The sequence below is a fragment of the Lentzea rhizosphaerae genome, from assembly GCF_042649515.1.
Lineage (GTDB): Bacteria > Actinomycetota > Actinomycetes > Mycobacteriales > Pseudonocardiaceae > Lentzea > Lentzea aerocolonigenes.
Genome location: NZ_JBHRZI010000022.1, coordinates 1 through 112,995 on the forward strand (window position 1 = coordinate 1; position 112,995 = coordinate 112,995).

Below are 112,995 nucleotides of genomic sequence, written 5' to 3' on the forward strand. Positions count from 1 at the left end.
TCGCAATCGTCGCGAAGCGGCGATGACGCAACCAAAGCTCGTCATACAGCCCACGCGGCTGACCGAGGCAAGGTGCAGCTCACTCGGATGCCAGTTCTGCTGTCCGGTGGCGTTCCATCAGCTTGACCACCTCGGCGGTTGGAGGGTGGGTGATTGCGGCGCCTGCTGAGCGCAGGACCTCCAGCGACTCGGTCAGGTGGGCGTGCACGAACTGTTTCAGGGCGTCCGGGTTCGTGGAGGCCAGTTCGATCTCCGCGTCTGTTGGCATGCCTGGCATGTCGTGGCCCGCGTGGTTGTTGACGTAGGGCGCGTCCAGCAGCTTGCGCAGTTCGGCCAGCTCGGTGGTCCTGTTCGACCTCAACATCGGGGCGTCGGTCAGGTCGAGCAGTTTGAGGACCTGTTCGTCGGTGGCGATGGCCAGCTCGACGAACGCTCGTTCTGTTGCGCCGTAACCGGTTTGCGGAGGGGGAGGAGCCTGCTGGCAGGCCGTTAGAAGGCCCGCCAGCAGGAGGACTGTCAGCTGTGGTTGCCGGCGTGGTCGCATTTGATCACCACGTTGATGCAGTTGCGGACGCGGCGTTCCATTTCGGCGCGGGGCCACACGTTGAAGAAGTCGCCGTGCATCGTTCGGCCGTCGCCCGAGGACAGCCTCAGGCCCGCCGTGTTGCCGTTGATCGGGTACCTCAGGACCATGCGCAGTTTTGGTACTGGCACCGGGTGTGAGGACGGGCAGGCGCCTGCCACCGGGTAGGAGAGGTGGGACTTGTGGTCTGCCGAGTCGAGGTCTCGGCCGTTCCAGCACTGCGGGAAGTCGAGGTATGTCTCCAGCATCGTGCCGGCTGGGCATTCCACGAAGTTCTTCGACGGGTTGACGTGGCCCGCGTGCAGGCAGGACCAGCGGGCGATGCTGTCGGCGTCGCCGGTGGCCTTTGCGTTGCCTGCCACGATTTTCAGGCCGTAGGGCGTCGGCTGGATGGCTGCAGGGTTGTTCACGCCCTCGCCGAGGTAGTAGAAGGTCACGCCGGTTGGGGCGATCGCGGTGTTGTTGCGGTACATCGTTGGCACCCAGTACGAGGAGATGTCTGCGGCCGGGTTGCAGTTGCCGGTTTGTCCCTCCAGGGACTGCTGGGTGGAGCGGGCGTTGGTCGAGTGGTTGCCGAAGAAGTCGTGCGAGTGGGAGGCGCCGGCCAGGTTCGGCAGGACGATCGGGTCGTCCGGCAGGCGGTGGCTGATCGGGCACTCTGCCAGGAACTCGGCCACGCGGACCGGTTCTCCTTGGGCTGCAAGGGGAATGTTGAGTGTGGCGGCTATCAGGCCGATGACGGCGGCCAGCTGGAACAAGGGCTTCCTCATTGAAGCTTCCTCTCCGCTGCAGGGGAATGCGGCGGGCAACGGGTGCCCGCGGAAGTGGGAGAGCGCTCTCACGCACGTCGAGCATGGCGGAGGTCGCGTGAGGGCGTCAATCCGCAAGAAACGTTCAGAAGTCCCGGTTTTCTTTGCCGCGGTACCGGATTTCTTGACAGCGCGTGCCGGGGCGTTTGACTCTCGAAGTCGGAGAGCGCTCTCGCTTGCTCGTGTTCCGGCACGAGGTCATCCGGTCTCCGGCCCCAGGAGCATCCATGTCAGGAAGCCTTCAACGCGGAAGATTCCCGCTCGTCGTCGCCGCGGTCCTCGTCGCGTCGCTGATCACGCCGGCGCACGCCGCCGGGGCGCTGCTCTCCCAGAACCGCCCGGTCACGGCGTCCAGCAGTGAGAACGCCGCGTTCTCCGCGGCTGCGGCCGTCGACGGGGATCTGGGCACGCGGTGGTCCAGCGAGTTCCGCGACCCGCAGTGGATTCAGATCGATCTCGGTTCCTCGGCGGAGGTCGACCAGGTGACGCTCGCCTGGGAGACCGCCGCCGCCAGGGCCTACACGCTCAGCATTTCCTCGGACGGCACCAGCTGGCAGGAGCTGCGGCGCACGATGTCCGGGACTGGCGGCACCGAGACGCTCGCGGTCAGCGGCACCGGGCGATACGTGCGCCTCGACCTCACGCAGCGGGCGACCCAGTGGGGGTACTCGTTGTGGGAGTTCCAGGTCTTCGGCACGGGCGGCAACCCGACGCCGGCACCGCCGCTGCCGCCGAACCCCGCGTTCCCCGGCAGGCTGGTGTGGGCGGACGAGTTCAACGCTCCCGCGGGCACCGGGCCGGACGCCTCCAAGTGGCAGCCGGAGATCGGGCCCGGCGTCAACAACGAGCTCCAGTACTACACGAACAACAACAACGCGCGGCACGACGGCAACGGCAACCTGGTGCTGCAAGCGCGCAGGGAGGTCACGCCGGGCAGTGCCTGCCCGCCGGATCCGGTCAGCGGCAGCACGACCTGCCAGTACACCTCGGCGCGACTGAACACCCACGGCAAGTTCACCTTCACCTACGGGAGGGTCGAGGCTCGGATCAAGGTGTCGTCGACGCAGGGGTTGTGGCCCGCGTTCTGGTTGCTGGGCGCGGACTTCTTCGACCAGCGCAGGCCGTGGCCCAACTGCGGCGAGATCGACGTCATGGAGCACGTCGGCAAGGAACCGAACCGGGTGTACTCGACGCTGCACGCCCCGGCGTACTTCGGCGCCGGCGGGCACGGGTCGCCGCTCGACCTCGGGCAGCCGGCGGCGTCGGCGTTCCGGACCTTCGCGGTCGAGTGGGACTCCACCCACATGACGTTCAGCGTGGACGGCGCCAGGTTCTTCACCGTCGACCGGAACGAGCTGGAGACCACGCGCGGACCGTGGGTCTACGACCACCCGTTCTTCATCATCATCAACAACGCGGTCGGCGGCGACTGGCCCGGCCCGCCGGGGGCCGGGACGCAGCTGCCGCAGGACATGGTGCTCGACTACGTCAGGGTGTACCAGTGAGGGCGATGCGCGCGGGCGGTGAGACGTCGAACGCCTCGCTGACGGCCTCGACCTCGATCTGGGCTGTCTCACCGGAGGTCAACGGGATCGCGGGCACGAAGTACGCGTCGTTCGTCGTGCCGCCGAGGAAGATCCGCTCGGAACCGGTCCACTTGTAGACCCGGTACTGCCGGACAGCTCCGGCCGCTCGGGTCCAGGTGAGCCGTGCCGACACCGTGGTGGCGTCGGTGCGGCTCACCTGCTCGACCTGCACGGCGGACGGCGCCGCAGGTGGCGTCATGACGGGGTTGGTGACCCCGATCCGGCCGATCGACGCGGTCACCGGGCCGCCGGGCAGCACCCGCAGCGAGATCTCGGTCAGCGTCGCGCCGGAGTGCTCGCCGAGCGGGAACACGCTGCGCCGCCACGCACCGGAGACACCGCCGAGGTCCAGGACCTTCTCCGCGGTCCCGAACCGCAGCACGGCCTGCAGGCGCGACGGTCCGGTGCCGGTGCGGTGGACGATCTCGAACTGGCTGGCGCCGGTGATCTTCAGCGACGTGGCGAACAGCCGGACGTCGTTGGCGGACAGGGGACTGCCGGTGATCTTCAGCGCCGTGCCGCCGTCGTACGGGTCGTCCCAGTCGAGCGACGGCACGACCTTCGTGCCGGTCCCGGTGACGCTCCAGCGCCACGTCGGCAGGACGTCCTGCAACGACAGGTTGTTCCAGGCCTGCGTCGAGCGCACGGTCCCGTTGACGGCGAACTTCCTGCCGTGCCCGGTGTTGAAGTTCGTCACGAACGGCAGGGAGGTGATCGGCGTCAGCTCGGTGACGTAGTGCGCGACGCCCTTCCACGCGGCTGTGGACGTGGTGTTCGACGGGTCGCCGTTCGGGCCGACCCAGAACCTGTTGTCCCGCGCGTAGAAGTCGGCGGGGCTCGACGCGGACTTGAACGTCCATTCCGGACGGTAGAAGCCGAGGGACGTGGTGTGCGGCTTGCCTTCCGGGAAGACCGAGGCCCAGTCGACGCTCGTGTTGTAGCCGTTCGCCTCGACGTCCACACCGGACGCCAGGTCGTACGGGCTGCGTCCCATCTGCCGAGCCAGCGCCGCCGAGTTCGCGAGACCCTGCGTGCTCCACCAGAAGTTCAGGAACATCTCGTCGGACTGCTCGAAGAACATTCGGTTCCGCGCGGTCAACGCGTTCTGCCACGAGACGCTTCCGGTGTCGGTCATCGCGTCGTACCAGATGACCCGCAGCCCGCTCCTGCGCAGGTAGACGATGAAGTCACGCATGTCCGCGGCGAGCTGGGCGTTGCCGCCGGCGGTCTCCTGGTTGAGGAACCAGCCGTCGAACCCGTAGGACCGAGCGACCTGGATCATCTTGTCCGCCACCGGGAACCGGTCGCCCTCGCGCCGGACGAAGTCGCGGACCCACTGGATCTGGCCGCCGTACGCGGTCGGCGGCAGGAAGACGTTGCCGATCACGCGCACGCCGTTGCGGTGCGCCGCGTCGGTGACGGTCGGGTTCGGCGCCAGGATCAGGCCCTCGGACGCCGACCCGCCCCAGAACACCAGCTCGTCGATGTACTGCCAGTAGTTCGTGGCGTAGTAGTTCATGTCGAGCGAGCCCTGCGCCGGGTTGTTGCTCGTCGGCGCGTAGGCCACCAGCGCCTGCACCCGCGCCTCGCCGGTGTGGGCGTGCGCGTTGGCGGGCCGGGCCGGGACCACCCTGCGGGCCAACGGCACGGTGCTGCGGTTGTACCGGGCGTCCCGATCCGTCGACGGGTCCCAGTCGAGGATGGTCGCCGGGTGCCAGTACGACGCGTACGGCTGGGCGGTGGCGTCAGCGGCGGACGCGGGAGCCTCGGGCAGCAGACTGGTGAGAGCTGCTGTCGAGCTCAGAACGAGGAACTGTCTCCGAGTGGGCACGTGATCACCCTCGTGGGCCGTCCGATTCACCGCATACCGCCGCTGCGGTGACTGGACAGGACGACAACGTCGGAGTCTGCTGCGCTGGGTAACCGGGTGACTTTCCGTCGAACAGCGTCGAAACGTCCCCGTAACCATCCGAGTGGCCGAACCGCGGCGAGGCTACTGGGCGGTAGCGTGTGGCTCGCCGTCGCTTTTGGTTCCCCTGCAACCAATTGAGGTGTACATCGTCGTGCGCATCAAATCTGTGCTTGCGGCGCTCGTTCTGGCGCTGATCCCGGCCACCGTCCCCGCCGTCGCCACCGCGGCGGCCAACCCCTACGAACGCGGCCCCGCACCCACGGCCGCATCTGTCGAGGCCTCCCGTGGCACGTTCGCCGTCACGTCGGCCGCCGTCGCCCGCCAGTCGAACTTCGGCGGCGGCACCGTCTACACACCGACCAGTGATCTCACGTTCGGCGCTGTCGCCATCTCACCGGGCTTCACCGCCACCCAGACGTCCGTCGCGCACTTCGGTCCGCGGCTCGCGTCCTACGGGTTCGTGGTGATCACCATCAACACCCTGTCCGGCTGGGACGACCCCGACAGCCGTGGCCGCCAGCTGCTGGCGGCACTGGACCACGTGGTCCGCACCAACCCGCGCGTCGACGCCTCCCGCCTCGCCGTGATGGGTCACTCGATGGGCGGTGGCGGAGCGTTGCGCGCCGCCGCGTCACGTCCGGCCCTGCAGGCCTCGATCCCGCTGGCCGGCTGGCACACCACCAAGAACTGGTCGACGGTCCAGGTGCCGACCATGGTGCTCGGCGGCCAGAGCGACCCCACCGCACCCAACTCCCAGCACTCGCTGCCGTTCTACACGTCGATGACGGCGGCGCCCGACAAGGCGTTCCTCGAACTGCGCGGCGGAGACCACTCGGATCCGCGCAGTGACAACGTGACCGTTCGCAAGTACACGTTGTCGTGGCTCAAGCGGTTCGTCGACGACGACCTGCGCTACGACCAGTTCCTGTGTCCGGCCCCGGCGCCGAACACGCTCATCTCGGCGTACCGGGACACCTGTCCGCACGCCTGATCCGTGACGGGTGCTGTGCCAGCCCGCGACGGCCTGGCACAGCACTCACGACTCCCTGGTGAACGGACGCGGCAACCCCTCCGGCACCTCCAGCGGCACGGTGTAGAACCGCAGCTCGTGGCCGTCCGGGTCGTGCACGCCGAGGAGAACCCAGCCGACCGGCGTCCTGATGACCCCGCCGTGCTCGACACCGCGTTCGGTCAGGTGTCCCGCGAGCGCCTCGATCGCTTCCTGGCCCGGCACGCCGATGGCGAAGTAGTCGAACCCGGCCGCGGCGGCCGCGCGATCCGGGTTGAGCCGCAACGCGAGCGGCGGTCCACCTCTGGCGTGGTCCAGGGAGACCCCCATCCGCACACCCTGCTCCACGAAGTTGACCATCAGCTCGTAGCCGAGGTTGGTCGTGTACCAGTCCAGCGACTTCTCGAGGTCGGACACCGGCAGTTTGAGGTGGTGGATGCCGTCCAACAACGGTGTGGTGCTCATCGGCGACCCCCTGATTGCAGTGAGACTGCACTTATGCAGTTAGACTGCAACACGTGGCAGAAGACGTCAACAGGGATTTGCGGGCGGCGCGCCGGGCGGACACCGAGGTCCGGATCATCGAGGCGGCCACCGAGCTGTTCGTCGAACGCGGCTACGTCGCCACGACGCTGGCCGACGTGGCGAAACGAGCGGGCGTGGGGGCACGCACGGTGTACGTGCGGTTCGCGACGAAGGCCGCGCTGCTGCAACGCTGCCTGGACGTGGCGATCGCCGGCGACTACCACCGCGTGGCCGTGCCCGACCGCGACTGGTTCCAGCAGGCGATGAACGCGCCTACCGCACCGGAACGCATCGCGCGCATGGCGGGGATCAACAGGCAGCTGATGGACCGCACCGGGTCGTTGCTCCAGGTGGCACAACAGGCCGAAGCGATCGAACCCGAGATCGCCGAACGCGCGCAGGCGGCCCGTGCGATGACGCATCAGGCCATCGGCGGCTTCTTCCGGAAGCTCGCCGCCGACGGCCTGATGCCGGACGAGAACGTGGAGTGGGTCGCGGAGACGGGTGCGGTGCTCGGCCAGGCCGAGACGTACCTGCTGCTCGCCAAGACCACGGGGTGGAGCATCGAGGAGTACGAGTCGTGGCTGGCCGAGACCTGGTCACGACTCGCCGGCACTCACTCGTAGGCGATCGCGTCCAGCACGTTCAGTCGCGCCGCGCGGATCGCGGGCAGGATCGCCGCGATCACACCGACGAACGCGGCCACCACCAGGTACTGGACCATGGTGACCCAGGGGAACCCGATCTCCGAGATGCCCTGGTCCTTCAACGCCTGCACGGTCGCGAGCCCCAGCGCCACGCCGACCGCGAGGCCGAGCACGGCACCGAAGACCGAGATCACCACGGACTCGACGGTGATCATCCGCATCACCTGTGCCCGCCGCATGCCGATGGCCCGCAGCAGACCCAGTTCGCGGGTCCGCTCGATCACCGACAGCGCCAGGGTGTTGATGACGCCGAGGACCGCGATCAGGATCGCCAGCGCCAGCAGGATCTGGATCATCAGCAGGACCGTGTCGAACTGCGAGGTCGTCTGCTTCACGAACCCGCTGCGGTCCTGCACGGTGATCTCCGGGTTGTCCGCGAACAGCGGCTCGACGCGCTTCTGCACGTCCGCCACCGACGTTCCCGGCTTCACCTGGAGGAACGCCTGGCCGATCTGGTCGGACCGGAAGCTCTTGGCCGCGGACTCCGGCAGCACCAGCGCGCCCTGCAGCACCTGCGTCTTGGCCCAGATGAACCCGACCGTGTAGGTCTGCGGCTCGGCCTTGGCCAGTTGCAGGGTCACCGTGCTGCCGACGGACCAGCCCTTCTCGGCCGCGAGGTCCTCCGGCAGCGCGAGCTGGCCGTCCTTGAGCGGTGCGATGTCGCCGAACTTCGGCTTGAGACCGAACATCGTCTTCATCGCGGCCACGTCGGTCGGGGCGATCGCGAACATCTGGTTCTCGCCCTGCAGCACGCCGTCGGAGGCCCAGCCGAACGCCGAGCTCACGCCGTCGGTCTGCTCGACCTTCGTCAGCACGTCCCGCTTGAACGACGCGGGCATGCCCTCCATCTGGCCCTCACCGGAGATGATGAGGTCCGTCTGGATCTGGCCCGCGGCGAGCTTCTCGATCGACTTGGTGGCTGAGGTCAGCACCACGCTCACGCCGGTGATCAGCGAGATGCCGACCATCAGCGCGGCCGCGGTGATCGCGGTCCGGCGCGGGTTGCGCGCGGAGTTCCTGCGGCCCAGCAGGCCTGGCATCGACCACGACAGCAGGCGGCCGATCAGCGACACCATCGGCTTGGACAGCAACGGGGTCAGCAGCGCGACACCGACGAAGGCCACCAGGATGCCGCCGAAGATCAACGGCAGGGACGCCTGGTTGAAGCCGAAGCCCAGCGCCGTGCCGCCCGCGGCCACCACGAGGGCGCCGATGATCGTGATCTTCGTCAGCGGCCGGTCCGGCGTCGCCGCCTCGCGCATCGCCGCGACCGGCGCGATCCGCGACGCCCGCAGCGCCGGCATGACCGCCGCGATCACGGTGACGACGATGCCGACCGCGAACGACGAGATCACCGCCGACATCGGCACGCCGATCCCCGCGAGCTGCAGGTTCGTGCCGCCGACGGAGCTGAAGATCTTCGCCAGCAACGCACCCACGCCGATGCCGGCCCCGAGGCCGATGATCGACGCGATCAGTCCGATCACGAACGCCTCCAGCACCACCGAGCCGATGACCTGGCCGCGCGAGGCACCCATCGACCGCAGCAGCGCGAGCTCACGCGTGCGCTGGGCGACGATGATGGAGAACGTGTTGAGGATGATGAAGATGCCGACGAACAACGCGATGCCGGCGAACCCGAGCAGCACGTAGTTGAAGAACTTCAGGCCCTCGTTGATCTGGTCGGCCTGCTCCTTCGCCAGCGTCGCACCGGTCTTCACGTCGAACTCGGAACCGAGCTTCGCCGCGACGGCGTCCCGCAGAGCGTCGTCGGACGTGCCCTGGGCCGCCGTCACGGTGATCGACGAGAACGCGTCCTTCTTGCCCAGCAACAACTGTTGCGCCACCGGCTCGGTGAACGCCACCGACAGCTCGCCGCCCAGCGACTCGCGGCCGCCCGCGTACTCGTAGATCCCGGTGACCTTGAAGGTCTTCTTGGGCTCCAGCGTGAGCAGCCCGATCTCGTCGCCCACCTTGAACCCGCCGGTCGACGCCAGGTAGGCGCCGAGGACGACCTCGTCGTCGGCGGCGGGTGCCCTGCCGTCGCGGATCTTCTCCTGGCCCGTGCCCGTCCAGTTCGAGCCGAACCGGGGCGCGCCGGACGTGGTGATGACCTTGTTGTTCTTGCCGATCGGCCGCACGGAACCCTGCACGTCGCCGACGGCGGACGCCACGCCGGGCACCGACTTCACGTCGGCGATCGCCTGGGGCGTCAGGGGTTCCGGCTCCTTGCCCTTCTCCTGCTTCGGCGACACCGACACGTCCGTGTTGGCGAAGGCCGAGGAGAACAGGTCGGTGAACGACCGCTGGAGCGTGTCGGTCAGCACGAACGAACCGGACACGAACATCACGCCCAGCACCACCGCGAGCGCGGACAGCACCAGCCGGAGCTTGCGCGACAGCAAGCTCTTGAGAGTCGCCTTAAACATGCGGCACCGCGACCGAGTCGAGGTGCTTCATCGTGTCGAGGACCTCTTCCGCGGACGGCGACAGCAGCTCGCGGACGATCTGGCCGTCCTTGAGGAAGATGACGCGGTCGGCGTACGAAGCGGCGTTCGGGTCGTGCGTGACCATCACGATCGTCTGCCCGAACTCGCGGGCGGACCGCTGCAGGAACCCGAGCACCTCGGCGCCCGACTGCGAGTCCAGGTTTCCGGTCGGCTCGTCCGCGAAGACGACGTCGGGCCGTGAGACGAGCGCACGCGCACACGCCACGCGCTGCTGCTGGCCACCCGAGAGCTGCGTCGGCCGGTGGGTCAGCCTGTCCCTCAGACCCACCGTGTCGACGACGACGTCGAACCACGCCTTGTCGACCTTCTTGCCGCCGATCGCCAGCGGCAGCGTGATGTTCTCCTCGGCGGTCAGCGTCGGCAGCAGGTTGAACTGCTGGAAGATGAAGCCGACCTTGTCGCGCCGCAGGTCGGTGAGACCGCGGTCCTTCAGCCCGGTGACTTTCGTGTCACCGATCCAGACCTCGCCGCCCGTCACGTCGTCGAGGCCCGCGAGGCAGTGCATCAGCGTCGACTTGCCCGACCCCGACGGTCCCATGATCGCCGTGAACCTGGACCGCTCCAGTTCGACGCTCACCCCCGCGAGCGCGGTCACGGCGGCGTCGCCGGACCCATAAGACTTCCACACGTCAACGGCTCTGGCCGCGACTCCATCGGACGCGCTCACCTGTCTGTCCCCTCCTGTGGGTTTCGTGCGCACCATCATCAGCGACACGGACACACCGAAGGGTCAGGTTTCTCACTGAGATGGACCCTGAGATTAACCCCGGTGCCCCCGGCCCGAGCCGCCACGCTGAGAGAACTCTCAGCTGCGCCGCGTGCGCGCGAAGGTGCGTTGGAGGAAACGGTATTTCACCGCTGCCGCAGTGTCTTCAGACTTCGGAGGACTACGCCGTCAACTTCCGTCGCATCGGGACGGTCGGTTCCATCCGCCACGAAACCAGTTCGACGCGGAGGCCTTCCCTCAACGCGTTCTCGGCGAGCCAGTGGTCCACGTCCTCGCGGTAGGCGCGGGCCGGCCGCGGCCAGCGGTCCATCCACTCGACGAACGCCGCGTTGCACGCGATCGGACCGCCAGGCGGCCGCACACCCAGCACGAGCACGGGATCTTCTCCGGCGGTGAGAAGAGCGGCGGTGTCGTGCGCACCACCGAAGAAGATCCGATCCGCACCCAGTTCACGGGCTTTGTCCGCCACCCCGAAGAAAGCCGACCCGCGCCCGTGTGCGCGCACCACGAACTGGTGCGCACGGAAGTCGGTGTCGAGGAACTCGTCGGCGCACGTGCCGTCGTCGGCCAGCACCAGCACGTTCGTGCCGCCGGGGAGTGCCCCGACCTGAGCGAGATGCGTGATGCCGATGACGTTGATGCCCACGACGACGATCCTGCCGAACGAGTGTTAACCCTTGGCAGCGCTCGCGTTAAACAAGTTTCGGAAGCACCTCGGCGCCGAACAGCCGGATGGTCTCGATGACCGACTCGTGCGGCATGCCGCCGATGTCCACCATCACCAGGTGCGTGTCGATGGACAGGTGCTCCGCCAACGCGTTCAGCCGCTGCGCCACCTCCTCCGGCGTCCCGCACACCGCCGAGCCGTCCATGATGGCGTCGACGTCGATGTCGCCGTCCCCGCGCCACGGGTCCGCGAACCGCGCGTACTCGGCCAGGTGCGGCCGCCACCGCTCGCGCGCGTCCTCGTGGGCGACGAACACGTGACTCGGCACGCCGACCCGTCCGCCGGGGAACCGTTCGCGGTAGCGCTGCACGACCTCGTGATAGATCGACGGGTCCCGCAGCGTCGACGGCAGCATCAGCGGCATCTCCAGCTCGGCACCGAGATCCGCCGACACCGCCGAGCCCGACCCGATCCACACCGTCGGCCGCGGCGTCTGCACCGGCCGCGGCGTCGTGGTCACCTCGCTCAGCTGGCCGCGGAACCGCCCGTCCCAGCTCACCGACGGCTCCTCCAGCAGCTTGAGCAGCAACCGCAGGTGCTCCTCGAACCGCGCCCGCAGCTCACCGGGCTGCACGCCGAACGCCGCGTCGGTCTGCTGGTCGACCCCGCGCGCCACGATCAGCTCGGCCCGCCCGTCGGACAGCACGTCGAGCGTCGCGAGCCCCTCGGCCACCAGCACCGGGTCGCGGTGGGCGAGCAGCGTCACGCCCGTGGACAGGCGCAACTCCGACGTCCGTGCCGCCACCGCCGCCAGCAGCAGCTCCGGCGCGGACACGATGTACCTGGTGAAGTGGTGCTCGCCGATCGCGACGCCCGCGAACCCGGCCTCCTCGGCCACGACCGCCTGCTCGACCATCGCCCGCAGCCGGTCGGCCTGCGGCACTTCCTCGCCCGTGCACGGGTTCGGCAGGTGGTCACCCAGGATCAGCAGGTAGACGTCCATGGCCGTCATTTTCCATCCGTCCGGGGCAAGATGGTTGAGTGGTCACCAACAACGAAGCCGAAAGCCGCTACGAGATCCACGTCGACGGCGCGCTCGCCGGGTTCCTCGAGTACCGGACCGTCGGCGGCGTCCTCGCCCTCGTGCACACCGAGGTCGACGACGCCTACGCCGGCCAGGGTCTCGGCGGCAAGCTCGCCAAGTACGCGCTGGACGACGCCATGGCCCGGGATGTCAAGATCTCACCGTTGTGCCCGTTTGTCGCGAAGTACATCGACAAGCACCCGGAATACCGTGTTACCGTCCGGTAATAGTTGTTGTCGCTAACAATGAGGTGGCGAGCGTGTGGAGTGAGCCGGGCGCGTTCGAGGTGGCACCAGGTGTGCACCGCATCCCGCTGCCGTTGCCGAACGACGGGCTGCGCGCGGTCAACGTCTACGCGATCGAGGACGGCGACGGCCTGGTCGTGGTCGACTCGGGCTGGGCGCTCGACGAGGCCCGTGACCAGCTCGAAGCCGCGCTCGGGACGTTGAACAAGGGTTTCGACGACATCCGCCGGTTCCTCGTCACGCACGTGCACCGGGATCACTACACGATGGCGGTGTCGCTGCGCCGGCTCTTCGGCAGCAAGATCGGCCTGGGGCTGGGCGAGCAGCCGTCGTTGCTGCACATGCTGCACGGCCAGGACGACCAGCACGTCGCCGACCTGCGCAAGTGGGGCGCGAGCGAGCTGGCCGAGACGTGGATCAGGATCATGCACCACGTCGACCGCGGCGAGGCCCTGCGCGACTACGAGGAGCCCGACGAGTGGCTCACGGCGTCGACCCTCGACCTCGAACACCGCAGGCTGGAGGTCGTCCCGACCCCTGGTCACACCCGTGGCCACGTCGTGTTCGTCGACCACACCGCGAAGGTCCTGTTCTCCGGCGACCACGTGTTGCCGCACATCACGCCGTCGATCGGTTTCGAGCCGCTCAGGCCAGAACTGCCACTGGGTGACTACATGACGTCGCTCAGGCTTACGCGCGCGTTGCCGGACCTCAAGCTGTTGCCCGCGCACGGCCCGGTGACCGACAGCTCCCACGCCCGCGTCGACGAGCTGTTGCAGTTCCACGAGCAGCGGCTGGAGGAGATTCTCAAGGCCGTCTCGGGCAGTGCGTTCGAGACCGCCCGCAAGATCGGCTGGACCCGCCGCCAGCGCCGGTTCGACGACCTCGACATGTTCAACCAGGTGCTGGCCATCGGCGAGACGGCCGCTCACCTCGACGTTCTGGTCGAACGTGGTGAATTGACCAGAACGGAGAACGCCGGCGTGCTCGAATACCAGACGTGACAAGGCTCGAGCTGGCCGCCTGGACCTGGAAGATGCCCCGTCGCGGCCGGGGCTTCTGGTTCTCACTGGCGATCGACGTGCTGTGGCCGGTCGTCGTGCTGTTCGTCCGGCTGAGGGTGCGGGGCAGGCACCACGTGCCGGGCAACGGCGGTGTGATCCTCGCGTTCAACCACCTCTCCAACTCCGACACCGTCGCGGCCGTCGTGTTCGCGTTGATGTCGAAGCGGGTGCCGCGCGTGCTGGCGAAGGCCTCCCTGTGGCGCACACCGGTCATCGGCTGGGTCATGCGCTCCGGTGGCCACATCCCGGTCGAGCGCGGCACGGTGAAGGCCTCGGAGGCGCTGCGGCCCGCTGTGGAGGCGTTGCAGAACGGCGAGTGCGTGATGGTGTTCCCCGAGGGCACGTTCACCGACGACCCCGACCTCTGGCCGATGAAGGGCAAGTCCGGCGTCGCGCGGATGGCGCTGGAGAGCCGCGTGCCGGTCGTGCCCGTCGCCGAGTGGGGCACGCACGAGCTGTTGCCGAAGGGCACGATCCTGCCGAGGTTGTTGCCGCGCAAGAAGGTCGAGGTGGTCGCTGGGGCGCCGGTCGACCTGTCCGACCTGTACGACCGCGAACTCACGGCCGAGGTGCTGGACGAGGCGACGGCGCGGGTCATGGACGCCATCACGACCATGTTGTCCGGCATACGTTCCGCGCAAACGGGTAGCCAAAAAGCATGACTGCCCCGAATGAAGTTGTGATGAGGCCGGGGGGAGACGGGATGTGGGCGCCCGTGGTCCCCGAACCGCGTGAGCCCCAGGAGTGGGTCGTGCAGGCCGACGACGACCCGTTGATCGTCCGCGGCGTCGACTGACCGGCTGTCTAGACACACTAGACGCGTCTAGCTAGCCTAGACGCCATGACCCTTGACGAGGAACTGCTGACGGTGGCGCGCAAGGCGGGTACCGCCGCCGCTGCCGCTCAGGACCAGGCCGACATCGCGAAAGCCGTGTACCACCACTCCGTGCTGCGCCTGCACCGCGCCGGAGGGTCGATGCGCGAGATCGCCGAAGCGTTGAAGATGAGTCACCAGCGGGTGCACCAGATCGTCGAGCAGTCCAAGCGGACCGAGCGGTGCTGGTTCTGCGGGCGCGCCGGGGACGAGGTCGGCAAGCTGATGGCCGGACCGGCCGCGCTGATCTGCGACCTCTGCGTCGCCGAGGCTCAGGTCGCCGAGGTGGGCGACTGCTCGTTCTGCAGTGAGACCAAGCCGGTGCACGCGGGTGCGGAAGCGCAGATCTGCCGGTCCTGCCTGGACTTCAGCGCCGCGGTCATCAGCGCGGCAGCTTCACCACGGTGACGAAGAAGTCGTCGATCTGCCGGACGACCTCGATGAACCTGTCGAAGTCGACCGGCTTCGTCACGTACGCGTTGGCGTGCAGGCTGTAGCTGCGCAGGATGTCCTCCTCGGCCTCCGAGGTGGTCAGCACGACGACCGGGATCGACCGCAGCTCCGGGTCGTTCTTGACCTCGCTGAGCACCTCGCGGCCGTCCTTGCGGGGGAGGTTCAGGTCGAGCAGGATCAGGCCCGGCCGCGGCGCGTTCTCGTACCTGCCCTGGCGCCGCAGGAACTCGATCGCCTCCACGCCGTCCTTCACCACGTGCAGGGTGTTGCGGATCTTGTGGTGCTCGAACGCCTCCTGGGTCATCAGGGCGTCGCCGGGATCGTCCTCGACGAGCAGGACGTCGATCACGTTCAGCGGTGACTCAGTCATGTACTTCCTCAACCTGGGCGGCAAGTGCGGGTTCTGCGAGCTCGGGTACGACGGGCAGGGTGAACTCGAAGCTCGTGCCGGAGTCCACATCGGTCTTCAACCAGATGGTGCCGCCGTGGTACTCGACGATCTTCCGGCACATCGCCAGTCCGATGCCCGTGCCCGGATAGGCGTCCTTCGGGTGCAGGCGCTGGAAGATGACGAAGATCCGGTCAGCGTACTCCGGCTCGATGCCGATGCCGTTGTCCCGCACGGTGAACTTCCACATGTTGCCGTCGCGTTCGACCTCGACCGCGATGACCGGGGCTTCGGTGCCCTTGAACTTCAACGCATTGCTTATCAGGTTCTGGAACACCGCGCTGAGCAGAGACGCCTCACCTCGGACGGAAGGCAGCTCCGCGATCTCCAGCCGGGCGCCGGTCTCCTCGACGCGTTCGGAGTAGTTGTCGACGACCTGGCGCACGATCTCGTTGAGGTCGACCAGGGTCTGCTCGCGGGTCAGCCGGCCGACGCGGGAGAACGCCAGCAGGTCGTTGATCAGCACCTGCATGCGTTTCGCGCCGTCCACGGCGAAGTTGATGTACTGCTCGGCGCGGTCGTCGAGCTGGCCGCCGTAGCGCCGTTGCAGCAGCTGGCAGAACGACGCCACCTTGCGCAGCGGCTCCTGCAGATCGTGCGAGGCGACGTAGGCGAACTGCTCCAGCTCCGAGTTGGATCGCTGCAGCTCGGTCTTCGCCTCGTCGAGTGTCGCGAGCTCCTGCACGATCCGGCGGCGCATCGCGTTCACGTCCTCGCCGAGCATGACCGTCTCGCGTGGACCGTGGGCGTCGATCTCGCGCCGGAAGTCTCCCGACGCGACCTGCCTGACCTGCTCCGCGAGGTTCGCGAGCGGCGCGATCAGCAGGCGGTGCAACAGCAGCGACAGCCCGCCGATCATCGCGACCAGCAGCACCCCCATGCCGATGAGCAGCCACAGCACGACCCTTGCCGCGTGGTGGAGGTCGTCGCGCGCGGCCTTGCTGAGCCCGGCGATGTCGGCCTGCAACGCGCCGATCTCGGTGCGGAGCTGGTCGAACAGCACCTTGCCGCGCTCGATGTTGCCCGCGGGACCGACGGTGGGACCGGACAGCTGGATGGCGGTGATCGCGAGCTCCGCGTACTCCGACCGCCACTGCCGTGCGAGGTCCTCGATGAGGCTCACCCGGTGGTTGACGTCGCCGACGCGTTCGCGCACGGCCTGGACGGCTTCCGCCTCGGTCTTCTGACCGTCCGTGTACGGCTGGAGGAACTCGTCCTTGCCGGTCAGGATGAAACCGCGCAGACCGGTCTCCTGGTCGAGCAGCGCCCGGTTCAGGTCCTTCGCGCTGCGTCCGGCCGGCTCGACCTCGTCCACCGACCGCACGCGAGCGCTGCCGAGCGCGTCCAGCGCGACAACGGTCGACGCGATCGCCACCGCGGTCATGGCGAGCAGGATCACGACGATGGCGGCCAGCAGGCGGCTTGCCGGCAACCTCTGCGGGAGAGTCACTTTCCGTCCTTCAGCAGCAGGATGGCCACGTCGTCGTCGAGCGCGCCTCCGTTGAGCTCCGTCACCTCCGCGATGACGGAGTCCATCCAGTTGGGGCCGTCCTGCAGATGTCTGTGCAGGATCTCGGACAGGCGCTCGACACCGAGCCGTTCGACGTCCTCGGGTACCCGGCCTTCGATCAGTCCGTCCGTGTAGCACATCACAGACCAGCCCTGCGGCAGCTGGACGTCGACACCCGTCCACGCGTAGTCGGGCAGCACGCCGAGCGGAACGCCGATCTTCGACTGGGGCAGGTCCGCGATCCGTCTGCCCACCAGCAGCAACGGCTCGGGGTGCCCGGCGAGGAAGTAGCGGGCCGACCGGCGGTCCGGCGCGACGGTCACCATGCACGCCGTGGTGAAGATGCCGTCACCGTGCCGTTCCGCGACCAGCACCTGGTCGAGCGTCCGCAGCACCTTCTCCGGAGGTTCGCCCGCGAGGACGAGCGCGCGCCAGGCGATCCGCAGGCAGACGCCCAGCGCCGCCTCGTCCGGGCCGTGGCCGCAGACGTCGCCGATGATCGCGTGGACCGTGCCGTCCGGCATGCCGACCGCGTCGTAGAAGTCGCCGCCGAGCAGCATGCGCTGGCCGCCGGGCTGGTAGCGGACCTCGAGGTTCACGTCCGAGTTCTGCAGCAGCGGGGGAGGGAGCAGGCCGCGTTCGAGGCGGGACCGTTCCGCGGCGCGCAGCTCGGCCTCGCGGAGCTGGCGCTGGGCGTCCTCGGCACGGCGGCGCTCGACGGCGTACCGGACGCCGCGCAGCAGCAGTTCGCCGTCGACCTGGCCCTTGATCAGGTAGTCCTCCGCGCCCGTGGCGACCGCCTCGATGCCCTCGCGTTCGTCGTCGAGACCGGTCAGCACCAGGATCGCGGGAGCGTCGTGCTTGTCGAGCAGGCGGTGCAGGCCGTCGAGACCCTGCGAGTCGGGCAGGCCGAGGTCGAGCAGCACGCACTCGGCACCTGCGAGTTTCTCCTCCGCCTCCGCGAGCGTGCGGGCGCGCGACAGGATGAACGGCGCCCTGGCCTCCTCGAGCAGCGCCTCGACGAGCAGAGCGTCGCCATCGTCGTCCTCGACCAGGAGGACGCGCACGGTCTTGGTTCGCATCAGGTCGGACTTTAACGTTATTGGGCTGCGGGGTCCGCATCCGACCTACCAGGATGTCGGGCGTGTTGATCCGTGTCGCCCAACCAGCCGAACTGCCGTACCTCCAGGAGATCGAAAACGCCTCGGGGGAGGTTTTCCGCGACGTCGGCATGCCCGAGATCGCCGACGACGACCCGATGTCGCTGGAGGACCTCGCCGAGCACGAGGTCTGGGTCGCCGTCGGTGAGGAAGGCCTGCCCGTGGCGTTCATCGCGATCGGTGACGTCGACGGCGCCACCCACATCCACCAGATCAGCGTGCATCCCTCGCACGCACGTCAGGGGATCGGCGCCGCGCTGATCGAACACGTGAAACGCGGCGAGCGCGCTGTGACGCTGACGACGTTCCGGGACGTGCCGTGGAACGAGCCGTACTACGAGCGCCTCGGGTTCCGCGCCGTGACCGAGGTCTCTCCCGGTCTGGCCGAAATCATGCGCGAGGAGGCCTCAAGGGGACTCGATCCCGCGACCCGTGTCGCGATGAGTCTTCTCCCAGCGCAGGTACGAGCCTGAGGCGAGGGAAAGGCTGCTGAGCAGCCACACCACGACCCCGGCGTCGTCGGCCACCCCGATCACCGGCAGGAACTCCGGCAGGACGTCGATCGGCGACACGAGGTACACCAGCGCGACCGCCCACATCGCCACCTGGCTGCGCGGCAGCTCTGGGTAGTTGCCGCTGCGCCAGGCCTTCCACAGCCGCGGCAACGCCTTCACGCGCTGGATCGGGTTCCCGACGGGGCCGGGGCCGTTCTGCGCGCGTTTGCGGCGGCTGCGCAGCACACCCAGTCCCGCGAACACCAGGCCGAGCGCGAGCAGCACCCAGCCGGCGACGGCCGGGTTCAGGCCGCCCAGCGGGGCGGTGCGGAACAACAGGATCAGCAGACCTGACAGCGAGATGAGCGATCCGAAGACGACCATGGCTAACTGGGCTCCTGGAACAGCATCGTGGGCGCCGGCTTGTGCGGCTGCTTCTGTTGCGGTTCTGGCTGCTTGAGCTCGATCACGGGTTCTGGTTCCTGCTCCGGAACCTCTTTCACCACGGGCTTGCGCACCGTCTTCACCGGCGCGGGTGCGGGCTGGTCCAGGGCGGCGCGCGCCTTGGAGATCCACACCTTCTGCATGGCCTCGTCCTTGCTGCCGGCCGCTGTCGCCGCGAGTCCGGAGAGGACACCCCGGATGCGCGGGACCAGTGCTGGATGACGCCGAATCGCCTGCCACACAGCGTGATCACCCGGAAGCCGGGAGTTCACGAGCTGCTTGACCTGAGCGCGCAGCTCCTCTGTGGACAGATCGAGCCAACGCTCGACCGCTGACGGGCCAATCGCCACGTGTACTGCCTCCCAAAAACGACAACCGCCCCCACAGGATCTCACGGATCCGGTGGGGGCAGTGGGCTGGTGTGGGAAAGCGTCAGGACGCGACTACTTCGAGCAGGGTTTTTCCGTTCTCGTCGACGATCCGGAACGTCGCGATCTCGTGCCAGCGCATGGCCACGTTCGCCTGGAGCCGGATCGTCTTCTTGTCGCCGGCCACCGGTTCCGGCGCGTACCAGGACGTGACCTGCGCGACGCGGCCCGCGCGGCCGACAGCGACGAGCGAGCCCCTTCCGGGGCCGTTCATGCCGCTGACCTCGATGTCCATCGAGGTGCCCCACGCCTCGTCCGAGGCGGTGATCTTGGTGAAGACGCCGCTGTTCGGATCCTGCTGCTGCACCTTCATCGACGAGTCGGTGGAGTTGTTCGCCACCCTCGTCTGCGAAGTCGTGGTGCCGGGGTTCTGGGGTGCAGCGCGGTTCGAGCCGTCATCGCTGCCGCGCACGACCAGCGACGTGACGACAGCTGTCACCGCCACGATGCCGGCGGCGGCGGCCGCGACACCCTGGGCGACGAACCACCGTCTGCGCTTCCTGCGCGCCGCGACGGCGTCCAGCATGACTCGCACCGACTTGCCGTCCGGGCGTTCCGGCGCAGTTCCGCGCAGCATTCCGCCCGCGTCGGCTTCGTCGATGAGGTCGGGCACCACCGCGAAGTCGCGCAGGTCAAGGGCACACCTGCGACATTCCGTCAGGTGGTTCTCGAACGCCTCCACCTCATCGGCATCGAGGATGCCGAGCACGTAGGCGGCGACGTCGAGGTGATCTGGTGCCGTTGTCACCGCGTCTCTCCCCGATCGTGCAACGCACGCCGCAACGCACGGAGCGCGTAGTACACCCTCGACTTGACCGTTCCCGGTGGCACACCCAGTGCCGCCGCGGCCTCACCGACGGTGCGGTCCCGCAGGTATGTCTCGAGAATAGCCTCCCGGTGTTCCTCTGAGAGACCGTTCATCGCCTCGGCGACGACGATCGCTGCGAGGGTGCGATCCTCCTCGCCGCCCGAAGGCGACTCGTCCGAAGGGGTCAGTTCGAACTCCTGCGGACGGACGCTTCTCTTTCGTCTGTCGTCAATGACCAACCGCCTTGCCACCGTGAACAACCACGACCGCAGGAGCACGGGGTCACGTTCGAGTTTTTCGGCGTTGCGCCATGCCCTGACCAGGGTTTCCTGCACGATGTCCTCGGCCCACTGACGATCATGGCCCGTCAACCTCATGCAGTGTCCCAGCAGGGCACTGCCGAATTCCTCGTACAGCCGACGGATCAACTCTTCCTCGAGAGATCCCGGTCTTGGTGATTGTTCGTCTAACTCGCGTTGACGTCTATGCCGCGCCACGGGGGACATCCTTGCCTCATGAACCGGCGGAAGTCGAGAGGCAAATATTCCTCACGAAGACCGTGAACCGTTGCCGGATCGTGTCCGTACTCCTCGGTACCCAAGCCGAGAAAGGACCTGCCGATGCGACGTGGTCAAGCCATCACCGCCCTCGCGGCCTTGGCTGTCAGCCTCACGGCGTGCGGCAGCACCAACGAGCCCCCCGGAGGGGTCGCGACCGGCGGTTTGTCGGCGAAGAACGCCGACAACAGCGCCTCGATGGCCCTGTTCATCTCGAACCGGGACGACATGGGGTGGTTCATCACCGATGGTGACGGGCTCCCGCTCTACCGCTTCGACAAGGACACCCCGAAGCCGTCGAAGTCGAACTGCGAGGGCGAGTGCGCCAACACCTGGAAGCCGGTCCCGGCGGACAAGCCGGTGATGGCGACCGGCGTCGACCCGATCTCCATGGGCGTCCTGACCAGGCCGGACGGCACCAAGCAGCTCACCATCGCGGGCTTCCCGCAGTACACCTACGCCGAGGACAAGGCCGCCGGTGACATGAAAGGCCAGGGCAAGGGCGGAACGTGGTGGGTCACCGCCCCCAACGGCGCCAAGATCACCGGCGGGAAAGCGCAGAACAACAGCAAGAGCAGCAGCAAGCCGAGCACGTCCCCCAGCCCGAACACCGGTCAGACGCCTTCGTCTGCACCGACGTCGGGTGCGCCCGGCTACTGAGCCCACTGCTCGATCTTCGAACCCCTACCGACTTCCCCTGAACAACGAGGACATCAAGACGATGACCAGAGCCCTCGCCACCGTCTTGGCGATGTTGTTCCTCTTCTCCGGCCTGACCGCGACGGCTGCTGCGCAGCCGGCGGACACCGGGGGAGTGATGGACACCCCGAGCGGACCGCTGACCGCGAACGACCGCGAACTGCTCAACAGGGTGCGCCTCGCAGGCCTGTGGGAGATGCCCATGGGCGAGCTCACGGCCACCAAGGCGTCCAACGCCAGGGTCAAGCAGATCGGCAAGATGATCATGCTCGACCACATGATGCTGGACAACCTGACGAAGAAGACGGCCGCCGGGTTCGGGCTGACCACGCCCGACGTGCCGAACCCTGCGCAGCAGTCGTGGATGGAAGAGATCAACGCGCTCGAAGGCGACGCGTTCGACCAGGCGTTCGTCGCCCGGTTGCGCGCCGCGCACGGCCAGATCTTCCCGTTCATCGCGAAGGTGCGCTCGGGGACCCGCAACGACGTGATCCGCGGGTTCGCGCAGGCCGGCATCGACGTGGTGATGAAGCACATGACGTTGCTGGAGAGCACCGGTCTCGCGGGCGACTCGTCGTTCGCGGAACCCCAGCCCGCCGGCGGCATCATCAACGCCAGCCTGGCCTCCGGTGAGGGGCCGAACATGTGGGTGATCCTCACGGTCACCATGGCGGGAGCGGTCCTCACGATCCTCCTGCTCCGAGTACTCCGCCCGCGACGACCGGTGCGGTGATTCAGCAAGACCCCGTTGTGTGACGGGAAACGGAGGTGGTGTCCCAAGGTCAGAGGCACTCCAACGCGGACCTGTTCCCACCCGCCCGGCCCTGATGTGTCCACTCCTGCACTAGCAGGGCCGGGTGGGTTCCCGCGAGAAGTTCTTTTCCGGAGGAAGAGTTGTTGTCCAGCCAGATTCCGCTCCTGGTGGCTCAGTCAGCCGAGTTCGACTCGGGCGTCAAGAAGATGGCGCAGCTGTCTGCCAGGCTGGCTTACGTCATGATGTGCGCCACCTTGTCCTGGGGCGTGCTCATCGCGACCGGATGGGCCGAGAAGCTCACCGGCCGTGAGGGACTCAAGAACGGGCACATGGTGCTCGCCTCGCTGACGATCGCGTTCGGCAGCATCCACGCCTTCGCCTTCACGTTGATCCAGACCGGCACCTTTCCCTTCTACAAGCTGCTGGTGCCCATGGTCGACGGCGGCCTCTTCCGCCACGCGCTCGGCATCGTCGGCCTCGAGGTCATGGCCGCGATCGCCGTCCTGGCGTCCATGCGGCACAAAGTCTTCTACCGCAAGTGGCTCCGGTTCCACCAAACGGCGTACGTCGTGGTGGGCGCCACCGTGGTCCACTCCTGGTTCGGCGCCATCGCGAACGGCAACCTGTCCGTTCTCTGGCTGGCCGGCCTCACCGTCCTCGTCCCGACCGCGACCCTGGCCCTGGCCCGTTTCCTGCCGCCCGAGGTGCTTACCCGCATCGGCATGCTCGACTCCGAGCGCGGCAAGGAACCCGGTGTCGGCGAGGGCGACGCGATGGACGTGAGCGTCAACAACGAGAAATGCCACCGCTACGGCACCTGCCAGGCGGAGGCCCCGGATGTCTTCCAGCTGATCGAGGACAACCGCCTGACCTACAACCGCCGCCCGCCCGAGGAGCACTTCGCCCAGGCCCGAGCGGCACAGCGCGCGTGCCCGATGCGCGCGATCGAGATCAGGGAGCGAGTGAAGTGAGCGAACGGATCGTGGTCGTCGGCGGTGGGCTCGGAGGAGTCCGTTCCGCGGAACGGCTTCGGGAGATGGGTTTCGACGGGCAGATCACGATCCTGTCCGCCGAGCGGCACCTCCCGTACCACCGCCCGTGCCTGTCGAAGCAGATCATCACCGGTGAATGGCACCCGGACGACTCGTTGCTGAGCTTCTCCGGCGACCTGGACGCCGAGTGGCGCCTGAACTCGCCCGCGTTGCACCTGGACCCGAAGAAGCAGTCCGTGTGGGTGCCCGGCGGCGAGGAGATCAAGTACGACGGCATGATCATCGCTACCGGCGTGGACGCCAGGGCGATGGGCGGTGCTCCGCGCCACGACCCGCGGGTGCACGTGCTGCGGACGCTGGACGACGCGGTCGCGATCCGCAAGAACATCCGTCAGTCGCAGGGCCTCGTCGCCGTCATCGGCGGTGGGTTCATCGGCTGCGAGCTCGCCTGTTCGGTTCGTCACATGGGCCGCGACGTGGCCCTCATCGTGCGCTCGCCCGCACTGCTGGGCGGTGTCGTCGGCGACGAGATCGGCAAGAAGATCACCGAAGCGCACATCCACCACGGCGTGAGACTCGCCACCGGCGTCGGCATCAAGCACTGGGTGCGCCAGCCCGGCGGCATCGGCATCCACCTCTCGGACGGCCAGGTCTTCTTCGCCTCGTGCGTGGTCCTCGCCGTGGGCGCCGCGCCGGCCGTCGACTGGCTGCGCGGCTCCGGCCTGGACATCTCCGACGGTGTGCTGTGCGACGCCACGAACCACGTGGTCGGTGCCGAGAACATCGTCGCCTGCGGTGACGTGGCCCGCTGGCCCAACATGCGCTTCAACGGCGCCGTGCGCCGCGTCGAGCACTGGCTCAACGCCGTCGAGGGCGGCCGCATCGCCGCCGAGAACCTCCTGGTCGGGCGCAACCACGCCAAGACCTACACCCCGGTCCCGCGTTTCTGGACCGAGCAGTACGGCATGCGGGTCCAGGGCGCCGGCCTCCCGGTCCTGGGCACCGACACCACCGACGTGAACGGCCTGACGGGCTTCATCGCCAACGGAAAGCTCGTCGGCATCGTCGGCCTCGAGTCCCCAGGCAAGATCATCACCGAGACCCCGGAGCTCTTCCGCCAGAACCAGGTGGACACGAACGTCTCGGTGTGGACGCAGCCGGCCGAGGAGACCAAGGTCGCTGCCGTTCCAGAAGTTCTTCCCACCACCCAGATCCAGGTTCCAGAACCAGTCGCCGCCCACGCATCATCTGTTCCCCCGTCCGTCTCGTCGTCGATGTCCCCGCCATTGCAGCGGCGGCGGCATTCACGTTCGAGGCCGGAGATGGTGCGAGTGGGCGGAGGACGCGCGAGGCCCTAACCAGGCCGGAGGAGGTACCACTGCCGGCACAGGGCAAGCGGGAACGGCGAACTCCGACGTCGTCCGCGTGGTCAGGTGGCGGACCGATGACGCCACGCGGACGATGCGCTCGTTCCCGCGCCGGCAGGTCGACCTTCTCTTCTCGTGCGTCACCAACGGTGTGGCGGCTCGGCGGGCTCCCGAGCCGCCACACCGGCCTTTCACGGCCGAGGCCGAGCAGTCCTGGCTTGAACCGAACCGCACCACCCACGCAACGCGCGCGTCAGGGACAGGTCACGACCTGTCCAGCCCAAGACAGCCCACCCCCGAACGCGAACAACAGCACCGGCGCACCCGACGGCAGCTCCCCACGCTCCACCATCTTCGACAACGCCAGCGGTACCGAAGCCGCCGAAGTGTTCCCGGACTCGACCACGTCCCGCCCGATCACCACCCCGTCAGGCAGCCCGAGCCGACGCGTCAGCGCCTCGATGATCCGCAGGTTCGCCTGGTGCGTGACAACCCCGGCGAGGTCCCCGAGAGCGATCCCCGCCCGCTCACAGGCCTGAGCAGCCACAGCCGGCAGCTCGCTGGTCGCCCACCGGAACACCGCCTGCCCCTCCTGCACGAACTGCGGGTGCCACTCGTCGACCAACCGCACGGCGTTGCCCCGGCTCGGGTCCGAACCCCACACGACAGGACCGATCTGGGCGGAGTCGGCGGCGCTGATGATCGCGGCACCCGCGCCGTCGCCGAGCAGGATGCAGGACGAACGGTCGGTCCAGTCGACCAGGTCCGACATCTTCTCCGCGCCGATGACCAGTGCGTTCTGGGCGGCACCCGCGCGCACGGTGTGGTCGGCGGTGGCGAGGGCCGTGCAGAAGCCGGCGCAGGCGTTGTTGAGGTCGAAGCAGACCGCGGACGGGATGTTCAGGCGTGCGGCCACCTGTGCCGCGATCGACGGGCAGCGGTCGACGGCCGAGCAGGTGGCGACGATGACCTGGCCGATCTCGGACGGCGCGAGGCCGGAGGAGGCGAGGGCCTTCGACGCCGCGACGGCCGCCATGTCCGCTACGGATTCCTCCGCCGAGGCGATGTGGCGGGTCGCGATGCCCGTGCGCTGGCGGATCCACTCGTCGTTGGTGTCGACCATCTTCTCCAGGTCGGCGTTGGTCAGCACGCGTTCGGGCTGGTGGTGGCCGAGCGCGACGACACGGGATCCGGACAAGGTGAGCTCCTTCGGCGAGGCGACTCGGCGAATATAGCAACCGATCGGTCGGTAGCTAAAGTGTCGTAGGCTGCGTCCGTGAGCCCGCGCAGATCTGTTGCCGACACGCTGGAGACACGGCAGCGCATCCTCGACCGAAGCCTCGCGATCGCCTCGGCCGAAGGTCTGGAGGGGCTGACGATCGGGCGGCTCGCGGCGGAGCTCGGGATGAGCAAGGCCGGGCTGCTCGGGCACTTCGGCACCAAGGAGACCCTGCAGCTCGCGGTGGTCGACCAGGCCGCGGCGGTCTTCCAGCGCGAGGTGCCGGGACGGGTGAAGCAGGCGCCGTCGGGACTTCCGCACCTGCGGGCAGTCTGCGAGGCGTGGGTGTCGTACCTCGAACGCGAGGTGCTGCCCGGCGGGTGCTTCTTCACCGCGGCGACGACCGAGTTCGACGGGCGCAGCGGCCGCGTGCGGGACGCGCTGGCGGGCATGAACGCGTTGTGGCGCAGGGATCTGCGGATCCACATCCGGCGCGCGGTCAGCTTCGGCGAGCTGCCGCAGGACACCGACGTCGACCAGCTGATCTACGAGATCGTCGGGATCATGCTGGCGCTGAACCACTTCCTGCAGCTCGAACACGACAGCGCGGCGCCACGCCGGGCGCGCCGGGCGTTGGAGAGGCTCCTCGGCGACGGCAGGGGAGGAATCGGCGCCTGAGGCCACTTCCTGGATGGAGGTGGTCGGACATGCGTTTTCCCGGAGCGGCCGAGCCCGAGTACAGGACGATGGTCGTGGTCGACGTCTGCGGGGCCGGGCGCGACGACCTGGCTCGCACACGGGCCGAGAACGCGATGGAAAGGGTCGTCCGCAAGGCGTTCCGGGCCGCGGACATCGGGTGGTGGCGGGTCGTCGTGCCCGACCGCGGGCACGGGATGGTGGTGCTCGTGCCCGCCACCGTGTCCAAAGCAGACCTGCGGGACTCGCTGATCCCGGCTCTGTTCCGGGAGTTGCGGGTGCACAACGCGCGCAACCCGCCGATCCGGTTGCGGATGGCGGTGTGCGCGGGTGAGGTGCGCCGACATCGCCTGCGGTGGCTCGCGGACGACCTGAGCGCCGCGGTCCGGGTCCTGGAGGCGGACGTGGCGTGCCAGGACCTGGCCGTGATCGTCTCGGACGTCGTGTACCGGGCGGTGGTCCGGCACGGCGTGCGGGCCGTCGACTACCAGCCGGTTCACCGCAGCACGACCAGCGAGGACGTTCCGCGTCCCGCCAGGACGGCGTCCAGACCGGGGTCGTAGCCGACGTGGCCCGCCGTGTCCACCGTGAACGGCAGCCTGCGGCCGTCAGGCAGCATCACGGCGTGGGCGCCCGGCAGCAGGCCGAGATCGTGCGGCTGCCTCGCGTTGCGGCCGGCGAGCCCGAGAACGGTGAACGACGACAGCCCGGTCGCGGTGGCGTCGACGGTGACGGTCAGGCCGCGGACGACGAGGGTCGACGTGTTCGCCCCGGCGAGCAGGTCCTGCACGTCGTAGGTGACCGTTCCCGCTGGGGTCACGGTGAAGCCGACCTTGATGCCCGCGGACGTGTGCACGTCGTGCGGGCCTGGCAGCAGGCGGAACGTGCGGATCTTCGCGGGCGCGGGCCACCCCGCCCCGCTGACCGTCGCGTTGGTGTAGTCGATGTCGCTGACGTCCAGCGTGATCGGCAGTCCCTGCACCTTCAGGGTCGCCGTGCCGTTGCCGCGCAGCAGTTCCGACGTGAACTGCACGGTGCCCGCGTCGGTGACCTCGAAGTCGACCTTGTTGCCGGCGCCGGTGAGCACGGCGTGCTTGCCGGGGAGCAGGCGGAACGTGCGGATCTTCGCGGGTGCGGGCCAGCCGGCTCCGGTGACCGAGACGCTGGCGTAGTCGAGCTCGGTGCTGTCCACGGTGATCGGGAGACCGTGCACGGCCAGCGTGCTCGCACTGCTGGTGAGCACCGGTGACGTGTGGGTGAGCGTGCCCGCCGCGGTGAGCGTGAACGGCACCTTGGTGTTGGCGGGTGTGAGCACGTCGTGGTTGCCCGGCAGCAGGCGGAACGTGCGGATCTTCGCCGGTGCGGGCCAGCCCGCGCCGCCGATCGTGACGGTGGAGTAGTCGAGGTCCGTGCTGTCGAGCGTCACGGGGATGCCGTGCACGGCCAGTGTCGAGGTGCCGCTGAGCAACGGTGAGGAGTAGGTGGCGATGCCGGCCTCGGTGACCGTGAACGGCACCTCGGTGGCACCGCTGGTCACGACCTCGTGGTTGCCGGGCACGAGGTGGAACGTGCGGACCTTGGCCGGGGTGGGCCAGCCGACTCCGGTGACCGACACGTTGTAGTAGTCGAGCCCGGTGCTGTCCACCGTGATCGGGAGGCCCCGCACGGTCAGCGCCGACGTGCCGCTGCCGCCCATCAGCGCCGAGGTGTACGTGACGGTGCCCGCCGGGGTCACCTGGAACGCGATCTGGCTGCCGCCCATCGGCACGAAGAAGTGACCGCCGGGCAACAGGTTCATCGTCCGCACGGGTGCGGGAGCCGGCCAGCCGAGGCCCGACACCGTCGCGTTGGCGTAGCTGAGGCCGGACGAGTCGACGGTGACCCGTGCGCCGCGCACGACCAGCGCGGAGGTGCCGCGTCCACTGAGGACGGTGTCGTAGCTGTGGTCGTACTCCACGGTTCCGGTCTGGGTGACCTCGAACGGGACCGAGCCTCCTCCTGGCGCGCTCAGGGTGTACCGGCCGGGACGCGTGGCGATCCGGTGGGACTGCTTGGGATCACGTGTGTTGCGTTCGCCCGACAACGAGAAACTGGTGTAGCTCAACGACGTCGCGTCGATCGTGATCTCGGCGTTCTGAGGCGGCGGCGTGCTGGTTGTTGTTGTTGTTGTTGACGTTGATGTGGTCGACGCCGTCGTGGTCCGCGGCTGCTGGTTCGCCGTCGTTGTTGTCGCTGCCACAGCAGCGGTCGTGGTCGTCGTCGTGGGAACGAGCGCGACGGGCACCTGCTTCGGAGTGCCGGTCGAAGCGGACGGCGACACCGGAGGAGTCGTTGTGACGCTGGAAGAAGCGGTCACCGGCGTCGACCTGACCGTCGAGGAGAGGTGCGGGTCGTCCGGTGGTGGTTCGGCGATGATGTCGTCGGGTCCCGCCAGCAGGATCGCGATGATCGCCGCGCTCACCACCGCCCCGCCACCGACCACCGCGACGGCGGTTCTGCGGACCAGGTCGGGATTCTGGTTCACGAACTGCACCACGGACTGCATCTGCGGTGTGGACAGCTTCTCCATCACCAGCGAACGCGCCCGGTCGATCAGCCCGCCACCCGCGACGGCGGTCGGTGCGGACGCCGCCGTGTCGGCGCCGCGGCCGAACAGCGCCAGCAGCATGCGGCGGCGTTCCTCCTCGTCCTCCTGCACGAGGCCGAGCAGGCCGGGGCCGAGCGCCCACCGGCTGTAGGTGCCGGCCTGGGACGCGAGCGGGCCGCAGACCGGGCAGGACGCGGAGTGCTTGAACACCGCGCTGGACGCGGACGGGTTCAGCACGACCTTGCGTCCCGGCGGAGTCAGCGCGGCCAGCGCGGGGCAGCTGTCCCGGCCCGTGCGCGCCAGCACGAGCGCGACGATGGCGTTGCGCATCGCGATGCGGGCGCGGGCGAGCTGGCGGTCGACCCTGCTCGCCGGCAGCTCCAGCCGTTTCGCCAGTTCCGCACCGACGGCGAGCTTGCCCCGCTCGACGGTCTGCGCGATGTGCGCGCGCATGATCGGTTGCAGGCCGGGGCTGATGCCCTCCGCCGCCGCGCCGAGCAGCGCCCACAGCTCCCGCTTGCCCATCAGGCGTTCCATCTCGCTGGGCAGTTCCGGCAGGTCCGGTGCGGCCAGTTCGAGCGGCGCCTCACCGGGGTCGGCGGTGATCTCGGCCGGCAGTTCGTCAGTGCGGCGTTTGGCGGCCTTGTAGCGCTCGAAGGTGATGTTGCGGGCGATGCCGTGCAGCCAGGCCTCGAGCACCTCCGGTTCCTGCCCGGCACGGATGCCCTCCAGTGCCCTGGCCACGACCTCGCTCACGCAGTCGTCCACGTCGCTGAGGTTCGGCAGCTTGGCCGCGAAGAAGGGACGCAACTTGGCCTGGCAGTGCTCGAAGAGCTCTCTCCGCGCGTCCTCGTCGTTGTCGCGCAACCGGTCGATGAGACTCATCGGGCACCTCGCCGGGCGTGCGCCAGCCGGCTGCCGGTCGCGAGCAACCACTCGCGCGGCGGCACGCTCGGCAGCTGGGCGAGGTAGGTCGCGAACGTGTCGTGGGTGGCTTCCCACGACGTGTGCCTGGTGCGCAGCACACGCCAGCAACGTTGGAACACCGGCAGGGAATACCGGCCGTACAAGGCGTCCAGCGCCGTCCAGTCACCCGCGCGCAACCGCGCGACGAGCTCGCTGTCGTCGTCCTGACCCCCGCGCAGCACGCGCAGATGTGTCGTCATCTCGTCTCCCGAGGAAGGTGGTGGGAACCCGTTCGGGAGTTGTGTGGCGGCTGCGGGCCGGTTCTCCCCGCATCCGGAAGAAAAAGTTCGGGCAACCCTCCCCGCGGGCATTCTGCGCGCGGGGAGGGCCGTGCGGCATCGGCCGATCCGGTGCGTCAGAGCACCGCGAGGGTGACGTCGTCGACCTGCATCCACGAGTCGACGCCCGGCGCCCAGTAGCCGGAGAACACGGTGACACCGGTGGCGGTACCGGAGTTGAACGTGACCGTCATCAGCCGATACCCGGCGCCCGCGCCGAAGCCGGTTTCCTGGAACCTGGTGCCGTTGTTGGGCCGCACGCCGAAGAAGCCGCCGGTGTAGTTGCCGGACGTGCGCACCCATCCGTGCAGCCGATAGGTGGTGTTCGGCATGACCGGCACGAACTGCGACACGGCGTTCCAGTTGCGGCTGGCCGTGCGGACGAACGCGTTGTTGCCGTTGCTGAACGAGAACCCGAGCCCGACGTCCACACCTTTGAAGTCAGGCCCTTCTCCCCGCCACGGCGCGCTGATCGTCCTGGACCGCTGCTGCTCGAAACCCGCGTCTGCCACCAGGTTCGGACCGGTCCGAACCCACACGCAGTCGGGCATCACACCGCCGTGCCTGGTCAGCTGCACCGAGGAGATCCTCTTGCTCCAGTGCTCACCGATCGGCAGCCCCGCTTCCAGGCCGCCGATGCGCGCCAGGTCGTCGAACGTGCGCCCGACCGCGCCGCCGTCGAGGTTCGCGCACGGCCCGTTGCGGTCCGCCCGGTCCCAGACGGTCAGCACCGTCTGCGCCTGCACGTGCGCGGAAGCGGGCACGTTGTCCCAGTCGTTCCAGCAGAAGATCGCGCAGTCCCGCGTGACGTTGCGCAGGACGTAGGACGCCGACGCCGGGCCGAGCTCGACGCCGTCGTTCTGGCGTTGCGGGCTCTCCCAGAAGAACACGCGGTGGACCGGTGACCACGGGTCGCCCTGGCCGTCCGCGAGCGCGGGGGACACCGCCGAGACCAGTGCGGCAACTACGGCGGCCGCTATCAGGTGGAATCGCATTTCCTGCCTCCTGTCGATCGTGCTTGCACCACCGATGTGGAGGACGGGAGGCAGTTCTCCCCGCGCGTTCGGGGAAAAGTTCGGTCACACCCGCGAGCGGAGGAACCCGTTGACGATCGCGGCGACCTCGGCGGGCCGCTCGACCACCATGCCGTGCGAGGCGTCGACCTCGCGCACGCGCACGTTCGGGCAGATGATCGGCAGGTCGCGGCGCAGACCGGCGCGGTGGGCGTCCATCAGCGGGGCGAGGTCGGGCGGCACCGGCAGGTTCCTGGTGGCCAGCACCAGCAGGAACGGACTCGTGACCCGCGCGAAGATCGGCAGCGCGTCCGCGAACTCGGGCGACTTCCGCAGCGTCGAGGTGATCTCGCGGCTCGGCCGGGTGATCGTCTCCAGTTGCGCGGTGAAGATGGCGTTGAGCTTGGCCAGACCTTCGTGCACCTCGCCGGCGGGCAGACCCGCGTAGTTCGCCGGATCCGTTGTGGCGGAACGGTGCCCGTCCAGGCTCACCACCGTCGACGACGGGTGCCGCAGCGCCCACATGCCGGCGAGGATCCCGCCCAGCGAGTGCCCGACTGCGGCAGGATCTTCGAGTCCGAAGTGGACGATGGTCTCCTCCAGGTCGTCCAGCACCGCCTCCCACTCCCACGGGCCGTCGGGAGACTCGCCGTGCCCACGCAGGTCAATGGCCACGGCACGCCCGTCGAGGTGCGGCGCAAACGTTTCCCACACGGTCCTGTCCCCGCCCAGACCGTGCAGCAACAGGATCGGCGGGCCGTCGCCGCCGTGATCACGAGCCGCGAGCTTCACGGTTCTCTCCTCGAGTCGAGCCGGGCGCGAATGGACGCGACGGTCACGCCGCCGTCCGGATGCCGCGCGAGTTTGTGGCGGCTCACCAGGTCGTGGACGCCCTGGCGGGTGATGCCGAGCATCGCGCCGGCCACCCCGAACGACACGCACTCCTTGCTCGGGTGGCCGGCGCGACGTGCGGTGACACGGCCCAGCGGCGTGGCCCACCACCCGTCGGGCGGGTCGAACGGGGCGTCGCCGGGGTAGAGGACCGCCATCAGCCGGATCACGACCTGCTTGGCCATCGCATCGTCGGGGCCCAGCAGCTGGGCCGCCCACATCTCGGCGTCGGCCTCGACGGAAGACCGCAGGCCGACGAGGTCGGCCTGCGGCAAGAGGATCTCCAGCGGGTCGAGCAGGCGGCTCGTCACGAGCCGGATCAGGTCGTCGCGCAGGTCCACGTGTTCGGAGGTGGTCGCCACTTGACAGACGATAGCAAGTACTTGACGGCTGGCGTCAAGTACTCAGGCGGCCCACATCTGCACGGGCGCGATGTAGTTCCACGTGTAGAGCTGGTTCGCTCCGTCGTAGCTGCCGTCGGTGCCCGCCCCGTAGGTGTCGTGCACGTAGAACGACCCGTTGTCGTGGTAGCCGATCACCACGGACAGGTGCCCGGCGGTCGAGCCCCACGTGCCGCTCATGATCACGAACTTGCCCTGGTCGATGAATGCGCGGACCTGCGCCGGGGTGAAGTTGCCCTGCTGGACGGCGGCGCCGTTGCGGGCGAGGAAGTCGCGCTCGGACTCCCAGGAGGCGCAGGGGCGGGCCGGGTTGCCGCCGCAGTAGTAGCCGGTGATCCAGCCGTGCGCGCCCTTCCAGCTGCCCGTGCGCGACCAGTCGTTCATCACGCGGTTGAAGGTCGTGCCGCGGTTGGTGAACTCGTCGGTGATGTAGCGGCCCCACTTCGACCAGTGCGAGGACGGCTGCGACACCTGGACGCCGAACTCGCTGGTCAGCTGGTAGGTGACGAGGTCGATCACGGCGCTGGTCGGGCCGCAGGACGAGTTGCCGTTGAACTCGTTGCGCGTGTCCCACAGCTGGTGGATGTACTCGGCGCGGTTCAGCCGGCCCATCGTGGTGATCTCACCATCTAGCGACGACGCCTTCTCCGCGGAGACCTTGCGGTAACCCTTCTGCGGGCTGCCGATGACGGCCGTCGCGCCGTCGATGCCGGTCAGCGCGTAGTTGAACGACAGGCCCTCGACGACCCGGGAGGCCTTCTTGGAGGCGAGGTCCTGGACGTAGACGCCGTTGAACCCGGCGAACTGGTCGGGGCCGAGCTTCTTGTCGGACACGCACCCCATGACCTCGTACGCGACACGGGCGCCGTCGGTGCTCCACACCGCGCTGCGGTAGTGGTGCCTGGTCTCGCCGATCAGCGAGCGGACCTCGCCGTTCTCCGTCGCGAGGCCCAGCCACTGCGGGTCGGAACCGCCGCAGCGGTAGATCTCGTTGTGCTTGATGAAGCTGACGTGCTGCTCGCCCTTGACGTCGACGAGCTTGAAGTCGCGGTACAGGGACGTGGAGTCGCTGCTGATCAACGGCTTCGCGGCGCCGGTCTTGAGGTCGAACCGGACGAGCGAGCCGACGTACGTGCTGTCGTCGGCCGCGTCCGGGTGCTCGACGGCCAGCAGGCCGGTGCCGTCGGTCGTGAAGCCGAGCAGCTGGGGTGCGCGGCCCTTGAGCTTGCCTGCGACCACACCGTCGACAACGACGTTCTCGCCGTCGGCGTACGCGAGAGAAGAGCCGTGGAATACCGCCGAGGTGATCGCGCCGCGGGCAACGAACCGCGACTTCCCGTAACGGTCGACTGTGTGCAGGCTGCTGCCGGTCGTTCCGTTGAAGTCCGAGATGACCGCAGACTGCATACCGTCTGCAGAAGACGTCGTCTGAATGGTGTATGCAGGATCGCTGACGTGGAACGTCGCTCTCTTGGCGCCACCAACGATCACGTCGTATGCGGTGTGCGAGTCCGCGCCCGAACGGATGGCGCGCGCCACCGACGGGCTCTCGGTGTAGGGCTCGGCAGCCTGAACAGGGGACACGGCGGCCGCCACGGTGCCGAAGGCCACCGCCAGGGCGAGTGAGGTTCTCATCATGGGTCAAACGTCAGGGCGCGTGGCATGCGTCCGGTATGCGATCGGTAGTTACGATCGGGAGCTGTGGAGTTCCGGGTGCTCGGGCCGGTGGAGTGTTACGCCGACGATGGCGTGCGCCTGAGCCTTGGGCCGCCCAAGCAACGGGCCGTGCTCGCGCTGCTGCTCGCCCAGCCGGGGCGGGTGCTGTCGGTCGACCGGCTGATCAGCGTGCTGTGGGACGACGCGCCGCCGAAGACCGCGCTCAAGAACCTGCAGGTGTACGTCTACCAGCTGCGCAAGATCGTGGGGTCGCGCCTGCTGTCGCGCGCGCCGGGCTACCTGATGTCGATCGACCCCGCCGAGCTGGACCTGACCCGGTTCACCGAGCTGCTCGACGTCGCCCGCCGCGAACGCACGCCGCAGCGCTACCGGGAGGCGCTCGCGTTGTGGCGCGGGCCGGCGCTGGCGGACCTCGCCGCTTCCGGGCTGTTGCGCGGAGTCGTCGCGCAGCTGGAGGAACTGCGACTCGCCGCACGGGTCGAGTGCGCCGAGGCGGAGCTCGACCTCGGGCGGCACGTCGAGATCGTCGCGGACCTCAACGAGTGGGTGCGCGAACACCCGTTGAACGAGCGCCTGCGCGAGCAGCAGATGGTCGCGCTGCACCGCGCGGGCAGGGCCGCCGAGGCGCTCGCCGCCTACCAGGAGTGCCGCCGGGTCCTCCTCGACGAGCTCGGCGTCGAGCCCGGCGAGTCGCTGCGCCGGGTGCAGGCCGAGGTTCTGCGCGCGAAACCCGTTGGGGCGTCGGCGATCCGCCAGTTGCCGCCGGACGTGGTCACGTTCTCAGGCCGTAGTCGCGAGCTCGCTCTCATCAAGGGCCAGAATCAGGCACAGACCAGCAAGGACAGGGTCGCGGTGTGCGTGATCACCGGGCAGGCCGGCATCGGCAAGTCGGCGCTCGCCGTCCGGGCGGCCCACGAGATCGCGTCGCGGTTCCCGGACGGCCAGCTCTACGCCGATCTCTCCGACGGTGCCTCCGGCCGCGTGCTGAGCCAGTTCCTGCGCGCGCTCGGCGACCGGCCCGGCGACGAGGAGGCCTTGCGCTACCGGTCTCTCACCGCGTCGCGCAGGTTGCTCGTGGTGCTGGACAACGTTGCCACCGCGGCCCAGGTCAAGCAGCTGCTGCCGACCGGCCCCGGTTCGGCCGTGCTGATCACCTCGCGCCGTCCGCTCACCGCGCTGCACGGCGCCTCGTACGTGAAGCTCGGCGCGCTGCCGCTGGAGGAGGCCTTCCAGCTGCTGGAAGGCGTCGCCGGGAAGGTCGGTGACGCGACGGAGCTAGTGCGTTGGTGCGGTGGACTGCCGCTGGCGTTGCGGATCGCGGGTGCGCGGCTCGCCGCACGTCCACAGTGGACGGCACCGCTGCTGGCGGCGAGGCTCGCCGACGAGACGCGCCGCCTCGACGAGCTCAAGCTCGGTGACGTCGCGGTGCGCTCGGCGTTCGAGGTCAGCTACTCCGAACTGGGTTCTCCTGCCGTGGCAAGGGTTTTCCGCCTGCTCGGTCTGCTGGACGGCCCGGACTTCGCGGTGGCGGCGGCACGGGCGCTGACCGACGTCCCCGACGTCGAGGAGTTGCTCGCCGAACTGGCGGACGCGCACCTGGTCGAGGAACCGGTGCCCGGCCGGTTCGCCCTGCACGACCTGCTGCGCCTGTTCGCACGCGAGCGCTGCCGCGGTTCGGAGACGTCCGCGGAACGGTCGCTGGCGCTGGAACGCCTGCACAAGCACTACCTGGAAGCGTTGGCGGACAACCCGACCGACCTCTGGCTCGCCGAGGAGCGCGACAACCTGATCGCCGCGGCCCACCAGGCCTCGCCGGCCGACGCGATCGCGTTCGCCGCCGGTCTGTCCTGGTACTTCCGCCGTCGTTCCGAGGTGGCGGACTGGGCCGCGCTCAACACCCTCGCCCTGGAGGCCGCACGCTCGTTGGGCGACCTCCGCGCGGAAGCGTTGGCGTTGAAGGAACTCGGCGCGGCCTGTGAGCGCGGCTTCAAGTTCGCCGAAGCCCAGCAGCACTGGACGGCCGCCCTGGGCCTTGCCCGCGAGCTGCACGACCGCCAGCTCGAGGCCGTGACGCTCAACAACCTCGGCATCGTGCACTGGCGCCGCCGCGATCTGCCCGCCGCCGTCACCTCGCTGCAGGCGTCGCTGACGTTGCGCGAGGAGCTGTCGGACTCCCAGGGCGCGGCCTACGTGCGGACCAACCTGGGCCTGGTGCACGCGGCGCTCGGCGACCTGCCGGCGGCTCTGGCGTGTTACGAGGAGACCTTGACGACTTTCCGCGCCTGCGGTGACCGCTCCGGTGAGCTGCACGCGCTGGCGAACATGGCCGACGCGCACCGCCAGCTCGGCTCGCTGGACCAGGCGCTGGAGCTGGCGGAAGAGGCGTTGCGGCTCGCGCGTTCGGTGGGGGACAGGCAGATCGAGGCGGGGGTGCTGCTCGACCGCGGGATCGTGCACGAGCTCGCGGGACGGATCGCCGAGGCGCGTGCCTCGTACACGGAGGCCGTGGAGCTGTCGCGGCGGATCGGGTTCCGCTGGGGCGAGTCCGAAGCGTCGCGGAAGCTGGCGGCGTTGCCCTCCGTCTGAGCCGAACGGCCTAGTGTGGATCACGTGGAACTGCTGCACCTCAGGTACTTCGTGGCCGTCGCCGAGGAGCTGAACTTCTCGGCTGCCGCGCGCAAGCTGCACATGGCCGCCTCTCCGCTGAGCCAGCGGATCAAGGACCTCGAACACGAGCTGGGGCGCCCGCTGTTCGACCGCAGCACGCACCACGTGGAGCTGACCCCGGCGGGCGCGGCGCTGCTGCCGATCGCGCGGGACGTGCTGGAGCGGGTCGGGTCGATCAGGTGGCGGCTCGACCAGGCCACGAAACCCGATCGCACGACCGTGTTCGTCGGCATGCCCGCCGGGGTGCACCCGGCGTTGCGGGAGCGGCTCAACGTCCTGGCCGAGCGCGTCGAGGACCGGTTCGAGGTGAAGCGGTGGCCGGGGACGACCGCGGACCTCGTCGCGGCGGTGAAGGACGGGAAGCTCGCGCTGACCTTGGCACGTCTGCCCGTGCAGGAGTCCTCTCTCGACACGCTGCACGTGATGACGGAACGTCTTGGTGCCGTCGTACCGGCCGATCAGTTCGAAGGCCGTGAATCGGTCAAACTGGCGGATCTCGCCGATCTCGCCTATGCGAAGGCGCCGGAAGAATTGATTCCCTCCTATTTCGAGCAGCTCGACCGGCAGTTGCACGAGCTGGGCATCAAAAAGCGCATCCAGCTCAGCAACACCGGCTATCAGGGCACGTCGGAGATCGTGTCCAGCGGGCTCGGGTTCTCCGTCTCCATGTTGGACGAGGACAGCTCGATGCGCGGCTACCAGCTGGAGAACATGGTGGTGCTGCCGTTCGAGGACTTCCGCGCCCAGCTCGACACGGGACTGCTGTGGCGGCACGACCGCGGAGCCGACGGCGACCTCAAGGACGTCATCGCCGCAGCTCGCGACATTTTCACCGAACCCATCACCAAATGAACAATGGTGTGACCGCTGTGGTCATACCATTGTTCGCGACATGATCGTTCCCTTTCTGGCCATTCGCAACTAGCTTCGGTTGTACAACAACGATGCAGGTGCGAAAGGACGAACGATGAAGGACGTCACCGCCGGTCCGCTGGACGGCGTGCGGGTGATCGACCTCTCGACCGTGGTGATGGGCCCGTACGCGGCCCAGATCCTCGGAGACCTCGGCGCCGACGTGATCAAGATCGAGTCGCCTGTGGACACCGTCCGCAACGGCCGCTACCGCACCACGCCGGGCATGACGCCGCTGAGCCTCAACGTCAACCGGAACAAGCGCAGCGTCGCCCTCAACCTGAAGGACTCCGACGACCGCGAGAAGGCGCTCAAGCTGATCGACACGGCCGACGTGCTGATCACCAACATGCGTCCGGGCGCGCTGAGCAGGCTCGGCCTGAACTTCGCCGACGTCGCCGAGCGCAACCCCGGCCTGATCTACGCCCACGCCCAGGGCTTCCGCGGCGACTCCGACCGCGCCGGTGCCGCCGCCTACGACGAGACCATCCAGGGCGCGTCCGGCCTGGTCGACATCGCCAACCGCGCGATCGGGCGGCCCGTCTACCTGCCGACGATCATCGGCGACAAGGTCTCGTCGCTGACCATCGCCTACAGCGTGCTCGCCGCGCTGGTGCACCGGAACCGCACCGGGCAGGGGCAGTGCGTCGAGATCCCCATGGCCGACACGATGATCGCGTTCAACCTCGTCGAGCACCTCGCGGGTCACGCGTTCGTGCCGGAGGAGGGTCCAACGGGCTTCAACCTGTCGATGGCCGAGGGCCACCACGCCGTGCACACCAAGGACGGTCTCGCGTGCGTCGTGCCCTACACCCCGCAGAACTTCCGCGACTTCTTCGCCGCCGCCGGACGTCCCGACCTGGTCGACGACCCGCGCGTCGCGGGCGAGCGCCTCGATCCCGCCGACACCGACGACCTTATGGGCCTCGTCGACGCGTGCGCCTCCGCGCTGACCAGCGACGAGTGGGCCGAGGTGTGCGCGAAGCAGAGCATCCCGTTCGGGCCGGTGCTGGAGCTCGACAAGGCCCACGAGGACTCCTACGTCCGCGACGGCCACCTGCTCGACGTCGTGCAGCACCCCACCGAGGGAGCCGTTCGCTCGATCGGCATCCCCGTCCGGTTCTCCGCCACGCCCGCCACCGTCCGCCGGCTGGCCCCGTTGCCAGGTCAGGACACCGCTGAGGTTCTTGCCGAGATCACAGAACAAGGAGTGCTGTCATGAACGAGGTTCGCACCGAACGCGTCGGTTCGGCACTGCTGATCACGATCGACCGGCCGCAGGCGCGCAACGCCGTCAACGCGGCTGTCGCGACCGGGCTCGCCGCAGCGCTCGACGAGCTGGAAGTCACGCCGAACCTCCGCGTGGGCGTGCTCACCGGATCTGGTGGAAATTTCAGCGCCGGCATGGACCTCAAGGCAGCGCTCAAGGGCGAGTCGCCGGTCGTCGGTGATCGCGGGCTCGGAGGACTCACCGAAGCCGAGCTCACCAAGCCGGTGATCGCCGCGGTCGAGGGATTCGCGCTGGGCGGCGGGTTCGAGCTGGCGCTGGGATGCGACCTGATCGTCGCCGCCGAGGACGCCAGGTTCGGGCTGCCGGAGGTGAAGCGCGGCCTGATCGCCGCCGGCGGGGGAGTGGTCCGGCTGCCGCAACGGATCCCGTACCACCTCGCGATGGAGATCCTGCTGACCGGCGAGCCGGTCGACGGCCGCCGCGCGGGCGCGCTCGGCATCGCGAACAGGGTCGTGCCGAACGGCGAGGCCGCCGCGATCGCGTTGCAACTGGCCGAACAGATCGCCCTCAACGCCCCGCTCGCGCTCGCCGCCGTCAAGGCCGTCGTGCGGTCACGGGATCCCTGGGCCGCGCAACGCGTCGAGAGCACGAAGCTGATGACCACCGCCGACGTCCGCGAGGGCATGACCGCCTTCGCCGAACGCCGCGCTCCACACTGGACGGGGGAGTGACATGCTCGGCATCACACCGCTGACCGCGCCCGCGTTTCCCGCGGTGCAGCCCCGGTTCTACGACCGCGAGTACCTGAACATCGTCTACCGGACCGATCCGGAGGCGTTGCGGGCCGTCGTCCCGGCACCGTTGGAGATCGGCGAACCGCTCGTCCGGTTCGAGGTCATGAAGATGAACGACGTCACCGGCTACGGCCCGTACACCGAGGCGGGCCAGGCGATCCAGGTCGTCTTCGACGGCGAGCGCGGCGAGTACCTGCACGCGATGTACCTCGACAGCTTCGCCGCCACCGCGTCCGGCCGCGAGGTCAGTGCCTACCCGAAGGTGATGGGCTCGCCGAAGCTCTACGCCGACAACGGTGCTCTGGTCGGCACTCTCGACTACGGCACGGTGCGGGTGGCCACCGCGACCATGGGCTACAAGCACTTCGAGCTCGACCGCCGCGAGGCCGAGGCGGAGATCACGGTTCCGACGTTCATGCTGAAGACCATCCCGGACTACGACGGTTCGTTGCGGGTGCAGGAGCTCGTGCGCACGGAGATCACCGACGTCGTCGTGAAGGCCGCGTACACCGGCCCGGCACGTCTGCAGCTCTTCCAGCACGTCCTCGCGCCGCTCGCCGACCTGCCCGTGCTGGAGGTCGTGTCCGCCAGCCACGTCATCACCGACCTGACGCTCGCTCCCGCCAAGCCGGTCCACGACTACTTGGAGGAAGCATGACCACCGTCGCGGTCATCGGTGCCGGAGTGATCGGCCTGTCGTGGGCTCGCCTGTTCGCGGAGCACGGACTGACCGTGCGCGTCGTCGATCCCCGTCCGGACCTCGTCGTCCCCGAGGGCGTGCAGGTGACCCGAAGCGTTGCGGAAGCCGTGCGGGACGCGGACTTCGTGCAGGAGAACGGCCCGGAGAACCTGGAGTTCAAGAAGTCGCTCTTCGCCGAACTGGTCGGGGAAGCACCAGAACACGCTCTGCTGCTCAGCTCGTCGTCCGCGACCCCGTCCACCGCGTTCACCGAGGGGATCGACGGGTCGCGAGTCCTGATCGGACACCCGTTCGACCCGCCGCACGTGATCCCGCTGGTCGAGGTCGTGCCGGGGCGGCAGACCTCGGAAGAGTCCGTCGCGAAGGCCGTCGAGTTCTACCGCTCGCTCGGCCGCACGCCCGTGGTGGAACGCAAGGAGATCCCCGGTTTCGTCGGCAACCGCTTGCAGGCAGCACTGTCCCGCGAAGCCGCGTACCTCGTCGAACAGGGCGTCGTGACGCCTGAGGACCTCGACGCCGTCGTCACGAACTCGCTCGGCATCCGCTGGGCGACCGTCGGCCCGTTCCTCGGCGCCCACCTCGGCGGTGGCCCCGGCGGCTACCGGCACCTCGCCGAGCACATCGGCAAGTCCGTGCAGGGCTTGACACTCGGCACCCCTTCGCAAGATCCCGAACGGCTGATCAGGGCCGTGGAAGACGCTTACGGCTCCTCCACGTACTCGGCGCTGGCCGAGACGCGCGACCGCAAGCAGCTCGCCGTTCTGACGGCATTGGAGGAGAACTGATCATGCAACGCCTGGAAGACCAGCTGGTGGCCGACTTCTACAACTACGAGGCCCTGCTCAGCGACGAGGAGCGCAAGATCCTGCTGAGCGCGCGGGAGTTCATGACCACCGAGATCAAGCCGATGGTCAACGAGTACTGGGCGCGCGGCGAGTTCCCGCACGAGCTGATCGGCAAGTTCCGCGGTGCCGGCCTCACCGCGTTGTCCTACGAAGGCTACGGCGAGCACCCCGACGCCGTCAGCAACCTCCTGACCGGCATGGTGGCGATGGAGATGACCCGCACGGACGCGTCGGTCGCCACGTTCTTCGGAGTCCACAACGGACTCGCGATGTACTCGATCTACGCGGGCGGTTCCCAGGAGCAGCGCGACCGCTGGCTGCCCGCCATGGCCGCGATGGACAAGATCGGCGCGTTCGCGATGACCGAACCGCTCGGCGGCTCCGACGTGGCGGGCGGCATGCGCACCACCGCGAAGCGCGACGGTGACACGTGGATCCTCAACGGCGCCAAGAAGTGGATCGGCAACGCCACGTTCGCCGACTACGTGGTCGTGTGGGCGCGCGACCTCGACGACAACCACGTCAAGGGTTTCGTCGTCGAGAAGGGCACGCCCGGCTTCGTCGCGGAGAAGATCGAGGGCAAGATCGCGTTCCGGATCGTCGAGAACGCCGAGATCACCCTGACCGGCGTGCGCGTGCCCGAGGCGAACCGGTTGCAGCGCATCAACTCGTTCCGCGACGTCGCGGAGATCCTGCGCGCCACCCGCGGCGGCGTCGCCTGGCAGGCGCTCGGCGTCATGATCGGCGCGTACGAGCTCGCCCTCGACTACGCCAAGGAACGTCAGCAGTTCGGCCGCCCGATCGCCCGGTTCCAGCTGGTGCAGGACCTGCTGGTGAAGTCGCTCGGCAACATCACCGCCTCCTGGGGCATGCTCGTGCAGCTCGCCCGGCTGCAGGACGCGGGCATCTTCCAGGACGAGCACTCGTCGCTCGCCAAGGCGTTCGTCACCTCCCGGATGCGCGAGGTCGTCGCGTGGAGCCGGGAGATCTTCGGCGGCAACGGCATCGTGCTCGGCCACGACGTCGCCCGCTTCTTCGCCGACGCCGAGGCGATCTACTCGTTCGAGGGAACCCGCGAGATGAACACGCTGATCGTGGGCAAGGCGATCACGGGGCAGAGCGCCTTCGTGTGAGCCGATGCGGTAGGAGTAACCTGTCGAATTGAAGAAATCTTCAATTCGACAGGTTGTGATGTCGTGAACGAGTTCAGGGACAACCTCCTCGCCCGCATCGAGCAGGCGGAGGAGGCCGTGCGCCTGGCGGCCGAACGGCAGGACGCGTACGCCGCCGAGGTGCACGGCGCCGACCTCGCCAACCTCAGGCGGCTGGCCGCCGAGCACGGGGTGAAGTGACGTGCCCGTTCCGCTCTACCAGGTGAAAGCCGAGTTCTTCCGCATGCTCGGGCACCCGGTGCGCATCAGGGTGCTGGAGCTGCTCCAGGACGGGCCGAAGGCGGTGCGCGACCTGCTCACCGAGATCGACGTCGAGGCCTCCAACCTCTCCGCCCAGCTCGCGGTGCTGCGCAGGTCCGGGATCGTCACGGCCACGCGTGAGGGGTCGACGGTGGTGTACGCCCTCGCCGGTGGTGACGTCGCCGACCTGCTCAGAGCAGCCAGACGCATCCTGACGGAGCTGCTGGCCGGTCAGAACGAGTTGCTCGCCCAGCTGCGCGAGGAGCCCGCGTGAGCTTCCTGCCGACGACGAAGGACTGGACCGTCGCACGCCCGCAAGACCTCATCGCGGGGCTCACCGTCGCGGTCGTGGCGTTGCCACTCGCTCTCGGGTTCGGGGTCGCGTCCGGACTGGGGGCCGCGGCGGGTCTCGCCACCGCGATCGTGGCCGGTGCGCTGGCCGCGGTGTTCGGCGGGTCGAGCCTGCAGGTGTCCGGTCCCACGGGCGCCATGACGGTGGTGCTGGTCCCGATCGTGGCGACGTTCGGGCCGGGTGGTGTGCTCACGGTCGGACTGATGGCGGGTTTTCTGCTCATCGGGCTGGCGCTGCTGAAAGCCGGGCGGTACATGCGGTACGTGCCCGCGCCGGTGATCGAGGGCTTCACGATCGGGATCGCCGCGGTGATCGCCTTGCAGCAGGTGCCCGCCGCGCTGGGCGTTCCCGCACCGGACGGGCACAACGTCGTGGTGAACGCCGTGCGCGCCTTCGGGTCCGAACTGTCCTGGCCCGCCGTCGCGCTGGCGTGCGGTGTGGTGGTCGTGATGCTCGTGGGTGCGCGCTGGCGGCCCGCGATCCCGTTCTCGCTGCTCGCCGTGGCGGCCGGGACCGTCGTGGCCGAGATCTGGTCGTTGCCGGTGGCGAGGATCGGCGCGCTGCCCGCGACCCTGCCGGCTCCCACCTTGTCCTTCGTGGACCTGGATGCGGTGGGGACGTTGTTGCCGTCCGCTGTGGCCGTGGCCGCGTTGGCGGCGCTGGAAAGCCTGCTGTCGGCGACGGTTGCGGACGGCATGAGCGTGAACCAGCGGCACGACCCGGACCGCGAGCTGTTCGGCCAGGGGATCGCGAACGTCATCACGCCGATGTTCGGCGGAGTGCCCGCAACCGCCGCGATCGCGAGGACCGCCGTCAACGTCCGTTCCGGCGCCGGATCACGCCTGGCCTCGCTCGTGCACGCGGCGACGCTCGCCCTGATCATGCTCGTGGCGGCACCTCTGGTCGGCCGCATCCCGTTGGCCGTGCTGGCCGGTGTGCTGCTGGCCACGGCGATCCGCATGGTCGAGGTCGGGTCCGTGCGGGTGCTCGTGCGGGCGAACCGCGCCGACGCGCTCGTGCTCGTGCTGACGGCCGCCGCGACGCTGGCGCTCGACCTCGTGACCGCGGTGATCGTCGGTCTGGTCGTCGCCGGAGCCCTCGCGCTGCGGGCCGTGGCGAGGTCCGTGCGGATCGACGAGGTGCCGCTGGAGACCGGCGACCACTCGCTGGAGGAACGCGCGCTGCTCGCCGAGCACATCGTCGCCTACCGGCTCGACGGACCGCTGTTCTTCGCTGCCGCGCACCGGTTCCTGCTCGAACTGACCGAGATCGCCGCGGTGTCCGTGGTGATCCTGCGCATGTCCCACGTGACCACGATCGACGGGACCGGCGCGCTCGTGCTGCGTGACGCCGTCGAGAAGCTGGAGCACCGGGGCGTGACTGTGCTGCTGTCGGGCGTGCGGGACGAACACCGGCGGCAGCTGGAGACCAACGGCGTGCCGATGTTCGCCACCACACCCGAGGCCATCGAGCACGCGCGCGGGTTGCTGCGCCGGTCCGGCGTTCTTCCCTAGAGGCCCAGGAAACGCAGCACGGCCAGCACCCGGCGGTGGTCGGCGTCGGCCTGGGGCAGGTCGAGTTTGGCGAGGATGTTGTTGATGTGCTTGGCGACCGCGCTCTCGCTGACCACGAGCAGACCGGCGATCCCCGCGTTGGAACGGCCCTCCGCCATGAGCGCGAGCACCTCCCGTTCGCGCGCGGTCAGCCGGTCCAGCGGGTCGCTCGGCCGTCGCACCAGCAGCTGGGCGACGACCTGCGGATCGAGCGCGGTGCCGCCGTTCGCCACCCGCCGCAGCGCCTCGGCGAACTCCTCGACGTCCGCGACCCGCTGCTTGAGCAGGTAACCGACGCCGCTGGTGTTGGCGGCCAGCAGGCCGGCCGCGTAGCGCTCCTCGACGTACTGGGAGAGCAGCAGCAGCGCGGTCGACGAACGGCTGCGGCGGATCGACAGCGCGGCACGCACGCCCTCGTCGGTGAAGCCGGGTGGCATCCGGACGTCCACCACCGCGAGGTCGGGCTCGTGCTCCTCGACCGCGGCCAGCAGCCCCTCCGCGTCGCCGACCTCGGCGGCCACCTCGAAGCCCGCCATCTCCACGACCTTGACCAGCCCCACCCGCAACAGCACGGAGTCCTCGGCGATCACCGCACGCACGGCAGCTCCACACTCATCGTCGTCGGTCCCCCCACGGGACTGCTCAGCCGCAATGATCCGTCAACCGACCGCACGCGCCGCGTGAGGCCTGTGAGGCCGCTTCCACCGGTGGGGTCGGCCCCGCCCAGGCCGTCGTCCTCGACCGCCACCCGCAGCACCTCTCCGAGCAGCATGACCGTGACATCCGCCCTGGTCGCCTCCCGCGCGTGCTTCGCGACGTTCGTCAGTGCCTCGGACACCACGAAGTAGGCGACCGCCTCCACCGCGGGCGCCACCCGGTGCGGCAGGTCCACCTTCAGCCGTACGGGCAGCGGCGCGCGGGCCGCGAGTCCGGACAGCGCCGCGTCCAGCCCGAGTTCGTCCAGGACGGACGGGTGCAGCCCGCGGACGAGGTCGCTGAGCTCCTCGATCGCCTCCTTCGCCTGCCGGTGCGCGGAGTCGATCACCTCGCGTGCTTCCGGAGGCAGGTCCAGCGTGGCTTTGGCGATCCCCAGGTTCAGCGCCAGCGACACCAGCCGTTGCTGGGCGCCGTCGTGCAGATCCCGTTCGATGCGCCGCCGTTCCGCGTCCGCCGCGTCCACCACGCCCGCACGGCTCTCGGTGAGGTCCTCGACCCGTTGCGCGAGGTCGTCCTCCCTGCTGCGGCCGAGCAGGGCGGGCACCACCTGGCTCTCCAGGCGCACGATCGCGGCGGCCAGGGCCGGGACACCGGCCAGCACGACCACCCCCGCCACCGAGATGAACGCCGCCTGCGTGGAGTCGATCCGCCACGGCCGGGGCAGCGCGTAGATCCACACCGAGGTCGGTGCCGCGGCCACTCCGGCCAGCAGCAGTCCGACGACCAGTGCTTCGAGGCCACCGAACAACACCCCGGCCAGGCAGTGGTACCGGACCTGGCGCCACGGCCGCCGCCAGCCCGGATCCGTGACGGCGATCCCCAGCAGCTGCCGGAAACGCCGGCGCTGGGCCCAGGTCAGCGCCGGCACGCACAACGCCGCCAGCACCACGGTGAACCCGAGGATCACGGGCGCGGTGCTGTCGCCTCCTCCGATGATCTCCCACACCAGACCGAAGACGTTGAACAGCAAGAACCCCATGAGGAGGTGCAGGGGCACTCCGAGCGCGAGGAAGGACGTGTCGCGGGTCAGGCGGGTGAGCGTTCGCCGCAGCCGGGGCACGATCTTCATGCCACGACCGTAGACGGTGTACCTGGTGCCACCCCCAAGACGGACAGCAGTGCTACTGACTCACGGCCGCCCGGATCGCAGGGTTGATCACGAGCCCGACCGCCGGGTTCGTGAGACCGGAAGAGACCTCCGTCGTGGCCCTCATTTCCTTCGCCGCCAACAAGAACACGTTCCGCGTCGGCTGCGTGCTCACCGGTGCGGGCGTCGTCCTGCTGCCCTGGCTCGGCTACCTCGCCGCGACCCTGCCACCCGCCCAGGCCGTCGCCTGGGTGACCCTCGACGCCCTGGAGGCCGCCGCGCTCCTCACCGCCGGAACCCGGCTGCTGCGTGGCGACGCCGGCCACCGCGCACCCGCGGCCGCCGCGGCGGTGCTGCTGGTCACCGACGCCTGCCTCGACCTCGCCACCGCCGCCACCGGCCAGGAGCTGGCCACGGCCGTCGTCGTGGCCGTGGCCGCCGAACTGCCCCTGGCGGTCCTGTGCGCGGCCCTCGCGAGCCGGAAGGCCGAGTGGTGTGGCATGCGACGTTCGCGGTGAGCCGCTAGACGTGCCCGGCGATGCGGTGCGGCTGGTACGCCGACTCCAGGAGTTCCACCTCGTCGTCGGTCAGCTCGAACTCCAGCGCCGCCACGGCGTCGTCGAGCTGCGCGGGCTTGGTCACGCCGATGATCGGCGCCGTGACGACGGGGTTGCGCAGCAGCCACGCGAGCGCCACCTGGGCCCGTGAGACGCCCCGAGCGGAAGCCACGGCGGCCACCTGCTCGACGATCGTGCGGTCGGACTCGACGTACAGCGTCGACCCGAACTCGTCGGTCTCGGTGCGGGCGGTCGTGGCGTCCCAGTCACGGGTCAGCCGGCCGCGGGCCATCGGGCTCCACGGGATCACGGCGATGCCCTGGTCCGCGCACAGCGGCAGCATCTCGCGTTCCTCCTCGCGGTACAGGAGGTTGTAGTGGTTCTGCATGGACACGAACCGCGTCCAGCCGTTCTGGCGTTGCGTGAACAACGCCTTGGCGAACTGCCACGCGTACATGGACGAGGCGCCGATGTAGCGCGCCTTGCCCGACTTCACCACGTCGTGCAGCGCTTCGAGCGTCTCCTCCAGCGGGACGGTGCTGTCGAAGCGGTGGATCTGGTACAGGTCCACGTAGTCCGTGCCGAGCCGGCGCAACGACTCGTCGATCTCGGCGAAGATCGCCTTCCGCGACAGGCCCGCGCCGTTGGGGCCCTGGTGCATCCGGCCGTGGACCTTGGTGGCGAGCACGATCTCCTCGCGTCGCGCGAAGTTCTTCAACGCCCGTCCGGTGATCTCCTCCGAGGAGCCCGCCGAGTACACGTTGGCGGTGTCGAAGAAGTTGATGCCGGCGTCGAGCGCGGCCTTGATGAACGGCCGGGAATCCTCCTCCGGCAAGGACCAGGCGTGGTTGCCCTTCTGCGGATCTCCGTAGCTCATCATGCCGAGACAGATCTCGGACACGTCCATGCCGGCGAGCTTGGTGTAGCGCACGGTAAGCCCCTCAGTACAACGATGTTCACGGCCGGGTGACGGTGACGACAACCCGTTCAACATCAACGTAGTCCTGCTCGCCGGATCGTGCCCCTCTTCGACACGACAGTGGCATCTGCTCCTGTGTGCCTGACCTGCGGTTTAGCGTTCTTCTGTGACGAGCATCGAGGTGGTCGCGCCGCCGCGGGACGTGCTGGCGTGGAGTCGCGCCCTGATCGAGGCGCCGTTGAAGGCCGCGTTCGCCGCGCTGCCGGACGAAACCCGCGAGGTTGTCGACCACCACTGGCCGGATCACTCGACCGCCGCGTTCGCGCTGCTCGCCGCCGAGACCGTCGGTGACGCCGCCACGGCGATCGGGGTCGCGACCGCGCTGGAGCTCGCCGTCTGGCACGAACAGTTGCATTCGGACCTGATGACGCGCGCGGTCAGCCGCGGTCACCAGCCGAGCGCGTGGGTGGAGTTCGGCGACGACAGGGCGGTCTCCGCGGCCGACGCGTTGCTGTCACTGGCTTTCGCGCAGCTCACCAAGCCCGAGGTGCTGATCCTCAACGCCGCACTGTTGTCCGTTGTGGACGGTTATGTCCAGGAAGTCGAGATGGAGGAACGGGACGACGTCGACGTCGCCGAGCACCTGGGCGTGGCGGCGGCGAAGCACTCCGCGCTGACGGCCTGCGCGTGCGAGCTCGGCGCACTCGCCGCGGGCGCCACCAGGAGCCAGGCCGACCACCTCAGGGAGTTCGGCGACGACGTCGGCCTCGCCCGCAAGCACGTGGACGACGTCCTGGCGATCTGGGGCGGCGCGGCGATCACCGGAAGGCCGCTGTACGACGACCTCCTGCACCGCCGCCGCACGCTGCCCGTGGTCGCGGCGATCAGCTTCGGCACCGACGTCTACGCCACCGACGCGGAACCGCACGAGCTGGCCCACCGCGTCGAGCAGGCGGGCGGCCGCAAGTGGTGCGAGCAGCAGGCCGAACTGCTGCTCGCCCGCGCCCTGCACCACCTGCGACAGGTGAAACCGAGGGCGCGGGCGGCGGACGAGCTGTTCGGTCTCGCCAGGGAGGTCACGACCGCCAGGAGTGCACGGGCTCGAACCCCAGCACCCGCCGTGCCTTCTCAATCGACAGCAGAGTCTCGTGAGGACCGAATTCCCTCTTGAGCGGCACACCGGGGTAGACCTTCGCGACGAGCTCGTCGTTCGGCGTCGTCATGCACGTGTCCGCGTTGGCGATGATGAACACGTCGAACCCCGTCGCGTCGTGCGCGAGCGCCTTGCGCACGGCCTGCGCACCATCCCGTGCGTCGATGTACGACCAGAGGTTCCACTTGCGCGCGAGGGGATCCGCATCGAACGGGAAGCGTTCGTAGTCGTGCGGCTCCATCACGTTCGAGAACCGCAAGCCGATGATCTTCATCTCCGGCTCCCACCGGCAGAACTGCTGGGCGAGCGTCTCGTCGACGAGCTTGCCCAGCGAGTACGACGTCTCCGGCCGCCCCGCGTACTCCTCGTCGACGGGGATGTACGGCGGGGGAGTGTCGAACGGCAGACCGAGCACCGTCTCGCTGGACGCCCACACGACGTTATGAACCTTGGCGAGCCGTGCGGCGGCGAACACGTTGTAGGTGCTCGTCACGTTGTTGTGAAACGTCTTGGCGTTGGGCGCGACACCCGGCCCGGGAATCGCCGCCAGGTGCACCACGGCGTCGAGCCCGGCGTAGCGGTCGTCGATACCGCTGATCGCCTCGGCGACCTGGCCGTAGTCGGTGAGGTCGACGCGCGTGAAGTCACACCCCTGAGGCGTCGGAGGGGCGGCCTGGTCGAGGTTGTGGACCTCCCAGCCGTGCTCCAGCAGGTCGGCCACGACGGCGCGCCCGAGCTTGCCGCTGCCTCCGGTCACCGCGACACGTTGAGTCATGAGTCAGATCGTGCCACCTGGCGGATCGCACGCGAAACCGTCGGCAATTCCATTGTGCATGGCAATTGTTCAAGACAACCTCGATTGTTGTCGCAATCATGGCCGGGAGTACCCGGAGTCGATAGGGTCGCCAGCGAGGGGAAATGAGTCGGAGGTGCTCAGCAGGGGGTTGAAATGCCTCGACCGGAACGACCGCTGGACGCTGCCCAGGACGCGGTGCAGCACTTCGCCGCCGAACTGCGCGAGCTGCGCCGGAGTGCGGGCGGGATCACCTATCGGCAGCTCGCGGAACGCAGCGGCTACGCCGTGTCGACCGTGTCGGAGGCGGCGGGAGGCCGTCGGCTGCCCACCCTGGACGTCGCGCTGGCCTATGCCGTGGCGTGCGGTGGCGATGGTGAGGAATGGGCGGCGAAATGGCAGGCCGCCTCGCTCGCGGCCACCGAGATGCGCAGTTCGGGTTGTGCGGAAAGTCGTGCGCCCTATCGAGGGCTGACCAGTTTCCGCTCCGAGGACGCCGATCTGTTCTTCGGACGCGAACGGATCGTGGCCGACATCGTCGAACGGATATCCGCCCATCCCGTGACGGTGGTGCTCGGGCCGTCGGGTGCGGGAAAGAGCTCGCTCCTCGCCGCTGGCGTGCTGCCCGCACTGGCCACGACGAAGGTGCGGCAGGTCGTCCTGTCTCCCGGCGCCACGCCGCGGGCGACCCTGCTGCGGTGCCTGGGCGTGCCCGAGCTGGATGCGCTGCCGGACGACGCCGAGCTGCTGATCGTCGTGGACCAGTTCGAGGAGGTCTACACGTTGTGCGGCCAGGACGAGCGGGCCGCGTTCCTCGACGACGTGCTGGCGCTGGCCGACCGGCCGGGCGGGCGGATTCGCCTGGTGCTGGGCGTGCGGGCCGACTTCTACGGCCGGTGTGCCGAGCACCCCCGCCTGATCGAGGTGCTCAGGGAGAACCAGGTGCTCGTCGGGCCGATGGGACGCGAGGAGCTGTGCGCCGCGGTGAGCAAACCCGCGTTGTCGGTGGGTCTGTCGGTGGAACGGGCGTTGCTGGTCATGGTGGTGAACGAGGCGGAGGGGCAGGCAGGCGTGCTGCCGCTGCTCTCGCACGCGCTGCTGGAAACGTGGCGCCGGCGGCGTGGCGACGTGCTGACCGCGGCCGGCTTCACCGCGGCGGGCGGCATCAACGCGGCGGTGGCCCGCACCGCGGAGGCCGCGTTCGGTGAGCTGGACCCCGCCCAGCACGCGTTGGCCGCCGAGTTGCTGTTCCGGTTGCTCGCCCTCGACGAGGACACCGGTGCGGCGGTCCGGCGGCGGGTGGACGTCGCCGAACTGCTCGGTGTCGCGCCCGGCGCGGACGAGGTGATCGACCGGCTCGCCTCGGCCCGGTTGATCACGGTCGACCTGAACACGGTCGAGATCGCGCACGACGCCGTGCTCTCCGCCTGGCCGAGGCTGCGCGGGTGGATCGACGACCACCGCGACGCGCTGCGCGTGCACCGGACGCTCGTCGAGGCGACCAGGACCTGGACGAGTACCGGCCACGACCCCGCGACGCTCGCGACCGGTGCCCGGCTGGAGCAGTGGCGCGCCTACGCCGCTTCCGGGTCGGCGCCCGTCCGGCTGAGCCAGGAGGAGCGTGCGTTCGTCGAGGAGAGCACCGCGCAGGTCAGGCGTGCGGAGGCCGCGGTCAGACGGCGGTCCGTGCGGCTGCGTGCGGTGACCGCCGTCGCCGTCGCGTGTGCGGTCGTCGCGGGCGTGCTCGCGGTGGTCGCCGGCAACGCCAGGACCGACGCGCTGCACGCCCGCAACAACGCCCTGTCGCGGCAGACCGCCCTGAACGCGGGAAAGCTGCGTGACACCGATCCCGGGCTCGCGGCGCAGCTGGCGATCGCCGGCTACGGGGTCGCGCGGACGACGGAGGCCAGATCGGCGCTGCTCGAGTCGTCGGCAGCGGTGTTGCCCGCGAGGTACCTCGGCGGTGCCGGTCCGACCGCCTTCGACGCGTCCGCCGACGGTGCCCTGATCGCGGTCAGCAACGCGACCGACGGCACGGTGCAGCTGTTCACCAAGGCGGACGGCGGGCCGGCCAGGGCGGCCGTGATCAGGCCTCGGCAGGTGCCGGGTGTCGTGGTCTACGCGGTGGCGCTGACGCCGGACGGCCGCATGCTCGCGACCGGTGACATGGATGCGACCATCACGCTGTGGGACGTCTCGGATCCCCGCGCGCCCAAGCCGCTCGCCGCACCGATCAACGCTCCCGGTGGTGGTGCCGTCGAACGCCTCGACTTCGACTCCGGCGGCACGCAGCTCGCCGCGGCGACGGGCGACCGGATTCTGCGCTGGAACGTGAGCGATCGGGCGAACCCGCGGTCGTTGCCCCCGGTGCTCGCCGCCGCGAAGACCAAGACGGTCGCCTACGGCAGCGGCGGCCTGCTGGCGTTCGGCACCGAGTCCGGCCACGTCCACGTCCTGCGCGCCGACGGGACCGAGCTCGCGGTGCTGGACGCGGGCGGACGGCCGGTCCCCGCCGTGTCGTTCTCCCCGGACGGGCACACACTCGTCGCGGGCACCCACGACCGCTCGCTGCTGTCGTGGGACATCTCCACGCCGGCCTCACCGAGACCGCTCAAGCCGCCGACACCGCTGTTCGACCTCAAGGTCACGACGACCGCGTTCAGCCCGGACGGCCGCTACCTGATCGCCGGCAGCGCGGACTCCACGGTCCGCGTGCTCGACGCCGCGACCTGGACGACGTTGCAGACCCTGCCGCACCCCGACGTCGTCAGCTGGGCCACGTTCACCGACGACGGCCGGTCCGTCGCGTCGGTGGCGACCGACGGAGCGCTGCGGGTCTGGCCGCTGGCCACGGCCCTGCTCGGTCGTGCGGACGCGCCGATCGCCGACACACCGTTCAGCGGCGACGGGACCAGGCTCGCCGTCTTCACCGAGGACAGCGTCGGCCTGTGGGACACCTCCGGCGCCATCACACCGCTGGTCACCGGGCTCACCGCGACAGGGGCCACGTTCAGCGGCGCCGGTGACCTGTCGCGCGACGGCACCCTGCTCGCCGCGGGCACGACCGGCGGCGAGGTCCACCTGCTCGACGTCTCCGACCCGGCCCGCCCGCGGCTGAGTTCACGGCTCGGCGGCTCGCGGGACGAGGTGATGGCGGTGGAGTTCAGCCCGGACGGCACGATGCTCGCCGCCGCGGGACGTGACACGTCGGTCCGTCTCTTCAACCTCGCCGACCTGCGGGAGCCGCGGCTGACAGCGGTGCTCGACGCTCCGGCGAACGTCGTGCTGGACCTCGACTGGCACCCGTCCGGCAAGATCCTCGCCGCCGCGAGCGGGGACAGCCACGTCTACCTGTACGACGTGACCGGCGCGCCACGGCTGCTGAGGCCGCTGGAAGGCCTGAAGAGCTACGCGTACAGCGCCACCTTCAACCCCGCCGGCACCGTGCTGGCGGTCGCCGGCGTCGACAGCGTCGTGATCCTCTGGGACGTCAGCGACCCCGCCGCGCCCCGCCGCATCGGGCAGCCGCTCGCCGGTCCCACCGGCCGGATTCTCCAGCTGTCCTTCCACCCGCGCGGCGACCTGCTCGCGGCCGGAGCGATCGACGGCACGACCTGGCTGTGGAACGTCGCCGACCCCGCCCAGCCCGCCAGGACCGCCGTCCTGTCCGCCACGGGCTCCCCGGTCGACACCGCGGTGTTCCGTCCCACCGGCGACCTGCTCGTGACCGGTGGCGGCGACCGCCGGCTCCGCACGTGGCGAACCGACTCCGACGCCGTCGTCGCCGAGGTCTGCGCCGCCACCGGCGATCCGCTCACCGAGCACGAATGGGCGACCTATCTGCCGGAGATTCCCTACGCACCCCCGTGCCCGCGGCGCTGACCTGGGTGTTGTTCGCGGCCCGCGTTGTTCACGGGAGGGTTTTCCGGGCGTGCTCCGGGTTATCGGACAACGCGGAACTCCGTAGACATGGCCGGGGCGAAGTTCGCCCGGTGAGAGGGGATCCGATGTTGAAACGAACACTCGCGTTGCTGGTGGGGCTGGTCCTGACGGCGTTGTTCGGCCTGGTGGGTCCTGGTGCGGCGGTGGCGGCGCCCGCCGGGGACGTGACGGTGGCGTCGTCGCCGGACTGCTCCGGCACGGGGAGCTGGGGCAAGATCCGCTACCAGGTGTGCCAGCAGTGGAACTGCGACAGCAAGCACTGCTACCACCGCGGATACCTCGGACTGATCAACACGGCGACCAGCGCGCGCACCGTCGAGTGGTGGATGGTTCACCAGGTCGCCGGCAACCCGACCGAGTGGCGGGACGGCCGGGAGTCCGTCCGGCTGGAGGCGGGGGAGCAGAAGACGATCCTGACGGACCCCAGCTACCACGAGTCCTGCGGCATCACCGTCACCAGGAAGCTCTGGATCCAGTACGACAGCGCGGGCTGGAGCCCGCCTCTCAGCGTCACGTCGCCGATGCCCTGCCGCTGACCGGAGCCAGGTGGACAGCGGACCGCTTGGGGGTCGGCCCGCTGTCCACCGCCACTCCACCCGTGCGGCCGAAGCTCGTGGTTCGGGCTCGATCCAGAGACCTGAGCCACCCTCGGTTGCACGTCCAATAGTAGGAAGTCAAACTATTCTCATGGCGACCTCACTGCACCGGCCGGCGAACCCGGTCCGCTTCGTGACCGCGTCCAGCCTGTTCGACGGCCACGACGCGGCGATCAACATCATGCGGCGGATCCTGCAGTCGCAGGGTGCGGAGGTCATCCACCTCGGGCACAACCGGTCGGTGGCGGAGGTCGTCAACGCCGCGATCCAGGAGGACGCGCAGGGCATCGCCATCAGCGCCTACCAGGGCGGGCACGTCGAGTACTTCTCGTACCTGGTGGAGCTGCTCAACGAACGCGGTGCCGGGCACATCCGCGTCTACGGCGGTGGTGGCGGCGTCATCGTGCCCGAGGAGATCGAGCTGCTGCACTCGCGCGGGGTGGCGCGGATCTTCTCGCCACAGGACGGGCAGACGCTCGGGCTGGCTCGCATGATCAACCTGATGATCGAGGAGTGCGACCACGCGCTGACCGAGCCGTTCAGCCACGACGCGTTGCTGACGGGGGCGGACGAGGCTCTGGCGCGCGCGATCACGCACATCGAGGCGGGCACGGCGGAGGAGTTGGAGACCACCCGCAAGGTGCCGGTTCTCGGCATCACCGGCACCGGTGGTTCCGGCAAGTCCTCGCTCACCGACGAGCTGGTGCGCCGCTTCCGGCTCGACCAGCAGGACAAGTTGCGCATCGCCGTGCTCGCGGTCGACCCGACGCGTCGCCGTGGTGGTGGCGCGCTGCTTGGTGACCGCATTCGCATGAACTGCCTCGACGGAAACCGCGTGTTCTTCCGTTCGCTCGCCACGCGCCGTGCGGGCAGTGAGATCCCGGACGGCCTGGAGCAGGCCATCGTGGCGTGCAAGGCTTCTGGCGCGGACCTGGTCATCGTCGAGACGCCCGGTATCGGTCAGGGCGACGCCGCCATCGTGCCGTTCGTGGACTTCTCGCTGTACGTGATGACGCCGGAGTTCGGTGCCGCGTCGCAGCTCGAGAAGATCGACATGCTCGACTACGCCGATGCCGTGGCGATCAACAAGTTCGAGCGCCGCGGTGCCGAGGACGCGCGCCGCGATGTGGCACGGCAGATGGTGCGCAACCGTGAGGCGTTCGGGGCCAAGTGGGAGGACATGCCGGTGTTCGGCACGTCCGCCGCGACGTTCAACGACGACGGTGTGACGGCGCTGTACCAGTTCCTGCGTGACGGCCTTGTGGAACACGGACTGGCCGTTGAGGAAGGCTCTCTCGCGACGGTCAACGGCAAGACGTCGACCAGCGCGTCCACGATCGTGCCGGCCTCGCGCGCGCGTTACCTGTCCGACATTGCCGACACCGTGCGCGGCTATCACCGCAAGACCGAGGAGCAGGTCGAGGCGGTCCGCACGCACACCCAGCTCACCGCCGCGCAGAAGGCCCTCGAAGCCGCGGGCAAGGGCGTTGAAGACATCGCGGAACTCGCGTCCGACGCCGAGCGCAAGGTCGACCGCGACGTCCAGGAGCTGCTCGCGGGGTGGCCGGAGACGCGTGAGCAATACTCGGGTGACGAGCTCGTGTTCAAGGTGCGGGACAAGGAGATCCACACCAAGCTGACGCGGGAGACGTTGTCCGGCAACCAGGTCCGCCGCGTCAGCCTGCCGCGCTACGACGACGAGGGCTCGCTGCTGCGGTTCCTGCGCAAGGAGAACCTGCCGGGCTTCTTCCCGTACACGGCAGGCGTTTTCCCGTTCAAGCGCGAGGGCGAGGACCCGGCGCGCATGTTCGCCGGCGAGGGTGACGCGTTCCGCACCAACCGCCGCTTCAAGTACCTGTCGCAGGGCAACCCGGCCACGCGCCTGTCGACCGCCTTCGACTCCGTGACGCTCTACGGCCGCGACCCCGACACCCCGCCGGACGTCTACGGCAAGATCGGCACGTCTGGTGTCTCGATCGCGTCGCTCGACGACATGAAGGCGCTGTACGACGGCTTCGACCTCGTCGCGCCGACCACGTCCGTGTCGATGACGATCAACGGTCCGGCGCCCACGATCCTCGCCTACTTCCTCAACACGGTGATCGACCAGCAGGTCGAGAAGTTCAAGGCCGAGCACGACCGCGAGCCCAACGCCGAGGAGTACGAGCAGCTGCGCCGGTTCGCGCTGGCCAACGTCCGCGGCACCGTCCAGGCCGACATCCTCAAGGAGGACCAGGGCCAGAACACCTGCATCTTCTCCACGGAGTTCTCGCTGCGGATGATGGCGGACATCCAGGAGTGGTTCATCCAGCAGCAGGTGCGCAACTTCTACTCGGTGTCGATCTCGGGCTACCACATCGCCGAGGCGGGGGCGAACCCCATCTCGCAGCTGGCGTTCACCTTGGCCAACGGCTTCACCTACGTCGAGTCGTACCTGGCGCGCGGCATGAACATCGACGACTTCGCGCCGAACCTGTCGTTCTTCTTCTCCAACGGCATGGACGCCGAGTACAGCGTGATCGGCCGGGTCGCGCGCCGGATCTGGGCCGTGGCCATGCGCGACCGCTACGGCGCTCAGGAGCGTTCGCAGAAGTTCAAGTACCACGTGCAGACCTCGGGCCGTTCGCTGCACGCGCAGGAGATGGACTTCAACGACATCCGCACGACCTTGCAAGCGTTGTGCGCGTTGTACGACAACTGCAACTCCTTGCACACCAACGCTTACGACGAGGCGATCACCACTCCGACGGAGTCGTCCGTCCGCCGCGCGATGGCCATCCAGATGATCATCAACAAGGAGTGGGGCCTGTCCGCGAACGAGAACCCGTTGCAGGGCTCGTTCGTCATCGACGAGCTGACCGACCTCGTCGAGGAGGCGGTGCTGATGGAGTTCGACCGCATCTCCGAACGCGGCGGCGTCCTCGGCGCGATGGAGACCGGCTACCAGCGCGGCCGCATCCAGGACGAGTCGATGCTCTACGAACAGCGCAAGCACGACGGCTCGTTGCCGTTGATCGGCGTCAACACCTTCCTGCCGGAGGGCGGTGAGCGGGAGGTCGTGAAGATCGAGCTCGCCCGCGCCACGGAAGAGGAGAAGCAGTCGCAGGTCGACCGCACCCGTGCGTACCAGGCGGCGCACCGCGACGAAGCCCAGAAGGCGCTCGCCCGCCTGCGCGAGGTGGCGCAGACGAACGAGAACGTGTTCGCCGTGCTGATGGACGCCGCCCGCGTCTGCACGCTCGGCCAGATCACCGAGGCGTTCTTCGAGGTCGGCGGCCAGTACCGCCGCAACATCTAAAACGATGAACGGCGCTTTTGTTCACCTCAGGTGGACAAAAGCGCCGTTCATCATGTTTCAGACGGCGTAGGGGCGGCCGACGATCCACCCGCCGATCCGGTCGGGGAGCTCGTCGGTCGGCACCACCTCCACGGGGTCGCCGACGTTCACCACGCCCGGCCGGATCACCCAGCTGTCGAGGCACAGCACGCCGCCGAACTCGTGCCGGATGCGCCGGTGCACGTCGAGGTCCTGCGCCCCGGTGTCGGGGTCGATCGTCGTGACGACGCACCGGGCGCGCTTCTGGAACATGCCGATCACCACGTCACCGATCACCAGCGCGTGGCCGGGCCAGCCGTCCTCCTCGCCGGGCTCGACGCCGCCGATGAGGATGTTGGGGCGCAACCGCCGCACGTCCACGCCGGCCGCCTCGACCTGGCCGTCCGTGGCCACCAGAACGTTGAGCACGTCGAAGCGCTCCGGTCCGGTGTAGCGGGTCAGCCTGCCGCCGTGCGGGAGCACGAGTGCGTGGGCTTCCCAGCTGTCCCAGGGGTGTCCGTCCACGAGCGGGCCGTCCGGGCCGGTCGACGCCGGGATCGTGAGCAGGCCGTACCGGGTGCGTCCGGTCAGCACCCCGCGCGGCCCCTGGACGTGCACGAGCCGGTCGCCTTCCACGCCGTCGTCGGTGAACGCGGCTGTTTCCAGGGGCTCTCCGCCCAGCGACTTCACCGGGTAGCGCCACAGCGATTCGACGTGCATCGCACTACTCCGTCGGGATGTCGTCGGTCGAGTCCGGGTCGATCCGCCGCTCGGACTCGAGGATCTTCACGTCGTTGATGCTCGCCTCACGTCGCGACATCAGGCCGGACGGGGCGAACTCCCAGTTCTCGTTGCCGTAGCTGCGCCACCACTGGCCCTCGTCGTCGTGCCACTCGTACTGGAAGCGCACCGCGATCCGGTTGTCCCCGTAGGCCCACAACGACTTGCGCAGCACGTACTCGTGCTCGCGCTCCCACTTCTTCGTCAGGAACGCGACGATCTCGTCCGTGCCGCGGACGAACTCGGACCTGTTGCGCCACACGGAGTCCGGCGTGTAGGCGCCGGCCACGCGCTGCGGGTCGCGGGTGTTCCAGGCGTCCTGGGCGGCCCGCACCTTGAGCCGGGCGGTGTCGGCGTCGAACGGGGGAACGAGGTTCACGGCGGTCCTTCCAACGGTTGGGTGACGCTGTAAACGTTAGAACGAGAACCTAACGGATGCAAGCCTGTGTTACCGTTAGGCGTGCTGACGCCCGACGAACCACGTCCGGTCCTGCTGATGAACACCATCTGGGCCAACCGGTCACAGCTGCACGACGACCTGACCACGGTCGGCGGACTCCGCGACTTCCTTGGAGTACCGGCCGACGAGGACGACCTCAGGGCGTTCCGCGAGCTGCGGCAGGCGTTGCGGGACCTCGCCGGCGTGCTCACCGGGGACACGCGGGAGATCGCGCAGGGCCGCGATCTGGAGCGGGCGGTGGCTGAGGTCAACCGTGCGGCGCGGAGTGCGCCGCAGTGGCCGCAGCTGATCGTGCGCGACGGGGAACTGGTGCGGCACAAGGAAAGCGAGGGCTCGCTCGCGGACTCCGAGCGCGCTTCGATCGCCGCCGAGGCGGTCGAGCTGTTCACCGGTGAGAGCCGGGTTCTGCTGCGCGCCTGCCACGCGCCGGGCTGCGTCCTGTACTTCGTGAAGGACCACCCGCGCCGCGAGTGGTGCTCGCCGTCGTGCGGCAACAGGGTTCGCGCTGCGCGCCACTACCGGCGCAATCGGGGTGAATCCCCTGGTCCGAACGGGTTTTCCTGATCGCCGGGCCTACACGTGAGCCTTCTGCGTTCCGATAACCGGAGAACAGTAGGTATTGCGTGTGGTGGTGATCCGCGATGTCCAGAGAATCCGTGCCAGGCCACGACATCAACTATCACCTCGTCTGTTTCGACGAGACCGGCAACGAGCGGGGGCGCGAGAGCGCGGACGTCCTGTACGACGCCCGCCGCGGCGTCACCGACGTGTTCTTCTTCATCCACGGGTGGAACGGCGACGTGCCCGCCGCCCGCCTCCAGTACGGGCAGTGGGTCAGGACAATGGCCGACTGCCGCGCCGAACGTGAAGCGGCGCACCGGCTTCCGGGTGGCTTCAAGGCGTTGCTGGTCGGCCTGCACTGGCCGTCGAAGGCCTGGGGCGACGAGGACGTGCGGTCCGACGAGTTCATCAAGGCGCAGGCCCAGCGTCTCGGCGGAGGCGCCGGCCGCACCGCCGCGGTGCGCACGATCGTCCAGGCCGCGCGGGATCACCCGTGCCGGATGTCGCCCGCGGTCAAGCAGGCGTACGACTACCTGGAGAGCTCGGTGCCGGACCTGCCGGGCGAGGACGGGATGGCGTTCGACGCCGAGCAGCTCTACCGGGCGTGCCTGGAGGATCCGGCGCTCGGCGGGATCCTGTCGCCGTTGCGGATCCTGACGTTCTGGAAGATGAAGCGGCGCGCCAAGGTGTTCGGCGAGAGCGGTGCGGCGCGGCTCGCCCGCGAGGTCGCGCAGGCCGCCCCGAACGCGCGCATCCACCTGATGGGGCACAGCTTCGGCTGCATCACCGCGAGCGCGATGGCGAACGTCGTGCCGGCCGCGACGCTGACCCTGGTGCAGGGTGCGATGTCGTTGTGGTCGTTCGCGGAACGGCTGCCCGGCGAACCCGGCTCCGGCTACTTCCGCAGCGTGCTCGCACGCGTGCCGGGCCCGATCATCGTCACCACCTCGGCGCACGACCACGCGATCGGCCGGTTCTACCCGCTGGCCGCGCGGTCGGGCCGTCAGATCGACCTCGACGAGTACCCGAAGTACGGCGGCATAGGCTCGCACGGCGTGCAGGGCACGTACGCGCACGGCCACAACATCGGATCTCCCGGCGAACTGACCAGGGGACAGGTGCACAACGTCGACTGCACGTCGGTGATCCGCCGCATCGAGGGGATCGCGGGCGCGCACAACGACATCTGTCACCCGGAACTGGCGCGGTTGCTCTGGAAGGCGGTGCTGGCCCGGTAGGGGTTGTCCGTTTTCAGAAACACGCGATTCCGTTGACTGCTCCGACGACTCGGTCCTACCGTGGGTGAACCGTCGCTGGCGAAAACCTCGGAGCCGAGGACGGTAAACCATGTTTCGTCGTCCATCGTGGACAGTCGCTGCCTTCGTGCTGGCGCTCGTCGCGGGAGCGTCTCCAGCACGGGCAGCGGATCCCGTGCTGGTGCCCATCTTCGACGGCAAGACGCTCGACGGCTGGACCATGCACGCCAAGGACGCGTTCGTCGTGAAGGGCGGCGCGATCCACAGTCAGAAAAACGCGTCGCGCGGCTGGATCTACTACAACAAGCAGCAGTACAAGAGCTTCCGCTGGATCTTCAAGCTGCGCCAGGTCTCCGGCAATCACAAACCGACCGTGCTGATCTGGGGCAAGATCGCGACACCGCCGCTGAACGGTCTCGGCGCCATCCAGTTCCAGCCTCCCAACGGTGGCGCGTGGGACTACCGGCCGGGCCACAACAACGGCGGCGGCAAGCTCTTCACGAAGTACCCGCACCCCAGCTGGGACGTGAAGAAGTGGGCGCAGTGCGAGATCCTCGCCAACGGTGACACCGGAATCGCCCGCATGGCGTGCTGCCCGCTGCCCGACGGCGCGGCGAAGTGCAAGGCGCAGGAGGTCCTGAAGTTCGAGGACGAGAAGGAACCCGCCGGTCGCGAAGCACCGCTCGCGATCCAGATCCACAACAAGGGCATCGAGGACGAGTACAAGGACCTCGTGGTCGAGTCACCGGTGGCGGACCCGACGAAGTTCATCACGACCTAGCCTTTTTGGCGCGAAAAGCACGTTCGGGCCGATAGATGGCCCGAACGTGCTTTTCGCGCCGAAAGAACTACGGGTTACGCCGCGCCCAGCCGCAGGACCATCTGCGGCACCAGCGTGTTGCCGAGGCACGGGCGCAGGTCCGCGCGCAACGCGGACAGGCTCACCGGGTCGTGGGCGGGGGAGACGGCGAGCCCGACCGTCCCCGCGGTCAGGACGACTCGCTGCATCGCCTGTCCCGCACGGATTTCCGCCGCGGCCCCCTGGTTGAACGTGCACAGCACCAGCTCGGTCCCGCTCTCCACGTGCAGCCACGCCCGCTCCACCTCGGCCGCGCGCGACAGCAGCCCGCGCCAGGAGGCCAGTTCGGGGAACGTCGTCCACGTGCGACGGTTCGTGCGCAACGCGTGCAGCAGCGCCAGCACGTCCGGGCCCGGCTCCTGGTACCCGCCGAGCCTGATGGCCGCGGCGGCGTCGGCCGCGCTCTGTCCTGGCAGCAGCGTCACCAGTGGACGGATGCCGTGACCCTGCAGCGCCAGCCTGGCATTGAGCAGCACGACACCGCACGCGATCCGCGTCTCCCTGTCGTGCGGGGCGTGGGTGTGCAGCTCGATCTGCTCGGGACGCACCTCGAACCGCACGCAGGGCGCGGCGGTTCTCGCGAGAGCGAGGACGCAGCGCACGTCCTCACCCGCGAGACCGAGTGAGTCGGGCACGGCGATCGTCATGCTCACACTCTCAGGCTGGTGGACGTTGGTCGGCCACGGTCGAAGGTCCCCACTTGCTAGGGCCGTGCGTTGGCTGAAAATGTGCGAATCTAGTCGTCGTGCCTGATGCGCCTGGTCGCCGAGACCTCGACGAGCTGCTCGACGAGGTGCGAGATCGCATGGACGAGATCGTCACGACCCGTGACCACATGCAGGAGCTCCTCGGCGCGGTGCTCGCGGTCGCGTCGGGGCTGGAGCTCGACTCGACGTTGCAGCGCATCGTCCAGGCCGCGGTGGACCTCGTCGGCGCCCGGTACGGCGCGCTCGGCGTGCTCGGGACCCGCGATGACCTGTCCGAGTTCGTCTACGTGGGCGTGGACGAGGCGACGCGGGCCACGATGGGCCACCTGCCGGAGGGCAAGGGGCTGCTCGGGCTGCTCATCAAGGACCCGACGCCGTTGCGGCTGCGCGACCTGTCCCAGCACGAGATGTCCGTCGGCTTCCCGCCGAACCACCCGCCGATGCACAGCTTTCTCGGCGTGCCCGTGCGCGTGCGCGACGAGGTGTTCGGCAACCTGTACATGACGGAGAAGATCGACGCGGCCGAGTTCACCGCGGACGACGAGGCCGTGCTGCAGGCCCTGGCCGCGGCCGCCGGCATCGCGATCGAGAACGCCAGGCTGTTCGAGCGGTCCCGGATGCGCGAGCGGTGGCTGGAAGCGATCGGCGAGGTCAACTCCGAGCTGCTCGGCGGCGCGTCCGGCGAGTACGCGCTGCGCCTGATCACCCAGCGGACCGTCGAGCTGGCCGGCGCGGACTCGGCGCTCGTGGTGCTCGGCGACGGCCAGCACACACCGTTGTCGGTGGCGGCGAGCGCGGGCATGAAGATCGACGACTTCAACGCCGCCGACCACGCCGTCGACGAGGTCGTCCGCTCCGGCGTCCCGCTGCTGGTGGACGACCTGGGTTCGGGCTTCGGCCCCGCGCTGGCGGTCCCGCTGCGGTCCGGCGAGGGCGTCACCGGTGCCCTGGTCGTGCTGCGCCGAGGCGGCGAGACCAGGTTCCTGCCGGACCAGGTACCGGTGCTGGCGTCGTTCGCGGACCAGGCGGCGGTCGCGCTGGAATTCGCCGAGCAGCAACGCTCCCAGCGCCTGCTGGACGTCCTGGAGGACCGCGACCGGATCGCGCGCGACCTGCACGACCACGTGATCCAGCGGCTGTTCGTCACCGGCCTGACGCTCCAGTCGACCATGCGGCGGATCGCCGAGCCGGAGATCGCCGCCCGCCTGCAGACGGCCGTGGAGCAGCTCGACGAGACGGTGCGCGAGATCCGCACGTCCATCTTCGACCTGCACTCGACGGACAACACGTCGCTGCGCCGCCGCCTGCTCGACCTGGTGGCGGGCCTGACCGAGTCGACCCACCTCTCCCCGGCGGTGCGGATGTCCGGCACCGTCGACAACTCGGTGCCACCCGAACTCGCCGAACACGTCGAGGCCGTGGTGCGCGAGGCGGTCACGAACGCTGTGCGCCACGCGTCCGCGACCGAGCTGACGGTGCTGATCGACGCGGGCGAGGACGTCGTGATCACGGTGCAGGACAACGGCGTCGGCATCCCGGCCGACGCGTCCCGCAGCGGCCTGCGCAACCTGGCGCACCGCGCGTCGAAGTTCGGTGGGACGTTGGCGGTGCGGGCGACGGAGGGCGGGGGTGCCTGCGTGGTGTGGCGGGTGCCGCTCACGTAGTCAGCCAGCTGCCTGCCTTTCCCGGGCGGATCTCGAAGACGTCGGCGGAGACCGGGACGGAGTTTGCGCGCACCCATTCCACCCAGTCGTGTGGCCAGCGCGTGTCCGACGACCAGTGCACACCTTCGAGCGGGAGGCCGTTGAGATCGGCGGAGGACAGATCGGCTCCGACCATGCTGGTCACCGCCGAGAGCATCTTGTCGATCAAGCCTGGAAGCGCTTTTGCCAGCTCGATGAGCTCATGAGGTCCGCCGAGCTGCCGAACCCTGGCGGCGTGAAGAAAGATGTAGCGGAAGAACGACTCCCCCTCCGACGCTCGGGAGATCTTGATCAGAAGCTTGGCGAGCCGCTTGCCGAGCGAGTTGGTGTGATGGCGGACTCTGTCGTGCGCTGCTTCCGCAGAGGGCATGACGTTCTGCAGGCCGACGAGCGTGTCGACGAGGCTCTGAGCCTGCGGGTGGTCGATCGTGCAGACGGCGAGCAGAGCCTCCGCGAGAGCAAACCGGATGGCGTCGAACGTGTGAATGTCGTTGAACGGGCCGGCGCCGCTGAACGCATTGGTGACCAAGTGGGCATGCACTGCGCACGTGGCGATGGACCGCGTTTCGACGAGCAACCGCATCGGCAACCAGGCACGGGTGGCGAGGCGCTCCGCCGCAGGCAACTCGCTGAGCTGGTCGGCGAGTTCGGTGAGCCCCTCAACCTGCCATGGACGGTCGCTCGACGGGCCAGGAGGTTCCACCTGCGCGAGTCCGGCTTCGAGGTTCAGCACGTCGTCGAGCCCGCCCATCAGTTCGGTGTGCTCTCGCGCCAGCATCGCGTCCGAGAGGCCGCGTTCCAGGTCGACCACGTCGTCGAGCGCGCCGTGCAGCAGAGCCAGCTGCTCGTCCAGCCACGTCATCGGTCACCTCGCGCGCTGAGGGCCTGGCGGGCCTTCACCAGGCTGGACCGCACCGCCTCCGCCGTGATGCCGAGCTCGTCCGCGATCTCGGCCGGGCGGAACCCGGACAACGTCCAGGCCATGACCTGTTGCTGCCTCGGCGGCAACACCGCGAGTGCGGTGAGGAGGTCCTGCTGCTGCTCCCAGTTCTCGATGTCACCGCACAGCGGCGGCGCCGGTTCGGGAGGGTCGGCGACCAGGTCCTCCGCGGTGGCGAACCGCCTGCGGCCGAACGTCTTCGACGCGACGCGGTGTGCCCAGGCCCGGTGGTGGTCGATGCGGTGCCACGACCGGTAGGCCTCGATCATCGTGTCTTGGACGACGTCGGTGGCCTCGACCAGCGTCGCGCCGTGCATCAGGACGAACGCCGTCAGCGGTTTGAAGTTCGTCCGGTAGAAGGCCGCGAACTCCTCGTCCGTGGCTGGCCGGCCCGCGGACACCTGTGAGGTGGTGCGCGCGGGTTTCTCGTCAGCCATCGCCGTCCCTCGTGATGCGCAGGCGCAGCTCGACCTGCTGACGGCGGCGGGTCCGCTTCGTGTGGTGCGAGAGCCGCAACGCCAGCGCGACCACTGCCAGCACCTGGGTGCCGAGGCCGCCTATCAACGCGATCACCGTGGGGTCCACGGGAATGAGGGGCGCCGAAGCGGCTCGGCGTGAACCGTTCCTGCTCGGTTCACTCGATCAGATCAGCGGGGCTTCTCGCCGTCCTTGCGGAACTGCGAGGCGAACACCGCGGCCTGCGTGCGGCGCTGCATGCCCAGTTTTGCCAGCAGGTGCGAGACGTAGTTCTTCACCGTCTTCTCGGCGAGGAACATCCGCTCGGCGATCTGCCGGTTCGTCAGGCCCTCGCCGATCAGGTCGAGGACCGTGCGCTCCTGCTCGCTGAGCATGCGCAGCGGGTCGCCCTCCTCGCGTTCGCGGCGGATGCGGTTGAGCAGTGCGGAAGTCGTGCGGGCGTCCAGGAGGGACTGTCCTGCCGCGACCGTGCGGACCGCGTTCACCAGGTCGGCGCCCAGGATCTGCTTGAGCACGAAGCCGGACGCGCCCGCCATGATCGCGTCGAAGAGCGCCTCGTCGTCCGCGAAGCTCGTCAGCATCAGGCACTGCAGGCCCGGTATGCGGCTGCGCAGTTCGCGGCACAGCTCGATGCCGTTGCCGTCGGGGAGCCTGATGTCGAGCACCGCCACGTCGGCCTGTGCTCCCGGCACCTTGGCCAGGGCCTCCGCTACCGATGCGGCGTCACCGACCACCTCGAGATCGGACTCCTCGCCCAGCAGGTCCGCGATGCCGCGGCGGACGATCTCGTGGTCGTCGACGAGGAAAACACGCGTCGCCATGTGGCTCACGGTAGCCCAAAGACCCTGACACGAGGGGACCAACGGCACGCGGCTCACTACGACGATCGGGCCTATTTTGAGATCATGAGCGGTCCTCCCGTTGTCGTCGGAGTCGACGGTTCCTCGTCCGCGCTGGCCGCGGTGGCGTGGGCTGCTCGGGCGTGCGTGCTCCACGACGCGCCGTTGCGGCTGGTACACGCGTACACGTTGCCGACGCGCGGGTATCCGGAAGTCATCTCATCGGCGCGTGAGCTGCGTTCGGCCATGTACGACCAAGGGCGGATGTGGCTCTCTCAGGCCGTTGCCGTCGCACGGTCGGAAGCACCTGATGTGCCCGTGGAGCACGACCTGCGCATGGAACATCCCACGCCCGTGTTGATCGAAGAGTCGACACGCGCGCGGGAAGTCGTGGTGGGGTCGCACGGGCTGGGAGGGTTCACCGGAGCGCTGGTGGGCTCAACGGCCGTGGCGCTGTCTCTTCACGGTGAATGTCCCGTGGTGGTGGTGCGTGGCAACCACCGTGATGGGCCCGTGGTGGTGGGCGTCGACCTCTCGCCTGGGTCGGACCCTGCCATCGGTTTCGCGTTCGAGGAGGCAGCGGCGGCGGGAGTGCCGCTCGTGGCCGCGCACGCCGGCGAGCAGTCTCTGAACACGCGAATGTCCGGGTGGCTGGTGAAGTACCCGGACGTCGCGGTGGAACAGCTGGTGGTGCAGGAGCGGCCGATCCCGGTGCTGCTGGAGCTGGGGCAGCGGGCCGGACTGCTCGTGGTCGGGTCGCGGGGGCGTGGCGGATTCGCCGGGATGCTGCTCGGGTCCACCTCGCAGGCCCTGATCTACCACGCCCCGTGCCCTGTGGCCGTCGTCAGGCCTGCTTGATCGCCGAGATCTCGAACTCGAGAACGACCTTCTCGCTCACCAGGACGCCGCCGGTCTCGAGCGCGGCGTTCCAGGTCACGCCGTAGTCCTTGCGGTTGATGGTGTGCGAGCCCTCGAAGCCCACGCGGGTGTTGCCGAACGGGTCGACGGCCACGCCCTCGAAGGCGAACGGGATGGTGATGCTCTTGGTGACGTCCTTGATGGTGAGGTCACCGGTGATCTCGAAGTTGTCCTCGTCGACCTGCTTCGCGGAGGTCGAGACGAACTTGATCTCCGGGTAGGTCTCGACGGCGAGGAAGTCGTTGGTGGTCAGGTGACCGTCGCGCTGCGCGTTGCGGGTGTCGATGCTGGCGACCTTCAGGGTCACCTCGGCGGTGGTGTTCTCCGGCTTGTCACCGTCGATGTTGATCTTGCCATCGAACTCGTTGAACGCACCACGAACCTTCGTGACCATCGCGTGGCGCGCGACGAAGCCGATGCGGGAGTGCGAGGCGTCGATGACGTAGGCGCCGGTCAGTTCGGAGAGGTTGGTGGCCGTGGTCATGGCGGTCAGTCCTTCGGTTCGTTCGACTTGGTTGATGTGTCACTCACCTTGCCGGAACGTGGATGATGTGTCAACTATTCCCGTATGCTGAGCAGGTGACACGATGGCTGGAACCTGAGCAGCAGCGTGCGTGGCGTGCCTACGTCCGCATGCAGGGGGAGCTCAACGCGCATCTGAGCAGGCAGATGTCGGTCGACTCGGAGATCTCGATGGCCGACTTCGCCGTGCTGGTGCAGCTCACCGACACGCCTGACGAACGCGTACGGGTGTTGGAGCTCGCACGGTCTTTGCACTGGGAGAAGAGTCGCATCTCACACCACCTGGCCCGGATGGAGAAGCGCGGCCTGGTGCGCAGGGAGATCTGCCGCAGCGACGGGCGCGGGTCGTTCGTCGTGCTGACGGACCTCGGCCGGTCCGCGATCGAGGAGGCGGCGCCTGCGCACGCCGAGACCGTGCGTGCGCTCGTGTTCGATCAGCTCTCCGACGACGAGGTCGACGCGCTGCGAGAGATCTCGGAGAAGGTCTTCACGCGCCTAACGACAGGAGAATGTGCGTCGGTAATCGCTCGGTGCGACGCCGACGACCCGATGGAAGTGGTGTCGGAGGAGAGCGGCTGTACCGAAGCCTGATCTGGCGGCGACCGCGTCGACGTCCAGGTCGGTCTCCTCGAGCAGCCTGCGCGCGTGCAGCACCCGCTGGAGTGACAGCCACTTGTTCGGGGTGGTGCCGGTCTCCGCGACGAACCTGCGCGCGAACGTCCGCTCGGACATGACGGCGAGCTTCGCCATGGACGCCACCGTGTGGTTGTCCGCGATCGTGTCGAGCACCTGCTCCAGCACCGGTTCGAGGCTGTCCGAGCTGCACTCGGGGATCGGGAGCTCCACGAACTGCCGCTGACCGCCGTCGCGCTGCGGTGGCACGACCATCCTGCGCGCGATGGTGTTGGCGACCTTGGTGCCGAGCTCCCTGCGGACCAGGTGCAGGCAGGCGTCGATGCCCGCGGCGGTGCCGGCGCTGGTGATGATGTTGCCGTCGTCCACGAACAGCACGTCCGGGTCGAGTTGAGCCTTCGGGAAGCGCTCGCGGAACTGCCCCACTTCACGCCAGTGCGTGGTGCAACGGCGGTCGTCGAGCAGTCCGGCCGCGCCCAGGATGAACGCCGCGCTGCAGACGCTGAGCAGCGTCGCGCCGGTCTCCTGGATCGCTCTGAGCAACTTCTCCGGGTACTCCTCGCGCACGCGGGCGGCGGGCAGTGCCACCAGGTCGGCGTCGTGCAGCGCCTCGAACCCGAACTCCGGCGTGATGGTCACCCCGGGGACCTGAGTGGCGACCGGCTGGTTCGGGAACTCGCCGCACACGCGGAAGTCGATCGGCGGCACGCCGTCGTCGGTCCGGTCGTATCCGAACACTTCGCAGAGCAGTCCGAACTCGAACGGCGCGACGCCGTCGATGAGGGGAACCGCCACCGATCGCAGCATGGCAGGATTTTAGCGCGCCACGTCAGATCTGCCACTGTTGGCGGGATATTGTCGAGCGCAAACTTTATGACATGACTCTTGTAGTGATCGTCCTGGTCCTGGCAGGCATCTCCGTGTGGCTCGACCGGCACCGCGACCGCAATGCGGGCCTGGCGGGTTCGTCCGACATCAACGACCGCGACCGCATCCGCGTGCACAATGACCTGCGGTACCTCACTTGATGAGGGGTTGTGGTCCCGTGTAGCGGGCGACCGGGCGGATGATCTTCGTGTCCTCGGACTGTTCGAGCGCGTTGGCACACCACCCGATCACCCGGCTGCACGCGAACGTCGGCGTGAACATCTCGCGCGGGATCCCGCACTGCTCCATCACCACGCCGGCGTAGAACTCGACGTTCGCGTACAGCTGCCGGCCGGGCTTGAGCTCGGCCAGCAGCTCGGTGACCCGGCGTTCGACCGTGACGGCGAAGTTCGTCAGCTCGGTGGGGTTCTCGAGCGCGATCTCCCTGAGCAGGCGCGCCCGCGGGTCCTCCGTCCTGTAGACGGCGTGACCGAAGCCCATGATCCGGTCGCCCTGCTCGATGCGCTCCCTGACCCAGGCGTCGATGTTGTCCGGCGTCCCGATGAGGTCGAGGGCCTCTAGCGCCCTGTCCGGCGCACCCCCGTGCAACGGCCCGGAGAACGTCCCGATCGCCGCCGTCACGGCGGACACGACGTCCGCGCCCGCACTGGCGACCACGCGTGCGGTGAACGTCGACGCGTTGAACCCGTGGTCGATCGTGGCGATCAAGTACTGCTCGACGGCACGGCTCGTCCACGTTGACGGCTCCTGTCCAGTCAACATGTACAACCAGTTTGCCGACGTTGACAAATCAACCCTGGGATTGACCGGATCAAGTCCCAGCTTGAGCCGGTGCAGTGCCGCCAGGATCGTCGGCGTCATCGCGCTGACCCGGAGCGCGTCCGCCTTCCTGGTGCTCATCGGCGCGTCCCACATCGGCTGCGACGGCAGCATCGACAACGCGGTCCTGAGCCCGGCCAGCGCGGTGCATCCGGATTTCGCGATGGCGGGCAGCACCTCGCTGATGGTCGCGGGCAGCGGCCTGAGCTCGGCGGTCTCCCGCGCGAAGAGCGCGGCCTCGTGCGCCTCCGGCAGCCTGCCCTCGACGAACAGGAACCACACGTCCTCGAACGACCGCGTCCTGGCCAGCTCGATCGCGTCGTGCTCGCGGTAGTGGTAGTAGCCCGCGGCACCGTTCACGTCCCCGATCAGGGTCGTGGTGACGACGACGTCTTTAAGCCCTTTGGGTGCATCAATCAACATGTACAACAGGCTCCGTCAACATGTCTTGTACAGTCAACGTTGATGGAATCAATGTTGACGACGAATCAAGCTGCCCGTCGCCTGGGCGTGAAACCGGCGACGGTCTACGCGTACGTCAGCCGCGGCCTCCTGACCAGCAAGAAGGTCAACCGCCACAGCATGTTCGACGTCGCCGACGTCGAGGCCCTGGCCCAGCGCACTGGTGCACGCGGAGCAGTGGCGGCTGTGACCGATCGCATCCGCACCCGCATCTCCCTGCTGGAGAACGACCGCCTGCACTACCGTGGCCGTTCCGCCGTCCAGCTGAGCGCGACCAAGCGCTTCGAGGACGTGGCCCACTGGCTGTGGACCGAGATCGACTCGACGGGCATGCAGTTCCCGGAGGGCCAGGAGATCTGGATGGCCCTCCCCGAGAGCGCCACGCTGACGGACAGGGTCCGCGTCGCCGTGGCACTGGCGAGCGCCGGCGACCCTCTCCGCTTCGACCTGTCCCGCGCGGTCACGACGGCCAAGGCCCTCATCGCCGACGTGGTCGAGTCCCTGCCCCTGCAGCAGCGCCCGATGGGCACGGACATCTCCGACCGCCTGTGGGCACGCCTCTCCCCGGTGCCGCCGGAACCGGACGTGCTGAACACGACCCTGATCCTGCTGGCCGACCACGACCTCGCCGTCTCGACCATGGCCGCCCGAGTGGCAGCTTCCGCCCGAGCCCACCCGTACGCCGTGGTGTCCGCCGGCCTCGGAGCCCTGGAAGGCCAGAAGCACGGCACCGCCAGCACCCTCGCGCACCGCTTCCTGCTGCAGGCCGAGACCGACCCCATGGGCGCCATCGCCGAACACCTGCGCGCCGAACGCCCGATCCCCGGCTTCGGCCACTACGTCTACCAACAGCGAGACCCGCGCGCCGACCACCTGCTCACGGTCCTGCGCGCCCACGGCGACCTGGTGGCGGACAAGGTGATCGCCACCCAGCAGCGGTCGTTTCCGAACGTCGACCTCGCCCTGGCCCAGCTCGGCGTGACGTTCAAGATGGCGCCGGACGCGGGAGAGGCGATCTTCGCGATCGCCCGGATCGTGGGGTGGATCGCGCACGCGATGGAGGAGTACGCGGAGCCGGGTCTGAGGTTCCGGACGCTCGGCGTCTACACGGGCGACAGGCCGTAGTGTGCTGAGTCGGAAATCCGTGATCTAAATCGTGTTTGGCGCGAAAAGCACGTTCGGGCGATCTAGCGGCCCCGACGTCCCGTTCGCGCCATACGGCTCCCTGTGAGCGAACGAGGAGCCAAGGCCATCTAGCGGCCAGAACGTGCTTTTCGCGCCAAAACAACAGGACACGACTTTGGCGGTTGATTTACAGCTCAGGACAGTAGCTCGGCGTCGGACTCTCCGCACGCGCCCGGCCGGAGATCACCAGGCGGCGCCAGCGGGCGCGCGGCACGCGTGACCAGAAGTCCTCTCGTCCCGTCGGACCCTGGCGTTCCACGGCCGGGAAGCGGACCATGGACCGCGTGAGATTGTCCGCAGTGGACAACCTGAAGGTGATCCTGGTGGCGTGGGTCATCGGGGGTCACGCGCTGCTCGGCTACGCCGCGATCGGCGGCTGGCCGTACGACGAGGTCAACGAGGTCACGTTCCACCCCGGCGTCGAGACCGTGCTGGCGGCGTTGATCGGGCCGTCCGGGCTGTTCTTCATGGGCACCTTCTACTTCATGGCCGGGATCTTCACGCCGGGCTCGATCGAACGCAAAGGCCGGCAGCGCTTCATCACCGAGCGGCTGGTCCGGCTCGGCACGCCGTGGGTCGTGAGCGCTGTGCTCGTCTGGCCCACGTTCGTCTGGATCGCCTACAACGGCGCCGGGCGGAACGTGTCGTGGTGGCACGCGTTCACGCACCGCGATCCGTTGCTGGACAGCGGGTCGCTGTGGTTCGTCGGGGTGCTGCTGGTCTTCTCCGTCGCGGTGGCGCTCGGGCCGCCGATCAAAGAACGCCGCATTACGCCCGGAACCGTCGTCGGCATGACGATGATCGTGGCCGGCACGACGTTCCTGACCCGGCTGGTGTTCCCCGCGAGGAGCGGTCAGGTCGGCGACCTGCACCTGTGGTGGTGGCCGCAGTGCCTCGGCATGTTCCTGCTCGGGGCGATCGGGGGTCGCAAGCTCGCCGAACGGGTGCCGGACGAGATCTACCGGCTCACCCGCAACGTCGTGGTCGGCACCATCGTGGTGTTGCCGATCGCCGCGGCCTTCCTCGGCGTGCTCGACCTCGCCGAGAACGCCGGACCGTTCCTCGGCGGCTTCACCTGGCAGGCCGCGGCCCTGGCGCTCGTCGAGGGAGTCCTGGTGGTGGCGGGCAGTCTCTGGCTCATCGGGCTCGCGCAACGCAGGCTGACCCGCCAGGGGCCCTTCACCGAAGGGCTGGCGCGGTCGGCCTACGTCGCGTTCGTCGTGCAGGGGCCGATTCTGCTCAGCCTCGCGACGGCCCTGCGTCCGCTGGAGCTGCCTGCTGAGGTGAAGGCGCCCGTTGTGGGTGCTGGGGCTATTGCGGTGTCGTTCGCCATCGGCTGGTTCGTCACTTCACGCCGAGGCGCTTCAGCACGCTCGTCGTGATGCCGGCGGCGTCCAGGCCGTGCGCGCGCAGGATGCGGGCGCGTGAGTCGTGCGGCAGGAAACGTGGTGGCAGAGCGAAGGTCGCGACGCAGTGGTCGGGCAACGCCTGTCCCAGCCGCGCGCCCAGTGCACCGGTCGACGTCGTGTCCTCCACGGCGAGGATCAGGCGGTGCCGGCTGCTGTACTTCACGAGGTGCGGGTCCAGGGGAGCGACCCACCGCGGATCCACCACGTTGACCTGGACGTCGTGCGACTCCAGTTCGACAGCCGCGGCCAGACAGGCGCCGGTCAACGGGCCGACCGCTACCAGCAGCACTTCGGCGTCCGGAACCTCGCGCAGCACGTCGAAGTGGCTCACCCGCCGCAACGCGGGTATGTCCGGCCCCGCAACGGCCTTCGGGTAGCGCACGACCGTCGGGCCGTCGGACACCGCGACGGCCTCACGCAGCAGCGAGGCCAGAGACGCCGGATCGCGCGGGGCGGCCAGGCGCAGGCCGGGGACGACGGGCAGCACGGAGGCGTCCCACATGCCGTGGTGCGAGGCGCCGTCGGGTCCCGTCACGCCGGCGCGGTCGAGCACGAACGTCACCGGTAACCGGTGCAGCGCCACGTCCATCAGCAGCTGGTCGAACGCGCGGGACAGGAACGTCGCGTAGACGGCGACCACGGGGTGCAGGCCGCCCATCGCCATGCCGGCGGCGGACGTCACGGCGTGCTGCTCGGCGATGCCCACGTCGAAGACGCGCGCGGGGAACTTCGCGGCGAACGCCCGCAGGCCCACCGGTTCCAGCATCGCCGCGGTCAGGCAGACGACGTCCGGGCGTTCCGCGCCCAGCAGCACGATCTCGTCGGAGAACACGTCGGTCCACGTCCGGCTCGACGAAGATCCGGACGCGCCGACCGCGTGCATGCGGTCGGCCTCGTCGGCCTCCGCGGCCTCGTACCCCTTGCCCTTCACCGTCTTGCAGTGCACGACGACCGGACGGCCCAGGGACTTGGCCTCCCACAGGGCGTTCTCGACGGCGTGCACGTCGTGGCCGTCGACCTCGCCGATGTAGGCCAGGCCGAGGGCCTCGAACAGGGCACGGGCCGAGCCGTCGAGCAACGACGCCGCGAACCCGCCCGCCGTCGGGTCGTACGAACGGCCGTTGTCGTTCAGCAGCACCACGACGGGACGGGAGGAGCCGCCGATGTTGTTCAACGCCTCCCAGCACATCCCGCCGGTCAACGCGCCGTCGCCGACGATGGCGACGACCCGGCGGTCGGTGCCGCCCAGCTCGAACGCCTTGGCCAGACCGTCCGCATAGGACAGTGCGGTTGACGCGTGCGAGTTCTCCACGACGTCGTGCGCCGACTCGGCCGCGGAGGGGTAACCGGACAGGCCACCCGCCTGCCGCAGGGAGTCGAAGTCCGGGCACCGGCCGGTCAGCATCTTGTGCACGTACGACTGGTGCCCGGTGTCGAACAGCACCACGTCGACGGGTGAGCTGAAGACCCGGTGCACCGCGATGGTCAGCTCGACGGCGCCCAGATTCGGTCCGAGGTGACCGCCGGTCCGGTGCACCTTGGCGATCAGGAAGGACCGGATCTCCGCGGCCAGAGAAGAGAGTTCGGACGAGGAGAGCGCCCGGACGTCGGCGGGCGAGGTGATGTCAGCCAGCACGGCGCACCGCCAGCGGCAGCGTGAAGGCGATCGTCTCGGTCGCCGCCGTGTGCGTCGAGATCTCCACGGGACCCAAGGCCCGCAAGGCTTCCACGACCTCGTCCACCAGCTCGGGTGGAGCGGAGGAACCGGCCGACAACCCGACCGCGGACACGCCGGCCAGCCAGGCCGGATCGATCTCCGACGCGTCGTCGACCAGGTACGCCGGGGTGCCGGTGCGAGCGGCGAGCTCGACCATCCGCACCGAGTTCGACGAGTTCTTCGAACCCACGACGAGAACCAGGTCCGAGCGCTGAGCGACGTCCCTGATCGCGATCTGCCGGTTCGTGGTCGCGTAACAGATGTCGTCGGAGCCCGGCCCGCGCAGCTGGGGGAACCTGCGGTGCAGCGCCTCGATCACTTCGGCGGTCTCGTCCACGGCCAGCGTCGTCTGCGTCAGGTACGACACCGGCCCGGTGATCTCCAGCGCCTCGACGTCGGACACGGTCTCCACCAGCACCATCTGACCGGGCGCTTCGCCCAGCGTTCCCTCGACCTCCTCGTGCCCGGCGTGTCCGATGAGGACGATCGTGTCACCGCGCTCGGCGAACCGTCGGGCCTCGGAGTGCACCTTCGTCACCAACGGACAAGTCGCGTCCAGCACGTCCAACGAGCGTTCACGAGCCTCGGCACGCACGGCAGGAGACACGCCGTGCGCGGAGAAGACCGCCGTGGCACCAAATGGCACCTCGGAAAGCTCCTCCACGAACACGGCACCACGAGCCTCCAGCGACCGGACCACGTGGATGTTGTGCACGATCTGCTTGCGCACGTAGATGGGGCCGCCGCGCTGGTCGAGCAGCCGTTCGACGATCTCGACCGCACGCTCCACCCCGGCGCAGAACGACCGGGGTGAGGCGAGCAGCACAGAACGCGGCGGGTGTTCCGTCATCAGGCGCCTTCCCAAGGGGTTCAGTGGTCTCGGCGGGTGACCAGCTGGGCGAGCGTGCCGAGCTCCACCGCCGCACGCGCGGTCGGTGAGGCCTCGCCGAGGTGGACCAGTGCCTGCGTGTGCAGCTCGTCGGCCTGCGCCTGGCTCCACGCCCGCCCACCGGCCGCGTCGACCAGGGACGCCGCCCGCGCAAGCGTTTCCGGGTTCATCTCCTGGGTGCCGAAGTACAACGACGCCAGCTCGGCGGCAGCGGGCTCACGAGCGGTCAGCGCGCGCACGACCGGCAAGGACTTCTTGCGGTTCACCAGGTCCGAGTGCGCGGCCTTGCCGGTCACCGCCGGGTCGCCCCAGATGCCGAGCAGGTCGTCCACGTGCTGGAACGCGAGGCCCAGCTCGGCGCCATAACCGCGCATGGCCTCGATCTGCTCGTCCGTGCCGTCGCCGTACAGCGCGCCCAAAGCTGTTGACGCACCGAGCAGAGCGCCGGTCTTGCCGCGTGCCATCCGCTCCACTTCGGACACCTCGACGTCGGACCGCGTCTCGAAGTCGAGATCCAGCGCCTGGCCTTCGAGCAACGCGACCACGGCATCGCCCAGCGTCCGGATGGCCTCCAGCGCCCGCGGATGCCCCGACCCCGCGAGCACGTCCACCGCCAACGCCTGGAGCGCGTCACCCGCCAGGATCGCCGAGTTGACACCGAACACCGTCCACGCCGTCGCGCGGTGCCGCCGGGTCGTGTCGCCGTCCATCACGTCGTCGTGCAGCAACGAGAAGTTGTGGATCAACTCCACCGCGACCGCCGCCGGCACCGCGGAGTCCGCCGAGCCGCCGACGGCCTCCGCCGCGAGCAGCACCAGCGCGGGCCGGATCGCCTTGCCGCTGTTGCCCAGCACCGGGTTGCCGTACTCGTCGCGCCACCCGTGGTGGTACTCCGCGACCGCGCGCAGAGAGAGCGGCAACTGCTCGACGGCCTTGCGCAGAGCCGGGAGCACGAGGCCCCGGCTCCACGCGAGCACCTCGCCGGCGGGTCTGCCCGCCGCGAGCGGTTCGGTCATCTCACCGAAGAACTCAGCTGTCACGGCTCTACAGGCCGATCTCGACGTTCTCCAGCACACCCAGCGCGTCCGGCACCAGCACGGCGGCCGAGTAGTACGTCGACACGAGGTACTTGAGCATCGCGTGCTCGTCGATGCCCATGAACCGCACGTTCAGGCCCGGCTCGTACTCGTCGGGGATGCCGGTCTGGCGCAGGCCGATCACACCCTGTTTCTCCTCGCCGAGCCGCATCGCGAGGATCGACGTGGTGCCGTTCTTGTTGACCGGGATCTTGTCGCACGGCGCGATCGGGATGCCGCGCCACGACTGCAGCTGCTTGCCCTCGACCTCCACGGTCGGCGTGTACAGGCCGCGCGCGGACAGCTGCCGCCCGAACGCCGCGATCGCCTTGGGGTGGGCCAGGATCAGCCGGGTGTTGCGGCGCCGCGAGATCAGCTCGTCCATGTCGTCCGGCGTCACCGGGCCGGACTGGGTGCTGACCCGCTGCTTGAGGTCGGCGTTCGCGATGAGGCCGAACTCCTTGTTGTTGACGAGCTCGAACTCCTGCCGCTCGCGCAGGGCCTCGATGGTCAGCCGCAGCTGGTGCTCGACCTGGTCCATCGGCTGGCTGTAGAGGTCCGCCACACGCGTGTGGACGCGCAGGATCGTCTGCGCCACCGAGAGCTCGTACTCCCGCGGCCGTAGCTCGTAGTCGACGAACGTGCCGGGCAGCGTCGGTTCGCCGTCGTGGCCGGACGCCAGGCGGATCTCCGCCTCGCCGTGCTTGTTCGCCGCGCCCGACGGGCTCGCCAGCTGCTGTGCGATGTGTTCCCGCAACGGCTCGATCTGCCCGTTGAGCTGGTTGAACGTCGCCCGCGACAACACCACCACGGTCGTCGGCGTCAACGCGCGAGCGGTGAAGTCCCACGTTCCTTCCACCCCGCCGAGCACCTCGTGGTCACCGAAGTGCTCACCGTCGGCGACGGTGCCGAGCGCCACCTCGTCGCCGTACTCGCCGCGCCCGGTCTTCGTCACCTTGCCGTGCGCGATCACGATGATCGAGTCGGCGGGGTGGCCGCGTTCCGCGATCACCTCGCCCGGCTCGTACTCGCGCTGCTCGAAGCGGTTGGCCAGGGCCGTCAGCGCGGCCTCGTCCTCGAACCCGCGCAGCAACGGGAACTCGCACAGCTCCTGCGGCACGACGCGCACCTCGGAACCGACGCTCGTGAACGTGACGCGGCCGTCGCCCACCGCGTAGCTCAGCCGCCGGTTGACCCGGAACGCGCCGCCCTTGGCCTCGACCCACGGCAGCATTCGCAGCAGCCACCGGGGCGAGATGCCCTGCATCTGCGGCGCGGACTTGGTCGTCGTCGAGAGGTTGCGGGCTGCGGCCGTGGAGAGGCTCAGCTGGTTCTCGACCCCAACGCCCGGATCGGTAACGGTCACTGCGAATCCAATCTATTGACGAACTAGGACGGCTTGTTGGGTTGAGTCGACACGCACTTCGTCGACTCAACCCAACAAGCCTGCTTTTGCTTTGAACAGGCACGACTGGGTGCCGAGTCCGGTGGGGGAGTGGAACTTCCGGGTGGGGGTTGGGGAGAAGCGGCCGGATCGCTGCGTCCAGAGCAGTTCACCGGCCAGCCACGACTTCAGCGCTTCGACGTACCGGTGCAACCCGGCCGTCGCCTCCGGGGAGAGGTCGTACTCGGCCGCGATGGACGGCAGCTCGCCGATGATCGAGACGATCTGCCGCAACCGCGCCGAGATCAGGTCGGCCACGATCGACACGGCCTGGTCGAGGTCGCAGCCGAAGAACCGCTGCACGGCCAGCACCGCGCTGGTGGTGCTGCCACCGGTCGCGTAGATGTGGTCGAACCCGACGATCTCCTGGCGCAGTGCGGGAACGTCGCCGAACGAGTCGACGAGCGCTCTCATCGTGCTGTTGCGCAACAACTCCGCGGGCAGCTCCGCGCCGACCGACTTGCGCACCAGCTTCGCGGACAGCTCGGTCGCGATCGACCGGCGGCGCATCTCCACGAGGTCGATCGGGTCGGGCACCCGGTCCTGCGCGGTGTTGTGCAGCTCCCACAGCAACGCGTCCAGGTACTCCGTCAGGTGCTCGACATCGTCTGAGTCCACAGTGGACCGGGACACCAGGTCGGCCAGACCTCGCTCGGCAGGGTTCATCGGTGCAGCCGCCCCGGCGAGCACCGACTTCAGCCTGGCCACGAAAGCCTTGCCGCCGCCGACGTTGCGCGGTCGCAGGAACCCGTCCAGGAACGCGTCGCTCACGTGAAAACCCCACGTGTGCCAGTCGCTGATGTGCTGGAGGTCGTCGAACGACGCCGTCGGATGGGTCAGCGAGGCGAAACCGCCGTAGTCCGCCGCGTCGTAGAACGCCTCGGTCCACGGAGATCCGTTCAGCATCCCCATGTCCCGCACCCACGACCTGGTGTGCGCGCGGACGCGGTCGGCGTGGGGTGAGAGCCTGGCCGCGAACGGCATGTCGAACTCAGCCACGAGCGACCCCCAGCCACGCGCCGGACGTGCCGAGGCCCGTTGGTCCGCGCAGGATCGTGCGGAAGAACGCCGAGTTGCCCGCGCCGCCACCCTCGACCTTGGTGTAGCGGCCGGCGTGCAGGTGCCACTCGTGCCCGCCGGACTGCCAGTCCTGCAGGCCCTTCACGTACTTCAGCACCCGTGCCTGCTCCAGCGGACCGACGCCGTGCTCCGCGAACAACGTCGGCAGCTCGGTGAACACGGTGTTCTCGAACTGGTGCAGCCGCGAGGTCAGCAGCGCGTTCACGGCCTCGACCGCCGTCTGGGTGTCGTGACCGAAGAACTTCTCGAACACCAGCACGCCGTTGGAGTTCTCGCCCTCCCGCTGCACTTCCCGCTCGTACGAGAAGATGTCGTTGCGCAGGTGGATCGCGTCGGAGAACGTGTCGGAGAGGACCCGCAACGGCCGGGTGCCCGCGATGGACGCGGGCACCTCGGCGGCTTCGGAGACCTCCACCAGGTTCGCCGACCACGGCGCGCCGCCGACCTTGCGGCGCATCTCGATGTACTCGATCGGGTTGGCGACCGTGCCGGACGCCATGTTCTTGATCTCCCACATGCACTCGAGCAGCAGGTTGTGCGTGCTCGTCGTGAACCGGCGCCGCCAGTCCTGCGACATCAACGGGATCGTGCGCTGCCACAGGTCGACGAGCCCGCGTTCGGTCGGGTTCCGCGGCTCGGGGGAGGGATCGGTGCCGTTGATCGGCATGAACGCCGGCAACCGGTCGAGGTACGCCTTCGCGCCCGTGACGTCCTTGGTCTGCTTGAACTCCGCGAAGAACTCGTCGTCGAAGTAGAAGACCCAGACGTACCAGTCCGTGATGAGGTCGAGGATCTCCGCGGGCGCGTCCGGGTGGGTCCACGCGCACATGAACCCGTAGTCGTCGCCCGCGAGGATCTCGGGAGTCCACACCCCGGTGTCGAGCATCCCCATGTCCCGCGCCCACTGCGTCGAGTGGGCGCGGGCGCGTTCGAGATTCGGGTTCATCCGTGCCGGGTGGGGCACGTAGAACTCCGGCATGGTGAAAGACGGCATCAGCCTTCGCGGCCCAGCTCGACGTGCTCCAGCACACCGATGGCGTCCGGCACCATGATCGCGGCCGAGTAGTAGGCGCTGACCAGGTAGTTGATGATCGCCTGGTCGTTGATCCCCATGAACCGCACCGAAAGGCCCGGCTGGTACTCGTCGGGGATGCCGGTCTGGTGCAGGCCGATGACGCCCTGGTTCTGCTCGCCGGTGCGGATCAGCATCACCGACGACGTGCGGGTGTCCGAGATCGGGATCTTGTTGCACGGCAGCACGGGGATGCCGCGCCACGCCGGCACCTGCTGGCCGTTGAAGTCGATGTGCTGCGGGTAGATGCCGCGCTTGTTCAGCTCGCGGCCGAACGCGGCGATCGTGCGCGGGTGGGCGACGAAGTAACCGGGGTCCTTCCACACGATCGACAGCAGCTCGTCGAAGTCGTCCGGCGTGGGCGGGCCGGACCGGGTGTGGATGCGCTGCTTGAGGTCCGCGTTGTGCAGCAGGCCGAACGACCGGTTGTTGACGATCTCGTGCTCCTGGCGCTCGCGCAGGGCCTCGATCGTGAGCCGCAACTGCTGCTCGACCTGGTCCATCGGGTTGTTGTAGAGGTCCGCGACCCGCGTGTGGACCTGCAGCACCGTCTGCGCGACGCTCAGTTCGTACTCGCGCGGCGAGAGCTCGTAGTCGACGAACGTGCCGGGCAGGACGGGCTCGCCGTCGTGGCCGGCCGACATGCCGATCTCGGCCTCACCGAAGTCGTTCTGCGGCTTGTTGCGGCTGTTGTAGGTCTGCTGGATGTGGGCGCGCAGCCCGCCGGCCTCGCCGTTGAGGGCCTGGAAGTCGTTCCAGGACAACGTGAGCACGGTGACCGGCGTGACGGCCTTCGCGGTGTACTCCCACTCGCCCTGCGGCCCGGCCAGCACGGTCTCGCCGAAGTACTCGCCGTCGGCCAGGTTGCCGAGCACGGTCTCGCCGCCGTACTCGCCGGTGCCGATCTTGTCGACCTTGCCGTGCGCGATCAGCACGACGGTGTCCTTCGGGCGGCCCTTCTCGACGATGACGTCGCCGATGCCGAACTCCTGCTGGGTGAAGCGGCCGGCGAGCGCGGTGAGGACGGCCTCGTCGTCGAAGCCCTTCAGCAGCGACAGCTCGGTGAGCTCCATCGGGACGACGCGGATCTCCGCGCCGATGTTGGTGAAGGAGACTCGGCCGTCGCCCAGCGTGTAGGTGAGCCGGCGGTTGACGCGGTAGGCACCACCCGCGGCCTGGACCCAGGGCAGGACCTTGAGCAGCCAGCGGGAGGTGATTCCCTGCATCTGCGGGACGGACTTGGTGGTCGTGGCCAGATTACGCGCGGCGGCCGTGCCCAAACTCAGCTGCTGACGGCCCTCATCGAGGTCAGAATCCGTCACAGTCACAACCCTGCACCCACCCATCTGCAATGCGCTAATGGACCAATCCGATTAAGCCGGAAGGGACGTTAGTTCTCGCAATTGAGGGCTGTGAAGGGGCCAAAAAGGCGACATTCGGGTGGGTGTCTTACGCCTGTCGATGCTACGGAGCGTACAACTCGCGCTAGTCGTGCCAGTATGGAATAGGGCACTCGTTTGGACCAGTAAGGTCACTCTTTTGTGCACATTGATGTGGTGGGCCGGGCTGATATAGAACACCACTCCGAGTGTTATTGAATCCACTCGAAGTGGTGTGTCCGGATTTTGTACCAACGACTATTCGTGCTAATTACGCGTCGTGGGAGTTCAGGAACGATTCCAGCTGAGTGACGACGAACTCGTGGTCCTCGGCCTGGGGCAGGCCCGACACGCCGACGGTGCCGACCGGACCGGTGCCGCGCACGACGACCGGGAACACGCCGCCGTGCGCCGCGTACAGGGCCGCGTCGAGGTGCTGTGACTCCGCCTCGAACGTCGTGCCCTTCTCGCGGAACGTGGTGCCGACGTAGAACGAGCTGTGGCCGAACCTCTCGACGACGCGGGCCTTGCGCTCCAACCAGCTGTCGTTGTCCGGCGAGGTGCCGGGCAACGAGGCGTGGAAGAGCCGGTGTCCGTTGCGCCGCACCGAGATCGCGATCGGCAGGCCCTGCTCGCGGGCCGCGTCGAGGAGGTGCAGGCCGAGCTCGATCGCGATGTCGTTGCCGAAGCGCGTGAACTGCAGGCGCCGCTCCTGGGCGAGGAGCTCTTCGCTGGTCGTCACAGTGCCACCACCCGGTTCTCGCGCGCGGACGTGAAGGCGGCCTCGATGACCTGGAGCGCGTGCACGGCGCCCGCCGGGTCGACGGGGATGCGGCCGGCCTGCAGCTCGGAGTAGAAGGTCTCGTACGCGCCGAGCTCGACCGGCACCTCGACCGTCTCGCCGAGAACGCCCAACTGCCCGGTGCGCGTCTCGTAGCCCCAGCTCGGATCGGTCGGGCGGCGGCCGGCGTCGAGCGCGTCCTCCTGCTCGTCCATGCCGCTGACCACGAACGCGCCCTCGCTGCCGAGCACGCGGAACCGCGGCCCGTGGTGTGCGGCGTGCGCGTTGGCCCACAGGTGCGAGCGGACGCCGTTCTCGTGCGTCAGCGCCACGAACACGTCGTCGTCCACCTGTACACCGGGACGGCGCAGGTCGAGCTCGGCGTAGACGGTCCTGACCGGCCCGAAGAGCTGCACGGCCTGGTCGACGAGGTGGGCGCCGAGGTCGTAGAGCAGCCCGCCGGCCTCCTCCGGGGCACCGAACTCGCGCCAGTTGTCCCAGATCTCCGGCACCCAGCGCTCGTAGCGCGACTCGAACCGCCGGATCTCGCCCAGCCGGCCGAGGATCTTGCGCACGGTGAGGAAGTCACTGTCCCAGCGGCGGTTCTGGAACACGGTGAGCGGAACGCCCTTGGCCTGTGCGGCCGCGACCAGCTCCGCGGCCTCGGCGCTGGACGGCGCGAACGGCTTGTCGACGACGACCGCGACGCCCTTGTCGATCGCCCGGCGCGCGTACTCGACGTGCGTGCGGTTCGGGGTGCCGACGACGATCAGGTCGAGGTCCAGCTCGAACAGCTCGTCCGCGGTGACGATCTTGGCGTCCGGGTGTGCGGCACGGGCCTGGGCCTGCCGCTCCGGGTTCGCGGTGACGATGGCGGCGAGGTCCATGCCCTCCGTCGAGGAGATGAGCGGGGCGTGGAAGACCCGTCCCGCGATGCCGTAGCCCAGCAGTCCGACTCGTGTCATCTTCCGATTAAAGCAACGCTGTTGAATAATTGCGACCGTGGACCTCACCTCGCTGCGTTCGCACAACGACCGGACCGTCCTGCGACTCGTCCGTGCAGGGGCTCTGAGCAGGGCTTCCATCGCCGACGAGGCCGGGCTGACCCCGCAGGCGGTCTCGAAGATCGTGGCGCGGCTCATCGCGGCCGGCCTGGTGGAGGAGACCGGCGCGGTGCGCGACGGGGGCCGCGGCAAGCCCCGGATGTCGCTCCAGCTCCGCGCCGACGGCGGGTTCGCGTACGGGGCGTACGTCGACCGGGACGAGCTGCGGGTGGTGAAGCTCGACCTGACCGGCGAGGTGGTGTCGGCCTCCGCGGTGCCGCTGGCGCCGATGTTCACCCCGTCCGACGTCCTGGAGGCGCTGGAACCGTTGGTGGAGCCGGGGGTGCTCGGGCTCGGCATCGGGATCGCCGGCCCGCTGGACTTCCGTGACGGGGTCGTGTCGCCCAACGGATTGCCGGGCTGGTCGGAGGTTCCGCTTCGGAAACTCGCCGAGGAACGGCTCGGGCTGCCGGTGGTGGTGGACAAGGACACCAACGCGGCCGTGCTCGCCGAGGCGTGGCGGAGGCCTCTCGAGGATGCGGCCGTTGTGTTCGTGGGCACCGGTCTGGGCGTGGGGTTGCTCCTCGGAGGAGAGGTGCACCGGGGCGCACGGTCGGGTGCGGGCGAGTTCGGGCACACGACCATTCAGCTCGACGGTCCGTTGTGTGTGTGCGGGCGGCGCGGGTGCGTCGAGGCCGTGCACGCCGCGGCAACCGGGGTGGAGGCCGCGCGGGTGCTCGCCGCGGCGGTGACGAACCTGGTGCAGCTGCTGGACCTCGACCAGATCGTGCTGAGTGGACGGAAGGTGCTCCAGTCGCCCGAGCTGTACCTGCGGGCGATGCCGGACGTGGACGTGAGCGTGACGTCGTACGGGCCTGATCTCGTGCCGATCGGCGCGGGGCTGCTGGTGCTGGGCGAGTTGTTCTGAGCACCTGGTCAGAGGTTCTGTCCGTCACACGGTGGATGAACGGCGCTTTTGTTCACCTCAGGTGGGCAAAAGCGCCGTTCATCCACGTCGGGACCTGGGGTGGCGAGCCCAAGGGTTTGGCTTAGCATCGGGACCGTGGACGTCGAGCACGTCATCGGTGCGCCGCACCCGAGGCTGCGGCCGTTCGTCACGCGGTACGGCGGGTACCGGATGCGGACCGAACCCGGCGTGCACCGCGGCCTGCCGTCGCGCTCGCTCACCCTCGTCGTGACCCTGGACGGCACCGTCGACCTGCCGCAGGGCCGGTTCGCCACGCTGTGCGGCGGCCTGCACGACGAGGCCGTGCTGATCACCCACGACGGGTTCCAGCACGGCATCCAGTGCTCGTTGACGCCGTTGGGCGCACGGGCGTTCTTCGGTCTGCCCGCCGCCGAGCTCTCGGGGACGTCGGTGGGGCTCGACGCGCTCGACGCTCCCGCCGCCGAGCTGCGCGAACGGGTGCAGACCGCGACGACGTGGACGGACCGGTTCGCCGCGCTGGACCTCGTGCTGGGGCGGTTGCTGCGGCCGGTGGAGCAACAGGTCGAGGTGGCGTGGGCGTGGCAACGGCTCGCGGAGGGCGTGCCGGTGGGGGAGATCGCCGCCGAGGTCGGGTGGAGCCGGCAGCACCTCACGTCGAGGTTCGCGGCGGAGTTCGGTCTGACGCCCAAGGTCGTGGCGCGCGTGATGCGGTTCGAGCGGGCGAACCGGATGCTGCGCGGGCAGCGGCGGCCCACGCTGACCGAGGTCGCCGCGGCCTGCGGCTACACCGACCAGGCGCACTTCAACCGCGACTGGCGGGCGCTGTGCGGAGCGACCCCGACCGAGTGGATCGCGGCGGAGCTTCCATTCGTACAAGGCAGCGAGACAGAGCAGGGCGCAGAGTTGTCGCCATGACAACACCTGCACCCACCTGCTGGCCGGGACTGTCCTACGAGGACGCGCCGGCCGCGATCCGGTTCCTGGTCGAGGCCTTCGGCTTCACCGAGCACCTCGTCGTGCCCGGCGAGGCCGACGGCGAGGTCGTGCACTGCGAGATGGTCTGGCCAGAAGGCGGCGGCGTGATGCTGGGGTCCGCCAAGCGTTCGGTCGGCGAGGTCGAGGCGACGGCCGTCGGAGCGGCGTCCGTCTACGTGGTGACGGACCGGCCGGACGAGATCTACGCGCAGTGCATGGCGCGCGGTGCCACGGAGGTCCGCGGGCTGAAGGACGAGGACTACGGGTCGCGCGGCTTCACCGTCGCCGATCCGGAAGGCAACCGCTGGAGCTTCGGCACCTATCGCGGTGCGTGAGCCGAGCAACCTTTTGCTGACAGCTGGAGTCTTCTCGGGTGGAGAGGTTCACACCCAGGGGAGGACAGGTGCGCTCAGCGCGCTGTTTTGTGGCCACCGCGCTCGTCGCCGGGCTGATCAGTCCGGCGACAGCGGCGCAGGCGGAGCCGAGAGGCACCGCCGGGCTCGGAAAGACCCAGACCATCACGCTCATCAGCGGTGACAAGGTGGTCCTGGACGAGCAGGGTGGACTGGTCGGCGTCGAGGGGCGGCCCGGCATGAAGTTCGCCCAGTACGTGCAGGACGACCACCAGTACGTGGTGCCCGCCGACGCCGTCGACGCGCTGGGACAGGACCGCGTCGACAAGCGCTTCTTCGACGTCACCGCACTGCACTCGTTCGGCTACACCGACGAAAAGACCGACCGGATTCCGGTGCTGGACAACGGCTTCCGCACGGCTTCCGCAGTGCCGAAGAAGGAAGCAGAGCAGCGCTGGAAGGGTCGTGCGACGGCCCGTGCCGCCGGGAAGCTGTGGCTGAACGGCAAGGCGAAGATCTCGTTGGGCCAGAGCGTCCCGATGGTGGGCGCGCCCGCCGCGTGGCAGGCGGGGTTCGACGGCACCGGCGTCACGATCGCCGTGCTCGACACCGGCTACGACCAGAACCACCCCGAGCTCGCGGGCGTGGTGGCGCAGTCGAAGGACTTCACCCCGGCGGGCATCCAGGACAACGTCGGCCACGGCACGCACGTCGCCGCGACGATCGCGGGACGCAGCGACAAGTATTCCGGTGTGGCGAAGGGCGCGAAGCTCGCCGTCGGCAGGGTCTGCGAAGGCACCTGGTGCGAGGAAAGCGCGATCCTGGCCGGCATGGAGTGGGCGGCGCGCGAGGTCAGGGCCAAGGTCGTCAACATGAGTCTCGGCAGCGAGGTGGCGTCCGACGGCACGGACCCGTTGTCCGCCAAGGCGAACGAGCTCACCGCCGAGACCGGCGCGCTCTTCGTGACGGCGGCGGGCAACTCCGGCGACCGCGTCAAGGTGGGTGGACCGGCGGCTGCCGACGCGGCGCTGGCGGTCGCGAACCTGACCAAGTCCGGCACGGTGAACGAGTGGTCGTCGCGCGGGCCGCGGCACAAGGACTTCGCGGTCAAGCCGGACATCGCGGCGCCGGGCACGGACATCGTGGCCGCACGCGCCGAGGGCACGCTGTGGGAGCACTACGTCGACGACCTGCACGCGAAGCTGACCGGCACGTCCATGGCCGCGCCGCACGTCGCCGGTGCCGCGGCGATCCTGGCTCAACGCAACCCTTCCTGGACCGCCGCCGAGCTCAAGGCACACCTGATGGCGACGGTGAAGCCCGTCGCGGACACTCCGGCGAACGTCGGCACCGGCCTGGTGGACGTGGGCCGCGCGGTCTCGCAGCAGGTCCGCGCGGACGTCGGCAGCCTGTCGTTCGGACTGCTCGAATGGCCGCACACCAAGACGTTCACGAAGACGATCACCTACTCGAACGCGTCGGCCGAGCCTGTTTCCCTGGCGTTGCAGCACGACCTCGGCGCGGACTTCACCGTGCCGGCCTCGGTGACGGTGCCCGCCGGCGGTACGGCGAAGGTCGACGTGGTGCTCGACCCGCGCAAGGGCAACGGCACTTTCTTCGGGCACGTCAAGGCTTCCGGCAACGGCGTCTCGCTGACCACCGCGGTCGGCGCGTACGTGCAGGAGGAGCGGCGCACGCTCACGTTGTCGGTGACCGGCCGTGACGGCAAGCCGGTCCCCGACGAGTTCGTGGTGCTGGTCAACACGGGCACGCAGGAAGCCTCGATCTTGGAGATCACCGACGGCGTCGGGTCGGCGCGGGTCGGCGTGGGCGACTACGCGGTGATCGGCCGGATCGACGAGAAGACGGCGAACTACGACTGGTTCGCCCCGGTGTCGGCGACCGAGGTGGCCGGCCGCCTCTCGCTGACCGCGGACACCACGGTGACGCTGGACGCCAGGCAGGGCAAGCAGATCAGCCTCCAGCTGCCCGACGACAAGTCGGAGGTCTGGTACCGCAACGCGGACCTGCGCGTGCCGTTCAAGCCGGGCAAGATCAGCGGTGTCGCCAGCATCGTCGACGGCCGCGTGCCGCTGTACGGCCTGTCGTTCGGCGCTCCGCTGCCCGAGCTGACCTACGACTCGGCCCTCAAGGCCGGGCAGCCGCTGATCTCGGTCGCAGGCGGGTTCCCGGTGCGGTACTGGGAAAGCAGCTCGTACCTGAAGCCCGGCGAGCACCAGCTCGACGTGGCGGAACGCGGTGGCGACGTGCGCGGCAAGCTGGCGCTGGTCCGCACCGCGGGCGAAGACCCGTACGAGGTTGCCCGCGTCATGCAGGAGGCGGGCGCGGTGGCCGTGCTGTGGGCGGGCCCGGTGCCGTTCGGGTTCTCGACGCGGTCGGTCATCCCGGTGATCGCGGCGGCGGAACACCACGTAGCAACCACGCCCGCGCGGCTGACGTTGCGCGCCATCACGGGATCCCCCGTGTCCTACAACCTGTACCTGCAGGACAAGGGAGCGCTGCCGGTCGGAACGCGCAAGCTCCGCCACTCGGAGCTCGCCGAGGTCAAGGCGCGCTACCACTCGTCGGGCGCGGACAGCGACGTCGTCCAGCGGACCTACCCGGTGATCAACGGCCTCCTGCTCCTGCACCTCGGTGCGATGGACGAGGACCTCCTGGGTGCCGTGCAGCGCACCGAGTACTACACGGCGGGCAACGGGATCGGCTGGTACCACGAGGGATTCGACGGCGCCACGTCCTGGGCCGACCTCAAGACCGAGACCTACGCGCCGGGCAGGAAGTACGAGCGGTCCAACCACCGCGCGGTGGCCTCACCTCGGTTCGGTCGTCCGACGGTGGTGACCTGGTCGCAGGGCGGCGGCGTGGCGCGCACCGGTGACTTCATCACCGCGCGGATCTCCCCGTTCGGCGGGTCCACGTGGGTGGAGAACTGGCGGCTGAGCGGCTCCGGCCAGCTGACGCTGCGGCGCGACGGTGCCGTGGTCGGCTACTCGGACATGCGCGAGGGCCGGTTCCCGGCACCGGAGCGTTCCGGCAGGTACGAGCTGAAGCTGGACGCGGCGCGCGAGACGTCGGCGCTGTCGACGAAGGTGGACACGACGTGGCAGTTCACGGCTTCCGCCGACGGCAAGCTGCCGTTGCTGGAGGTCGACTACACGCTGCCGGTCGACCTGCGCAACAGCTGGGTCGCCGGTGCTCCGATGCCGGTGAAGTTCACCGCGTCGCGTCAGGCCGGTGCCGCCAAGGCCACCGTTCGTGAACTTCGCGCCTACGCGTCGTTCGACGACGGTGCCAACTGGGTGCCGGTGAAGTCCCTCGTTCCCCCTGGTGGGGCGCCTGGGGGTTACGTGTCGCTACGGGTGGTTGCTGAGGACACCGAGGGCAACACGATCGACCAAACGGTCCTGCGCGCTTACCGCCTTCGGGCGTAACCGCACGGCCGTTCGGTCGTTGTAACCCCCTGCGGCACCTGCCCCTGTTGTGCGCGAGACGAAGAAGGACGCGGCGTCTCGCGACCGGGGCAGGTGCCGCCATTCGTTGGCGGCGAAACGATGCCGAACCTCGGCGCGATGGACGTTGCAACGCGCATCTCGACTTCGGATCGGACCACCGTTGCCGCACGTGTTCATCAGCTACAGCCGCGAACAGCGGGCTTACGTGCGCCGGTTGGCCGACCACCTCCGCGAGGCCGCCGGCGTCGAGGCCTGGTTCGACTACGAGATCTTCACCGGGGAGCGCTGGGACAAGGTCGTCCGCACGAAGATCGACGAGTGCGCCGCGCTGATCCTGGTGATGACGCCGGATGCGGAGGACTCGCATTGGGTGGCCGAGGAGGTCGAGCGGGCGCGCAGCCGGGGCAAGGAGCTGTTGCCGCTGCTGCTCGAGGGATCACCGATCTTCGGGTTCAGCACGGTCCAGTACGAGGACGTGCGCGGTGGTGGCATGCCGGGTGACCGGTTCCTCCGGCACCTCGACGAGGCGATCGGGGGAAGGCGGCCGCCGGTCGCACCGCAACGTTCGCGAGGCCAACTGCCTCGGCGGCGGATCGAGGCGCGTCAACGGCGGGTTTCGAAGCCGAGGGCTCAGCGGTCCGCACCGCCGAGCCCGCGAAACCGCCGGTTGGATGCCCGGTTCCTGGCGCTTGGTCTGACTGCCGCTGCCACCGGTTTGGCCGCCCTGTTGGTTTCCCCACTCAGCAACGCACTCTGGCCGCTCGTCATCACCTCCGACTCGTCCGGTCAGCAGACGAGTGCGGGATCGAGCACCATCACCACGTCCTCGACCACGAGCTCATCGACAGCGGCCTCGACCACTTCGGTTGCCCCTGGTCGGAACGTGCGTTTGTCCTGCTACAACAACAGCACCATCGTCGGGCTTCTCGCTCGTGCGTGCGATGACGCCAAGTCTTTCGGCTGGACCATCGCGGACAGAGGTAAGTACTCCGAGGGCGTGATTCCCACGACCACCGTGTACTACCGCTCCGATCCGGAGGAGGAAGCCGCCGCGCGCGAACTCGCCGCGCTTCTCCGGATGCGGGTCGAGCCCAGGTTCGACGGCATCACCGGTCAGCCTCCCGGCCTGATCATGATCGTGACGAACGACTACCAGGGCCCGTCGCGCAACGGCTGATGGCGGGCTAATCAGGTGGCCTGTCCCAGTGACCTGTGATCGCATGTCGTTCATGGGGAGCTTCGAAGAGCTGGTGGCGGAGGGGGCCGCGGTACCACTGGAGGGCTGGGATTTCTCCTGGTTCGAAGGCCGCGCCACCGAGGAACGCCCGCCGTGGGGCTACGCGGCGCAGATCGCGGCGCGGCTGGCACGGGTGGGGTCCGCGCTGGACCTCCAGACCGGCGGGGGAGAGGTCACCGCGTCCGCGCCCGTGAAGCCGCCGCTGATGGCCGCCACCGAGTCGTGGCCGCCGAACGCCCTCGTCGCGTCGCGGAACCTGCCGTTGGTCGTGCAGGCGTCCGACGAGGGTCCGCTGCCGTTCCGCGACGACACGTTCGGCCTGGTGATCAGCCGGCACCCGGTCGTGACGCCCTGGCATGAGGTTGCACGGGTGCTCAAGCCCGGTGGGACCTACTTCTCGCAGCAGATCGGTGCGGGCACGAACCGCGAGCTGACGGACTTCATGATGGGGCCGCAGCCGGTGGGCGACGCCCGCAGCACCGAGCGGGCACGTGCGGACGCCGAGGCCGCCGGGTTGGAGGTGCTCCAACTGGAACCGGTCGAGTTGCGGGTGGCGTTCTTCGACGTCGGCGCGGTCGTGCACTTCCTGCGGAAGGTGCTGTGGACCGTGCCGGGATTCACCGTGGAGAGGTACCGCGACCGGCTCCTGGACATGCACGAGCACATCCAGGAGCACGGCGAGTTCGTCTCCACCTCGACCAGGTTCCTGATCGAGGCCCGCAAGCCCTGATCGTCACTGCGGACGGGCCCGGACAACGTCCCGGTCATCGGTCATGAACGGCGCATTTGTGCACCTGAGGTCGACAAAAGCGCCGTTCATCGCCTGGGCGTGAGGCGCGTCAGCGCGGCTGGCGCTCGCGGCGGATCGTGACCCGCTTGCCCTTGATCGTGGCGTCGCGCAGCTGCTCGATCACGTCGTTCGCCGCCGGGCCCGGCACCTCGACCAGCGAGAACCGGTCCGCGATCTCGATCGCGCCGATGTCGCGGCCCTTCAGGCGGGTCTCGCCGGTGATCGCGCCGACGATGTCCTGCGGCCGGATGCCCGACGAACGGCCCGCGCCCAGGAACAGCCTGGTCATGCCCTCGGACGGGCCACGGCGCTCGCGGCGCGGCCCCGCGGGGGCACCGTCGCGGCGCGGGCGGTCCTCGCGCGGGCGGACCTCCGGGATCTCTTCCTCGTCCGCGGCGGCGCCGGAGGCCTCGTGGGCGAGCTTCACGGCGGCGAGGGCGATGTCCATGACGTCGAACTCGTCGGCCAGGGTCTCGACGACCACGCGGAAGCGGCTGAGGTCGTCCTCCATCAACGACTCCTGCAGCGACGAGCGGGTCAGCTCCAGCTGACGGGCGCGCAGGTCGGCGACCGTCGGCACCTTCTCCATCGGGATCTTGGTCTTGGTGACGCGCTCGATGGTCTTGAGCATCGAGTTCTCGCGCGGCTCGACCAGGGTGATCGCGACGCCCTCACGACCTGCGCGGCCGACGCGGCCGATGCGGTGCGTGTACGCCTCGGGGGCCGACGGCACGTTGTAGTTCACGACGTGCGTGAGCTGCTCGATGTCGAGGCCGCGGGCGGCGACGTCGGTGGCCACCAGCAGGTCGGCGGTGCCGCCGCGCAGACGCGACATCACGCGGTCGCGCTGCTCCTGGCTGATGCCGCCGTGCAACGACTCGGCGCGGTAGCCGCGGCCGTTCAGCGTCTCGGTGAGCTGGTCGACCTCGTCGCGCGTGCGGCAGAAGACGACGGCGGCGGTCGGCGCCTCGACGTCCAGCACGCGGCCGAGGGCGGCGGGCTTGTGCTCGCGGCGCACCAGGTACGCGGTCTGCCGGACGCGCGGGGCCTCGCCGGGCTCGGTCTTCTCCCGCTCGATCTGGATCAGCACCGGCTCGCGCAGGTGGCTCTTGGCCATGCGGTTGATGCGCGGCGGCATCGTGGCCGAGAACAGCACGGTCTGCCGTTCGGCGGGCGCCTCGGCGAGGATCGCGTCGATGTCCTCCGCGAAGCCCATGTCGAGCATCTCGTCGGCCTCGTCGAGCACGACCATCTCGAGGTCGCCGAGCTGCAGCGTGCCGCGCTGCAGGTGGTCGATCGCACGGCCGGGGGTGGCGACCACCACGTCGACGCCGCGGGACAGCTCGCGCAGCTGACGGCCGATCGGCTGGCCGCCGTAGATCGGCAGCACGCGCGCGCCCATGTGACGGCCGTAGCGGTGCACGGCTTCACACACCTGCACGGCCAGTTCACGGGTCGGCGCGAGCACGAGCGCCAGAGGCTTCTCGCCCTTGCCGATCCGGTCGGCGATGCGTTCGAGCAGCGGCAACGCGAACGCCGCCGTCTTGCCCGTGCCCGTGGCGGCCTGCCCGAGCAGGTCGTTGCCGGCGAGCAGCGGCGGGATCGCTTCACTCTGGATCGGCGTCGGCTCCTCGTAGCCCAGCGTGGTGAGTGCGTTGAGGATGTCGGGCCGCAGCCCCAGGTCGGCGAAACCGTTGTCGGCGGTGGTCATGACGAGTATCTTCCCTCACCGCCCGACATCGCACTCACTCAGACCAGGTCACGCGGGCGGACGGCCGTCTCGCCGGGCCATGTGTCTGCGAGGACGCCCACGTTGATGGGGGCGCCCGTGGCCTGGGTGTGCCGGTCATCACGTCGCTGCCGGGTCCACTGCGGACGGTCGGTCTGGTCCGCTGGATCGCGATGCGGCAGACGGGTGATTGCGTCGAAATGCCGTCGTGGCGCGTAACGGGATGAGTGATCACCTCTATTTGCGATGCATGGCTCGATTACCCGCGTTCGTGATTCTGTTCTTGTTGGTTCTGTCCGGCCCTGCGGGTGCGAAGCAGCAGAACTGGTCACCGACAACGGTTGATCCTGGGCCGTGGACGGAGCTGCACACCGACGAACCGGGTGGGCCGGGGCGGATCAACGTCAACGAAACCTGTCCGATGACGTTCACCTGGTGGAAGCGCGCGGACGGCGTGAGCCTGATCGTCAAGACCTTCACCTGTAAGAATCCTCGTACTGCGGCAAGACTCTCCGGTCTGCTGGCGTCCTACGACGAACGTGAGGCACGACCGCCCGTCCTCGGTCCGGCCATCGACGTCGCACACGCGGAGTCGGTACCGGACGTGGGATTTTCCGTGAATCGGCATTGGGCACAAGGCACGTCGGTGCTCATGGTGCAGATGCTGTGCGGGCCGCTCGACTGGGCGAGCTGCTTTGACATCGCCGACCCCGCCACGAAGTCCTACGCCGCGGCGCGGTCCGGTACACCGCGGCGATTGGAAGAACCGATCCAAGCCTTCTTCAGCGCAACGGAGAGCACATTGCTCACGGTGTGGTGCTTGTTCGTCGGCGTGCCGGCATTGGTGAGGCAGGTCACGCGTGCCCGCTACCCGAGGCCGGTGCTGCCGTGGTGGACGGACGTCGGTCCGGACGTGCGCAGGGCTCGGCTCCGCTCGGTCGGTTGGGGCCTGCTGGTAGGACTCCGCCGTGTTTGTTACGTGTTGATCGTGGTGCTGCTGTTCGCCCGGGGGCGCGAAGCGGGTGGGTGGGGCTGGATCGCCTTGTTCACCGCAGTGGCGGTGGGATGCTGGTGGTGGGCGCGACGTGTGTGGCAGCCGGTGTTCGGTGTCTCCCGTTGGTGGGAGTTCGCTCGCAACACCCGGACGAAACTGCACCTCGTCGGCGGCCTGCTCGTCTGGACCTGTGTTCGGGGCGGCGCGTTCTTCCTGCTGCTCGTCGCCGAGATGTCGATCTACATCGAGGCGACTGGCGGATTCGACAGTCCCGCGCTGCGCAACGTCACCCTGCCTGACAACCCGAGCGATCTCTCGCTGTACCAGTCCTTTCTCGTCATCGTGGTCGGTGTCAGCTCGGAAGGTGCCAGCGGGCTCATCTACCTGTTCGTGATCGGTGGGCTGACGCTGCTGCTGTTGCTGGACCAGGTCAGCAAACGGCTGTTGACGCCCAAGTTCGACTTCGCAGGCGACGGCCGGGAGGAGATCCTCTACCTGCGCAACTTCGGTGACGACCGGATGCGGTTGCGGGCAAGCAGGTTGAGCAGGCGCGGTGTGCTCGCAAGGTTGTCGCCGTGGCAGACGCGACCGTTCGAGACGGTGGTGCTCAGCCGGTTGCGAATGGTCGGTGACGCTTATGCCGTGAGTCACCCGAGGCGCGCCACGTTCAATCCAGGGGTGCCCAAGGTCTCGCTGGCCGGTGACTGGCTCCAAGCTGTTACCGAGCAAGCTGAGCGCGCCCTGTTCGTGGTGGTGTCCGTGACTCCGCGAGCTGTCGGCAAGGAGGGCTTCCTCGAGGAGCTCCACATGCTCTCCGACGTGCTGAGCCACAAACGGATCATGCTGGTCGTCGGCTCGTGGCGACGCAGCAAGCTGGTGCACAACTGGACCGAGTTCCTCGCCGCAACGAGGCATCTCGCGTTGTTCGCGCCGCTCGACCGCGTGACGGGAACCCTCGCCACTCAGGTGATGGTGCACCTGCCCGGAATCGGCTGGGAAGCATGGGGTGCCCGCACGCGGTCGGAGTGGTCCTACGCGGTGTCGCTCGACCTCGCGTTGCGGCGGGCGTTGCCGATCTGGCGTGCTGGCCGGCAAGCGGAAGACTCAACTGCACCTCCGCACGGCTCGTCGCCTCGTTCACCGTGACCGACACCTGAACCTGACCCGGCTTGAGCGCGGTGAGCGTCCCCGTGCCGGGATCGAGCCACGCCACGTGCCACGGCCTGATCCCGGACCTCGGACCCACGTGCAGGCCGGGTGACCCTTCCCACACCACGTTCATCGGGTAACGCACCTGAACGGTCCGCGCACCCTGTTTCACCGTGGCCGCAACCGTTTCCGGTGCGCCGAGCCGCACGGTCTCCGGCGCGTGGACCTGGAGCGAGTCCACGTGCGGCCGGATCTCCGCGGTGATGCCGCGGTCGGTGACACCGACGAGCGTCCAGCCGGTGAAGCCGCCCGCCTCGGCAGGTGCCTTGCCGGAGTTGCCGTTGATCACGTGCGGCACCCCGTCCACTGTGGACGCGAAGAACCCGCCGACGTGACCCCCGATGAACGCCGTGGGTTCGTCGCGTTCGGACAGCAGCCTTTCGACGTAGGCGGCTTCCATCCGGTCGGAGAGCTGGCTCGTGTGCGCGGGCGTGGGATCGCGTGGCGGGTGGTGCATCATCACGATCGCCTGACCGTTGGCCTGGAGAGCGTTCCGGAGCATCTCGACCTGGTCGAGGCCGCCGCCGCGCAGCGTTCCGGTCGACGAGTCGAGCAGCACGAACCGGGTGCCCCTGTGGTCGAACGTGCGGTGGGTGGCGCCGAACTCGCGGCGGAAGTTGTCGATCGTGCCCGGCCCCATGATCTCGTGGTTGCCCGGCACGTAGTACCAGGGGAAGTCACCGAGCTCCTCGGTCAGGATCCTGCGCGCGAGCTTCAGGTCCTCCGGCGACGCCTCGTCGACGAAGTCGCCGTTGATCACGACGAACTCGGCGCCGGACCGCCTGATCTCCCGCAGCGTGCGGCGGGCGGACCTCACCAGGTCGCTGTCGGGGTTGCGGGCGACGAACTGGGCGTCCGACATGACCGCGAACTTCCAGCCGTCCGCTCTGCCGATCACGTCCTCACGCAGTTCGGGGGTCGCCGGCAGGGCGATCGACGGCGGGACGCGGGCGGTGATGTCGTCGACGATCACCTCGCCCTGGTACGAGCGGTCCGCCTTGGTCTCGATCACGGTGAACCTGGTGACCTGGACCGGGAACTTGAGCTCCGGTGGTACCGCGACCTCGATCTGTTGCCAGCCGTTCCAGGTGATGTACGGGCCGTAGAGCGACCGCGACTGGCCCGTCGAGTCCGTGACGGTGAACGCCGTCCACTCGCCCTGGCCGCTGCCGCGCACCCAGGCGGCGAGCGAGAGCGGCTGGCCTTCGATCTGGAGCGGCTTCGGCGGGACGGCGTACGCGGTGCGCGTGCCGGTCGACTGCGTGAAGTCGTAGCTCAGCTCGAGGCCGCCGCCGGTGTGGCCTTCGGGTTCCGGCGTGACCCGGGCGGTCGCGCGCGCCGAACCGAAGGTCCACTGTGGAGCGTCGTCGAACGCGGCGATCAGCTGGTCGTGGACGCCGACGGTCACCGCGACCCGGGCCTCCGCGCCCTGGGCCCTCGCCCTGATCGTGGTCGCGCCGGGCTTGAGCGCCTTGATCTGCAGGTCCGGGGTGACCGCGATGATCTCCCGGTCGTAGCTGAGGTCGAGGTCCGCCCGCTCGATCGGCGCGCCGAAGCTCCTGGCGTCGAAACCGTTGATCTGCAACGGTTTGCGTTCATTTTCGGTGAGGCTGATCCGGGTGTTCTGCGGTACGAGCCGCGTGAGCTCGCCCAGGACGGTGAGCTTGGTCGTCTTGGTGGTCGCGCCGCGGGACGCCGTGAAGCTGGCGGGCCCTGTTCGTGAGGCGTGGAAGGTGTCGCCGATGGCCCAACCGCCCGTTGCGCGCGTGACGTGCTCGTTGTTGGTGGCTGGGCCGAACGTCTCGTCGTGGCCGCGCACGGTCATCCGGCGGGTCATGCCGGGAAAGACTCGGTGGCTTGCGGTCTGGACGTCGAACCCCGTGAGCCGGCCGCTGCCCGTGGGTGCGTAGAGCGCGAGGCCGTTGGGGACCGGCCGCTCACCGCCGTCCGAGGGCGTGTTGACCACCTTCAGCTCGGTGGTGCCGGGTTCGCGGGCGAGCATGGTGGACGAGCCGCCGCCGTCGAGGTTGAGCGCGTTGTGCGCGCCGAGCTCGATCATGGCGTCGGCGAGGTCCTTGAGGCTGAGTCCCGGCAGGTGGGGGCCTTGGCGTCCATCGACGGTCAGCATCACCATCTTCTTGCCGTCCTGCGAGAACCCGACGGCGGTGCGCGGGTGCACGGGGTCGGCCGGCGCGACGTTCTTGCCGTCTTCGACGAGGAGCTGCCTCCCTCCGACGGCCGTCTTCGGCCGGCTGCCGTCGCTGGTGTGGCTCTGGTAGGTGACCTCGATTCGGTCGCCGGGCTTGAGCGCCTTGAGGACGTCCGCACCCTTGTCCCTGCCTACGAGCGCGTAGCCCTGCACGGGGGTCGCGCTGGGAACGCCGACGCTTTCTACTACGTCATCGCGCACGATCACTTCGGCGGTGTTCGTTGCACCTTGAGTAGCGCGCGCTCTGCTGTACGTGCCCCACAACGGGTTGAAGACGCCGATCCCGTCAACGTCGATCCGCGCGCTGTTGAGCTGCGTCAGCCTGTGCGTGCCGTTGAGCGTGCCTTCGAAGAAGGTCTCCATCACGCTGCCGACGCCCGCCGCGTCGATTCCGACGGCTCTGCCTCGGCCGGACTTCCTGAGCTGCCCGTCCTGGATGCCGACGCCTTCGGGGGCGTGGGAGTTGTTGATGTCGAAGAAGTCGCCGTTGATCGCCGCAACGGCGTTCCTCGCCTGCTGTGAGAGGGGAGCGGCCTGCGCGACGGTGCCGGTGTCGACGTACCCGACCTGTGCCTGCGTGAGGTCGACGGCGAGCGCGTCGCCGCGGATCCAGCCCTCGGTTCTGTACCAGTCGAACGAGCTGAGCGTGACGCCCGGAGCAACGGGTCTTTCGGTGCGCTCGGTCTCGATGCGTCTCGTGATGTCGGCGTGAGCAGGGGAAACGGGCGCAAGGAGGGCGGCGGCGATGATCACCGCAAGTGCACGTCTCGTCACGCCCCGGAACCTAGACTGACCCGGTGAAGAATCGCCTAACGGTCTGCTCGTCGCACCTGATCACCCTGCCCAGCGCACCCCACGGCCCGGTCCGCGCGGCCATCGGGACGGCGCGCGAGGCCGTCGAGGCCTTCGACCCGGAACTGGTCGTCTTCTTCGGCACCGACCACCGCCGCGCCTTCCGCGCCGTCGTCCCGACCTTCGCGGTGGTGCTGTCCGCCACCGCCCAGGGCGACGTGGCCGGCCCGGTCGGCACCTACGACGTGCCCCACGCGATGGGGCGTTCGCTGGTGGCCGACCTGATCGCCCACGACTTCGACATCGCCACGGCGTACTCCGCGGCGCTGGACCACGCGTTCGGCCACACGACCCGCGACTTGCTGGGTGCCGTGGACGCGAAGCCGGTGCTGCCGATCTTCATCAACTGCGCCTCACCGCCCCACGCGTCCTTCCGCCGCGCGGCGTCGCTGGGACGCCGCGTCGGCGAGTTCTTCGCGGATCGCCGCGTGCTCTACGTCGGCTCGGGCGGCCTGGCGCACGACCTGCCCGGCTTCCGCGAGCCGGAGACGGGCGAGGCGCTCACGGAGGAGGAGCGCCAGGCGTGGATCAAGTCCGTCAACGAGAGGGCACGCGAGGAGGGCACGATCCGCGAGCTGGTGCGCACGTGGGACGAGACCTTCCTGGCCGGAGTCGGCGACACGTCGTGGGACTGGCTCGACTCGATCGGCGTCGACCTGGTCGAGCGCGGCGGCAACGGGGCCGCCGAGTGCCTCACCTGGACGGCGGCGTGGGCCGCCGGTGGGCAGGCCCTGACGACGCTGGCGCACGAGTTCGACACGAACGGCCGCGCGGTGGTGATGTCGGAGCGGTGACGCGTCCGTTCGGATGAACGCAGTCGCTGCCACCGCTCAACTGGGGACTTGTGCCGCGGACGTCTGACGGGGGCAAGGATCCGTTCGTCACCGAAGGCCTGACTGACATGGCGAACTCTTCAGGTTCTGGGGAAGCCCGGTCGTGCGGAGACGTTGTTGCGCGCTGAGTTGGCGAGTGACAGGTCGGGCGAGACCATCGAGCAAGGCTGACCGTCATCGAGCGTCCGGCATCTCCACCGTCGAGAGGACGTCGGCCTCAGCCAGGTACAGACGGCCGAGGTCGATGAGAAGCGTTCCGAGCTCCCTGTAGTGCTCCGCGCGTTCGACATCGGGAATCAGCCCGCACGTGCGCAACATGTTTTGTGCGAGCAACTCACCGAACTGTGGATAAGTCTTCACCACCTCACGCGAGAGGCGTTGAAGAGATATGCGGAGCAGGTCTTCGGTCAGGATTTCCGCGGCCATGGCAGGATCCCCTCGCTCTCTCGCCAGATGCCGTCGCAGTCCCAGCACGTCGGCCACACGTTCTTGTCTCGCCACAAGCTGACCTGGTGCGGTACAAAGGGATGGCCGCACAGGGTCTCGGCGAGCTGCCCCCTGGTCAGCTCGTCGTGGATGGCGTGTCGCAGCCCCTGGTGGGGCGTCCAACGGAATCTCACACAATTATTCTGCTGCTTGGAGGAGCTCCAAGCTAACGCCCTTTTGGGTTGTGTTGCGGTCAAACGTTCTGGAATGGGTGAGAATGGGGCTACGGTCCTCGCCATGCCGAAAAGATTCTCCACTGCAAGGGGTCGGGAGTTCGGTGACGGGCTGCGCGCGGCCATTGCCGCCACGGGCATGACTTCCCGCGCGGTCGCTGAGCTCGTGGGCTGGCAGGAAGCCAAGGTGTCCGACCTCGTGAACGGCAAGGGCGGGGCGACCGAGCTGGAACTGGCCGTGCTGCTGGGCGTCTGCCGGACGCCGCCGGACGAACGCGACCACCTGCTGTCGCTCTTCAACGAGACCAGTCTCAAGGGCTGGTGGCAGGACCACGGGGCGTGCACGCCGGTCCGGCCGCGCACGTTGATCGAGCAGGAGCGCGCCGCGAGGAAGCTGATCAGCTGGCAGGTGTCGCTGGTGCACGCCCTGATCCAACTGCCGGAGTACGCGCGGGCTGTCATCGCGTCGTGCGCGAACGTGCCCGAGGACGAGGTCGAGGAGCGCGTGGAGGTCCGCACCGAACGGCAGATGGTGCTGCGCAAGGGTTTGAAGTGCCTCTTCTACCTCCACGAATCGGCGTTGCTGTCACCGATCGGTGGACACGAGACCATGGAGGCGCAACTGGAGCACCTGCTGAAGATGGCGCAGCGGTCGTACATCGAGATTCGGATCGTGCCGTTCTCGGTCGGTGCACATGCGGGGCTCGCGGGGGCGTTCGACATGCTGACCTTCGACAAGTACGAGCCGGTCGTGTTTCTGGACAGCGAGAACTCGAGCCTGATCATCGAGGCGCCGTACGCCGTGAAGGCGTACGAACGGGTGGTGGAGGCGCTCGATGAGATCGCCTTGGATGCGGAACAATCGAAGGAGCTGATCAATCAGCTGCTGACATGAGGAGAGACCGATGGCCGAGTGGCGCAAGAGCACCCGGAGCGGAAACGCCGGCAATTGCGTGGAGATCGCCGCCGGCATCGGCATCCGAGACAGCAAGGCGCCCGCCAGCCACGTCGAGGTGGGCGCAGCCGCGTGGTCCGCGTTTCTCGCGAACGTCACCCGAGAGGACTGAGAAACGGCGCGAAGTGGTCGGCGACGTCGTCTGCGACCGCTTCGGCGTCACGGGTGCCGTCGACCTCGATCACGCGCATCCCCAACGCACGGGCGGCGCGCACCGCGTCCTCCGCGACGAGCCGGTTGCGCTCCAGGCGGTTTCGTTGCGCCCGAGCAGGATCGCTGACCTCGGCGGGAAGCGCTCCGGCGCGCGGCAGCACGCGAAGCTGGTGCTCGCGGAACTCCGGCGTCGGCACCACCACGACCATCCTGCGCGGTGAGTCGATCAGGGGTGCCACCAGTTCGGGGCGCAGGCCCCAGCCCTCGGCGAGGATCGGCCTGCCCGACACGAGTGCGCGCAGGTCGTCGAGCACCCACTCGAACCTGGCCGGAAACCCTGCCAGGGTGCTCGCGGCCATGTCGGACGGTGTCGGGTGCACCCACATGTCGTCCGGTGAGCTCGGCAGCGGTTTGCCGCTGGCGATGCGGCGGTCGTTGTGGCCGCGGGCGTCGTGGTAGTCGTAGTGGTAGGCGGTGATTCCGTGTCGCAGTGCCAGGATTCGTGCCACCGTCGACTTGCCTGCCCATTGCGCGCCGCCGATCCACAGCGCGTTGCGCAGGGTGCCGAACGGATCCCAGGTCTCGGTCACGGGTGCCATTCTGCCGGTCGTTACCATCCGAACCATGACCATGCCCGCGGCGATCGAAGCCGTCCGCGCAGCGTTCGTCGGCCTCACCGCGGGGGAGTTCGACCTGCCGCCGCGGCAGGCGTTCAGCGAGAGCCGCTCGCTCGTCATGGCGGTGCACCACCGGCCGACGCGGTCCACGGCGGTCAAGGTCATCAGCATCGAGCTGGAGCGGGATCCGGTGATCGCCGGCACGGTCGTCTACTCGCATCCCGAGGGTCAGTTCGCCACGGACGCGGTGCCGCTCACGACGTTGCGGACGGGTGCTGTCGTCGGTGTGGCAACGGATCTGCTGGCCGACGAGGACGCTTCCCACCTGGCGATGCTCGGAGCCGGGGCGCAGGCCGCGGACCAGGTTCGGGCGGTGCACGCGGTGCGGCCGTTGAAGAAGCTCGTCGTGTTCAACCGGAACGTGGAGAAGGCCGAGGCGCTCGTCGACGGGTTGAAGGACGAGCTGCCGGACACGGTGATGGACGTGGCGGCGAACGCCGAGGACGCCGTTGAAAGCGCGGACGTCGTGTGTTGTGCGACGGCGTCCACCGTGCCGTTGTTCCGCATGGAGGCGTTGAAGGAACGGGTGCACGTCAACGCGATCGGGTCCTACCGGCCCGTGATGAGGGAGCTGCCGGAGGAGTTGCTCGCCACGGCGGAAGTTGTTGTGGTGGACCAGGTCGAGGCGGCGTTGAGCGAGGCCGGGGAGATCATCCGGGCGGTGAACTCCGGTGTGCTGCGGCTGGAGGCGCTCGTCGAACTCGGCGCGGCGCTGGGGAATCCGCCGCTGCGGCAGGGGCGGACCGTGTTCAAGTCCGTCGGGGTGGCCGTGCAGGACTGGGCCGTGGCAAGGCTTTTGGCCTGAACGAACGCTGGACGTGAACCCCCTTCCGCCGCAAGGGGTTCACGTCCAGCGCGGTGATTCTCCCAGCCAGGCCATGCGCTACCGGGCCGGGAGTGACCTCAGACCTGCCACTTCTGGTTGGCCGTGCCCGCGCAGTCCCAGATCTGGAGTCTCGTGCCGTTGGCGGAGGAACCGCCGGTGGCGTCGAGGCACCTGTTGGCCTGCGGGTTCACTATGTCCTGAGCACCGCTGACGGACCATCGCTGCGCTCCGGTGCCGTTGCAGTCCCAGAGCTGGACCGCCGTGCCGTTCGCGACGCCTCCGCCGGAGACGTCCATGCACTTGCCCAGCGCGCGGATGGTGCCGTCGCCGGGGCGGCTCCACTTCTGGGCGGCGTTGCCGTTGCAGTCGGTGATCTGGATGGGCGTGCCGTTGGCGGTGTTCGCCCCGGCCACGTCGACGCACTTGCCGCCGATGCCGCGGATCTCCGTGCCGCCGGTGGGCGGCGGGCTGTCGTTGGAGACGCGGACCCAGTCGATCACGAGCTGCTGCGGGAACGTCGTGCTGCCGTCCGGGTAACCCGGCCACTCACCACCGACCGCGAGGTTGATGATGATGAAGAACGGCTTGTTGAACACCCACGTCTTGCCGCCGAGGTCCTGCGGCGTCTTGCGGCCGTAGACCTGGCCGTCGACGGACCACACGATCTCACCCGGACGCCAGTCGACGGCGAAGTTGTGGAAGCCGTCGGCGAAGTTCGGGCCGTTGTAGACGTGGGACAGGCCGCCCGCACCGCTGTAGCCGGGGCCGTGGATGGTGCCGTACACGGTGTTCTGCTGGTGTCCCAGGAACTCCATGACGTCGATCTCGCCGGAGCCCGGCCACGGGTTACCGCTGTTGATGTCCGCACCCAGCATCCAGAAGGCCGGCCAGATGCCCTTGCCGCGCGGCATCTTCATGCGCGCTTCGAACCGGCCGTAGGTCTGGGTGAACTTGCCCGCGGTGTTGATGCGGGCGGACGTGTACTCGCAACGGCCGTACCAGCACTGGTAGTTGCCGGGGTTCTCGCGCTTGGCGGTGATCACGAGATTGCCGTTGCCGTCGTGCGCCGCGTTCGAGGTACCGGCCTGGTACCACTGAGACTCGCGGTTGTTGCCGTTGTTGTTGCCCACTTCCATTTGCCACTTGCCGCCGTCGACACCCGTGCCGGCGGGGGCGTTGAACTCGTCGGCCCAGGTCACCGCCGCATTGGCAGGGGGAGCTTGGGTGGTGGTGGCGACGGTTGTCCCTGCGGCCACCATCAAGGCAGCGGCGAGGGCCGTCCCGATGCGTCGCTGCATCGAACCGACCTTTCCTGGATTTAGTTGTGCGCCCAGTGGTTCGGAAGTGTTGTCACGCCGTGACTCTCGGTCAACGTGTAAAGGTTTTCAAGAATTTGTCAGATGAGAGCGCTCTCAGGAGATCGTGGGCGCTGCCAGCGGGAACGCGAGTGAAACGGGGGTCGGAGGCTTGGGAGCCTTCCGCAGGGAGCCCGTCGGCGTGGAAGACCGCCGACCTGGCACGCCGAGGTCCGGAAGGCCCCGAGCGGAGCCTTCCGGACCTGGCAGGGATCAGCCCATCGGCGTGGTGATCACGTTGAAGACCGAGCCGCCGCTGGCCTGGCGGGCGCTGAGGTCCTCGAGGATCGTCGAGACCGGGGAGTAGTTGTTCAGCTCCCCCGGCTGGCAGGCGCCGCTGCGGGCCTGCTGGCTGCCGTTGAGGATGCCCAGCGCGGCCTTGTCGACCTGGCTGAACAGCGGGCTGCCGCTGTCACCGTTGCGGGCGCACAGGTCCGTGTTGATGCCGACGTCGGTGGACAGGACCCGGCCGCACCTGGTGCCGGGGTGGTAGCCCGCTCCGGGACCGCTGTCGTAGGACTCCGGGTAGTCCACCGAGCTGGCACCGGCGCCCGACGTGCACACGATCGCGCCCGCCTTGACCTCGGCCAGCGGGGTGACCTTGGTGATCTCCTGGTTCTGCGACGTGGCCTGCGGGCCGCACGGGGTGTCCGCGTTGCTGTCGTTACCGCCGTTGCGGCAGAACTTGAGCACCGTGTTGCGGTTGGTCTGGCCTTCCAGCCACTTGATCGCGGTCTTCGCGTCGACGTACCGCAGGGCGGCGTAGTCGTACGGGTACGCGTTCTTCTCGATGCCGTGCATGTTCACGACGTTGAGGCGGTTGTGCTGCGTCGGCACGGAGTTCTGCTTGTTCACCGTGCAGTGGCCCGCGGTCAGCACCCACGACGCGTTGGGGAAATTGCCGCCGGTCGTGCGCAGGTTGAAGGCGGCCGTGCAGCCACCGGTGGTGCCGTTGTCGCGCCTGATGTCCAGCCGCAGACCACCTCTCATGGGGCCGTAGTTCGTGCAGTACAACGGGTGGCAGTAGCCCACGTTGACCGGGTCGCCCGCGAACGGCGTCGGCTTCGGCAGGATCCGGGTGGAGACCAGGCTCGGATCGGCGTCGAACGTCCGGTTCTCCGGCACCGCCTGAGTGGTGGTCCCGGGCTTGTTCTCCTTGAGCCACGCGCGTTCCCAGACGACGACGCGGTTCTCGGTCTCGCTGATGGCCGGCAGGTGCACGGCGTCCGCACCGGCGCCGACCTGCTTGCTGATCCGGTCGTGGACCGACTTCAGCGTGGCCAGCGAGTGCTTCACCTCGCGGATCTTGACGTTGGCGCGGTCGGGCATGCCGCCGACGTAGCGCTGGGCGACCGCGGGCTTCGTCATGGCGACGACGAGCTCGCCGCCGGCCTCCTGATCCAGCCACATGCCGCCGTACTCACCGGCGGCTTCGCGCTTCAGCGTCTGTTCGAGCTTGATCGCGTCGTTCTGGAGCTCCAGGCGGCGCAGGGCTTCCTGTTCGCTGACGCGGTAGTTCTTGACCAGGTAGGCGATCGACTCGGAGACGGTGCTCGGGTCGATCGCGGTGTGGAACGACGGTCCGGCCGTGGCCGATGCCGATGTGATGGTCGCCGAGACCATCAGGCCTGCGGCGACCACCCCCAGGTGTCTGGCAAACCGCAATGGGTGCTCCTCGTTCGGATGAGTGACTCGACCATTGAAACGGTTGCCGGGCGCCGAACGTTGGAAGATCCGCAAGATCTTCACAAACTTTCGCCTGAAGAATTTTCAGTGAGAGCGCCCCGAGGAGCGCTCTCGCCGGTCACGTCACCCGCAGCGGACGTCGACGAAGATGGTCTTCTCCTGCCCGATGTTGGACACGCGCACCTGGACGGTGCCCGGTCCGTTCAGGTGCTGGTTCTGCACGTCCACGCGCAGCACGGTGCAGCCGGGCTGGTTCGCGACCGAGATCTGGTGCGCGCCCGCTTCGACGGCCTCGACGTGGGCCTCGTGCATCACCATCAGCTCAGGGGCGTAGTAGGACCACTTCTTGTTCGACGCGCCGTTGGTGTCCGTCCACGTCACGGCGTACCCGTCCAGCGGTCCGGCGCCGTCCCAGCGGTAGAAGCGGGTGTCGATCTCGACGATCACCCGGTCCCCGACCTTGAAGTTGTCGGTCTTGCTGTGCGCGGGGACGAACCCGTGGCGGTTGCCGCCGGAGTTGCCGCAGTCGACGACGTTCAGTCCGTTCGCGACACCGAACTTCGCGCAGCCGGCCAGGAAGTCCTCGACGGTGGTGACCCAGACCTTGTACACGCCACCGTTGTTGGGCGTGTCCAGGTAGGGGAACAGTTGCACGGTCGTAGCGCCGTGGTCCACATCGGACCCGGTCACGTGCTCGCAGTCGGTGTCGACGACTCCGCTGATCACACCGTCCGCAACGGTGAACTGGCGGCAGCGCGCCGGGTCGGTGGACAGCAGCACCTTGCCGCTGGGGTCGGTCACCTGGAACACGTACGTGCCGTCGTCGAGCCCGGCGGCCGTCTGCGGCGCACCGGGGCCGGGGCCGCCGTCGAGGTACACGTCCTGTTTGGACGGATAGTGGTTGAAGTTGACCTCGCTGCCGTCCGGCAACGTCGTGAAGATCGCGCCCGATGGTGCGTGGGCGCTCGCGGTGGTGGGTACCAACAGCGCTGCGCCGACGGCGACGGTGGCCGCTGCCGCCCAGCGTCCGGCTATTCGCATTCCTGCCTCCGGGTGGTGCAGATCCCGGCTTCGGCCGACACCCCGCCGGCCGCCCCGACGCCGCAGGCGATCACGGTACTTGTCATCTGACCTGCGGCCAATGAGCCGAACGACCTGCATCCGATAGGAAAAACCAATTGCGCCAGGTGGTCGTGACCGACAGCGTGGCCGGGGTGACTCGGGGAATGCGGTGGCTGCTCGCGGTGGCCTGCGGTGTGGCGGTCGGCAACGTCTACTTCCCTCAGGCGGTCACACCGCTGGTCGCCGAGGGACTGCGCATCTCGCCGGACCGCGCGGCGCTCGTGATCACGGCCGCGCAGATCGGGTACGCGTGCGGGATCTTCCTGCTCGTGCCGCTGGGCGACCGCGTGCCGTACCGGCCGTTGATCGCCACGCTCTTCACGGTGACGGGCCTCGGGCTCGCCGTCGCGGGGTTCGCGCCGTCGTTCGGGCCGCTGTTCGCGGCAGGGGTCGCGGTCGGCGTCGCCACGGTGATCGCGCCGATCATCGGCCCGATGGTCGCGGGGATGGTCGCACCGGAGAAGCGGGGCGCCGCCAGCGGAACCATGCTCGCGGGGTCGATCGGCGGGATGTTGCTGGCGCGCACGTTCAGCGGGGCGCTGGGCGAGTGGCTGGACTGGCGGGCGCCGTACCTGGTGGCGTCGGGGCTCGCGTTCGTGATGGCGGTGGCGTTGTGGCGGGCGTTGCCCCGGACCGAGCCGCACACCCGGCAGTCCTTTCCGGACCTCCTGCTGGAACCGTTGCGGCTGCTGCGAAATGAACCCGAGCTGCGGCGTTCCTGCCTGTACCAGGGCATGATCTTCGGGGCGTTCAGCGCGGTGTGGGGGAGTGTCGCGTTGCTGCTCGCCGGCCCGGTCTACGGCTACGGCGCGCAGGCGGTGGGACTGCTGGCGCTGGTCAACGTCGCGACGATGGCCGCGACGCCGGTCGCGGGCCGGATCGTGGACCGGCGCGGGTCGGATCCGGTGAACCTCGTCTGCATGCTCGCCGTGATCGCGGCGGCCGCGGTGCTGGCGGCGGGGAGCGCGGGTGGAACGGCCGGGCTGGTCGCGCTCGTGGCCGGCACGCTCGTGCTCGACGTCGCGATGCAGTGCGGCATGGTCGCCAACTCCATCCGCATGTACGCGTTGAGCGACACCCATCGCGGACGCCTCAACACGGCGTACATGACGTGCGCGTACATCGGTGGCGCGGTCGGGTCGTGGCTGGGCGTGCAGGCGTACGTCCGGTTCGGCTGGCGTGGCGTGTGCGTGCTCGTCGCCCTCATGGCGCTCGTCGCGCTGGCTCGGCATTCGATCAGGCGCAAGTCCGCACTTGACGCGTGAGGCTAATGATATTAGCTTTTGAGCTATGGCAGTTCGACAACGTCTGACCACCAGCAAGGTCGTGGACGCCGCACTGGAGCTGGTCGACGAGCAGGGCGTCGAAGGACTGACGCTCGCCGCCGTCGCCGCCCGGACCGGCGTCGCCACGCCCTCGCTGTACAAGCACGTCGCGAGCCTCGGCGAACTGCGAGGCCACGTCGGCGTGCGGGTGCTGGAGGACATGGCCGCGCGGTTCACGCAGGTCGTGCTCGGCCTGTCCGGCGAGGAGGCCGTGACAGCGCTGATGCACGCCTACCGCGCGTACGTCGCCGAGCACCCGAAGCGCTACGCCGCCATGCCGATGGACCCGCTGCACGACGAACTGCAGCAGGCAGCGGGGATGAAGCTCATCGAAGTCATGCTCGCGACCTTGCGCGGCTTCGGCCTGGAGGGCTCCGACGCCATCCACGCCACGCGGCGGCTCCGGGTGATCGTGCACGGCTTCGCGTCGATCGAGTCCGGCGGCGGGTTCGGCCTGCCGGAAGGACTCGACGACACCTACGACCAGCTCGTCCGGATGTATCTCACCGACCTCAGGGGGAAATCATGAGAATCACGCTCACCGCCGCAGGCCTGCTCTTCTTGCTGTACCCCGTCTTCCGCCCGTGGGAGGACGAGACGACGGCCGCGGGCGCCGCCGCCGCGATGGGGTCCCAGGCGTGGGTCCTGTCGCACCTGTTCGCCATGATCGGGTTCATCCTGGTGCCGATCGCGCTGCTGGAGATCCACCGCACCGCCGCGATCACGTTCTGGGTCGGTGCCGGCCTCACGTTGCCCTACTACGGCGCCGAGGACTTCGCCCTGCACGAGATCGCCACGCAGCCGAACCTCCTCGAACTGGCCGAGTCGGTGCGCTTCAACCCGTTCGCCGTCACGACCTTCGCGGTCGGGCTGGTGACGATGGGCGTCGCGGCCGTCATGGTCGCGCTCAAGCTCCGCACGGCGCCCGCGATCGTGTTCGCGGCCGGGTTCGCCCTGTTCCTGCCGCAGTTCTTCACGCCGCCCGCGTTCCGGATCGCGCACGGCGTGCTCATGATCGTCGGCTGTGTGTGGCTCGCGTGGGACTCAGCGCGGAGTCAGGCGAAAGACCCGCAGCTCGCGGCCGCCTGACCGCGCGACGTAGTCCTGAAAGGCCGGCCAGGCCGCCACGAGCTTGCTCCAGGCGGCCTCGCGCTCGGCACCTGCCAGCAGCGTTCCCCGCACATCACGCACCGTACCCCGGACGTTCACCTGGATGTCCGGGTTCTTGATCAGGTTCGCGGTCCAGCCGGGGTGGTGCGGCTTGCCCCAGTTCGACCCGACGACCAGCATCCCGTCCCCGTCGGCGATGTACTGGACCTGGTTCAGGCGCTGCTCACCGGACTTCGCTCCGACAGTGATCAGCGTCAGCCCTGTCTGCTTGCTCAGCGAGACGGTCATGACCTTGCCGCCGGTCAGTTTGTAGAGCAGGCGGTCGGTGCCGATCACGGCCTTCTCGAACCACGACATCTCTAGAGCGCTCCCGTCGACCTCGCCGCGTGGACGGCGGCGGTTCTGTTGTGCACCCCCAGCTTGCGCATCGCGCCGCGGAGGTAGGCCTTGACGGTTTCGGTGCTCAACCCGAGCTCGGCGGCGATCTCCCGGTTGGACGCACCGACCGCGGCCAGCCGAAGCGTATCGAGTTCGCGCGGGGTCAGTCCCGTCGGGACGGTGACGGGAGCTTCACCACCGAGGTCCTGGTGGACCTTGCGAAGGCGTTCGCGCAACGCGGGGTCCCCGACGAGCTTGGCGACCTCGGCGAGCTCGCGGAGGGCGGCTCGGGTGTTCGGTGAAGGCATGTCCAGGTCCTGTGCGAATCCCTGCGCGATGGCGCCGGCCATCCGGATCGACCGGTCGCCGACGGTCGCCTGCCCGCGCACGGCCCCGTAGAGCACGCCGCGCACGGTGCCGCGGACCGTGACCGGATAGGCGAACACCGAGGTCAGCCGTTCGTCGACGACCACCATCTGGTCGAACTCGTGGGTGATCGCCTTGGTCGAGGCGTAGTCGTTGACGCGCACCGGCGCGCCCATCGCGATCGCCGTGCCGCCCAGGCCACGTCCCGCTCCGATGCGCAGGCCGTGCAACGACGTGCCGTGCGTGCCGAAGAACGAGCTGAGCACCAGGTCACGGCCAGGAGTCACGGCCCCGCCGAACACGACCGGCAGCCCGGTGGCACGGCGGAGCATGTCCAGGCGTTGCGGCAGCAGCGCCGGAAAGCGGTCTGGCAGCACGCTCGCAGTCTCGCCCACCGCCTCACCCTCGAAAAGGGGTGCACCCCCGTACGGGGGTATACCGGCGACTCCGGCTCTCCCACCCTCTGCCCATGTCCAGTCACGACACGTACCGCGCGGCTCGCGACCTGATGCTCACCGATCCCGAGTCGTTCACCTGGCCGAGCTTCGGCAACAGCTTCAACTGGGCGCACGACTGGTTCGACGTCATCGCCGAGGGCAACACCACCACGGCGTTGCACGTCGTCGAGGAGGACGGGTCGGGGCGCGCCTACACGTTCGACGAGCTCCGACGCCGTTCGAACCGCGTCGCGCGCTGGCTCGCGTGGCACGGCGTCGGCAAGGGCGACAGCGTGATGATCATGCTCGGCAACCAGGTCGAGCTGTGGGAGTCGATGCTCGCGGTGATGAAGCTCGGCGCGGTGATCATGCCGACCACCACCGCGCTCGGGCCCGCCGACCTCGCCGACCGGCTGCACCGCGGCTCGGTCCGGCACGTCATCGCGCGGGCTCAGGACGCGGACAAGTTCGAGGACGGCCCCGTTCTCATCGCCGTCGGCGGCGCCGAGGCGGGCTGGCTGGACTACGCCGAGACCGAGGAGGCGCCGGACGGCCCCGTGCCGCACCCGAAGACGCGGGCGGACGACAGGTTGCTGCTGTACTTCACCTCCGGCACGACCAGCCGCCCGAAGCTCGTCGAGCACACCCAGACCTCGTACCCGGTCGGGCACCTCACGACCATGCGCTGGATCGGGATCCGGCCGGGTGACGTCCACCTCAACATCAGCTCGCCGGGCTGGGCCAAGCACGCGTGGAGCTGCTTCTTCGCGCCGTGGATCGCCGAAGCGACGATCTTCGTCTACAACTACGGCCGGTTCGACGCGGCCGCGTTGCTCGGCCAGATCCGGGACGAGGGCGTCACCACGTTCTGCGCGCCGCCGACGGTGTGGCGGATGCTGATCAAGGCCGACCTCAGCGGAGGGCCGGGCGCGTTGCGGGAGGTCGTGGCCGCCGGTGAACCGCTCAACCCCGAGGTGATCGAGCAGGTCCGCAACCAGTGGGGTCTCACGCTGCGGGACGGCTTCGGGCAGACCGAGACCACGTTGTCGGTCGGCAACGTGCCCGGCGCACCGGTGAAGCTCGGGTCGATGGGACGGCCGATTCCCGGTGTGCCCGTCGTGCTCGTCGACCCGATCACCGGACGACCCGCTGACGAGGGGGAGATCTGCATCGACCTGGCGCAGCGGCCGATGTCGCTCATGGTGGGCTATCACGGCGACGAGGAGCGCAACGCCGAGGCGATGTCCGGTGGTTACTACCACACGGGCGACATCGCAGCGCGCGATGACGACGGCTACCTGTTCTACATCGGACGGACGGACGACGTGTTCAAGGCGTCGGACTACAAGATCTCGCCGTTCGAGCTGGAGAGCGTGCTGATCGAACACCCCGCGGTCACCGAGGCCGCGGTCGTGCCCGCACCGGATCCGCTCAGGCTCGCCGTGCCCAAGGCGTACGTGGCGTTGAGCGCGGGCTGGGAGCCCAGCCGCGAGACGGCGTTGCAGATCCTGCGGCACGCGCGCGAGAACCTGGCTCCGTTCCAGCGGATCCGGCGGCTGGAGTTCGCCGAGCTGCCCAAGACGGTGTCCGGCAAGATCCGCAGGGTCGATCTGCGCACCCGTGAGGAGAACGGCGCCGAGCAGGCGGGGGAGTGGCGCGACGAGCAGTTCCCCGAGCTGCGCCAGTAGGGCGATTGCCCTTGGTGATCTACTGGTCGCATGGTGCGAAAGATCGCTGGTCGACCGGCGGTGATCACCGGAGCAGCCTCGGGAATCGGCCGCAGCCTCGCGCAGCGGCTGTCCCGGCACGGCTCACCTGTGGTCATCGCCGACGTCGACGAGGCAGGGCTCGAGGAAACTGCCAAGTCGTTGCACGGCCCGGTGCTCAGCCGCGTGCTCGACGTGCGCGACGCGGACGACGTGCACCAGTTCGCGGGGGAGGTCCGCGACTGGCTGGACCTGCCCATCGCCGCCGTGTTCAACAACGCGGGCGTAGCCACGTCCACGACCGTGCTGAACTCACAGCCGGAAGACGACTCCTGGCTGTTCGACATCAACTACTGGGGTGTCGTCAACGGCACGAGGGCGTTCCTGCCGTTGCTGCTCGAACGCAACTACGGCGTCATCGTGAACACCTCCAGCGTGTTCGGGCTGCTCGGGATGCCGAAGCAGAGCGCCTACTGCGCCTCGAAGTTCGCCGTCCGCGGCTTCACCGACTCGCTGCGCCAGGAGCTGCGCGGCACCGGCGTCTCGGCGGTCGCCGTGCACCCCGGCGGCATCAAAACCAACATCATCCGCAACGGGCGCATCCACGCCGAGCTCGACGAGGACGGCCGGTCGCTGGAGCAGATCGCCTCGGACTTCGACAAGATCGCGCTGACCACGTCCGACAAGGCGGCCGAGGTCATCCACCGCGGCGTCGAACGGGGCAAGGCGCGGATCCTCGTCGGGCCCGACGCCTACGTGTTCGACGCGCTCGCCCGCATCTCGCCGACCCACTACTTCAGCGTGATGGCGCGGTTGTTCGAGCGGTGAGGCATGATCCACGCCGTGGCTTCGGAAGCGATGGTCCGGCGGACCGAGCAGTGGTTCGTCCGTCAGGGCGCGCCCACCATGATCGAGGGCTACGGCTTCCGCTCGCACGTGTTGCCGCGGATGCTGCCGGCCCTGACGTTCGTCGCGGTCGGCAGCCTCGCGTGGCTCGTGCTGATCCGCTCGACCGGGCTGTCGAAGTGGGTGCTGCTCGGCGTGATCG

At 68.9% G+C, this 112,995-nt stretch carries 109 protein-coding genes (1 of these 109 only partly in view); 54 read left to right on the forward strand and 55 right to left on the reverse strand.

Annotation, left to right across the window (positions count from 1 at the left end; genetic code table 11):
* Positions 1–79: 79 nt before the first annotated feature.
* Together ACFOWZ_RS26420 and ACFOWZ_RS26425 are read right to left on the reverse strand one after the other, a co-directional pair.
* The gene (locus ACFOWZ_RS26420; protein ID WP_382376582.1) at positions 80–544 is read right to left on the reverse strand and encodes a hypothetical protein; all 465 of its coding nucleotides are present in this window, start codon (positions 542–544) and stop codon (positions 80–82) included.
* Entirely contained in the window at positions 517–1,353 is an 837-nt protein-coding gene (locus tag ACFOWZ_RS26425) for a DUF1996 domain-containing protein (protein ID WP_382376583.1), read from the reverse strand. The genes ACFOWZ_RS26420 and ACFOWZ_RS26425 overlap by 28 nt, the downstream gene beginning before the upstream one ends.
* 266 nt (positions 1,354–1,619) lie before the next feature.
* Between ACFOWZ_RS26425 and ACFOWZ_RS26430 the strand changes: the two genes are divergently transcribed.
* Entirely contained in the window at positions 1,620–2,897 is a 1,278-nt protein-coding gene (locus ACFOWZ_RS26430) for a discoidin domain-containing protein (RefSeq protein ID WP_382376584.1), read from the forward strand.
* Here ACFOWZ_RS26430 and ACFOWZ_RS26435 read toward each other — a convergent pair.
* Positions 2,881–4,809 carry an endo-beta-N-acetylglucosaminidase gene (locus tag ACFOWZ_RS26435; RefSeq protein WP_382376585.1) on the reverse strand — a complete coding sequence of 643 codons (1,929 nt, stop codon included), beginning with the start codon at positions 4,807–4,809 and terminating at the stop codon, positions 2,881–2,883. The two genes, ACFOWZ_RS26430 and ACFOWZ_RS26435, sit on opposite strands and share 17 nt — an antisense overlap.
* Before the next feature lie 238 nt (positions 4,810–5,047).
* Here ACFOWZ_RS26435 and ACFOWZ_RS26440 point away from each other — a divergent pair, with 238 nt between their 5' ends.
* The gene (locus ACFOWZ_RS26440; RefSeq protein ID WP_382376726.1) at positions 5,048–5,881 is read left to right on the forward strand and encodes a poly(ethylene terephthalate) hydrolase family protein; all 834 of its coding nucleotides are present in this window, start codon (positions 5,048–5,050) and stop codon (positions 5,879–5,881) included.
* A 45-nt stretch (positions 5,882–5,926) separates the two neighbouring features.
* Here ACFOWZ_RS26440 and ACFOWZ_RS26445 read toward each other — a convergent pair whose 3' ends face one another.
* Positions 5,927–6,364, reverse strand: a complete 438-nt coding sequence (locus ACFOWZ_RS26445; RefSeq protein ID WP_382376586.1) for a VOC family protein — start codon at positions 6,362–6,364, stop codon at positions 5,927–5,929.
* Positions 6,365–6,417: 53 nt separating this feature from the next.
* On the opposite strand from ACFOWZ_RS26445, the gene ACFOWZ_RS26450 reads away from it, so the two are divergent.
* A complete protein-coding gene (locus ACFOWZ_RS26450) occupies positions 6,418–7,050 on the forward strand; it encodes a TetR/AcrR family transcriptional regulator (RefSeq protein ID WP_382376587.1) in 633 nt (210 codons plus the stop codon).
* Here the strand turns inward: ACFOWZ_RS26450 and ACFOWZ_RS26455 are convergent.
* The 4 genes from ACFOWZ_RS26455 to ACFOWZ_RS26470 form a co-directional block, all read right to left on the reverse strand.
* Positions 7,041–9,560, reverse strand: a complete 2,520-nt coding sequence (locus ACFOWZ_RS26455) for an ABC transporter permease (RefSeq protein WP_382376588.1) — start codon at positions 9,558–9,560, stop codon at positions 7,041–7,043. The two genes, ACFOWZ_RS26450 and ACFOWZ_RS26455, sit on opposite strands and share 10 nt — an antisense overlap.
* Entirely contained in the window at positions 9,553–10,308 is a 756-nt protein-coding gene (locus ACFOWZ_RS26460) for an ABC transporter ATP-binding protein (RefSeq protein WP_030468697.1), read from the reverse strand. Before ACFOWZ_RS26460 ends, ACFOWZ_RS26455 begins: the two co-directional genes overlap by 8 nt.
* Before the next feature lie 220 nt (positions 10,309–10,528).
* Positions 10,529–11,014: a hypothetical protein gene (locus ACFOWZ_RS26465; RefSeq protein WP_382376589.1), complete on the reverse strand. Its 486-nt coding sequence runs from the start codon at positions 11,012–11,014 to the stop codon at positions 10,529–10,531.
* Between the two features lie 46 nt (positions 11,015–11,060).
* Positions 11,061–12,047, reverse strand: coding sequence for an LLM class flavin-dependent oxidoreductase (locus ACFOWZ_RS26470; protein ID WP_382376590.1), 987 nt, complete (start codon positions 12,045–12,047; stop codon positions 11,061–11,063).
* A gap of 29 nt (positions 12,048–12,076) precedes the next feature.
* Here ACFOWZ_RS26470 and ACFOWZ_RS26475 point away from each other — a divergent pair, with 29 nt between their 5' ends.
* The 4 genes from ACFOWZ_RS26475 (at position 12,077) to ACFOWZ_RS26490 (ending at position 14,710) form a co-directional block, all read left to right on the forward strand.
* On the forward strand, positions 12,077–12,346 hold the full coding sequence (locus ACFOWZ_RS26475) for a GNAT family N-acetyltransferase (protein WP_382376591.1): 270 nt from the start codon (positions 12,077–12,079) through the stop codon (positions 12,344–12,346).
* 32 nt (positions 12,347–12,378) lie between these two features.
* Entirely contained in the window at positions 12,379–13,368 is a 990-nt protein-coding gene (locus tag ACFOWZ_RS26480; protein ID WP_382376592.1) for an MBL fold metallo-hydrolase, read from the forward strand.
* Complete coding sequence (locus ACFOWZ_RS26485) at positions 13,365–14,090, forward strand: lysophospholipid acyltransferase family protein (protein WP_382376593.1); 726 nt, start codon at positions 13,365–13,367, stop codon at positions 14,088–14,090. Before ACFOWZ_RS26480 ends, ACFOWZ_RS26485 begins: the two co-directional genes overlap by 4 nt.
* Positions 14,091–14,269: 179 nt before the next feature.
* Entirely contained in the window at positions 14,270–14,710 is a 441-nt protein-coding gene (locus ACFOWZ_RS26490; RefSeq protein WP_030468703.1) for a ClpX C4-type zinc finger protein, read from the forward strand.
* On the opposite strand, the gene ACFOWZ_RS26495 is transcribed toward ACFOWZ_RS26490, so the two are convergent.
* From ACFOWZ_RS26495 to ACFOWZ_RS26505, 3 genes are read right to left on the reverse strand one after another with little or no spacing between them, the layout of a single operon-like run.
* Positions 14,685–15,125 (reverse strand): response regulator, encoded by a 441-nt coding sequence (locus tag ACFOWZ_RS26495; RefSeq protein WP_382376594.1) that lies wholly within the window; start codon positions 15,123–15,125, stop codon positions 14,685–14,687. The genes ACFOWZ_RS26490 and ACFOWZ_RS26495 overlap by 26 nt on opposite strands.
* A complete protein-coding gene (locus tag ACFOWZ_RS26500; RefSeq protein WP_382376595.1) occupies positions 15,118–16,653 on the reverse strand; it encodes a sensor histidine kinase in 1,536 nt (511 codons plus the stop codon). The genes ACFOWZ_RS26495 and ACFOWZ_RS26500 overlap by 8 nt, the downstream gene beginning before the upstream one ends.
* On the reverse strand, positions 16,650–17,795 hold the full coding sequence (locus tag ACFOWZ_RS26505) for a PP2C family protein-serine/threonine phosphatase (RefSeq protein ID WP_382376596.1): 1,146 nt from the start codon (positions 17,793–17,795) through the stop codon (positions 16,650–16,652). Before ACFOWZ_RS26505 ends, ACFOWZ_RS26500 begins: the two co-directional genes overlap by 4 nt.
* Positions 17,796–17,848: 53 nt before the next feature.
* Here ACFOWZ_RS26505 and ACFOWZ_RS26510 point away from each other — a divergent pair, with 53 nt between their 5' ends.
* Positions 17,849–18,346: a GNAT family N-acetyltransferase gene (locus ACFOWZ_RS26510; RefSeq protein WP_382376597.1), complete on the forward strand. Its 498-nt coding sequence runs from the start codon at positions 17,849–17,851 to the stop codon at positions 18,344–18,346.
* On the opposite strand, the gene ACFOWZ_RS26515 is transcribed toward ACFOWZ_RS26510, so the two are convergent.
* From ACFOWZ_RS26515 to ACFOWZ_RS26530, 4 genes are all read right to left on the reverse strand, one after another.
* Positions 18,281–18,751 (reverse strand): YkvA family protein, encoded by a 471-nt coding sequence (locus ACFOWZ_RS26515; RefSeq protein WP_382376598.1) that lies wholly within the window; start codon positions 18,749–18,751, stop codon positions 18,281–18,283. The two genes, ACFOWZ_RS26510 and ACFOWZ_RS26515, sit on opposite strands and share 66 nt — an antisense overlap.
* A 2-nt stretch (positions 18,752–18,753) precedes the next feature.
* Complete coding sequence (locus ACFOWZ_RS26520) at positions 18,754–19,161, reverse strand: hypothetical protein (RefSeq protein WP_382376599.1); 408 nt, start codon at positions 19,159–19,161, stop codon at positions 18,754–18,756.
* A gap of 82 nt (positions 19,162–19,243) precedes the next feature.
* Positions 19,244–19,987 carry an anti-sigma factor family protein gene (locus ACFOWZ_RS26525; protein ID WP_030468710.1) on the reverse strand — a complete coding sequence of 248 codons (744 nt, stop codon included), beginning with the start codon at positions 19,985–19,987 and terminating at the stop codon, positions 19,244–19,246.
* On the reverse strand, positions 19,984–20,553 hold the full coding sequence (locus tag ACFOWZ_RS26530) for a sigma-70 family RNA polymerase sigma factor (RefSeq protein ID WP_030468711.1): 570 nt from the start codon (positions 20,551–20,553) through the stop codon (positions 19,984–19,986). Before ACFOWZ_RS26530 ends, ACFOWZ_RS26525 begins: the two co-directional genes overlap by 4 nt.
* Before the next feature lie 114 nt (positions 20,554–20,667).
* Between ACFOWZ_RS26530 and ACFOWZ_RS26535 the strand changes: the two genes are divergently transcribed.
* The 4 genes from ACFOWZ_RS26535 (at position 20,668) to ACFOWZ_RS26550 (ending at position 24,407) form a co-directional block, all read left to right on the forward strand.
* The gene (locus tag ACFOWZ_RS26535; protein WP_382376600.1) at positions 20,668–21,264 is read left to right on the forward strand and encodes a hypothetical protein; all 597 of its coding nucleotides are present in this window, start codon (positions 20,668–20,670) and stop codon (positions 21,262–21,264) included.
* Between the two features lie 61 nt (positions 21,265–21,325).
* On the forward strand, positions 21,326–22,036 hold the full coding sequence (locus tag ACFOWZ_RS26540) for a DUF4142 domain-containing protein (RefSeq protein ID WP_382376601.1): 711 nt from the start codon (positions 21,326–21,328) through the stop codon (positions 22,034–22,036).
* Positions 22,037–22,200: 164 nt separating this feature from the next.
* Complete coding sequence (locus ACFOWZ_RS26545) at positions 22,201–23,028, forward strand: ferredoxin (protein ID WP_382376602.1); 828 nt, start codon at positions 22,201–22,203, stop codon at positions 23,026–23,028.
* Positions 23,025–24,407 carry an NAD(P)/FAD-dependent oxidoreductase gene (locus ACFOWZ_RS26550; protein WP_382376603.1) on the forward strand — a complete coding sequence of 461 codons (1,383 nt, stop codon included), beginning with the start codon at positions 23,025–23,027 and terminating at the stop codon, positions 24,405–24,407. Before ACFOWZ_RS26545 ends, ACFOWZ_RS26550 begins: the two co-directional genes overlap by 4 nt.
* Before the next feature lie 262 nt (positions 24,408–24,669).
* Here ACFOWZ_RS26550 and ACFOWZ_RS26555 read toward each other — a convergent pair whose 3' ends face one another.
* Positions 24,670–25,614 (reverse strand): beta-ketoacyl-ACP synthase III, encoded by a 945-nt coding sequence (locus ACFOWZ_RS26555; RefSeq protein ID WP_382376604.1) that lies wholly within the window; start codon positions 25,612–25,614, stop codon positions 24,670–24,672.
* 78 nt (positions 25,615–25,692) lie between these two features.
* On the opposite strand from ACFOWZ_RS26555, the gene ACFOWZ_RS26560 reads away from it, so the two are divergent.
* Both ACFOWZ_RS26560 and ACFOWZ_RS26565 read left to right on the forward strand, forming a co-directional pair.
* The gene (locus ACFOWZ_RS26560; protein WP_382376605.1) at positions 25,693–26,313 is read left to right on the forward strand and encodes a TetR/AcrR family transcriptional regulator; all 621 of its coding nucleotides are present in this window, start codon (positions 25,693–25,695) and stop codon (positions 26,311–26,313) included.
* A gap of 29 nt (positions 26,314–26,342) precedes the next feature.
* Positions 26,343–26,894, forward strand: a complete 552-nt coding sequence (locus ACFOWZ_RS26565; RefSeq protein WP_382376606.1) for a hypothetical protein — start codon at positions 26,343–26,345, stop codon at positions 26,892–26,894.
* On the opposite strand, the gene ACFOWZ_RS26570 is transcribed toward ACFOWZ_RS26565, so the two are convergent.
* From ACFOWZ_RS26570 to ACFOWZ_RS26595, 6 genes are all read right to left on the reverse strand, one after another.
* Complete coding sequence (locus ACFOWZ_RS26570; protein WP_382376607.1) at positions 26,828–29,803, reverse strand: hypothetical protein; 2,976 nt, start codon at positions 29,801–29,803, stop codon at positions 26,828–26,830. The genes ACFOWZ_RS26565 and ACFOWZ_RS26570 overlap by 67 nt on opposite strands.
* Positions 29,800–30,084, reverse strand: coding sequence for an RNA polymerase sigma factor (locus tag ACFOWZ_RS26575; protein WP_030468720.1), 285 nt, complete (start codon positions 30,082–30,084; stop codon positions 29,800–29,802). The genes ACFOWZ_RS26570 and ACFOWZ_RS26575 overlap by 4 nt, the downstream gene beginning before the upstream one ends.
* Before the next feature lie 155 nt (positions 30,085–30,239).
* The gene (locus ACFOWZ_RS26580; RefSeq protein ID WP_382376608.1) at positions 30,240–31,157 is read right to left on the reverse strand and encodes a hypothetical protein; all 918 of its coding nucleotides are present in this window, start codon (positions 31,155–31,157) and stop codon (positions 30,240–30,242) included.
* 84 nt (positions 31,158–31,241) lie between these two features.
* Positions 31,242–31,967, reverse strand: coding sequence for an alpha/beta fold hydrolase (locus ACFOWZ_RS26585; protein ID WP_382376609.1), 726 nt, complete (start codon positions 31,965–31,967; stop codon positions 31,242–31,244).
* Positions 31,964–32,428 carry a hypothetical protein gene (locus ACFOWZ_RS26590; protein WP_382376610.1) on the reverse strand — a complete coding sequence of 155 codons (465 nt, stop codon included), beginning with the start codon at positions 32,426–32,428 and terminating at the stop codon, positions 31,964–31,966. The genes ACFOWZ_RS26585 and ACFOWZ_RS26590 overlap by 4 nt, the downstream gene beginning before the upstream one ends.
* A 42-nt stretch (positions 32,429–32,470) precedes the next feature.
* Positions 32,471–34,105, reverse strand: a complete 1,635-nt coding sequence (locus tag ACFOWZ_RS26595; RefSeq protein WP_382376611.1) for a C39 family peptidase — start codon at positions 34,103–34,105, stop codon at positions 32,471–32,473.
* 63 nt (positions 34,106–34,168) lie between these two features.
* Between ACFOWZ_RS26595 and ACFOWZ_RS26600 the strand changes: the two genes are divergently transcribed.
* From ACFOWZ_RS26600 to ACFOWZ_RS26645, 10 genes are all read left to right on the forward strand, one after another.
* Positions 34,169–36,730, forward strand: coding sequence for an AfsR/SARP family transcriptional regulator (locus ACFOWZ_RS26600; RefSeq protein WP_382376612.1), 2,562 nt, complete (start codon positions 34,169–34,171; stop codon positions 36,728–36,730).
* A 24-nt stretch (positions 36,731–36,754) separates the two neighbouring features.
* Positions 36,755–37,663 (forward strand): LysR family transcriptional regulator, encoded by a 909-nt coding sequence (locus ACFOWZ_RS26605; RefSeq protein ID WP_382376613.1) that lies wholly within the window; start codon positions 36,755–36,757, stop codon positions 37,661–37,663.
* Between the two features lie 115 nt (positions 37,664–37,778).
* The gene (locus tag ACFOWZ_RS26610; RefSeq protein WP_382376614.1) at positions 37,779–38,945 is read left to right on the forward strand and encodes a CaiB/BaiF CoA transferase family protein; all 1,167 of its coding nucleotides are present in this window, start codon (positions 37,779–37,781) and stop codon (positions 38,943–38,945) included.
* On the forward strand, positions 38,942–39,685 hold the full coding sequence (locus tag ACFOWZ_RS26615; protein ID WP_382376615.1) for a crotonase/enoyl-CoA hydratase family protein: 744 nt from the start codon (positions 38,942–38,944) through the stop codon (positions 39,683–39,685). The genes ACFOWZ_RS26610 and ACFOWZ_RS26615 overlap by 4 nt, the downstream gene beginning before the upstream one ends.
* Position 39,686: 1 nt before the next feature.
* Positions 39,687–40,406: an acetoacetate decarboxylase gene (locus ACFOWZ_RS26620; protein ID WP_382376617.1), complete on the forward strand. Its 720-nt coding sequence runs from the start codon at positions 39,687–39,689 to the stop codon at positions 40,404–40,406.
* Positions 40,403–41,233 (forward strand): 3-hydroxyacyl-CoA dehydrogenase NAD-binding domain-containing protein, encoded by an 831-nt coding sequence (locus ACFOWZ_RS26625; protein WP_382376618.1) that lies wholly within the window; start codon positions 40,403–40,405, stop codon positions 41,231–41,233. The genes ACFOWZ_RS26620 and ACFOWZ_RS26625 overlap by 4 nt, the downstream gene beginning before the upstream one ends.
* 2 nt (positions 41,234–41,235) lie before the next feature.
* Positions 41,236–42,426: an acyl-CoA dehydrogenase family protein gene (locus tag ACFOWZ_RS26630; RefSeq protein WP_382376619.1), complete on the forward strand. Its 1,191-nt coding sequence runs from the start codon at positions 41,236–41,238 to the stop codon at positions 42,424–42,426.
* A gap of 63 nt (positions 42,427–42,489) precedes the next feature.
* Complete coding sequence (locus ACFOWZ_RS26635) at positions 42,490–42,645, forward strand: hypothetical protein (protein ID WP_382376620.1); 156 nt, start codon at positions 42,490–42,492, stop codon at positions 42,643–42,645.
* A 1-nt stretch (position 42,646) separates the two neighbouring features.
* The gene (locus tag ACFOWZ_RS26640; RefSeq protein ID WP_382376621.1) at positions 42,647–42,979 is read left to right on the forward strand and encodes an ArsR/SmtB family transcription factor; all 333 of its coding nucleotides are present in this window, start codon (positions 42,647–42,649) and stop codon (positions 42,977–42,979) included.
* Positions 42,976–44,571: a SulP family inorganic anion transporter gene (locus tag ACFOWZ_RS26645; protein WP_382376622.1), complete on the forward strand. Its 1,596-nt coding sequence runs from the start codon at positions 42,976–42,978 to the stop codon at positions 44,569–44,571. The genes ACFOWZ_RS26640 and ACFOWZ_RS26645 overlap by 4 nt, the downstream gene beginning before the upstream one ends.
* On the opposite strand, the gene ACFOWZ_RS26650 is transcribed toward ACFOWZ_RS26645, so the two are convergent.
* Together ACFOWZ_RS26650 and ACFOWZ_RS26655 are read right to left on the reverse strand one after the other, a co-directional pair.
* Positions 44,568–45,209, reverse strand: coding sequence for a LuxR C-terminal-related transcriptional regulator (locus ACFOWZ_RS26650; protein ID WP_382376623.1), 642 nt, complete (start codon positions 45,207–45,209; stop codon positions 44,568–44,570). The two genes, ACFOWZ_RS26645 and ACFOWZ_RS26650, sit on opposite strands and share 4 nt — an antisense overlap.
* On the reverse strand, positions 45,197–46,396 hold the full coding sequence (locus ACFOWZ_RS26655; RefSeq protein WP_382376624.1) for a sensor histidine kinase: 1,200 nt from the start codon (positions 46,394–46,396) through the stop codon (positions 45,197–45,199). Before ACFOWZ_RS26655 ends, ACFOWZ_RS26650 begins: the two co-directional genes overlap by 13 nt.
* A gap of 134 nt (positions 46,397–46,530) precedes the next feature.
* Between ACFOWZ_RS26655 and ACFOWZ_RS26660 the strand changes: the two genes are divergently transcribed.
* Entirely contained in the window at positions 46,531–46,932 is a 402-nt protein-coding gene (locus tag ACFOWZ_RS26660) for a hypothetical protein (RefSeq protein WP_382376625.1), read from the forward strand.
* Between the two features lie 4 nt (positions 46,933–46,936).
* Here the strand turns inward: ACFOWZ_RS26660 and ACFOWZ_RS26665 are convergent, their stop codons facing one another.
* Positions 46,937–47,902, reverse strand: a complete 966-nt coding sequence (locus tag ACFOWZ_RS26665) for an aldo/keto reductase (RefSeq protein WP_382376626.1) — start codon at positions 47,900–47,902, stop codon at positions 46,937–46,939.
* A 154-nt stretch (positions 47,903–48,056) separates the two neighbouring features.
* Between ACFOWZ_RS26665 and ACFOWZ_RS26670 the strand changes: the two genes are divergently transcribed.
* Complete coding sequence (locus ACFOWZ_RS26670) at positions 48,057–49,061, forward strand: polyprenyl synthetase family protein (RefSeq protein ID WP_382376627.1); 1,005 nt, start codon at positions 48,057–48,059, stop codon at positions 49,059–49,061.
* Here the strand turns inward: ACFOWZ_RS26670 and ACFOWZ_RS26675 are convergent.
* The gene (locus ACFOWZ_RS26675) at positions 48,967–49,818 is read right to left on the reverse strand and encodes an NAD-dependent epimerase/dehydratase family protein (protein ID WP_382376628.1); all 852 of its coding nucleotides are present in this window, start codon (positions 49,816–49,818) and stop codon (positions 48,967–48,969) included. The genes ACFOWZ_RS26670 and ACFOWZ_RS26675 overlap by 95 nt on opposite strands.
* Positions 49,819–49,992: 174 nt before the next feature.
* Between ACFOWZ_RS26675 and ACFOWZ_RS26680 the strand changes: the two genes are divergently transcribed.
* The 3 genes from ACFOWZ_RS26680 to icmF all read left to right on the forward strand — a co-directional run bounded on the left by ACFOWZ_RS26680 (position 49,993) and on the right by icmF (position 57,672).
* Positions 49,993–53,718: an nSTAND1 domain-containing NTPase gene (locus ACFOWZ_RS26680; RefSeq protein WP_382376629.1), complete on the forward strand. Its 3,726-nt coding sequence runs from the start codon at positions 49,993–49,995 to the stop codon at positions 53,716–53,718.
* A 125-nt stretch (positions 53,719–53,843) separates the two neighbouring features.
* Positions 53,844–54,314 carry a hypothetical protein gene (locus tag ACFOWZ_RS26685; RefSeq protein WP_382376630.1) on the forward strand — a complete coding sequence of 157 codons (471 nt, stop codon included), beginning with the start codon at positions 53,844–53,846 and terminating at the stop codon, positions 54,312–54,314.
* Between the two features lie 151 nt (positions 54,315–54,465).
* Complete coding sequence (gene icmF, locus ACFOWZ_RS26690; RefSeq protein WP_382376631.1) at positions 54,466–57,672, forward strand: fused isobutyryl-CoA mutase/GTPase IcmF; 3,207 nt, start codon at positions 54,466–54,468, stop codon at positions 57,670–57,672.
* Between the two features lie 57 nt (positions 57,673–57,729).
* Here icmF and ACFOWZ_RS26695 read toward each other — a convergent pair whose 3' ends face one another.
* Both ACFOWZ_RS26695 and ACFOWZ_RS26700 read right to left on the reverse strand, forming a co-directional pair.
* On the reverse strand, positions 57,730–58,410 hold the full coding sequence (locus ACFOWZ_RS26695; RefSeq protein WP_382376632.1) for an MOSC domain-containing protein: 681 nt from the start codon (positions 58,408–58,410) through the stop codon (positions 57,730–57,732).
* 4 nt (positions 58,411–58,414) lie between these two features.
* Positions 58,415–58,849, reverse strand: coding sequence for a nuclear transport factor 2 family protein (locus ACFOWZ_RS26700; protein ID WP_382376633.1), 435 nt, complete (start codon positions 58,847–58,849; stop codon positions 58,415–58,417).
* Between the two features lie 117 nt (positions 58,850–58,966).
* On the opposite strand from ACFOWZ_RS26700, the gene ACFOWZ_RS26705 reads away from it, so the two are divergent.
* The 3 genes from ACFOWZ_RS26705 to ACFOWZ_RS26715 all read left to right on the forward strand — a co-directional run bounded on the left by ACFOWZ_RS26705 (position 58,967) and on the right by ACFOWZ_RS26715 (position 61,528).
* Complete coding sequence (locus ACFOWZ_RS26705; protein WP_382376634.1) at positions 58,967–59,494, forward strand: CGNR zinc finger domain-containing protein; 528 nt, start codon at positions 58,967–58,969, stop codon at positions 59,492–59,494.
* Positions 59,495–59,571: 77 nt separating this feature from the next.
* Positions 59,572–60,729, forward strand: a complete 1,158-nt coding sequence (locus ACFOWZ_RS26710) for a hypothetical protein (RefSeq protein ID WP_382376635.1) — start codon at positions 59,572–59,574, stop codon at positions 60,727–60,729.
* 109 nt (positions 60,730–60,838) lie between these two features.
* Positions 60,839–61,528, forward strand: a complete 690-nt coding sequence (locus ACFOWZ_RS26715; protein ID WP_382376636.1) for a family 16 glycoside hydrolase — start codon at positions 60,839–60,841, stop codon at positions 61,526–61,528.
* 74 nt (positions 61,529–61,602) lie between these two features.
* On the opposite strand, the gene ACFOWZ_RS26720 is transcribed toward ACFOWZ_RS26715, so the two are convergent.
* Positions 61,603–62,253 (reverse strand): hypothetical protein, encoded by a 651-nt coding sequence (locus ACFOWZ_RS26720; RefSeq protein WP_382376637.1) that lies wholly within the window; start codon positions 62,251–62,253, stop codon positions 61,603–61,605.
* A gap of 158 nt (positions 62,254–62,411) precedes the next feature.
* Between ACFOWZ_RS26720 and ACFOWZ_RS26725 the strand changes: the two genes are divergently transcribed.
* Positions 62,412–63,977, forward strand: coding sequence for a sensor histidine kinase (locus ACFOWZ_RS26725; protein WP_382376727.1), 1,566 nt, complete (start codon positions 62,412–62,414; stop codon positions 63,975–63,977).
* On the opposite strand, the gene ACFOWZ_RS26730 is transcribed toward ACFOWZ_RS26725, so the two are convergent.
* The 4 genes from ACFOWZ_RS26730 to ACFOWZ_RS26745 all read right to left on the reverse strand — a co-directional run bounded on the left by ACFOWZ_RS26730 (position 63,970) and on the right by ACFOWZ_RS26745 (position 66,254).
* Complete coding sequence (locus ACFOWZ_RS26730; RefSeq protein ID WP_382376638.1) at positions 63,970–64,827, reverse strand: hypothetical protein; 858 nt, start codon at positions 64,825–64,827, stop codon at positions 63,970–63,972. The two genes, ACFOWZ_RS26725 and ACFOWZ_RS26730, sit on opposite strands and share 8 nt — an antisense overlap.
* A 47-nt stretch (positions 64,828–64,874) precedes the next feature.
* The gene (locus ACFOWZ_RS26735) at positions 64,875–65,393 is read right to left on the reverse strand and encodes an RNA polymerase sigma factor (RefSeq protein WP_382376639.1); all 519 of its coding nucleotides are present in this window, start codon (positions 65,391–65,393) and stop codon (positions 64,875–64,877) included.
* Positions 65,386–65,529 (reverse strand): hypothetical protein, encoded by a 144-nt coding sequence (locus ACFOWZ_RS26740; protein WP_382376640.1) that lies wholly within the window; start codon positions 65,527–65,529, stop codon positions 65,386–65,388. Before ACFOWZ_RS26740 ends, ACFOWZ_RS26735 begins: the two co-directional genes overlap by 8 nt.
* Before the next feature lie 74 nt (positions 65,530–65,603).
* A complete protein-coding gene (locus ACFOWZ_RS26745) occupies positions 65,604–66,254 on the reverse strand; it encodes a response regulator transcription factor (RefSeq protein WP_030468752.1) in 651 nt (216 codons plus the stop codon).
* 84 nt (positions 66,255–66,338) lie between these two features.
* On the opposite strand from ACFOWZ_RS26745, the gene ACFOWZ_RS26750 reads away from it, so the two are divergent.
* On the forward strand, positions 66,339–67,130 hold the full coding sequence (locus ACFOWZ_RS26750; RefSeq protein WP_382376641.1) for a universal stress protein: 792 nt from the start codon (positions 66,339–66,341) through the stop codon (positions 67,128–67,130).
* On the opposite strand, the gene ACFOWZ_RS26755 is transcribed toward ACFOWZ_RS26750, so the two are convergent.
* Positions 67,117–67,674, reverse strand: coding sequence for a YceI family protein (locus ACFOWZ_RS26755; protein ID WP_382376642.1), 558 nt, complete (start codon positions 67,672–67,674; stop codon positions 67,117–67,119). The two genes, ACFOWZ_RS26750 and ACFOWZ_RS26755, sit on opposite strands and share 14 nt — an antisense overlap.
* 95 nt (positions 67,675–67,769) lie before the next feature.
* Between ACFOWZ_RS26755 and ACFOWZ_RS26760 the strand changes: the two genes are divergently transcribed.
* On the forward strand, positions 67,770–68,303 hold the full coding sequence (locus tag ACFOWZ_RS26760) for a MarR family winged helix-turn-helix transcriptional regulator (RefSeq protein ID WP_382376643.1): 534 nt from the start codon (positions 67,770–67,772) through the stop codon (positions 68,301–68,303).
* Here ACFOWZ_RS26760 and ACFOWZ_RS26765 read toward each other — a convergent pair.
* Positions 68,208–69,152, reverse strand: a complete 945-nt coding sequence (locus ACFOWZ_RS26765; protein WP_382376644.1) for a GlxA family transcriptional regulator — start codon at positions 69,150–69,152, stop codon at positions 68,208–68,210. The genes ACFOWZ_RS26760 and ACFOWZ_RS26765 overlap by 96 nt on opposite strands.
* A 71-nt stretch (positions 69,153–69,223) precedes the next feature.
* On the opposite strand from ACFOWZ_RS26765, the gene ACFOWZ_RS26770 reads away from it, so the two are divergent.
* On the forward strand, positions 69,224–69,373 hold the full coding sequence (locus ACFOWZ_RS26770; RefSeq protein ID WP_382376645.1) for a hypothetical protein: 150 nt from the start codon (positions 69,224–69,226) through the stop codon (positions 69,371–69,373).
* Here ACFOWZ_RS26770 and ACFOWZ_RS26775 read toward each other — a convergent pair.
* Entirely contained in the window at positions 69,366–70,475 is a 1,110-nt protein-coding gene (locus ACFOWZ_RS26775) for a citrate/2-methylcitrate synthase (protein WP_382376646.1), read from the reverse strand. The two genes, ACFOWZ_RS26770 and ACFOWZ_RS26775, sit on opposite strands and share 8 nt — an antisense overlap.
* Before the next feature lie 42 nt (positions 70,476–70,517).
* On the opposite strand from ACFOWZ_RS26775, the gene ACFOWZ_RS26780 reads away from it, so the two are divergent.
* The gene (locus ACFOWZ_RS26780) at positions 70,518–71,639 is read left to right on the forward strand and encodes a citrate synthase (RefSeq protein ID WP_382376647.1); all 1,122 of its coding nucleotides are present in this window, start codon (positions 70,518–70,520) and stop codon (positions 71,637–71,639) included.
* A gap of 344 nt (positions 71,640–71,983) precedes the next feature.
* Entirely contained in the window at positions 71,984–73,081 is a 1,098-nt protein-coding gene (locus ACFOWZ_RS26785; RefSeq protein WP_382376649.1) for an acyltransferase family protein, read from the forward strand.
* Here ACFOWZ_RS26785 and ACFOWZ_RS26790 read toward each other — a convergent pair.
* The 9 genes from ACFOWZ_RS26790 to ACFOWZ_RS26830 form a co-directional block, all read right to left on the reverse strand.
* On the reverse strand, positions 73,044–74,744 hold the full coding sequence (locus tag ACFOWZ_RS26790) for a 1-deoxy-D-xylulose-5-phosphate synthase (protein WP_382376650.1): 1,701 nt from the start codon (positions 74,742–74,744) through the stop codon (positions 73,044–73,046). The two genes, ACFOWZ_RS26785 and ACFOWZ_RS26790, sit on opposite strands and share 38 nt — an antisense overlap.
* Positions 74,734–75,675 (reverse strand): 4-hydroxy-3-methylbut-2-enyl diphosphate reductase, encoded by a 942-nt coding sequence (gene ispH / locus ACFOWZ_RS26795; protein ID WP_382376651.1) that lies wholly within the window; start codon positions 75,673–75,675, stop codon positions 74,734–74,736. Before ispH ends, ACFOWZ_RS26790 begins: the two co-directional genes overlap by 11 nt.
* Positions 75,676–75,695: 20 nt before the next feature.
* Complete coding sequence (locus ACFOWZ_RS26800; protein ID WP_382376728.1) at positions 75,696–76,730, reverse strand: family 2 encapsulin nanocompartment cargo protein polyprenyl transferase; 1,035 nt, start codon at positions 76,728–76,730, stop codon at positions 75,696–75,698.
* Between the two features lie 28 nt (positions 76,731–76,758).
* Positions 76,759–78,156: a family 2B encapsulin nanocompartment shell protein gene (locus ACFOWZ_RS26805; protein WP_382376652.1), complete on the reverse strand. Its 1,398-nt coding sequence runs from the start codon at positions 78,154–78,156 to the stop codon at positions 76,759–76,761.
* Positions 78,157–78,222: 66 nt separating this feature from the next.
* Positions 78,223–79,233 (reverse strand): terpene synthase family protein, encoded by a 1,011-nt coding sequence (locus ACFOWZ_RS26810; RefSeq protein WP_382376653.1) that lies wholly within the window; start codon positions 79,231–79,233, stop codon positions 78,223–78,225.
* Positions 79,226–80,308, reverse strand: coding sequence for a terpene synthase family protein (locus tag ACFOWZ_RS26815; protein ID WP_382376654.1), 1,083 nt, complete (start codon positions 80,306–80,308; stop codon positions 79,226–79,228). The genes ACFOWZ_RS26810 and ACFOWZ_RS26815 overlap by 8 nt, the downstream gene beginning before the upstream one ends.
* Positions 80,308–81,714 (reverse strand): family 2B encapsulin nanocompartment shell protein, encoded by a 1,407-nt coding sequence (locus ACFOWZ_RS26820; protein WP_382376655.1) that lies wholly within the window; start codon positions 81,712–81,714, stop codon positions 80,308–80,310. The genes ACFOWZ_RS26815 and ACFOWZ_RS26820 overlap by 1 nt, the downstream gene beginning before the upstream one ends.
* A 322-nt stretch (positions 81,715–82,036) precedes the next feature.
* Positions 82,037–82,507, reverse strand: coding sequence for a heme-degrading domain-containing protein (locus tag ACFOWZ_RS26825; RefSeq protein ID WP_382376656.1), 471 nt, complete (start codon positions 82,505–82,507; stop codon positions 82,037–82,039).
* Positions 82,504–83,511 carry a Gfo/Idh/MocA family protein gene (locus ACFOWZ_RS26830; RefSeq protein ID WP_382376657.1) on the reverse strand — a complete coding sequence of 336 codons (1,008 nt, stop codon included), beginning with the start codon at positions 83,509–83,511 and terminating at the stop codon, positions 82,504–82,506. Before ACFOWZ_RS26830 ends, ACFOWZ_RS26825 begins: the two co-directional genes overlap by 4 nt.
* Before the next feature lie 37 nt (positions 83,512–83,548).
* Between ACFOWZ_RS26830 and ACFOWZ_RS26835 the strand changes: the two genes are divergently transcribed.
* The 6 genes from ACFOWZ_RS26835 (at position 83,549) to ACFOWZ_RS26860 (ending at position 91,306) form a co-directional block, all read left to right on the forward strand.
* Complete coding sequence (locus ACFOWZ_RS26835) at positions 83,549–84,517, forward strand: ROK family transcriptional regulator (protein WP_382376658.1); 969 nt, start codon at positions 83,549–83,551, stop codon at positions 84,515–84,517.
* A gap of 135 nt (positions 84,518–84,652) precedes the next feature.
* Positions 84,653–85,453 (forward strand): helix-turn-helix domain-containing protein, encoded by an 801-nt coding sequence (locus ACFOWZ_RS26840; RefSeq protein ID WP_382376659.1) that lies wholly within the window; start codon positions 84,653–84,655, stop codon positions 85,451–85,453.
* On the forward strand, positions 85,450–85,848 hold the full coding sequence (locus ACFOWZ_RS26845; RefSeq protein WP_382376660.1) for a VOC family protein: 399 nt from the start codon (positions 85,450–85,452) through the stop codon (positions 85,846–85,848). Before ACFOWZ_RS26840 ends, ACFOWZ_RS26845 begins: the two co-directional genes overlap by 4 nt.
* A gap of 68 nt (positions 85,849–85,916) precedes the next feature.
* Complete coding sequence (locus tag ACFOWZ_RS26850) at positions 85,917–89,318, forward strand: S8 family serine peptidase (RefSeq protein WP_382376661.1); 3,402 nt, start codon at positions 85,917–85,919, stop codon at positions 89,316–89,318.
* A 190-nt stretch (positions 89,319–89,508) separates the two neighbouring features.
* The gene (locus ACFOWZ_RS26855) at positions 89,509–90,516 is read left to right on the forward strand and encodes a toll/interleukin-1 receptor domain-containing protein (RefSeq protein ID WP_382376662.1); all 1,008 of its coding nucleotides are present in this window, start codon (positions 89,509–89,511) and stop codon (positions 90,514–90,516) included.
* A gap of 52 nt (positions 90,517–90,568) precedes the next feature.
* Entirely contained in the window at positions 90,569–91,306 is a 738-nt protein-coding gene (locus ACFOWZ_RS26860; RefSeq protein ID WP_382376663.1) for an SAM-dependent methyltransferase, read from the forward strand.
* A 109-nt stretch (positions 91,307–91,415) separates the two neighbouring features.
* Here ACFOWZ_RS26860 and ACFOWZ_RS26865 read toward each other — a convergent pair whose 3' ends face one another.
* Together ACFOWZ_RS26865 and ACFOWZ_RS26870 are read right to left on the reverse strand one after the other, a co-directional pair.
* Complete coding sequence (locus ACFOWZ_RS26865; protein WP_382376664.1) at positions 91,416–93,077, reverse strand: DEAD/DEAH box helicase; 1,662 nt, start codon at positions 93,075–93,077, stop codon at positions 91,416–91,418.
* Between the two features lie 1,850 nt (positions 93,078–94,927).
* Positions 94,928–98,281: a phosphodiester glycosidase family protein gene (locus ACFOWZ_RS26870; RefSeq protein WP_382376665.1), complete on the reverse strand. Its 3,354-nt coding sequence runs from the start codon at positions 98,279–98,281 to the stop codon at positions 94,928–94,930.
* A 23-nt stretch (positions 98,282–98,304) separates the two neighbouring features.
* Here ACFOWZ_RS26870 and ACFOWZ_RS26875 point away from each other — a divergent pair, with 23 nt between their 5' ends.
* Positions 98,305–99,153: a DODA-type extradiol aromatic ring-opening family dioxygenase gene (locus ACFOWZ_RS26875; RefSeq protein WP_382376666.1), complete on the forward strand. Its 849-nt coding sequence runs from the start codon at positions 98,305–98,307 to the stop codon at positions 99,151–99,153.
* A 213-nt stretch (positions 99,154–99,366) separates the two neighbouring features.
* Here ACFOWZ_RS26875 and ACFOWZ_RS26880 read toward each other — a convergent pair whose 3' ends face one another.
* Both ACFOWZ_RS26880 and ACFOWZ_RS26885 read right to left on the reverse strand, forming a co-directional pair.
* Positions 99,367–99,675, reverse strand: a complete 309-nt coding sequence (locus tag ACFOWZ_RS26880) for a hypothetical protein (RefSeq protein WP_382376729.1) — start codon at positions 99,673–99,675, stop codon at positions 99,367–99,369.
* Positions 99,600–99,992, reverse strand: coding sequence for a zinc finger protein (locus ACFOWZ_RS26885; RefSeq protein WP_382376667.1), 393 nt, complete (start codon positions 99,990–99,992; stop codon positions 99,600–99,602). The genes ACFOWZ_RS26880 and ACFOWZ_RS26885 overlap by 76 nt, the downstream gene beginning before the upstream one ends.
* On the opposite strand from ACFOWZ_RS26885, the gene ACFOWZ_RS26890 reads away from it, so the two are divergent.
* Together ACFOWZ_RS26890 and ACFOWZ_RS26895 are read left to right on the forward strand one after the other, a co-directional pair.
* The gene (locus tag ACFOWZ_RS26890) at positions 99,916–100,746 is read left to right on the forward strand and encodes a helix-turn-helix domain-containing protein (protein WP_382376668.1); all 831 of its coding nucleotides are present in this window, start codon (positions 99,916–99,918) and stop codon (positions 100,744–100,746) included. The genes ACFOWZ_RS26885 and ACFOWZ_RS26890 overlap by 77 nt on opposite strands.
* A gap of 10 nt (positions 100,747–100,756) precedes the next feature.
* Positions 100,757–100,918 (forward strand): DUF397 domain-containing protein, encoded by a 162-nt coding sequence (locus tag ACFOWZ_RS26895; RefSeq protein ID WP_382376669.1) that lies wholly within the window; start codon positions 100,757–100,759, stop codon positions 100,916–100,918.
* Here the strand turns inward: ACFOWZ_RS26895 and ACFOWZ_RS26900 are convergent.
* On the reverse strand, positions 100,902–101,549 hold the full coding sequence (locus tag ACFOWZ_RS26900) for a hypothetical protein (RefSeq protein WP_382376670.1): 648 nt from the start codon (positions 101,547–101,549) through the stop codon (positions 100,902–100,904). The genes ACFOWZ_RS26895 and ACFOWZ_RS26900 overlap by 17 nt on opposite strands.
* A gap of 34 nt (positions 101,550–101,583) precedes the next feature.
* On the opposite strand from ACFOWZ_RS26900, the gene ACFOWZ_RS26905 reads away from it, so the two are divergent.
* The gene (locus ACFOWZ_RS26905; RefSeq protein ID WP_382376671.1) at positions 101,584–102,441 is read left to right on the forward strand and encodes an ornithine cyclodeaminase family protein; all 858 of its coding nucleotides are present in this window, start codon (positions 101,584–101,586) and stop codon (positions 102,439–102,441) included.
* Between the two features lie 98 nt (positions 102,442–102,539).
* Here the strand turns inward: ACFOWZ_RS26905 and ACFOWZ_RS26910 are convergent, their stop codons facing one another.
* From ACFOWZ_RS26910 to ACFOWZ_RS26920, 3 genes are all read right to left on the reverse strand, one after another.
* Positions 102,540–103,760, reverse strand: coding sequence for an RICIN domain-containing protein (locus tag ACFOWZ_RS26910; RefSeq protein ID WP_382376672.1), 1,221 nt, complete (start codon positions 103,758–103,760; stop codon positions 102,540–102,542).
* Positions 103,761–104,030: 270 nt separating this feature from the next.
* The gene (locus ACFOWZ_RS26915; RefSeq protein WP_382376673.1) at positions 104,031–105,482 is read right to left on the reverse strand and encodes a trypsin-like serine protease; all 1,452 of its coding nucleotides are present in this window, start codon (positions 105,480–105,482) and stop codon (positions 104,031–104,033) included.
* A gap of 144 nt (positions 105,483–105,626) precedes the next feature.
* The gene (locus tag ACFOWZ_RS26920; RefSeq protein ID WP_382376674.1) at positions 105,627–106,544 is read right to left on the reverse strand and encodes a hypothetical protein; all 918 of its coding nucleotides are present in this window, start codon (positions 106,542–106,544) and stop codon (positions 105,627–105,629) included.
* A gap of 173 nt (positions 106,545–106,717) precedes the next feature.
* On the opposite strand from ACFOWZ_RS26920, the gene ACFOWZ_RS26925 reads away from it, so the two are divergent.
* Genes ACFOWZ_RS26925 through ACFOWZ_RS26935 form a run of 3 tightly spaced genes read left to right on the forward strand, consistent with a single transcriptional unit; the run spans position 106,718 to position 109,039 of the window.
* Entirely contained in the window at positions 106,718–107,890 is a 1,173-nt protein-coding gene (locus ACFOWZ_RS26925) for an MFS transporter (RefSeq protein ID WP_382376676.1), read from the forward strand.
* 25 nt (positions 107,891–107,915) lie between these two features.
* Entirely contained in the window at positions 107,916–108,479 is a 564-nt protein-coding gene (locus tag ACFOWZ_RS26930; protein WP_382376677.1) for a TetR/AcrR family transcriptional regulator, read from the forward strand.
* Positions 108,476–109,039, forward strand: a complete 564-nt coding sequence (locus tag ACFOWZ_RS26935) for a hypothetical protein (protein WP_382376678.1) — start codon at positions 108,476–108,478, stop codon at positions 109,037–109,039. The genes ACFOWZ_RS26930 and ACFOWZ_RS26935 overlap by 4 nt, the downstream gene beginning before the upstream one ends.
* On the opposite strand, the gene ACFOWZ_RS26940 is transcribed toward ACFOWZ_RS26935, so the two are convergent.
* Both ACFOWZ_RS26940 and ACFOWZ_RS26945 read right to left on the reverse strand, forming a co-directional pair.
* The gene (locus ACFOWZ_RS26940) at positions 108,995–109,417 is read right to left on the reverse strand and encodes a nitroreductase family deazaflavin-dependent oxidoreductase (RefSeq protein WP_382376679.1); all 423 of its coding nucleotides are present in this window, start codon (positions 109,415–109,417) and stop codon (positions 108,995–108,997) included. The two genes, ACFOWZ_RS26935 and ACFOWZ_RS26940, sit on opposite strands and share 45 nt — an antisense overlap.
* A 2-nt stretch (positions 109,418–109,419) precedes the next feature.
* Positions 109,420–110,199, reverse strand: a complete 780-nt coding sequence (locus tag ACFOWZ_RS26945) for a LuxR C-terminal-related transcriptional regulator (protein WP_382376680.1) — start codon at positions 110,197–110,199, stop codon at positions 109,420–109,422.
* Between the two features lie 74 nt (positions 110,200–110,273).
* On the opposite strand from ACFOWZ_RS26945, the gene ACFOWZ_RS26950 reads away from it, so the two are divergent.
* The 3 genes in view from ACFOWZ_RS26950 to ACFOWZ_RS26960 are tightly spaced (at most 30 nt apart) and all read left to right on the forward strand, a layout consistent with a single transcriptional unit that may run on beyond the window.
* Positions 110,274–111,929 carry an AMP-binding protein gene (locus tag ACFOWZ_RS26950; RefSeq protein WP_382376681.1) on the forward strand — a complete coding sequence of 552 codons (1,656 nt, stop codon included), beginning with the start codon at positions 110,274–110,276 and terminating at the stop codon, positions 111,927–111,929.
* Positions 111,930–111,959: 30 nt separating this feature from the next.
* Positions 111,960–112,775: an SDR family NAD(P)-dependent oxidoreductase gene (locus ACFOWZ_RS26955; protein ID WP_382376682.1), complete on the forward strand. Its 816-nt coding sequence runs from the start codon at positions 111,960–111,962 to the stop codon at positions 112,773–112,775.
* 15 nt (positions 112,776–112,790) lie between these two features.
* A protein-coding gene (locus tag ACFOWZ_RS26960) for a hypothetical protein (RefSeq protein ID WP_382376683.1) crosses the window boundary here: on the forward strand, positions 112,791–112,995 show its beginning. Its footprint extends 962 nt past the window's final position; only the first 205 of its 1,167 coding nucleotides appear in the window; its start codon is at positions 112,791–112,793; its stop codon lies beyond the right edge, outside the window.

Coding starts and splice junctions, on each gene's coding strand:
- ACFOWZ_RS26420 (WP_382376582.1), bottom strand. CDS start 544: ATGCGACCACGCCGGCAACCACAGCTGACAGTCCTCCTGCTGGCGGGC.
- ACFOWZ_RS26425 (WP_382376583.1), bottom strand. CDS start 1,353: ATGAGGAAGCCCTTGTTCCAGCTGGCCGCCGTCATCGGCCTGATAGCC.
- ACFOWZ_RS26430 (WP_382376584.1), top strand. CDS start 1,620: ATGTCAGGAAGCCTTCAACGCGGAAGATTCCCGCTCGTCGTCGCCGCG.
- ACFOWZ_RS26445 (WP_382376586.1), bottom strand. CDS start 6,364: ATGAGCACCACACCGTTGTTGGACGGCATCCACCACCTCAAACTGCCG.
- ACFOWZ_RS26455 (WP_382376588.1), bottom strand. CDS start 9,560: ATGTTTAAGGCGACTCTCAAGAGCTTGCTGTCGCGCAAGCTCCGGCTG.
- ACFOWZ_RS26470 (WP_382376590.1), bottom strand. CDS start 12,047: ATGACGGCCATGGACGTCTACCTGCTGATCCTGGGTGACCACCTGCCG.
- ACFOWZ_RS26490 (WP_030468703.1), top strand. CDS start 14,270: ATGACCCTTGACGAGGAACTGCTGACGGTGGCGCGCAAGGCGGGTACC.
- ACFOWZ_RS26495 (WP_382376594.1), bottom strand. CDS start 15,125: ATGACTGAGTCACCGCTGAACGTGATCGACGTCCTGCTCGTCGAGGAC.
- ACFOWZ_RS26505 (WP_382376596.1), bottom strand. CDS start 17,795: ATGCGAACCAAGACCGTGCGCGTCCTCCTGGTCGAGGACGACGATGGC.
- ACFOWZ_RS26510 (WP_382376597.1), top strand. CDS start 17,849: ATGTCGGGCGTGTTGATCCGTGTCGCCCAACCAGCCGAACTGCCGTAC.
- ACFOWZ_RS26515 (WP_382376598.1), bottom strand. CDS start 18,751: ATGGTCGTCTTCGGATCGCTCATCTCGCTGTCAGGTCTGCTGATCCTG.
- ACFOWZ_RS26530 (WP_030468711.1), bottom strand. CDS start 20,553: ATGTCCCCCGTGGCGCGGCATAGACGTCAACGCGAGTTAGACGAACAA.
- ACFOWZ_RS26535 (WP_382376600.1), top strand. CDS start 20,668: ATGCGACGTGGTCAAGCCATCACCGCCCTCGCGGCCTTGGCTGTCAGC.
- ACFOWZ_RS26540 (WP_382376601.1), top strand. CDS start 21,326: ATGACCAGAGCCCTCGCCACCGTCTTGGCGATGTTGTTCCTCTTCTCC.
- ACFOWZ_RS26565 (WP_382376606.1), top strand. CDS start 26,343: ATGCGTTTTCCCGGAGCGGCCGAGCCCGAGTACAGGACGATGGTCGTG.
- ACFOWZ_RS26570 (WP_382376607.1), bottom strand. CDS start 29,803: ATGAGTCTCATCGACCGGTTGCGCGACAACGACGAGGACGCGCGGAGA.
- ACFOWZ_RS26575 (WP_030468720.1), bottom strand. CDS start 30,084: ATGACGACACATCTGCGCGTGCTGCGCGGGGGTCAGGACGACGACAGC.
- ACFOWZ_RS26580 (WP_382376608.1), bottom strand. CDS start 31,157: ATGCGATTCCACCTGATAGCGGCCGCCGTAGTTGCCGCACTGGTCTCG.
- ACFOWZ_RS26595 (WP_382376611.1), bottom strand. CDS start 34,105: ATGATGAGAACCTCACTCGCCCTGGCGGTGGCCTTCGGCACCGTGGCG.
- ACFOWZ_RS26610 (WP_382376614.1), top strand. CDS start 37,779: ATGAAGGACGTCACCGCCGGTCCGCTGGACGGCGTGCGGGTGATCGAC.
- ACFOWZ_RS26615 (WP_382376615.1), top strand. CDS start 38,942: ATGAACGAGGTTCGCACCGAACGCGTCGGTTCGGCACTGCTGATCACG.
- ACFOWZ_RS26620 (WP_382376617.1), top strand. CDS start 39,687: ATGCTCGGCATCACACCGCTGACCGCGCCCGCGTTTCCCGCGGTGCAG.
- ACFOWZ_RS26625 (WP_382376618.1), top strand. CDS start 40,403: ATGACCACCGTCGCGGTCATCGGTGCCGGAGTGATCGGCCTGTCGTGG.
- ACFOWZ_RS26630 (WP_382376619.1), top strand. CDS start 41,236: ATGCAACGCCTGGAAGACCAGCTGGTGGCCGACTTCTACAACTACGAG.
- ACFOWZ_RS26655 (WP_382376624.1), bottom strand. CDS start 46,396: ATGAAGATCGTGCCCCGGCTGCGGCGAACGCTCACCCGCCTGACCCGC.
- ACFOWZ_RS26675 (WP_382376628.1), bottom strand. CDS start 49,818: ATGACTCAACGTGTCGCGGTGACCGGAGGCAGCGGCAAGCTCGGGCGC.
- ACFOWZ_RS26680 (WP_382376629.1), top strand. CDS start 49,993: ATGCCTCGACCGGAACGACCGCTGGACGCTGCCCAGGACGCGGTGCAG.
- ACFOWZ_RS26685 (WP_382376630.1), top strand. CDS start 53,844: ATGTTGAAACGAACACTCGCGTTGCTGGTGGGGCTGGTCCTGACGGCG.
- icmF (WP_382376631.1), top strand. CDS start 54,466: ATGGCGACCTCACTGCACCGGCCGGCGAACCCGGTCCGCTTCGTGACC.
- ACFOWZ_RS26695 (WP_382376632.1), bottom strand. CDS start 58,410: ATGCACGTCGAATCGCTGTGGCGCTACCCGGTGAAGTCGCTGGGCGGA.
- ACFOWZ_RS26705 (WP_382376634.1), top strand. CDS start 58,967: ATGAACACCATCTGGGCCAACCGGTCACAGCTGCACGACGACCTGACC.
- ACFOWZ_RS26710 (WP_382376635.1), top strand. CDS start 59,572: ATGTCCAGAGAATCCGTGCCAGGCCACGACATCAACTATCACCTCGTC.
- ACFOWZ_RS26715 (WP_382376636.1), top strand. CDS start 60,839: ATGTTTCGTCGTCCATCGTGGACAGTCGCTGCCTTCGTGCTGGCGCTC.
- ACFOWZ_RS26720 (WP_382376637.1), bottom strand. CDS start 62,253: ATGACGATCGCCGTGCCCGACTCACTCGGTCTCGCGGGTGAGGACGTG.
- ACFOWZ_RS26725 (WP_382376727.1), top strand. CDS start 62,412: ATGGACGAGATCGTCACGACCCGTGACCACATGCAGGAGCTCCTCGGC.
- ACFOWZ_RS26735 (WP_382376639.1), bottom strand. CDS start 65,393: ATGGCTGACGAGAAACCCGCGCGCACCACCTCACAGGTGTCCGCGGGC.
- ACFOWZ_RS26745 (WP_030468752.1), bottom strand. CDS start 66,254: ATGGCGACGCGTGTTTTCCTCGTCGACGACCACGAGATCGTCCGCCGC.
- ACFOWZ_RS26750 (WP_382376641.1), top strand. CDS start 66,339: ATGAGCGGTCCTCCCGTTGTCGTCGGAGTCGACGGTTCCTCGTCCGCG.
- ACFOWZ_RS26755 (WP_382376642.1), bottom strand. CDS start 67,674: ATGACCACGGCCACCAACCTCTCCGAACTGACCGGCGCCTACGTCATC.
- ACFOWZ_RS26765 (WP_382376644.1), bottom strand. CDS start 69,152: ATGCTGCGATCGGTGGCGGTTCCCCTCATCGACGGCGTCGCGCCGTTC.
- ACFOWZ_RS26770 (WP_382376645.1), top strand. CDS start 69,224: ATGACTCTTGTAGTGATCGTCCTGGTCCTGGCAGGCATCTCCGTGTGG.
- ACFOWZ_RS26775 (WP_382376646.1), bottom strand. CDS start 70,475: ATGTTGATTGATGCACCCAAAGGGCTTAAAGACGTCGTCGTCACCACG.
- ACFOWZ_RS26780 (WP_382376647.1), top strand. CDS start 70,518: ATGGAATCAATGTTGACGACGAATCAAGCTGCCCGTCGCCTGGGCGTG.
- ispH (WP_382376651.1), bottom strand. CDS start 75,675: ATGACGGAACACCCGCCGCGTTCTGTGCTGCTCGCCTCACCCCGGTCG.
- ACFOWZ_RS26800 (WP_382376728.1), bottom strand. CDS start 76,730: ATGACCGAACCGCTCGCGGCGGGCAGACCCGCCGGCGAGGTGCTCGCG.
- ACFOWZ_RS26815 (WP_382376654.1), bottom strand. CDS start 80,308: ATGCCGTCTTTCACCATGCCGGAGTTCTACGTGCCCCACCCGGCACGG.
- ACFOWZ_RS26830 (WP_382376657.1), bottom strand. CDS start 83,511: ATGACACGAGTCGGACTGCTGGGCTACGGCATCGCGGGACGGGTCTTC.
- ACFOWZ_RS26845 (WP_382376660.1), top strand. CDS start 85,450: ATGACAACACCTGCACCCACCTGCTGGCCGGGACTGTCCTACGAGGAC.
- ACFOWZ_RS26860 (WP_382376663.1), top strand. CDS start 90,569: ATGGGGAGCTTCGAAGAGCTGGTGGCGGAGGGGGCCGCGGTACCACTG.
- ACFOWZ_RS26865 (WP_382376664.1), bottom strand. CDS start 93,077: ATGACCACCGCCGACAACGGTTTCGCCGACCTGGGGCTGCGGCCCGAC.
- ACFOWZ_RS26890 (WP_382376668.1), top strand. CDS start 99,916: ATGCCGAAAAGATTCTCCACTGCAAGGGGTCGGGAGTTCGGTGACGGG.
- ACFOWZ_RS26885 (WP_382376667.1), bottom strand. CDS start 99,992: ATGCCCGTGGCGGCAATGGCCGCGCGCAGCCCGTCACCGAACTCCCGA.
- ACFOWZ_RS26895 (WP_382376669.1), top strand. CDS start 100,757: ATGGCCGAGTGGCGCAAGAGCACCCGGAGCGGAAACGCCGGCAATTGC.
- ACFOWZ_RS26905 (WP_382376671.1), top strand. CDS start 101,584: ATGACCATGCCCGCGGCGATCGAAGCCGTCCGCGCAGCGTTCGTCGGC.
- ACFOWZ_RS26910 (WP_382376672.1), bottom strand. CDS start 103,760: ATGCAGCGACGCATCGGGACGGCCCTCGCCGCTGCCTTGATGGTGGCC.
- ACFOWZ_RS26920 (WP_382376674.1), bottom strand. CDS start 106,544: ATGCGAATAGCCGGACGCTGGGCGGCAGCGGCCACCGTCGCCGTCGGC.
- ACFOWZ_RS26930 (WP_382376677.1), top strand. CDS start 107,916: ATGGCAGTTCGACAACGTCTGACCACCAGCAAGGTCGTGGACGCCGCA.
- ACFOWZ_RS26935 (WP_382376678.1), top strand. CDS start 108,476: ATGAGAATCACGCTCACCGCCGCAGGCCTGCTCTTCTTGCTGTACCCC.
- ACFOWZ_RS26940 (WP_382376679.1), bottom strand. CDS start 109,417: ATGTCGTGGTTCGAGAAGGCCGTGATCGGCACCGACCGCCTGCTCTAC.
- ACFOWZ_RS26950 (WP_382376681.1), top strand. CDS start 110,274: ATGTCCAGTCACGACACGTACCGCGCGGCTCGCGACCTGATGCTCACC.
- ACFOWZ_RS26955 (WP_382376682.1), top strand. CDS start 111,960: ATGGTGCGAAAGATCGCTGGTCGACCGGCGGTGATCACCGGAGCAGCC.